Origin of the sequence: Streptomyces pimonensis, assembly GCF_041380215.1 — a bacterium.
Classification (GTDB): domain Bacteria; phylum Actinomycetota; class Actinomycetes; order Streptomycetales; family Streptomycetaceae; genus Streptomyces; species Streptomyces pimonensis.
Genome location: NZ_JAHWZY010000028.1, coordinates 1 through 94,124, shown reverse-complemented (window position 1 = coordinate 94,124; position 94,124 = coordinate 1). Strand labels below are relative to the sequence as shown.

Below are 94,124 nucleotides of genomic sequence, written 5' to 3'. Positions count from 1 at the left end.
GCCCCCCGGGGGGGGGGGGGGGGGGGGGGCGCCCCCCCGGGGGGGCCCCCCCGCCCGGGCCGGGGTGACGAGGGAGCGCCCGGTGATCCTCACGGCTCCCAGGACGCCGATGCGCAGGGGCTCCCGGCCGGGCCCGCTCATGCCTGCCGTACCTCCCCGATCGTGACGGGACGGTGCTCGTGCAGGGACAACGTGCACGCCTCGGCGACCCAGCCCGCCTCCAAGGCGTCAAAAACCGTGCACGGCGAGGGCAGGGAGCCGGCCACGACCTCGGTGAACGCGGCCAGTTCGGCGCGGTAGGCGGCCGTGAACCGGTCCATGAAGAAGTCGTGCGGGGTGCCCGCAGGGAAGGTCGCGCCCGGCTCCACCGACCGCAGCGGCAGTTTGTCCTCCAGTCCCACCGCGATGGAGTCCGCGAAGCCGTGGATCTCCATGCGGACGTCGTAACCCCGGCCGTTGTGACGGCTGTTGGAGACCACGGCGAGAGTGCCGTCATCCAGGGTGAGGACCGCGCCGGTGGTGTCGGCGTCGCCCGCCTCCCTGATGCAGTCGGCGCCCCGGTTGCCGCCGGCCGCGTACACCTCGGTCACCTCGCGGCCGGTCACCCAGCGGATGATGTCGAAGTCGTGCACCGAGCAGTCCCGGAAGATGCCCCCGGACGCGGCGACGTACGCGGCCGGCGGGGGCGCCGGGTCCAGCGTGGTCGAGCGCACGGTGTGCAGCGTGCCCAGCTCCCCGCTCCGTACGGCCGCCCGCGCGGCGGCGAAGCCCGCGTCGAAACGGCGGTTGAAGCCGATCTGGACCGGCACGTCACGGCCCTCGACCGCCTTCAGCACCGCCACACCCTCGGCCATGGTGCGGGCCACCGGCTTCTCGCAGAAGACGGGCACGCCCGCCTCCACACAGGCCAGGATCAGCGCCGGGTGCGCGTCGGTCGCGGCGGCGACGACCACACCGTCCACCCCGGCGGCGAGCAGCGCCTCGGGGGAGTCCGCGACCTCGGCACCGAACCGCTCGGCGGCGGCCTTCGCGGCGTCCGCGAACGGATCGGAGAAGACGAGGGACTCGACGGCGCCGAGTCCGGAGAGGGTCTCGGCGTGGAAGGCGCCGATGCGGCCGAGGCCGAGGATTCCGATGCGCATGGGGGACGGTGCTCCTTGCTTGCGGGTTCGTACGAGCGGGGTGTGCGGAAAGGCCGGTCGAGGCCGCCGAGGACGTTCCGGTCCCAGTCGATCACGGAACCGGTGCGCCCGGCCTGGCGAAGTGGCCGCCGGCGCCCGGGGTGTGCTGCCCGGCGATCAGGGCGTCGAACACGGCGGTGGTCCGGTCCACCACGGCCGGGTCGGCGAAGGCCCCGCGGATCACCACGGTGCCGGGGCCGTCCGCGAACGCGCGCACCGGCTCGGCCTGGACGGCACGGCGGTCGGCGAGGGCGAGCCGGTAGGCGTCGTACGGCGGCATGTTCCGCTCGACGGCACTGGCGCGCGGGTGGTCGGCCAGGTCGGTCGACTGCTCCACCAGAAAGCGGAAGGCGTCGAGACCGCAGTCCTGCTCGGACAGCCGGGCGGCCGGCACGGGCGTCTGCCGGTAGGCGGAGGCGGACATGGGCCGTCCCTTCGGGTCACGGAGCGACGCGGCTGATGCCATTCTTGTCCGTACAAACCCTTCGAACAACCAGCGGGAAGCCATCAGGAACCCCTCAGGAGCCGATGCGGGCCACCCCTTCCCTCTCCGGGAAACCGCACGTCAGGCCGAGGTGAGCGAGGCCACGGTGGACCGGGTCCTCAACGGCCGGGGAGGAGTGCGGGAGAGCACCGCGCGAGGCCTGCCACCTGGTGATGCGCCCACGGAGCCCTGCCGCCGGCCGGACCCGCCCTCCCCTCCGCCGTCCAGGTCGTGACCCCCTGCAGCATGCCGCCCCCGACGTCGGCGGGGTGACGGCCGGGCGTGCGACCGCGCAGCCCCGTCCCTGAGGGCCGCGCCCCAGACCCCTGTTCGCGCGTCCGGGGCGGAGGGGCAGCGCCCCTCGTGGACGGGACGGGGAGGGGCGGCGGGCGAGGAAGACGTCAGCGCGCCGGCGCGTCCACCGTCACCCAGGCCCCGCTCTCCGCGGACCGCGCCATCGCGTCCAGCACCGTGGCGCTGTGCACCGCGTCCGCCAACGTGGCCCCGTACGGCACACCCTCCGCGACGGAGCGCAGGAAGCGGTACGCCTCGATCACCTTCAGATCGTCGTAGCCCATGGCGTTCGCGGCACCCGGCTGGAAGGCGCCGAACTCCCCGTGCCCCGGGCCGACGTGGACCGTGCTGACGGGCTGGTCCTGGTAGGCGGCGCCCCGGCTGACGCCCAGCTCGTTCATCCGGCGGAAGTCCCAGAACACCGCCCCCTCGGTGCCGTGCACCTCGAAGCCGTAGTTGTTCTGCTCGCCGACCGACACCCGGCAGGCCTCCAGCACCCCGCGCGCACCGGAGGCGAACCGCAGCAGACAGCTGACGTAGTCCTCGTTCTCCACCGGGCCGAGTTCACCTCCGGCCGCGCGGGAGTGACCGGCCGTGGCGCCCGCGGGACGGGCCCGCTCGGGCACGAAGACCGCCGTGTCCGCGGTCAGCGAGGCGATGTCGCCGAGCAGGAAGCGGGCCAGGTCCACACCGTGCGAGGCCAGGTCGCCGAGCACCCCGCTGCCCCCGCGCTCCCGCTCGTAGCGCCAGGTCAGCGCCCCCTCGGGATGAGCCGCGTAGTCGCTGAAGAGACGGATGCGGGCATGCGTGACGGTGCCGATGTCACCGGAGGCGATCAGCTCGCGGGCCGCCTCGACGGCGGGCGCGTTGCGGTAGTTGAAGCCGACCGCCCCCTGGACTCCGGCCCCGGCGACCGCGTCCGCGACCGCGCGGGCGTCGTCCGCGCCCAGGCCCACCGGCTTCTCGATCCAGATGTGCTTGCCGGCCCCGGCCATCGCCACACCGATCTCGCGGTGCAGGAAGTTCGGGGCGGTGACGCTGACGGCCCGCACCCGGGGATCGGCGGCCACCTCCCGCCAGTCGCGGGTCGTCGAGGCGAACCCGAACCGGTCGGCGGCCTCCTCGGCCCGGCCCGGCACCTCCTCGGCGACCGTGATCAGCTCCGGACGCAGGGCGAGCTGCGGATAGTGGTGCCGCACGCGTGCGTACGCCTGGGTGTGCACCCGCCCCATCCAGCCGAATCCGACGACGGCGACGCCCAGCGCATCCACCATGAAAGCCTCTTTCCGGCCCGGTCCGTGTCCTGTCCGCTCACCCTCTGCGGGGATCCGGCATCCTGTCAACCTTTTGACAGGACAATGCGTGCCGGGAGGGAGGGCCGCCGTATGAGGGGTGAGCTCTCCCGCTTCGCCAGTCCTCCCACCGGCGGCCCGGCGGACTTCACCACGGCCGTCGGCGCCCCCCGCCCACAAACCGCCGACCGCGCGTACGCCGTCGGCCGCGCGCCTGCGTCCCCGTGCCGCCGTGTGCATGAGGTACTGTTGACCTGCGTGATCACGCGGTTCGCCGCGCGAGTCGCATCGGGACGTGGCGCAGCTTGGTAGCGCACTTGACTGGGGGTCAAGGGGTCGCAGGTTCAAATCCTGTCGTCCCGACGGAAGTCGGCAGGGGGCCGTACCGGAACCATCCGGTACGGCCCCCTGCGTCGCGCGTGGGCCGGGGGCGTCAGTCGCCCTCCCCGAAGGCGGCTGACGTCCCCCGGCCGCTCCCCCGGCGCCGGAAATGGCTCTGGTGTGCGCGGCCGGTGCCGTCACCAGCACATGACCGCCGTCTCGCCCGGACCCCACGCGGAGTACAGGCGGACACGGACGTAATAGCGGCGGCCCTTGACCAGCCGGGCCGTGACGGCCGCGTCGTGCGCGGTCCCCCCGTCGTCGTGACCGGCGAGGAAGCGGGGCTCCCCGTCCCGCTCCTCGAAGAGCACGACGACCCGGTCGGCCGCACCGAAGGTGCCCACCGTGTAGTCGCGGGTCTCCGGCGGATCGATACGGAAGTCCGCCTGCTCACCGGGGCCCAGGCCCAGCGGCACCGAACGGAACGGCACCAGTGGCGGTGGCCGCGGCGGATCGGCCGGCGGATACCGGCGGAGCACGAACTCCTTGTCGGCGGGGGAGAGGGTGCCGGGCGGGTGCACACCCCCGTGGTACTGCTCCGGCTCCAGGATCAGCCCCGGCGGCAACGCGTACTGCATGATCGACTGTGGGTCCCAGACGGAGCCGTTGACCTCGTCCGGGCCGAGCCTGCGCAGGATGTTGTGGTACGTCCTGTCCCGGTCCCAGTGGTTCGGCGGGCCCGCCAGCTCGGCGTACACGGCCTCGTCGTCCCAGTGGATACCGGCGTACGGGCTCTGGTGCTCGTGCAGCATGCCCAGTGCGTGCCCGATCTGGTGCAGGACGGTGGCGCGTTCACCGGGTGCGGTCAGGTCCCAGCCGAAGTTCATGGTGCGCTCGTGCACGCCGACGCGGAGCGCGTCCCTGCCCACGGCCGACCAGGTGCCGTCACCGAGCTGGAACCCGACGCGCAACTCCGCCTCGGTGCGGTCGCGGACCTCGGTGAACGTCAGCCCCAGCCCGAGCCCCCGCCACTCCTCGAAGCACTCGCGCACGACGTCCTGCTGCTCCTGGGCCCCGCCCCACGGAACCCACCGGGTCCGCCCGGTCCCGGGCACGGCGATCTTCGACCCCGCGGTGTCGCCGTCGAAGAGGCAGTAGTGCAGCACGGTGCCGTTGACCCACAGCCGCCGCCCGCCGAGCAGCGCGCCGAGCCGCTCGGTGGCCAGGCCCGGCGGATACGCGGGGTCCGGCTGCGGCGGCAGCGAGCAGTGGCGAGCGGTCATGGGTCACAGACTGCCGTGCGGTGGGGCCGGGCGCCTGAGTCGGGGTCTGCTCAAGTGGCCCTGTATCAGATCTGAGTACCCGTGCTCCTGTTCTCGTGACGACTACACGACGGGATGCCACCGGACCGTACGAGCCGAACGGGAAGGAGGCCACGATCCTCCGGCCGCCCTGGCCGTTCACCGGACGGGAGGACGAACTCGCCCTGGTGCGGCGCTCGCTGACCGGCGCGGGGCGCGGTCTCGTGGTGACCGGACCGGCGGGACGGGGCAAGACCCGGCTCGTCACCGAGGCGGTGCGGAGCGCCGACTGCGCCCGTGTCACCGGGACGCCGCAGACCCGGCACCTGCCCTTCGCCGCCTTCGCCCCGCTGCTGCCCGACCCCGTCACCCTGCACCACGCCCTGCGGCGCCTGTCCGGTGCGCGCACACTGTTCGTCGACGACGCCCATCTGCTCGACGACGCCTCCGCCGCCCTGGTCCACCAGCTCGCCGCGCACGGACGCGCCCGGCTGCTGGTCGTCGTCGCCGACGGTGAGCCGGTGCCCGCCGCCGTGTCCCGGCTGTGGACCGGCGAGTTGCTGCCCCGCCTCGCCCTGCCGCCACTGCCACGGGAGGACACCGCCAGGCTGCTCGCGGCGGGCGGGGGCCCCGCCCCGGAGCCGCTCACCGCGAACCGGCTGCACCGGCTGTGCGACGGGGATCTGCGACTGCTGCGGGACCTCCTGGACGCGGTGCGCGGACACGGCCGGCTCACCGGGGTCCCGGGCGCCTGGGAATGGCGCGGCCCGCTGCCCCTGGCCCCGGCCGTACGCGAACGCGCCGACCGTCTCCTGGACCGCGCCCGCTTTGAGGAGCGCGAGACGCTCGACCGCCTCGCCTTCGCCGAACCCCTGCCGCTCGACGACGCCGGCCTCGACCTCACCGTCCTGGAACGGCTGGAGACCGCGGGCCTGGTCCACGTCGACCACCACGGAGGTGTCCGCCTCGCCCACCCCCTGCACGGACCGGTCCTCCGGGCCGCCGCCGGCAGGCGGCGCGCTCGCCGGCTCGCCCGCGCACCGGAGGACTGCGCCCCCGCCCTGGACGCCGAGTCGGCGGAGCTGACCCGGCGGATCGAACGGGCCGACGTGACGGAGGCCTCGGCGCCCGTCGGGGACTGGCTGGTGGGCGAGGGGATTCCGGTCCCGGCCGGGTACGCGGCCCTGCGCGCCCGGTACGCACGGCTGCGAGGCGCACTGCGGGAGGCGGCCGCATGGGCACGTGAGGGGCTGCGCACCGCTCCCGCCGACCCGGCCTGCCGCACCCAACTCACCCTCGCGGAAGGGACTCCCGAGGCGGACGGCGACCCGTACGACGCCGTACGCCTGGGCGTCCCCGAACGGGCCGCCGGCCGGCTCACCGGAGTCTTCGCCGACCACGCCGACGCCCTCGCGCGGGCCGACGGACCCGCACTGGACCGGGTGGGCGAGGAGTTCGAGCGGCGCGGCTTCCTGCTGTTCGCCGCGGAGGCGCACGCGCAGGCCGTCTCCGCCCACCGGGAACCGCACGCCGCCCGCACCGCGCGCACGCGCGCGGTCGCTCTCGCCCGCCGCTGCGAGGGTGCCCGCACGCCGGCGCTCGCGGGCCTCGTCCTCGGTGAACTCACCGCGCGTCAGCGGCAGGTCGTCGCGCTGGCCGCGGAGGGGCTGAGCAATCGGCAGATCGCGGAACGCCTCACCCTCTCCGTCCGCACGGTGGGCAACCACCTGTACGGGGCGTACACCCGGCTGGGGACCACCGTGCCCCGGCAGATCGCCTGACGGCGGCCGCGGGTGGGCCGTCGCTGGTCGCACGGTTCCCCGTGCCCCCTGAGGTGGGTCGGCCGCACCGACCTCACAGGGGCGCGGGGGACCGTGCGAGCATCCGCCGGCCGCCCGCGGCCGCCCACGGCTGCATCACGCCGCCCCGAAGGCGGTGAAGGCCCATCCTGTGGCCCGGTGCAGCGCGTCCGGCGGCAGCGCGGCGCGGGCGTCGCGCAGGGCCTCCGCCAGGGAGAGGCCGGTGCCGAGGGACTCGTGGAGGGCGACCATGAGGGGGACCACCGCCGCGTCGTTGACGGGGGCGCTGCACGCCACCACCCCCGCCGTGCCCAGCGGCAGCAACGCCGTGACCAGGCCGAGGAGTTCGTCGGCGCCCACCGTGGCGAACCGCGCGGTGTCGCAGCAGGACAGGATGATGCGGTACGGGCTGCGGTCCAGCCGCTCGAAGTCGTGCACGATCAGCGGCCCGTCGGCCATCCGCAGGGACGAGAACAGCGGACCGTCCGCGCGGAACGCGCCGTGCGCGGCGATGTGCGCCAGCCCCGCCCCGTCCAGCTCCCGCAGCACGCGCGGCACCGTCGCGTCGTCGCGCTCCAGGAGGGTCGCACCGCCGTAGCGGCCGGCCAGCTCGGACACCTCCGCGCCGCCCGTCGCGAGCCCCGGACCGCGCACCAGCACCTGGCGGTCCCCGGGCGGCGGCGCCGTCTCCCTCGCGCGCAGCCAGCTGCTCGCCGACGGCGACACGCTCAGCACCCGCTCCCGCAGCGAGGGCAGCAGCGCCCACGGCACCCGGTGCAGCCGTCCCGGCGGCACGATCACCACCGGGCCGTCACCGAGGTGCGCCGCGGCCGGACCCAGCAGCAGCTCCTCCAGCCGGCGGCCCGCGGCCTCCACCACCGGCAGCCGCGCCCGCGCCCCCGGATGGGCCAGCCGCCGCAGCCCCGCCTGTACGTGCTCGGCCTCGCTCTCCGCCGCCGCCAGCGGCCCCGCCTCGAACCGCCGCACCCTGCCCCGCCCGCACAGCAGCACCTGCACCCGCCCGTCGAGCACGGCGAGTTCCACCAGCTGCCCGTCGTCGTCGCCCAGCCGGGCGAGCAGCCGGCCGACGTCGAAGCGGTCCCCGCCGTCGGGCGCCCCGCCCCGCATGTGCAGCGTCCGGGAACGGATCTCCCGTTCCAGCCGCCGCTGCTCCCGCTCCAGCGCAGGCACGGGCCTGCCCTCCATGCGGGCCTCCTCCGCACGGGCGGCGATCTCCCGGTAGGCGGTCATGCCGCTGAGCAGCGCCGGGTCGGCCGGCGGCCGGGTGGGCGGTGCGGACAGCGCGGTGGCCCGCCAGCGTTCGCTCCACACCAGCAGCCGCCGCGGCCCGCCCGAGACCACACTGGCCTTCTGCGCGAGCGCGGCCAGCTCCGCGCCCTGCGCGGTGGCGCGGGCCCGCAACTCCGAGGCGCCCAACGTCATCCGGTGGTCGTCGAGCACGTCCAGGCCGCGCCGGCAGGCCTCCAGCACGCCCCGCGCGGATCCGGCGGCCTGCGCGCGCAGCGCCTGCGCCGCCCAGCCCGTCATCCGCGCGAGCGGCGGCCCGCCGCGTCTGCTTCGCGCGGCGACCGCGAGATGCCGCTCCGCGTCCGCCGTCCAGCCCAGGTCCAGCGCGATCCGGCCCGCGAGCAGGGAGGCCTCCGGGGCGGCCGGGGCGCCGAGCGCGGCCAGCCTCTCCGCCACCGCCGCCGCGTCCGCGACCAGTCGGCCCGAACCGCGCCCGGCCGCGTGCCGGGCCCCGATCAGCACCAGCCGCGCGTGCGTCTCCCACCAGGTGCGCCGCTGCCCCGCGAACAGCCGCACCGCGAGCGCCGCGCGCGCGATCGCGGTCTGCGGCTCGCCGGCCAGCCGGGCCGCCCGCGCGGCGGCCAGCAGCAGCTCCGCCCTGCGCGTCGACTGCCCGCCGATGCCGTCCAGCGCCCGGAGCGCCGCGTCCGCCTCGGCCAGCGCCTCCGCGGCCAGCCCGGCCGCCATCAGCACCTCGCAGCGCCGGATGTTCAGCATGAACGTCGGCGTGCCGAGCTTGGCGTACCGTTCCTCCGCCTCGTCGAGCAGCCGCAGCGCCGCCGGGACGTCGCCCGCGCGGAACGCGGCCAGCCCCCGGCTCTCCACCGCGTCCGCCTTGTCGTGCTCCTGGCCTGTGGTGTCCCACAGCGCCTCGGCCGCCGTGAAGTCGGCGTTCGCCCGTTCCACCGAACCCAGCGCCAGATGCACCGTCGCCCGTAGCGTCAGCGCCCGCGCCGTCCAGATCACGTCCTCGGCCTGCCGCAGTACGGGAACGGCCCGCCGTACGTCCTCCAGGGCCTCCCTGTGATGGCCCAGCACCCACCACGAGTACGCCCGGCGGAACAGCACCCGCGCGCGCGTGTGCCCGGTGCCGCGCTCGACGCCGCGCCCCAGCGCGTCCATGCCCTGCCGGGTGCGCCCCGCGTGCACCAGCGCGACCCCGAGCGTGGCGAGGACGTCCGCCTCCCGCTCGGCCGAGTCCGCGCGCGCCGCCCAGGCCCGGGCCCGGCGCAGATGGGTCAGGGCCAGCCGCATGTCGCCGAAGTCCCGCTGCCAGATGCCGATCACCTGATGGGCGACGGAGGCGTGCAGGGGCGGTGGACGGTCGCCCAGTACCTCCTCCGCCCTCGCCAGCGCCTCACCCGGGGCGGCGAACACCATCGGCAGCAGTTCCAGCACCGTGTCGCTTCCGGCTGTCACCCCACGATGGTAGTGGTCCGCGACCACGCCTCACAGATGTGACGGTGTATCAAAAGCCCGGTTCACGGCTCTGCATACACGACAGCTCCGCGGCACCGGCCGCCGTCGCACCAGTGGAGGACACGCCATGGCACCACAACGATTCCGCGAGCAGTTCGCACAGATCCAGCGCTCGATGCCCGACGTCCCCCTGGCGGTGGGGCCGGACGACGCGGGCGAGTTCCTCTACGAGAAGGGCGTGATCCTCGCCCGTGACGGAGAGGAGGCCCGCGTCGTCGAGGACACCGTGCGACAGCACTTCACCACGTTCGCCGGCCTCGCCCCGGACCAGGTGCGCCGGACGAGCCCGCAGACCAACCGCTCGGGCATCACCCGTATCCGGGTCGCCGACCCCGGCCAGGGCGACGGCAGCGGCGATCCGGCGGTCGCGGGAGCGCTGCGCGCGCTGTCGGCGACCGAGGACCGCGCCGGACGCCGGCTGGTCAGCCGCAACCACGTCGTGTCGATCGCGGTCAACGCCTGCCCGGGCGACGAGCCCGTGCCCGTACCGCGCGGCGGGCAGCCCAACCCGGCCGCCGCCGACGCCGTGCACGACCCGGACACCGCCGTCGGCGTGCTCGTCATCGACACCGGCCTCATGCACGACCACCGCTCCTACCCGCTGCTCGCCCACACCCGGGGCGACGCCCAGGTCGCGGAGTGCGACGGCGAGGGGATCCTCCAGCAGTACTGCGGCCACGGCACGTTCATCGCCGGACTCGTCGCCGCCGTCGCCCCCAACACCGACGTCACCGTCCGCGGCACGCTGAACGACGCGGGCGCCGTCCTGGAGTCCGAGTTCGGCGAGAAGCTCTTCGAGGCCGTCGACCGGGACGGGTGGCCCGACGTCATCAGCCTCTCCGCCGGCACCTCCAACGGCCGTACCGACGGCCTCCTCGGCGTCGACGCCTTCATGCGGGAACTGCGCGAGCGGCCCACCCTGCTGGTCGCCGCGGCCGGCAACAACGGCAGCGCCACCCCCTTCTGGCCCGCCGCCTACGCCGATCTGCCCGGCTACGAGAACGCCGTGCTGTCCGTCGGCGCGCTGCGCGAGGACGGCGAGTTCGGCGCCTGCTTCAGCAACCACGGCGGCTGGGTGAAGGCCTACGCGCCCGGTGAGCGTCTCGTCAGCGCCCTCACCGGCTTCGAGACGCCCGTCCCGTACGTGTACCAGCACTCCACCTACGACGCCTGCCGCTACGGCTTCACGTACGCCTGCACATGTCGTCACCCGCGTCACACCGGCGTGCTGAGCGAGGACGGCGGCTCCGGAAAGCCGGACCAGGTAATGTTCGAAGGGCTCGCCCAGTGGAGCGGGACCTCGTTCGCCACCCCCGTCGCCGTCGGCATGATCGCCGCCCACATGACCACGCAGGCGGAGGCCGACCCGCGCAAGGCCTGTCGGCAACTGCTCGACGCCACCACCGAGTACGCACAGGTGCGCGGGGCGCACGTCCCGGCGCTCCTCCCGCCCACCTGGCGCCCCGCGCAGGTCTCCTCATCCTCGGTACGGGCATGAGGAGCGGAGTCGTCCCCTCCACGGCGTACGATGACGTGCCGTACACGAGGGGTGGGACCGTGGAGCGTACTGAAGTCGGCGCGTTGGTCCGGTCCGCTGTCGACGGCGACGCGGCGGCCTGGAAGGCGATCGTGGAAGGGCTGGGCCCGCTGGTGTGGTCCGTGGTGCGCGCGCACCGGCTCTCCGACGCCGACGCGCACGAGGTCTACCAGACCGTGTGGTTCCGTTTCGCCCAGCACCTGGGACGGATCAGGGAACCCGACAAGGCGGGCTCCTGGCTGGCCAGTACCGCGCGGCACGAGTGCCTGAAGGTGCACAGGGAGGCGCGCCGGCTGGTGCTGACGGACGATCCGCAGCTGCTGGACCGGGTCAGCGAGGACGGCGTACCGGAGCAGTCGCTGCTGGAGGCGGAGGAGGCGCAGGCGCAGAGCGAACGCGTGCGGTGGTTGTGGCAGGAGTTCGAGGAACTGGGCGATCGGTGCAGGCAGTTGCTGCGGGTGCTGATCGCCTCGCCGCCGCCCAGTTATCAGGAGGTGTCCGCCGCGCTCGACATCGCGGTGGGCAGCATCGGGCCGCTGCGCCAGCGTTGTCTGCGTCGGCTGCGGGCCCGGCTCGAGGCACGGGGGACGATGTGAGCGACATGACCGACGACGCGGAATTCGACTTCGACAGCGGGCTGCTGGAGGAGGAGCTCCGGCAGGCGGCAGCCGTCCTGGACCCGATGCCTCCCGCCCTGCTGCAGATCGCCGTCGACGCCTACGCGCTGCACGACCTCGACGCCCGCGTGGCCGAGCTGACCTTCGACTCACTGGCCGACGCCGTCCCGGTCAGGGGCGCCACGGGCGTGCCACGCATGCTCACCTTCACCGCCGGTGAGGTGACGCTGGACGTCGAGGTGACCGAGGAGGGCCTGATGGGCCAGGTGCTGCCGCCCGGGCCGGCCCGCATCGAGGTGCTCGGCGGTCCGCAGGCCGCCGTCCCGCTCACCGCCGACGACCTGGGCCGCTTCACCGCCGCCCCGCCCTCCGGCCCCTTCGCCCTGCGCCTGCGCACCGACGACGACGTGGTCGTCACGGAGTGGCTCCGCGCCTGAGCCCGCCGGGCCCGCGGCTCCCGAGGACCCCGTCCCCGCGCCGTGCACGTCGACGGGCGGGAACACCGCGCCACGGACAGCGGCCGGACCGTGCCGACCACCGTTCCCGTGCGGGGCGCCGGCCCGCGGTGCCGTCCGGGGCCGGCCCGGCCGCGTGATGCGGCCGTCCCTCGCCCGAGTGCGCGGGGCGGCGGCCGCCGGCGTCAGCGGGAAGCCGCGTCGATCAGGGCGGTGAGTGCCGAGGCGAGGCGGGGCAGGCCCGGTCCTGCGGGGCCGCCCGGTTCGGTCATGTAGGTGTCCCTGCGGATCTCCACCATCAGGGCGGACACCTCCGCCCGCCTGCCGTGGAACTCCAGCGGCACGTACGCCCCGGCGAACGGGCTGTCCAGTCCCGTCTCCCCGCACGGCGCGAACGCCTCGCGGGCGGCGTCGAGCAGCGCGGACGGGGTGTGGAAGGAGTCGGTGCCCAGGCAGACCTCCGGCCGCGGCCCGACCCCGTGCAGCTCGTAGGGCAGCGGCGCGCTCGGATACGAGTGCACGTCGATGATCACGGCCCGCCCGGTCGCCGCGAGCCGGCCGGCGACGGCTTCCGTCATCGCCCGCGCGTACGGCCGGAAGTACCGCTCGATCAGCGGCCCGGGGTCGAAATCGTCGGGCCGCAGCACGTCCTTGTGCGTGGTCCGGGTGTAGACCGCGCCCATCCCGACGGCCAGCATCTCCTCCCGCTCGTCCGGGAACCGCTCGGGATCGACGACCAGCCGCGACAGCCGGTTCACGAACCGCCACGGCGCGAGGCCGGCCGCCCGGGCCGCCTCCTCGGCGATCGACGCGGTGTGCGAGTCGGTGATGTGATCGAGCTCCCGCTCGAGACCGGCGTCCTCCAGCACGATCCCGGCCCGCACGTCCCCCGGTATCTCCCGGGCGGAATGCGGCACGTGCAGGATCACGGGGGAGTCCGGATCACCGGGGGCGAACGCGAAGGAGGGCGGCACATCGGTCATACGGCTGCTCCAGGGACTGTCAGTGGTGCACGACGTGATCAAGATGCCACACGCCACTGACAACGCCGCCCGGAAGACGGCTGCGCCCCGGCCGGGCACCTGGCCGGCCGGGGCGGAACGCGCGGGTTGATCGCGTCAGCTCAGCGACGCCAGCGCCTCGTTCCACGTGGTGGACGGGCGCATGACCGCGGCGGCCCTGGCCGGGTCGGGCCGGTAGTAGCCGCCGATCTCGGCGGGCGTGCCCTGGACGGCGTTCAGCTCCTCGACGATCCTCGCCTCGTTGGCGCCGAGCGTCTCGGCGAGCGGGGCGAAGACCTTCGCCAGGTCCGCGTCGTCGCGCTGCGCGGCCAGCTCCTGCGCCCAGTACAGGGACAGGTAGAAGTGGCTGCCGCGGTTGTCGATGCCGCCGACGCGACGGGTCGGGGACTTGTCCTCGTTGAGGAAGGTCGCCGTGGCGCGGTCGAGGGTGTCGGCGAGGACCTTGGCCCGGGTGTTGCCCGTGGCCTCGGCGCACTGCTCCAGGGAGGGCACCAGCGCGAAGAACTCACCGAGGGAGTCCCAGCGCAGGTAGTTCTCCCTGACCAGCTGCTGCACGTGCTTCGGCGCGGAGCCGCCGGCGCCCGTCTCGAACAGACCGCCGCCCGCCATCAGCGGGACGACCGACAGCATCTTGGCGCTGGTGCCCAGCTCCAGGATGGGGAACAGGTCGGTGAGGTAGTCGCGCAGCACGTTGCCGGTCACCGAGATGGTGTTCTCGCCGCGGCGGATGCGCTCCACCGACAGCTTGGTCGCCTCGACCGGGTTCAGGATGCGGATGTCCAGGCCCTCGGTGTCGTGCTCCGGCAGGTACTGCTTCACCTTGGCGATCAGGTTGGCGTCGTGCGCGCGGTCCTCGTCCAGCCAGAAGACCGCCGGGTCGCCGGTGGCGCGGGCGCGGGTGACGGCCAGCTTCACCCAGTCGCGGATCGCGGCGTCCTTGGTCTGGCAGGCGCGGAAGATGTCACCGGCGGAGACGGCCTGCTCGATGAGGGCGTCGCCGTTGCCGTCGACCAGACGGACCGTACCCGTGGTGGGGATCTCGAAGGTCTTGTCGTGGCTGCCGTACTCCTCGGCCTTCTGCGCCATCAGACCGACGTTCGGGACCGAGCCCATGGTGGACGGGTCGTAGGCGCCGTTGGCCCGGCAGTCCTCGATCACGGCCTGGTAGACGCCGGCGTAGCTGGAGTCCGGCAGGACGGCGAGGGTGTCGGCCTCCTGGCCGTCGGGGCCCCACATGTGGCCGGAGGTGCGGATCATGGCCGGCATGGAGGCGTCGACGATGACGTCCGAGGGGACGTGCAGGTTGGTGATGCCCTTGTCGGAGTCGACCATCGCCAGCTGAGGGCCCTCGGCGAGCTCCGCGTCGAAGGACGCCTTGATCTCGGCGCCCCCGGGCAGGGCCTCCAGGCCCTTGTAGATGCCGCCCAGGCCGTCGTTCGGGGTGAGGCCGGCCGCGGCGAGCTCGTCGCCGTACCGTGCGAACGTCTTCGGGAAGAAGGCGCGCACCACGTGGCCGAAGACGATCGGGTCGGAGACCTTCATCATCGTGGCCTTCAGGTGCACGGAGAACAGCACGCCCTCCTGCTTGGCGCGGGCGACCTGCGCGGTCAGGAACTCGCGCAGCGCGGCGACGCGCATCACGGAGGCGTCGACGACCTCGCCCTTCAGGACGGGCACGGACTCGCGCAGCACCGTGGTGGTGCCGTCGTCGCCCTTGAGTTCGATGCGCAGCGCGCCGTCCTCGGCGATGACGACCGACTTCTCGGTGGAGCGGAAGTCGTCCGCGCCCATGGTGGCGACGTTGGTCTTGGACTCGGCGGTCCAGGCGCCCATGCGGTGCGGGTGGGTCTTGGCGTAGTTCTTCACCGAGGCGGGCGCACGGCGGTCGGAGTTGCCCTCCCGCAGCACCGGGTTGACGGCCGATCCCTTGACCTTGTCGTAGCGGGCACGGATCTCCCGCTCCTCGTCGGTCTTCGGGTCGTCCGGGTAGGCCGGAAGCGCGTAGCCCTGGTCCTGCAGTTCGGCGATCGCGGCCTTGAGCTGCGGGATCGACGCCGAGATGTTCGGCAGCTTGATGATGTTGGCCGCCGGCGTCTTGGCCAGCTCACCGAGCTCCGAGAGGGCGTCCGGGATGCGCTGGTCCTCGGCCAGGTACTCCGGGAACAGGGCGATGATGCGCCCGGCCAGCGAGATGTCACGCGTCTCCACGGTGACACCCGCCTGCGAGGCGTACGCCTGGACCACCGGCAGGAAGGAATACGTCGCCAGGGCCGGGGCCTCGTCAGTGTGCGTATAGATGATGGTCGAGTCAGTCACCGGGTGCTCCGCTCCACGTCTGCAACATTGCTCGACATCAAGATATCTCGTGATCGACCGGGGCTCGACAGGGGTCCGCGCCGACTTCCGGCCGACCTCCCGCCACGGTCCTTCCGGCGTGGCGGGAGATCACCCGGGGCGGCGGTCTCAGACCGGCCGGGTGGTGGTCATGTCGTCCGGGGCGGAGTCCGTGCCGCGCTGCCGGGGGAAGGGCACGGAGCCCTGCTGGAGCGCCACCGTCCGCGCCGGCGACGGGATGCGGATGCCCTCCTCGTGGTAACGGCGGTGCAGGCGCTTGATGAACTCGTGCTTGATCCGGTACTGGTCGCTGAACTCGCCGACGCCCAGGATGACGGTGAAGCCGATCCGGGAGTCCCCGAAGGTGTGGAAACGCACCGCGGGCTCGTGCTCCGGCACGGCGCCGGTGATCTCCGTCATCACCTCGGCGACGACCTCCTCCGTCACCCGCTCCACCTGCTCCAGGTCGCTGTCGTACGACACCCCGGCCTGCACCAGGATGGTCAGCTGCTGCTCGGGACGCATGAAGTTGGTCATGTTCGTCTTGGCGAGCTGCGCGTTCGGGATGACCACCAGGTTGTTGGACAGGTTGCGGACCGTGGTCTGGCGCCAGTTGATGTCCTCGACGTAGCCCTCCTCGCCGCTGCTCAGCTGGATGTAGTCCCCGGGCTGCACGGTCTTGGAGGCGAGGATGTGGATGCCCGCGAACAGGTTGGCGAGCGTGTCCTGCAGCGCCAGCGCGACCGCCAGACCGCCGACGCCGAGGGCGGTGAGCAGCGGGGCGATCGAGATGCCCAGCGTCTGCAGCCCCACCAGGAAACCGATCGCCAGGACCAGGATCCGGGTGATGTTCATGAAGATGGTCGCCGACCCGGCGACACCGGAGCGGGACTGGGTGACCGAGCGCACCAGCCCCGCCACCACCCGGGCCGCCGAGATCGTCGCGGCGAAGATGACCGTCAGCGTCAGCACCTGGTTGACGTTGTGCTGCACGGTGCGGGTCAGCGGCAGCGCCGCCGCCGCGGAGGCGGCGCCGCCCGCGATCGCCGCCCACGGCGCGATCATGCGCAGCGCGTCCACGAGGACGTCGTCCCCGCGCCAATTGGTGCGTCCCGCCAGCCGGTCCAGCCGGCGCAGCAGCACCCGCAGCAGGAACGCCGCCAGCAGGCCGGCCGCGAGGGCGATGCCGGCGTACACCAGGTCGTGGCCGGTGAGCGCGCGGGTCACCGCTCACCCCCGGCGAACGCCCTGGCCGACGGCCGTATGCGAAGTCGTGTCACGTGTCGTCACCTGCTCGGTCTCTACGGGATGTACGTAGCGCCGACCGTCCCTGACCCGTGGTCGGCGCGAGCGCTCATCCTGCCGTATCCCGCAGGGCGGTTCGCACCGGCCCGGCCCGGCCCCGCCGGTCAGATCACCTTCAGCCGGACCAGCGCGCCCAGCGTCAACGCCCCCGGCAGCAGCGGCAGCCACACCGTGATGGTCCGGAAGGCCAGCACCACCGCCGTGGCCGGCGCGGCGGCCTCGCCCACCGCCACCAGCGCCACGACCAGCGCCGCCTCCACCGAGCCGATCCCGCCCGGAGTCGGCACCAGCGCCACCGCGACCGTCGCCGCCAGATAGGCCACCGCCATGTGCGCCGGCGGCGCCGACAGCCCGAACGCCAGGCCCACCAGCACCAGGGCGGTCGCCTGCAACGCGGGAAAGGCCAGCGCCCCGCCCCACAGCGCCAGCGCCCGGGAGGGCAGGGCGTGCACCGACCGCGCCTCGCCCAGCGCCGTCCGCAGGAACGCGCCCGCCGCCCGCCGCAGCCGCCGTACGGTCACGAGCGCGCCCGCCGCGACGGCCGACACCGCCCCGACCGCGAGCAGCAGCGGACCGAACGCCCCCTCGGGCAGCAGGGGACCGAACCGCAGCGCCCCGGGGAACGCCGCGAGCAGGATCGCCAGCAGCCCCACCCGACCGACGGACTCCGCCAGCAGATACAGCGCCAGGGCGGCCGAGGAGCGGGCCGGCGACAGCCCGCACACCGTCATGAACCGCAGATTGACCGCGCTCGCGCCCAGCCCCGTCGGCAGCAGGTGATTGGCCGCACCCGCCGCGAACTGCGTGGCCAGCAGCCGCCGCCGGGGCAGCCGCTCGGGTACCGCGCCCTGCCGGGTGCACGCGGCCGCCACCCAGGTCAGGCAGGTCACGCCCGCCGCGGCCAGCAGCCAGGGCCACCGGGCGGTCGCCAGCTGGGCGAACCCCTCGGCCAGCACCGACCGGTACCGCACCGCGATCACGGTCACGAGCAGCAGCGGCAGCACCATCAGGATCCGGCGGATCGTACCCGTCACGGCCACCGAGGATGTCCGCCGCGCGCCAAGCGCGGGTTGCGGCAGGCCGGACGCCCGTCGACGGCTGGACAGCGGGACCGGGTCGCCCTTGACCTCAATCAAGCCTGAGGTCCTACCTTCGCGTCCATGAGCATGGAGACCACAGCGTGGACACAGCTGCGCGGCGTCATGACCGCGCAGGACGAGCACCGCCCCCTCACCGGGACGACACTGCGCCGCATCGGAGCCTTCGCCCGCCCGCACCGCCGCCGTCTGGTCCTGTCCGTGCTCCTGGGCACGGTGACCGCGGCGCTCGCCGTCGCCACCCCCGTACTGGCCGGGCGCGTCACGGACACCATCGTCTCCGGCGGTGACGAGGCCGCGGTGGTCCGTCTGGCCCTGCTCATCGCGCTGATCGCGGTCGTGGAGGCGGCCCTCGGGATACTCGGACGCAGACTGTCGGCGGCCCTCGGCGAGGAGCTCATCCTCGACCTGCGGACCGCGGTCTTCGACCACGTGCAGCGGATGCCGGTCGCGTTCTTCACGCGCACGCGTACGGGAGCGCTCGTCTCCCGTCTCAACAACGACGTCATCGGCGCCCAACGGGCCTTCAGCAACACTCTGTCGACCGTGGTCGGCAACCTGGTCACCCTCGTGCTCGCCCTCGCCGTGATGCTCACCCTCTCCTGGCGGATCACCCTGCTCGCGCTGGTCCTGCTGCCGGTGTTCGTGGTCCCGGCCCGTCGCATGGGGCGCCGCATGGCCGGGATGCAGCGCGAGGCCGCAGCCCTGAACGCGGCCATGGGCACCCGTATGACCGAGCGGTTCTCCGCGCCCGGCGCCACCCTGGTCAAGCTGTTCGGACGCCCCGAGGAGGAGTCCGAACAGTTCGCGCTGCGCGCCCGCCGGGTGCGGGACATCGGCATCCGTACGGCCACGGCGCAGACGGTGTTCATCACCGCGCTGACCCTCGTCTCCGCCCTCGCCCTCGCCCTGGTCTACGGACTCGGCGGCCTGCTCGCCCTCGGCGGCACCCTGGAGCCGGGCGCCGTCGTGGCGCTGGCACTGCTGCTGACCCGGCTGTACGCGCCGCTGACCTCGCTCGCCGGGGCACGGGTGGAGGTGACGAGCGCGCTGGTCAGCTTCGAGCGGGTCTTCGAGGTCCTGGACCTCGAACCGCTCATCGGGGAGAGGCCGGACGCGCGGGAGGTGCCCGAAGGCCCGGTCTGCGTCGAGTTCGACGACGTCCGCTTCGGCTACCCCTCCGCCGACAAGGTCTCCCTGGCCTCCCTGGAGGAAGTCGCCTCCCTCGACGCGCGCGGCGGTGACGAAGTCCTGCACGGCATCTCCTTCCGTGCCGAACCCGGGCGGACCGTCGCCCTCGTCGGCTCCTCCGGCGCGGGCAAGTCGACCATCGCCCAGCTGCTGCCACGGCTGTACGACGTCGACTCCGGTGCCGTGCGCGTGGGCGGCGTCGACGTCCGCGACCTGACCGCGGGGTCGTTGCGCGCCACTGTCGGCATGGTTACCCAGGACGGTCACCTCTTCCACGACACGGTGCGCGCCAACCTGCTCCTGGCCCGGCCGGAGGCCGACGAACCCGATCTGTGGGACGCCCTGCGCCGGGCCCGTCTCGACGCCCTCGTACGGTCCCTGCCCGACGGTCTGGACACGGTGGTCGGCGAACGCGGCTACCGGCTCTCCGGCGGGGAGCGCCAGCGGATGACCATCGCCCGGCTGCTGCTGGCGCGCCAGCGCGTGGTCATCCTCGACGAGGCCACCGCACACCTGGACAACACCTCGGAGGCGGCCGTGCAGGAGGCGCTCACGGAGGCGCTGGAGGGCAGGACGGCGGTGGTGATCGCCCACCGGCTGTCCACCGTCCGAGCCGCCGACCTCATCCTGGTCGTCGAGGCCGGCCGGATCGTGGAACGCGGCACGCACGAGCGGTTGCTGGCCGCCGGCGGCCGCTACGCCGAGCTGTACCGCACCCAGTTCGAACGGCAGCCGGGGGAGCCGGCGGTGGCGTAGCGGCGGTGCCGCGCGAGGGGGCCGCCCGTACGGGCGGCCCCCTCCGTCCGTTCCTGCCGTGCCCGCGCGGCGGCCTAGGTCCGGTCCGGGCGCTCCGCGGTTCGGGCCTTCGCCCGCCCGGAACCGTCACGGCCCCGGCCGCCCCCGCCGCCACCGGCGTGCGCGTCGAGCACGACGGCGAGCGGCGAGGCGGTCAGCACCGACGAGTACGTGCCCACGAGCATGCCGATCAGCAGCGCGAGCGCGAAGTCGGTGAGCGAGTCGCCGCCCAGCAGGGCCAGCGCGGCCAGGATGAAGATCACACCGATGCCGGTGTTGACCGTACGGGGCGCCGTCTGCAGGATCGCCTGGTTGGTGACCCGGGACAACGGCGCCTCGCCGTCCTTCCGCCACAGTTCGCGGATCCGGTCGAAGACCACCACGGAGTCGTTCACCGAGTAACCGATCACGGTGAGCAGCGCGGCCAGGAACACTCCGTCGATCGGCTTGCCCAGCCAGGCGAAGACGCCGGTGAGGATCACCACGTCGTGCGCCAGGGCGGCCACCGCCCCCGCACCGAACATCCAGCGGAACCGGAAGGCCAGGTACAGCAGCTGGGCGCCGAGGGCCAGACCGAGCGCGATCAGCGCGTTGCGCCGCAGCTCGTCGCCGAGGCTCGGGCCGATCAGCTCGTCACGGACCTTCTCCGCCCCGCCGCCGACCTCCGCGACGGCGTCGGCCACCTCGACCGCCTCCGCGTCGGTCAGCTCCTCGGTGCGCACCGTCAGCCTGTCGTCGCCGGAGGACTGCACGACCGCCTGCGGGAAGCCGGCGTCGGCCAGGGCCTCACGGGCCCGGTCCGGGTCGACGGCGTCGCCGGTGGAGTACTCGATGAGACGGCCGCCGGTGAACTCCACCCCGAAGTCCAGCCCGCGCACCACGACGCCCGCGCCGGCGACGGCGAGCACCACGGCGGACACCGCCAGCCAGCGGAGCGGGCGCCGCATCGGCTGCGGGTCGCGGCGGGTGAGGTACGTACGGACCCGGCCGGCGGAGGCCAGGCCGGTGACCTTCGGCCGGCGGTGCACCCGGCGGCGGGCCACGGCGAACTCGGCCAGCACCCGGGTGATCACCAGGGCGCTGATCATGGAGGCGAGCACACCGATGCCCAGCGTGACACCGAAGCCCTTCACCGGACCGGAGGCGAGCAGGAACAGCAGCGCCGCCGCGATCAGCGTGGTGACGTTGGAGTCCGCGATGGCGCTGAAGGCACCCTTGAACCCGGCGGTCAGCGCCGAGCGGCCGCTGGGCCGGTTGCGCCTGCCGTACTCCTCCCGGGCCCGTTCGAAGACCAGTACGTTGGCGTCCACGGCCATGCCGATGGCCAGCACGAAACCGGCGAGACCGGGCAGGGTCAGGGTCGCGCCGAGGGCCGCCAGACCGGCGTAGGAGATCAGGCCGTAGCAGAGCAGGGCCAGGGTGGCGAGGACGCCCATGAGCCGGTACACGACGATGACGAAGACCGCGGTCAGCGCGGTGCCGACGACGGCCGCCCGGGCGCTCGCCTCGATGGCCTCGGCGCCCAGCGTCGGGCCCACGGTCCGCTGCTCCACCGTCTCGACCGGCACCGGCAGGGCGCCGCCCTTGACCAGCAGGGCGAGTTCCTTGGCCTCGTCGCTGGTGAAGGAACCGGTGATCTGGGTGGACCCGCCGGTGATGCCCGCGCCGCAGGCGACGGACGGGTCGACCTGCGGCGAGGAGATGATCTTGCCGTCCAGCACGATCGCGATCCGGCGCTGCGGATCGCCCGCCGGATGGCAGGCGGCCTCGCCGGTCAGCTCCGCCCAGCCCGCGCCGTCCTCGAAGTCCACGGTGACGTGCCAGCCGGCACCGCTCTGCGGGTCGAAGAGGCCCTCGGCGTCCTTCACGTCCTGACCGGTGAGCGACGCGGCGGCCAGCCGGAGCCGCTCGCCCGACTGCTCGTCGGGCAGGACGCGTTCGCCCTCCGCCCGAGCCCTGTCGGACTCGGTGGCGGTGCCGAGCACCGGGTGGACGGAGAGCTGCGCGGTACGGCCGAGGACGTCGGCGGCCTTGCGCGGGTCCTGCACGCCGGGCAGTTCGACGATGATCCGGTTGTCCCCGGAGCGGACGATGCCCGGTTCGGCGACACCGAGCGCGTCGACCCGGCCGCGCAGCACCTCCAGGGTGCGGTCGGTGGCCTCCCTGTCGGCCTTCACGGTCTCGGTGGAACGGGTCTCCAGCACGATCTGGGTGCCGCCCCGCAGATCCAGGCCCAGACGGACCGGAACGGTGACGGCGATGAACACGGATGCGGCGATCACGGCGAGCGCGAACAACGCCCTGACGCGGGCGGGACGTTTCACAGATGCCTCCAGCAGGCACGAGGAGAAGAGGAAGAGGGGGATCCCAGGTGCTGGAGGCCGAGGGCGGGGCGCGTCCCAGGTCCGACGGCATGTGCGCGGCGGCGGGCGGCGCGTGCCCGGCCACCGGCGCGGGCCGGGCCGGCCGGGGCGGGACAGACGGCGTGTGCGCCGCGGTGAAGAGCAGGTGTCCGGCCGGCACCGTCCGCTCGCCGGCGTCCCGCTCCGGCCGGGTGAACAGGGTGCGGGCGCCGACGTAGGCGTCGTCGCCGTACGGACGGGTGTCGGACTGGTACGCCGACGGGGCGGATGACGCCGCGGCGGGCACGGGTTCCGCGCCGTGGACGGCCCCGACGGCCAGCAGCACGGCCGCGAACGCGGCGAGGGCCGCCGCGGCGGCCCGGTACGGAAGGCGGGCGGAGCGTCCCCGCCGGTCGGCGGTCAAGGCTCGACGAGCCCGGCGCGGATGGCGTAGCGGGTCAGTTCGAGGCGGTCCCGGAGCCCCGGCTTGTGCAGCAGGTTCTCGCGGTGCCGCTGGACCGTCTTGACGCTGATGAACAGCAGTTCGGCGATCTCCTTCGACGAGTGGCCCTCGGCGACGAGCTTGAGCACCTCCTCCTCGCGCGGGGTCAGCAGCTGCTCCGGCGCCTTCTCGCCGTGCCTCACCCGGTCGAGGTAGTTGCGGATCAGGGCGGTCACCGCGCCCGGGTACAGGAACGGTTCGTCCCGCATCGCGGCCCGGCAGGCGGCCACCAGATCGCGGTCCGCGACGGGTTCCGGCACATGACCGCCGGCCCCGGCCCTGAGCGCCTGGAACAGGTACTGCTCGTTGTCGTGCATCGTCAGCATCAGGATGCGCAGCCCCGGCCTCAGCGCGGTCAGCTCACGGGCGGCCTGCAGACCGGTCAGCCGCGGCATGGCGATGTCCAGGACGGCCAGGCCGACGTCGTGGGTGCGGGTCATGGCGATCGCCTCCGCGCCGTCACCCGCCTCGGCGACCACTTCCAGGTCCGGCTCCCGGTCGAGGACGAGCCGCACGCCGCGCCGCACCAACGCGTGGTCGTCGGCGAGCAGGATCCGGATCGTGGTGTCCGGCCGGTGGTCCTCGTGGGTGTCCTGGCGGTTCATGACTGCTTCCTGACGGTGGGCACGGTCAGTCGGATCCGGGTCCCGGCCGGTGGCGCGGAGGTCCCGCCGGAGCTGGTGATGTCCAGTGTGGCCCCGATCAGCAGGGCCCGTTCCCGCATGCCGCGAAGCCCGGCGCCCTCGTGCGCGGCCCCGATGCCGCGACCGTCGTCGGCCACCTCGAGGACGACGCACCCGTCGGCGCCGCGCAGGCTCACCTCCACGCACCGCGCCTCGGCGTGCCGCGCGGCGTTGGCCGGGCTCTCCTGCGCCACCCGGTAGATCACCAGCTCCGCCTCGTGGTCGGGAGCGGGCAGACCGGGGGCGAAGCGGCGCAGCACGCGCAGCCCGGTGTGCGTGGCGAACTCGGTGGTCAGCGAGGTGACCGCACTGACCAGGCCCAGATCGTCCAGTACGCCCGGACGCAGCCGGCGCACCAGCCGGCGGACCTCGTCGAGGCCTTCCCGGGTGATCTCCTGCGCCTGCCGGAGCTCGCCGCGCAGCGGCTCCGACGCCTCGTCGGCCGCCCGCTTCAGGGCCAGCAGCACGGTGGTCATGCTCTGCCCGACCTCGTCGTGCAGCTCCTGGGCGAGACGGCGCCGTTCGCCCTCCTGGGCGAGGATCGCGCGGGCGCTGCTCGCGACGCGCTCCTCCTCCAGCCGCTCCAGCATCGAATTGAACGTGCTGACCAGTTCGGCGACCTCACCGCCGTCGCGCACCGGCAGTCGCTGACCGGGACGCAGCAGGTCGACAGTGGTCATCAGCCGTGTCACCCGGCCCAGCGGGGCGAGGCCGATGCGCAGCGGGGCGGCGTTGGCGACGAGCATGACGCCGAGGCCGCCCACCAGGATCACCGCCTCGGTCAGCAGCACCGGGACGGACACGGTCACCGGAGCCCACAGCAGCAGCGCGGTGGCACTGCCCAGCACCACCGCGTTGAGCCCGAAGGTCCGCCAGTACAGGGACACGGAGGTCACGCCTTCCTCTTCCTCGTCTGCCTCTACTGTCGGTCACCGCGCCCCGAACGCGGCTGCGGCCCCCTCGTCCCTGACCCGGTACGAGACCACCGGAACCCTCATCGAGGACGCGCCCCGCCGTCCGGAGCCGGGCTCGGACGAGGAGAAGAGGACCCGCTACCCGGCCGAGGTCCGCGTCGTCACCCGTGAGGCACGGTCACCGGGGCCCGGCCGGCGACGGCGGCGAACCGTGCCCTTCGAGTCCGGTCGGCGACGCCGACGCCCCCCGCTCCCGTCGAGCCCGGCAACGGCAAGGCCGAGATCACCGGGCGGACGAGTCCTTCCCACCCGCGGAGCCCGGACGCCGGACAGGCGTCCGGGCTCCGCCGCGTGAAACGTCCACTCGTCGAAACTTTCGCTGCTTGTCCATCGAGCTTCGGACGATATCCGCCCACCCGCGCGGCGGCATTCGGCTCGACCGGTTCAGCGGCTCTGCCGAACTGTGCAGACGTAGATTCCTTCACTTGTTCGATCAAGCGAAGATTTCGAAATACTCACCGAAAGCGTTGACGGTTGACGCGCTCAGACCAACACTGTCCGGCATCGAACTCCGCACCGAGCCGTCACAGGAGGCGCATCCCATGCACGTGTTCACCCGACCGAGGGGCGGCAGGCGAGGCCGCCTGCCGCTGAGCGTCAGAAGCGTCTGGACCATCGCGCTGGCCGCCGTCACCGCGCTGCTCCTGACCGCCACCACCGCCACGGCCGCGCCGATCACCACGAACCGGACCGGCACCGACAACGGCTGGTGGTACTCGTTCTGGACCGACGCCCAGGGAACCGTCTCCATGGACCTGGGCTCCGGCGGCAACTACAGCACCCAGTGGCGCAACACAGGCAACTTCGTCGCAGGCAAGGGCTGGAGCACCGGTGGCCGCAAGACGGTCAGCTACTCGGGCTCCTTCAACCCGTCCGGCAACGCGTACCTGACGCTCTACGGATGGACCACCGGCCCGCTCATCGAGTACTACATCGTCGACAACTGGGGCACCTACCGGCCCACCGGCGAGTACAAGGGCACCGTCACCAGCGACGGCGGCACGTACGACATCTACAGGACGACCCGGTACAACGCCCCCTCCATCGAGGGCACCAGGACCTTCGACCAGTACTGGAGCGTGCGGCAGTCGAAGCGCACGGGCGGCACCATCACCAGCGGCAACCACTTCGACGCCTGGGCGAGCAAGGGCATGAACCTGGGCAACCACAACTACATGATCATGGCCACCGAGGGCTACCAGAGCAGCGGCAGCTCCAGCATCACGGTGAGCGAGGGCTCCGGCGGCGGGGGCGGCAACACCGGCGGCTGCACCGCGACCCTGTCGGCCGGCGAGAAGTGGGGCGACCGCTACAACCTCAACGTCTCGGTGAGCGGCTCCAGCAACTGGACCGTGACGATGAAGGTCCCCTCCCCGGCGAGGGTCTCCTCCACCTGGAACACCAGCGCGTCCTACCCCGACAGCCAGACCCTGGTCGCCAAGCCCAACGGCAGCGGCAACAACTGGGGCGCGACGATCATGGCCAACGGCAACTGGACCTGGCCGTCGGTGTCCTGCAGCACAGGCTGACCCCCCACGAGGAGGACCACCGCAGATGAGCACCGGAAAACGACCACCTGCCACCCGGTCCCTGGTGTCGGGGCTGGCCGTCGCCGCGCTGACCCTGGCCGGCACCGCCACCGCGACGCTCGACGCCGCGCCGGCGCACGCCGCCGCCTGCAACGGCTACGTCGGGCTCACCTTCGACGACGGCCCGTCCGCCGGCACCACCACGAGCCTGCTCGACGCGCTGAGGCGGAACGGGCTGCGGGCCACGATGTTCAACCAGGGCCGGTACGCCGCCGCCCACCCCTCCCTGGTCAAGGCCCAGGTCGACGCCGGGATGTGGATCGCCAACCACAGCTACACCCACCCGCACATGACCCGGCTGAGCCAGGCGCAGATGGACGCGGAGATCGCCCGCACCCAGCAGGCGATCGCGAACGCCGGCGGCGGCACACCGAAACTGTTCCGTCCACCGTACGGTGAGACCAACCCGACACTGCGCGCGGTCGAGACCAAGTACGGCCTGACCGAGATCATCTGGGACGTCGACTCGCAGGACTGGAACAACGCGAGCACCGACGCCATCGTGCAGGCCGCCTCCCGGCTCACCGACGGCCAGGTCGTCCTGATGCACGACTGGCCGGCCAACACCATCGCCGCGATCCCGCGCATCGCGCAGAACCTGGCCTCCCGGGGCCTGTGCGCCGGCATGATCTCCCCGCGGACCGGCCGGGCCGTCGCCCCCGACGGTTCCGGCGGCGGGGGAGGGGACGGCGGCGGCACCGCCTGCACCGCGACCCTGTCCGCGGGCAGCCGCTGGAGCGACCGCTACAACCTCAACGTCTCGGTCGCCGGCGGCAGCGACTGGACGGTGACCATGAAGGTGCCGTCCCCGGCGAAGGTCTCCGCGACCTGGAACGTCAGCACCTCCTACCCCGACAGCCAGACCCTCGTCGCCAGGTCCGACGGCAGCGGGGACAACTGGGGGGCGACGATCCAGGCCAACGGCAACTGGACCTGGCCGACCGTCTCCTGCAGCACGGGCTGAGCCGAGGGCGGGCCGCGGCGCACAGCGCGCCGCGGTCCGCCGCACGCCCCGTCACAGGTGCTCACGGAACCAGTCGGCGGCGAGCCCGGCCACCTGCTCCAGCGCGCCGGGTTCGGGGAAGAGATGGGTCGCGCCGGGCACGACGTGGAGGTGGTGGGCGGCTGCGGACAGCCGTTCGGCGGCCTGGCGGTTGAGGTCGAGGACCGTCTCGTCGTCGCCGCCCACGACGAGCAGCACCGGGGACGAGACCAGGGCCAGCGCATCGCCTGCCAAATCCGGGCGACCGCCCCGCGACACGACCGCCGCCACCCGCCGGGGACGTTCGGTCGCCGCCACCAGAGCGGCCGCCGCCCCCGTGCTGGCCCCGAACAGGCCCACCGGGAGATCCGCGGTGTCCGGGCGCTGCTCCAGCCAGTCGACCGTGTGTGCCAGACGCCGGGCCAGCAGGCCGATGTCGAAGCGGTGCCGGCCGGTCGCGGTGTCCTCGCTCTCCTCCTTCCCGGTCAGCAGGTCGAGGAGGAGCGTGCCGAACCCGGACAGCTGCAACGCGGTGGCGACGGCCCGGTTGCGAGGGCTGTGCCGCGAACTGCCGCTGCCGTGCGCGAACAGCACCATCCCCCGCACTCCGGCCGGAATCCCGAGATCACCGGCCAGGGCCGCGCCGCCCGAGGGGACCGTCACGGACTCGGAGACCACGCCCGTTCACCTCCTCAGTCGGTGTCGTCGGCACGTCCGACGGGCAGCAGGCCGCCGATGTCCCTGGGCAGTGCGGCGGCCAGCTTCTCCGTCAGTTCCGGGGTGAGCGCCGCGTCGAGCACCTCCAGTACGGCGGCGGCCTCGCGCACGGCCGCGTCCTCGTCCGTCTCCGCGCGGCCGGCGATCCGTCCGGCGAACGCCGTCAGGTCGAAGCGCTCGCCCGGGGTGGTCTGCCGCATGGGCGCGGCCAGGGTCGGTGGCAGCTGGGCGGCCACATGGTCCGCCAGCCCGGCCGGCAGCCGCTCGGCCAGCGTGCTCAGCACGGCCCGGGTCGCCCGCTCGGACGTCCCCCGGTCCGGCAGCCGGGTGAGAGCCTGCACTTTGCCGATGAACTCGTCGTGCTGCATGAGGTGGTGTCCTTCCTCATGGTTCGGTTGTCGGCGGTCGGTTCCGGGGCGAGTACCCGCAAGGGGTGCGCGCCAACGGACACCGGTTTGTCACCGACGGTGGCGGCTACCCGGCCGGTGTGCCCCTGGAGGAGGAGGTGTCCGCAGTGCGTGACCCACGTACCGATCCCACCCGCGCGCCGGTCTCCCGGGCCCGTTCCGGAACGATCGGCCGCCGCTTCCCGCGGACCGGCACCGAACCGGTCACCGCACGGAGTCCGCTGCGCCTGCGCCTGCTGCTCGCCGCGGTCTTCCTCCCCCTCTTCCTCGCGGGCACCGCGCTGTTCGGCGTCTGGGCCGCGGGGTCCGACGCCGGTGACAGCCCCGGCCGGGGCCCGCTGATCCTGCTCGCCGTCGTCTGCGGCGTGCTCGCGCTGACGGCGCTTGTGGACCTGAGGGTCGTACTGCGCCGTCTGCGACGGGAACGGGGTGCCGCCCGCTGAGCGGCTCACGGCGGCCCCGCGGGGCCGCGGACACCGGTCCCGTGTCCCGGGGGAGGGGGATCCGGCCGCCCGCCTCCCGGGTCCGGAGGCGAGGGGGCCCCGGCCGCCCGCGCCAGGACCGCCCCGGTCGGCAGCGTGCCGGCCAGAGGCGGTCGCGGGCGGCCGAGTCGCGGAGAAGCCGCCCCGGCGGCCCGCCTCGGGGACGGGCACCGGCGCGGCCCACTCGCGCCGCTTGCCGGGGTCAGCGGTCCAGTTCGTCCTCCACCGGTGGTTTCGGCACCTCGCGCAGGTGCTGGGACTGCCCCGGCCGACCACCCGCACGGGCCTGCTCCGCCTGCTGCGCGGGACTGGTGCCGAGGTCGGAATCGGGGTCCACGCGCACGGACCGGGCCACCTCCTCACGATTGGCGTACTGCTCGGCCGGGATGCCGCGCAGCGCCCTGACGACGTCCTGCGAGGCCCCCGACCGTCCGGCCGCCTGGACCAGATCGTCCTTGCCGGCCGGGAAATCGACGTCCTTGATGGCGTTCACCACGTCCCGGGCGCTCGTCCTGTGGGCCATGGCTCCTTCTCCCTCGTCGCAGTGCTGGAACCTTCCGGGTAACCGCCGCCGCCCGTCCCTCACCTCGCGAAGGCCCCGCTACGACGACTCCCGCACCACCAGCTCCGTGGGCAGCGTGCGCTGCTGCCGGGGCCCGCCCTGCCGGGTGATGTCGGTGAGGATCCGGGCCATGGTGCGGCCTATCTCCTCCACCGGCTGGCGTACGGTCGTCAGCGGCGGGGCGGTGTGACGGGCGAGGATGGAGTCCTCGTAGCCGACGACGGCGACATCGCCGGGCACCTGCCGTTCCCGCCGGCGCAATTCGGCCAGGGCGCCGATCGCCATCAGGTCGGAGGCGGCGAAGACGGCGTCCAGATCCGGGGCGCGTTCAAGGAGCGAACGCATGGCCCGGCAGGCCCCCTCCTCCGTGAAGTCGCCCTCCTCGACCAGGAGTTCGTCCGCGGGTACCCCCGCCTCCCGGTGGGCGGTGCGCCAGCCGGCGAGCCGGCTGCGGCCGACGTCCATGTCCAGCGGGCCGGTGATCGTGGCGATCCGGGTCCGGCCGCGGTGCAGCAGGTGCCGCACCGCCGCGGTGGCGCCCCCGGCGTTGTCGGAGTCGACGTAGCTGAGCCGTTCGCCCGCGTCGCGGCGGCCGGCCAGCACCGTCGGCAGTCCCATCCCCTCCAGCATGCCCGGCAGCCGGTCGTCGGCGTGCACGGAGACCAGCAGGACACCGTCCACACGGTGCGCGGCCACCGTCTCGGTGAGCCGGTCGCGCTCGGCCTGATCGCGGACCAGCATCAGCTGCAGCTGGGTCCGGCTCTCCGCGAGGGCGCTGCTGACGCCGCGGATCAGCGCGGTGAAGAACGGTTCCGAACCGAGTCGGCTCTCCGACTCCGGGATCACCAGGGCCACCGCGTTGGTGCGGTTGGTCACCAGGCCGCGGGCGACCGAGTTGGGGACGTAGTTCAGTTCCTTGATCGCGGTCAGGACCCGCTCGCGGGCGTCGGCGCTGACCAGGTCCGAGCCGTTGACGACGCGGGAGACCGTGGTACGGCCCACGCCGGCGCGGGCCGCGACCGTTTTGATGGTCGGACGGCGGTTGCCGCTCATGCGCTCCCCCCTGGACGGCCGCGGCGGCGATGCCCACCGCGGAGGTGACCTGCGGCAATTCTTGCAGACGCCGCCGTCGGCACAGCATCCCCGAGGGCGGGGCGGCGGACGCGGAGCCCGGCGCGGGACGACGAGTTGGTTTCAAGTTATTGACAGACCTGTCCGCCACCCATGAGTCTTCGTTGCGCGGTGGGAACGTACCCATCACGGAATGGGTACGTTCCCATCCTCGTCAGAGCCGCTGTAGCCATCGCAGAACTCGTCACTCCGGTGTGTCAGCGCCGTCGCTAGGAGGAGATCCATGGGCACTTACGGTTCGTTGCGCAGGAAGGCGGTGGCGACGACCGCGGCCGTCGGCGCGCTGGCACTGGTCGTCGGCTGCGGCGGCAGCGACGACTCGGTCACCGGCGGCGGCAAGAAGGACGGCAAGGTCACCATCACCATGGGCCTGTTCGGCGTGATGGGCCTCAAGGAGACCGGCCTCCTCGAGCAGTACGAGAAGGAGAACCCCGAGGTCGACATCAAGGCCGAGATCGCCGGTGACGAGCAGACGTACTACCCCGCGCTGCAGACCAGGCTCGCCGCCGGCAAAGGCCTGAAGGACATCCAGGGCATCGAGATCGGCCGCGCCAAGGAGATCACCGAGACCCAGGCGGACAAGTTCGCGGACTTCGCCGGCATGGCGGGCACCGACCACTTCCTGCCCTGGAAGCAGTCCCAGATCAGCACCGCGGACGGCAAGGTGCTGGGGCTGGGCACCGACATCGGCCCGATGGCCGTCTGCTACCGCAAGGACTACTTCGAGCGGGCCGGTCTGCCCACCGACCGCGAGGAGGTCGGCACGCTGTGGGAGGGCGACTGGAAGAAGTACGTCGAGGTGGGCCGCACCTTCAAGAAGGACTTCAAGGGCGACGAGGTGGCGTTCACGGACTCGGCCAGCGGCCTGTTCAACGCCATGGTCTACGGCTACCCCGAGCAGTACTACGACGAGAAGGGCGACCTGATCTACGACAGGAACCCGGCCGTCAAGGAGGCCTGGGGCCTCGCCTCCGACGCCGCGGAGGAGGGGCTGACCGCCAGGCTCCGCCAGTTCCAGCCGGGCTGGGACCCCGGCCTGGCCAACGGAACGTTCGCGACCGCCGTGTGCCCGGCCTGGATGCTCAGCCACATCAGCGAGAAGGCCGGTGAGGCCAACAAGGGCAAGTGGGACGTCGCCCGGGCGCCCAGGGGCGCCAATTGGGGCGGGTCCTTCCTCGGGGTGATCGAGCAGAGCCCCGTGAAGGAGGAGGCCATGAAGCTCGTCGCCTGGCTGACCGCGCCGGAGCAGCAGGCCCACATCTTCCAGAAGATCGGCAACATCCCGTCCTCCGAGAAGGCCCTGGAGAACGCCGATGTGAAGAACGCCGAGTCGGAGTACTTCGGCAACGCGCCGATCGGCCAGATCTTCGGCGCCGCCGCGCAGGAGATCCCGGACAAGCAGGTCCTCGGGCGCAAGGACGGCGCGATCAAGGACACCTTCTCCCAGGGCCTGGCCCTGGTCGAGCAGGGCACCTCGCGCGACGAGGCGTGGAAGACCACCACGGAGCGCATCGAGAAGGCGGTCGGCTGACCCGACGCCCCCGCAGCCGCCCGGGCCCGCTCGGTGTCCCGCCGACGGGTCCGGGGCCGGCTCACCCATCCGCTCTCAGGAAGGAAAGTCCGGTGGCCACCTCCACCACCAAGGTCCTGACCGGCGAGGAGCCGCCGGCCCCGCCCGGCGCACCGGGCGGGGGGAAGACCGCCCGGCGACGCAGCGCGCTGCTGCACCGGCTGGACGTCAAGGGCGCGCCGCTCGCGTTCGTCGCCCCCTTCTTCATCGTCTTCGCCGCGTTCAGCTTCTACCCCCTCGTCTACACCTCGTGGATCTCGCTGCACGACGTGGAACTGGCCACCCTCGACGTCATGGAGTGGGTGGCGTTCGACAACTACGTCGAACTCTGGGGCGACTCGCGGTTCTGGAACGCGCTGCAGAACACCGTCACCATCGGCGTCATCTCCACGGTGCCGCAGCTGATGATGGCGCTCGGCCTGGCGCACCTGCTCAACTACCGCATGCGCGCCTCGCTGTTCTTCCGCGTCGCCTCGCTCGTCCCGTACGCCACCTCGGTCGCCGCCGCCGCGCTCGTCTTCACCATGATCTTCGAGCGTGACTTCGGCATGATCAACTGGGCGCTCGGCTCGGTCGGCATCGACCCGGTGGACTGGGAGGCCGACAAGTGGCCCGCCCAGGTGGCGATCTCCACCATCGTCATCTGGCGCTGGACCGGCTACAACGCGCTGCTCTACCTGGCCGCCATGCAGGCCGTCCCGGCCGAGCGGTACGAGGCGGCGTCCATCGACGGAGCGTCCCGCTGGAAGCAGTTCACCCACGTCACCGTCCCCGGCATCCGCTCCACCATCGTCTTCACCATCGTGCTCTCCACCATCGGCGCCACCCAGCTCTTCGGTGAGCCGCTGATCTTCGGCCAGGGACCCAACGGCGTCACCGGCGGCGCCGACAACCAGTACCAGACGCTGGGCCTGCTGCTGTACGAGGAGGGCTGGAAGAACTACCAGATGGGCCGCTCGGCGACCGTCGCCTGGGCGATGTTCATGCTGCTCGTCCTCGCCTTCGCGGCGCAGCGCCTGATCAAGCGCCTGCGCTCCCGTACGTCCTGACCTGGAGTCACCATGACCACCAACAGCCTCCCGGTCCGGACGGACACCCCGGCCCGGACCCCCGTGAAGAAGCCGGCCGGCCGCCGGCTGCTGCGCCAGGGCGCCGGCCGCCAGCACCACGCCGGCCCGCTCGCCTACGTCCTGCTCGTCGTCATGGCGGTGCTGTCGGTCTTCCCGCTGTACTGGACGATGGTGGCGGCCTCCACCGACAACACCCGGGTCAGCCAGACACCGCCGCCGTTCCTGCCCGGCCCGAACCTGTTCAGCAACCTCGCCCGGGCCTGGGACGAGGCGGCGATGGGCAAGGCCATGATCAACAGCCTGATCGTGGCCGGTGTGATCGCCCTGTCCACGGTGCTGTTCGCGACGCTGGCCGGATTCGCCTTCGCCAAGCTGCGTTTCAAAGGGCGCAACATCCTGCTCATGCTGGTCATCGGCACCATGATGGTGCCGCCGCAGCTCGGCGTCGTACCGCTGTTCATGATGATGTCCGAGCTGGGCTGGTCGCAGCAGCTGCCCGCCGTCATCTTCCCCACGCTGGTGAGCGCGGTCGGCGTGTTCTTCATGCGGCAGTACCTGTCCGAGGCGCTGCCGGACGAACTCGTCGAGGCCGGACGCGTGGACGGCGCACACTCGCTGCGCATCTTCTGGAGCATCGTGCTGCCCGTCGCGCGGCCCGCGATGGCCGTCCTGTTCATGATCACGTTCGTGCACGCGTGGAACGACTTCTTCTGGCCGTTCGTGGTGCTGGACATGACCAACCCGACGGTCCCCGTCGCCCTCACCCAGCTCAGCGCGGGCTACGTCCGCGACCAGTCGCTGATCATGGCGGGCGCGCTGCTCGGCACGCTGCCGCTGCTGGCGATGTTCGTCGTCTTCGGCCGCCAGATCGTCAGCGGCATCATGGCGGGCGCCGTCAAGGGCTGACCCGCCGCGCCCCCGCGCCGCATCCCCACCGCCCGCGAACTCCCTCACGACCGAAAGGACCTACGTGGTCACCGCAGCCCGGCAGACCGCGTCCGCCCCGGACGCCGCCCGCACCTTCCCCAGGAACTTCCTCTGGGGATCCGCCACCGCCTCCTACCAGATCGAGGGGGCCGCCGCCGAGGACGGGCGCACGCCGTCCATCTGGGACACCTACGCCCGCACCCCGGGCCGGGTCCGCAACGGCGACACCGGTGACATCGCCACCGACCACTACCACCGCTGGCGCGAGGACGTCGCCCTCATGGCCGAACTCGGCCTGGGCGCCTACCGGTTCTCCCTGGCCTGGCCCCGGATCCAGCCCACAGGCCGCGGCCCCGCCGTCCAGAAGGGCCTGGACTTCTACCGGCGTCTCGTCGACGAGCTGCTGGACAAGGGCATCCGGCCCGTCGCCACCCTCTACCACTGGGACCTGCCGCAGGAACTGGAGGACGCCGGCGGCTGGCCGGAGCGTGCCACGGCCGAGCGGTTCGCCGAGTACGCGGCCCTCGCCGCGGACGCCCTCGGTGACCGGGTGAAGACCTGGACCACCCTGAACGAGCCCTGGTGCAGCGCCTTCCTCGGCTACGGCTCCGGCGTGCACGCCCCCGGCCGCACCGACCCGGTCGCCGCGCTGCGCGCCGCCCACCACCTCAACCTGGGCCACGGCCTCGCCGTCCAGGCGCTGCGCGACCGCCTCCCGGCCGCCGCCCAGTGCTCGGTCACCCTCAACATCCACCACGTCCGCCCGCTCACCGGCAGCGGCGCCGACGCCGACGCGGTCCGCCGGATCGACGCGCTCGCCAACCGGGTCTTCACCGGCCCGATGCTGCAGGGCGCCTACCCGGAGGACCTGCTCAAGGACACCGCGGCCCTCACCGACTGGTCCTTCGTGCGCGACGGCGACCTCGGGCGGATCCACCAGCCGCTGGACTTCCTCGGTGTCAACTACTACTCGCCCACGGTCGTCTCCGAGGCCGACGGCAGTGGCACCCACACCTCGGACGGACACGGCGACAGCGCCCACAGCCCCTGGCCGGGCGCCGACCGGGTGGCCTTCCACCAGCCGCCCGGCGAGACCACCGCCATGGGCTGGGCCGTCGACCCCACCGGCCTGTACGACCTGCTGCGCCGGCTCTCGTCCGACTTCCCGGAGCTGCCGCTGGTCATCACCGAGAACGGCGCGGCGTTCGACGACTACGCCGATCCCTCCGGGAACGTCAACGATCCCGCCCGGATCGCCTATGTGCACGGCCATCTGACCGCCGTCCACCGGGCCATCGTCGACGGCGCGGACGTGCGCGGCTACTTCCTCTGGTCGCTGCTGGACAACTTCGAGTGGGCCCACGGCTACGGCAAGCGCTTCGGCGCCGTCTACGTGGACTACCCGACCGGGACCCGCATCCCCAAGGCCAGCGCCCGCTGGTACTCCGAGGTGGCCCGCACCGGCGTCCTGCCCGGCGCCTGACCTCACGCGCCCGTCGGCCCCGGTGCCACGGGCCATGTCACCGGGGCGTCGGCGTCACGGGCGGCCCGTGCGCCGGCACGACGCGTTCTCGGGGCCTTCGGGAGCACATCCAGTCCGCTGGTGGCTCCTCCCGGGCTTCGTCCCGCCGCCCCGGGGCCGCGTCCTGCGGTCGCACGGGGCGGAGTCCGGTCCGTACGGACGCCGCGTTCCCTGCCCGGCCTCCCGCACGCCGGGCCGTCGCACGCCGGCCCGGCGTCGGTCAGGCCTTCCTGGGCGGAGCGGTGCTCTGCCGCACCACCAGGTGCGTCGCCAGCTCTATGCGCTGGGCGGCCGTGCCGGGGTCGTCCGGACGGAGCAGCATCCGGGCGGCCTCCTCGGCCATGTGCCGCAGCGGCTGGTGGACCGTGGTGAGCGGCGGGCTCGACCACTGCGCCAGGGGCACGTCGTCGTAGCCGACCACCGACAGGTCCTCCGGCACGCGCAGGCCCTTGACCCGGGCCGCCTCCAGCACGCCGAGCGCCTGGAGGTCGCTGCCCGCGAAGACGGCCGTGGGCCGGTCGGGGCCCTCCAGCAGGTCCATGGCGTGCTCGAAGCCGCCCTGCACGTGGAAGTCGCCGAAGCGCATCAGCCGCGGATCGGTCTCCAGCCCCGCCATGGCCATGGCCGAGCGGTAGCCGTCCAGGCGCGCCAGTGAGCACAGCACGTCCCCGGGTCCGGTGATGATCGCCACCCGCTCGTGCCCCTGGTCGGTGAGGTGGCGGGTGGCGGCGAGGCCGCCGGCCCAGTTGGCCGAGCCGACCGAGGACACGTCCGGGTCGGGGTCGCCCGCCGGGTCGATGACGACGAAGGGGACGGCCGCCGCCCTGAGCCGCCGTTTGACGCTCCCCGGGAGCGTGGAGAAGACCAGCACGACACCCAGCGGCCTGCGCTGCAGCACGCCCGGCAGCCAGTCCGGCGCGGGCGCCTGGCGGGTGCCGCTCTCGGTGAGCACCACCGTCGCGCGGTTCTCCCTGGCGACGTTCTCCACGCCCCTGATCAGCTCCATCGCCCAGACGCTCTCCAGTTCGTGGAAGACGAGCTCGATGAGCGGGGAGCGGGACGCCGCCTGGGTGCGCCTGCGGTAGCCGCGGACCTCCAGGAGCCGCTCCACCTTGGCCCGGGTCGCGCGGGAGACGTCCGAACGGCCGTTGAGGACCTTCGAAACTGTCGGCATCGAAACGCCGGCCTCTTTCGCGACCGCGGCCAGGGTCACTCTGCCGCTCTCCTCGTCTTCATCGTGCATATCCGCAGGATAGGGCAGCGCGCATCGATAACGGTTTGGGCGAGTCCCGTTCCGACCGTTGACCGCAACACGGGTCTGACCTACTGTCCCACGGCATGGACTTTCGGTGATGATGCCGAAACTTTCGAAAGGCGAACGATGAAGACACGTGCGCGCTTGCCCAGACTGGTCGCCTGCGGTGCGACGTTCACCCTCGCACTGAGCCTCTCGGCCTGCGGTGGCGGGAGCGGCGGGGCGTCGGCGGACGACGGCAGGATCCACGTCCTGGTCTACGGGGACGCCACCAACAAGGTCGAGAAGCAGCTCGTCGACACGTTCAACAAGACCTCCGACGTCAAGGTCGTCCTCGACACCATCCCCGGTGCGGACTACCAGAAGAAGCTGCAGACGATCATCAACACCCCCCAGGCCCCGGACGTCTTCTTCAACTGGGGCGGCGGCAGCATCAAGCCGTTCGTCAAGGCCGGCCTGCTGATGCCGCTCGACGACTTCATCAAGAAGAACCCGGACCTGGAGAACAAGTTCCTGCCGTCCGTCTTCGACAACGCCGTCGTCGACGGCAAGCCGTACGGCATCCCGATGCGCGGCACCCAGCCGGTCCTGCTCTTCCACAACAAGGCGGTCCTCGACCAGGCGGGCGTCGAGCCGCCGAAGACCTGGGACGAGTTGCTCGACGCGGTCGGGAGGCTCAAGGACGAGGGCGTCACGCCGATCGCGCTCGGCGGCGGCGACGTCTGGCCGACGCAGATGTGGTTCCAGTACCTCTACGACCGCGTCGCCGGGCCGGAGCTGTTCGCGAAGGCCGTCGGGGGCGACGGGAGCGCCTGGGAGAGCGCGGACAGCAGGAAGGCCCTGGACATGATCAGGGAGCTCGTCGACGCCGGCGCGTTCGGCAGGAACTACGACTCCGTGAAGTACACCAACGGCGGCTCGGTCCAGTTGGTGGCCTCGGGGAAGGCCGGCTTCGAGCTGATGGGCTCCTGGTACTACTCCCAGCAGCTGACGGACCACAAGGCGTTCGCCGAGAAGGACCTCGGCTACACCGCCTTCCCGACCGTCGGGGGCGGCAAGGGCGACCCGGCCAACGTCGCCGGCAACACCAACAACTACTACTCGGTGTTGAAGAGGACCAAGCACCCCGAGGCCGTCGCCGAGTTCCTGAAGCTCATGTACTCCGACGACTTCGTGAAGGCGCAGCTGGACATCGGCAACCTGCCGACCACGACCAACACCGACAAGTTCGTCGAGACCGCGGGCAACGCCGAGTACTCGCGCTTCCAGTACGACCTGGTCGCCGACGCCCCGTCGTTCCAGTTGTCCTGGGACCAGGCGTACCCGCAGAAGGCGAGCTCGGACCTGCACAAGGCCATCCAGCAGTTCTTCAACGGACAGCTCGACACGGACGGCTTCATCAAGGCCATGCAGGCCCTCCCCACCGAGTGACGAACGGCTCATGACCACACAGACCACGAGCGCCCGGCCCGCCGCCGGGCCCCGCAAGGGGTTCCGGCGGCCGCCCGCCTCGTCCGCAACGGAGGTGGGCCGCCCCGGCTTCGCCTGGGCGCTGCCCGCCGCAGTGTTCTTCACCCTCTTCGCGATCGTCCCGCTGATCATGGTGGCGGTGCTGTCCTTCATGAGCTGGGACGGGCTCAGCTCGCCCCAGTTCGTGGGCATGGACAACTGGTCGCGCCTGATGGACGACCCGGTGATGCTCAAGAGCATCTGGCTGACCCTGCTGCTGACCGTGCTCGGCGTGGTCCTCCAGACCCCGCTGAGCATCCTGCTCGGCGTCTGGGCCGCCGGCCACCAGCGCAACCGGGCCGTGCTGTCCGTCATCTACTTCGTTCCGCTGCTGCTGTCCGCGACGGCCGTCTCCGTGCTGTGGCGGGCGCTGCTCGACCCGAACTTCGGCATCCCGGCCGAGGCCACCTGGCTGTTCGGCGACGGCAACCTGTTCGGTGAACAGGCCACCGCCATCGGGGTGCTGGCGTTCGTCAGCACCTGGCAGTTCACCCCGTTCCACACGCTGATCTACCAGGGCGCCGCCCGCGCGATCCCCCAGGTGCTCTACCAGGCCGCGGAGATCGACGGGGCGGGCCGCTACCGGCAGTTCTTCCACATCACGCTGCCGCAGCTGCGCAACTCGATGATCACCTCGATGATCCTGATGATCGTCGGCGGCCTGACCACCTTCGAGACGGTCCTCATCCTGACCCAGGGCGGCCCCGGCACCGACACCACCATCAGCGCCTACTACATGTACGACAAGGCGTTCAAGAGCTTCGACTACGGCACCGGCTCCGCGATCGCCCTGGCCCTGGTCGTCGCGGCCACGATCATCTCGCTGATCGTCGTCCGGGTCTCCGGCTACGACAAGATGCGCAGCTCCATGGAGGGTGTGTCATGAGGCGCCGACCGAACTACGCGGCCGGCGTCGGTTCGCTCCTCTGGCTCTTCGTCGTCGGCCTGCCGCTGTACGTGCTGCTCGCCGCGACCCTGCGCACCCGCCAGGACTACGCCGAGAACGGCCCGGTCTCCCTCCCGGACGGCTTCACGCTGGACAACTACACGGGCGCCTTCGACTCGGGCTTCGGCCAGTACTTCCTCAACACGCTCGTCGTCACCGCCTGCGTGGTCGGCATCGTGCTGCTGCTGGTCCCGCCGCTCGCCTACGCGATCGTCCGCAGCCGCGGCAGGACCACGTCGGCGGTCTTCCGGCTGTTCCTGCTCGGCCTCGCCGTCCCGGCCCAGGCCGTCATCGTGCCGATGTTCTACCTGATCAGCGAAGCCGGGCTGTACGACAACCTGCTGGGCGTCATCCTGCCCACGGCCGCGTTCTGCCTGCCGATGTCGGCGCTGATCCTCAGCGGCGCGATGCGCGACATCTCGCCGGAGCTGTACGAGGCCATGGCCATGGACGGAGCCACCCCGCGGCGCATGTTCCTCCAGCTCGTGCTGCCGCTGTCGCGCGGCGGGCTGTCCACGATCGTGGTCTTCTCCGCGCTCCAGGCGTGGAACGGCTTCCTGTTCCCGCTCGTCCTGACCCAGTCCGACTCCACCAAGGTGGTCACCCTGGGTCTGTACAACTTCCAGACCGAACACGGCATCGACATCCCCGGTCTGCTGGGAGCCGTGGTGCTGTCCATGGTTCCCATCCTGCTCGTCTACCTGTTCGCCCGTCGCGCCCTGGTCCAGGGTCTGATGGGCGTCGGAGGAAAGTGACTGCCGACGTGGCCGTAGAGACCACCCCCGAAGCCCCCCTCTGGAACGACCCCGACCGCCCCCTCACCGCCAGGGTCGACGCGCTCATCGACGCGATGACCCTGGACGAGAAGATCGCGCAGCTCTACGGAGTGTGGGTCGGCGCGTCCGCCGACGGCGGCGAAGTCGCCCCGCACCAGCACGACATGGAGGAGGCCGTCGATCTCGACGCGCTTCTGCCCAGCGGACTGGGCCAGCTGACCCGCCCCTTCGGCACCGCCCCCGTCGACCCGGCGCTCGGCGCGCTCTCCCTGCTGCGCACCCAGTCCCGCATCACCGCGGCGAACCGCTTCGGCATTCCCGCCGTCGCGCACGAGGAGTGCCTGGCCGGCTTCGCCGCCTGGGGCGCCACCGCCTACCCCGTCCCGCTGTCCTGGGGGGCCACCTTCGACCCCGACGTGGTGCGCCGGATGGCCGCCGCGATCGGCCGCGACATGCGTTCCGTCGGCGTCCACCAGGGTCTCGCGCCGGTCCTCGACGTGGTGCGCGACGCCCGCTGGGGCCGGGTGGAGGAGACCATCGGCGAGGACCCCTACCTCGTCGGCACCATCGGCACCGCATACGTGCAGGGCCTGGAGTCCGCCGGGATCGTCGCCACCCTCAAGCACTTCGTCGGCTATTCGGCCTCCCGCGCCGGACGCAACCTCGCCCCCTCGCCCGTGGGCCCGCGCGAGCGGGCCGACGTCCTGCTGCCGCCGTTCGAGATGGCGATCCGCGAGGGCGGCGCCCGCTCCGTGATGCACTCCTACACGGACACCGACGGCGTGCCCGCCGCGGCCGACGAGAGCCTGCTGACCGGACTGCTCCGCGACACCTGGGGCTTCGACGGCACCGTCGTCGCCGACTACTTCGGCATCGCCTTCCTCAAGATCCTGCACGGCGTCGCGGACGACTGGGCCGACGCCGCGGGCGCCGCGCTGAAGGCCGGCGTCGACATCGAACTGCCCACCGTCAAGACGTTCGGCGCACCGCTCGCCGAGGCCGTCGCCGACGGTCGCGTCCCCGAGGCGCTGATCGACCGCGCCCTGCGCCGCGTCCTCGGCCAGAAGGCGGTGCTCGGCCTGCTCGACCCGGACTGGAGCCCGGTCCCGCCCGCGCTCGCCGGCGCGGACCTGGACGACCCGGAGGCCCTGCGCGGCACGGTCGACCTGGACCGGCCCGAGAACCGGGAACTGGCCCGCGAGCTCGCCGAGAAGGCGGTCGTCCTGCTCGCCAACGACGGCACCCTGCCACTCGCCGCTCCCCGCCGCATCGCCCTGGTCGGCCCCAACGCGACCGAGGCCACGGCCGTACTGGGCTGCTACTCCTTCCCCCAGCACGTGGGCGTGCAGCACCCGGACGTCCCGGTCGGCATCGACCTGCCCACCCTGCGCGAGACCCTGGCCGCCGAGTTCCCCGACGCGGACATCACGGTCGCCCGCGGCACCGGCGTCGACGACGGGGACCTCTCCGGGATCGGCGAGGCGGTGGACGCGGCGGGCCGGGCGGACCTCGTCATCGCCGTCCTCGGCGACCGCGCGGGCCTGTTCGGCCGCGGCACCAGCGGCGAGGGCTGCGACGCGGAGTCCCTCGCCCTGCCCGGCGCCCAGCAGCAACTCCTCGACGCGCTGCTCGACTCCGGCACGCCGGTGGTGACCGTCCTGCTCGCCGGACGGCCGTACGCGCTCGGCCGCGCCGCCGCCGGGTCCGCGGCGATCGTGCAGTCCTTCTTCCCCGGAGTCGCCGGCACCCAGGCGATCGCCGGCGTCCTCAGCGGCCGTACGAACCCCTCCGGACGGCTCCCGGTCAGCGTGCCGCGCGGCCCGGGCTCCCAGCCGGCCACCTACCTCGGCGCACGTCTCGCCCAGGCCAGCGAGGTGTCCAACGTCGACCCGACCCCGGCGTTCGGCTTCGGGCACGGCCTGACGTACACGAGTTTCGCCTGGAGCGAGCTCGCGGTGGACGCGCGGGAGGCGGGTACGGACGGCGAGTTCGGTCTCGCCCTCACCGTCCGCAACACCGGCGGCCGGCCCGGCACCGAAGTCGTCCAGCTCTACCTGCACGACCCGGTCGCCTCCGTCGTCCAGCCGGTGCAGCGGCTCGTCGGTTACGCCCGGGTGGAGCTGGAGCCGGGGGAGTCCCGCCGCGTCCGCGTCACGGTCCCGGCCGACGTGGCCTCCTTCACCGGCCGCGACGGCCACCGCATCGTCGAACCCGGTGACCTGGAACTCCGGCTGGCCGCGTCGAGCACCGACGCCCGTCTGACGGCGACGGTCATCCTGACCGGCCCGGAACGCCGGGTGGACCACACCCGCCGTCTCCACGCGGTCTTCACCCAGGAGCCGGCGGCGCGGCCCTGAGCCGGACCCGACGCGGCCCCCGGCCGGTACGAACCGGCCGGGGCCGCATCGGGTCGGCCTCGGCCGCTCCGGGCAGGGGCCGTCCGCCCCGGTCCTCCCCGGCCCGCCGAGGGCGCAGGCCCTCGGATCGCCCTTGCCGGGGCGGCAGCGGGGAGGGTGCCGTTGGGCCCCGTCCGCACATCGCCGGTGACCGCGTCCCGGCAGCCGCCGTCGGCGCTGCACTCCTTGCGCTCCTTCCCTGTGTGGAACTGCGCGAAGGGGCCGACCTGACCGGACCTGTCACAAAACCGATGGAACATTCCCGTACGTGATCGAATGGGGGGCTGAGCGGCCGGTCGCCCCCTACCCCGCTGTGCGCCGTCAGCGGCGGTCCGTAGTCTCGACGGTATGGAGGGGAAAGAAGCAGACGCACCGCAGGGGCGGGAAACGGACGCGGAGGACTGGCAGCGGCTCAGCGCGTACGCCTACCTCAGCGCGCCCGAGCGCCTGGAGTACATCGCGGTGATGCGCGTGTTCTGCGGCACCCTGCTGGCGGACCTGTCCGTGCCCGACCTGATGGGCAAGCTGGCCGAGCGGGGCGGCCCGGGGGCGGTACCGGACGCGGAGACGCTCACCCGCAGGCTCGAGGAGCTCGTGCGCTGGGGCAACCTGCTGCGCAGCACCCACACCGTCAGGGCGACGAGCATCTCCGAGTACCAGCGTTCCCGCTCCCGCTACCAGCTCTCCAAGCTGGGGGAGCGGGTACAGCGCGACGCGGACGAGGTGCTGTCCGGGGCGGACGCGGCCCGCGAGGTGAGCAGCGAGCTGCTGGCCCTGGTCGACCGCGGTCTGCGCGAGATCGCCGCCATGGCCGCGGCGCCGGGCGGCGCGGATCCGCAGCGGGCGCTGGAGCGGATCAGCACCCTCTTCGTCCAGTTCGCCGACTTCGCCGAGTCCGTCCGCGACTTCTACGCCTACCTGGGCCAGGTGCTGGCGCGCTACGACCTCGACTCGGCGGAGTACCAGGGGTTCAAGGAACTGCTGCTCGACTACGTGCAGGCCATCACCGAGGACGTCTCCTTCCGGGCTCCGCGCATCGCGGCCCACCTGGACGCCGTCCGGCCCCACCTGCCCGCGCTGCTCGCCCGGATCGACCAGCACACGGCGGGCATCGGAGCACTCGCCGGCGGACTGCCCGAGACCCGGGTGCAGCGCAGCCGCGGCCGGGACCTGGCGGACTGGGAAGGACTGCGCGAGTGGTTCACCACCGGCGGAGCGCACTCCAGCCAGGTGGACCAGTTGAGGGACGCCACCCTGCGCGCCCTGCACTCCCTGCTCGCCAACGCCAAGCGGATGCTGCGCTCCGCCTCCGGCGAGATGTCCCGCCGCAAGGACCTGCTGCGGCTGGCGGCCTGGTTCGACGCCGCGGAGCCGGAGGAGGCCCACGACCTGGCGGTCGCCGCCTTCGGCCTCTACGGCGCGCGGCACCTCGGGGTCGCGCCGGACCCCGACGGGTCCGTGCCGGCCTACGTGAGCTGGTGGACCGGGCCCGTGGTGGACGTGCCGGTGGCGCTGCGCGAGCGCGGCAGCCGGGCCCCGCGCGGACGCGCGGCGGCGGCCGAGGACCACTCCGAGCAGAAGCACCGCCTCATGGAGCAGGCCCGGCGGCAGGCCGCGGCCCGCCGGTCGGCGGCCGACGAACTGCGCAGCGCCTCCGGCCGGTTCGACCAGGTGCGCCTCGGCGCCCCGGCCATGCGCCTGCTGCTGGAGCTGCTCACCACCGCCCTCGGCAACGCCCGGCTGCACCGGGACGCGGACGACTTCCTGTTCGACGGCGCACAGGCGGACGACGCGGACCTCGGCATCCGGCTGACCGCGTGGCGCACGCCCGGCCGGTCCACCGTCCTGCGGTCCGTGGACGGCGACCTGACCGCGGACGACCTCACCGTGGCCGTCGAGAGCACGTCCGCGCCCGCGGTGGGGGAGCCGATGCCCGAGGCCGGGGAGGCGAGCGCCTGATGCCCCTGCCCTCCGCCCACGACGTCGCCCTCGCGGCCGAACGCCGCACCGCCGCCCGGCTCCTGCTGGCCCACCCGCTGGTCACCAGCACCGGGCCGCACAGCGACACGTTCCCCCTGATCCGCCGCCACGCCGACTGGCTCGCCCAGCGCTTCCAGCAGGTGTTCGGCTACCGCCTGCTGGTCGAGGCCTCCTACGCCCGGCTGTTCAAGGCGGGTCTCGGCCCCGGCTCGGGACACCGTCTGGAGCGGCCGTCGACCGGTACCCCGTTCACCCCGCGGACGTACGCCTACCTGGCCCTCGCCCTGTCCGTCCTCGTCACCGCCCCGGAACAGCTCCTGCTCTCCCAGCTCGTCGCCGACCTGCGCGCCGCGGCCGTCGACGCCGGAATCGAGATCACCGACACCGGACGGCAGGCCGAACGGCGGACCCTGGCGGCCGCCCTGCGGCAGCTCGTCGACTGGGGAGTCCTGGTGGAGACCGAGGGCCAGGTGGCGGCGGTCGCCGAGGAGCGGGCCGGGGAGGCGCTGCTCACCGTGGACCGCGACATCGCGCGGGCCGTCGTCGCCGGCCCGCTCGCCCGGAGCCGCGACGGCGCCGACCTCGTCCGCCGGGCCGCCGACCCCGGCTTCGGAGGGCCCCGTACGTACGTCCGCCGCCGCCTCGTCGAAACCCCCGTCGTCCACCTCGACGACCTCACCGACGCCGAACGCGAGTGGCTGCGCACCCGGCAGCGGCGCGAGGCGCAGGCCTTCTCCGAACTGCTCGGCCTGGAGGCCGAGATCCGCGCCGAGGGCATCGCCCTGATCGACACGGACGACGACCTCACCGACCTGCGCTTCCCCGGCACCGGCACGGTCGCCCAGGCCGCGCTGCTCCTCGTGGAGCGCCTCGTCGGCCGGCTGCGCCCCGAAGGGGCCGGCCATCCGGCGGTCGGCGGCCGGCTCGTCATCGGCGTGCCCGTCCCGGACGGACTGCTGCCCGGCCTGCTCGACGAACTGATCGAGGAGTACGGCAGGCGCGGCACCTGGCAGCGCGGCCACCTGGAGGACCGGGACGGGTTCCTCGCCGCCGTACTCGACCTCCTCGTGAGGATGCGTCTGATCGCGCCCGCCGGCCCCGTCCGCGCGGACGGCCACGGCCTGCCCGAGGAGTACGACGGGACGGCGGCCGACGGCCGCTCCGTCACCGACGTCTCGGGCGCACGCGGCCAGGACCGCGCCGCCGGCGGCTGGATCCTGCTCGCCGCGGCCGCCCGCTACGCCACCACGGTGGCGCTCGCCCCGCGTACCGCCCCGTCCCCGACGGACGACCCCGGCAAGGAGCCGCCCCGATGAACCGTCCGCCGTCCCCGCACCGCTACCGACTGCACCGCGCGGGCATCCGGAACGTGTGGCAGTACGACCACCAGGAGTTCACCTTCGGCGAGGGCCGCCTGCTGCTGCGCGGCAAGAACGGCGCCGGCAAGTCCAAGGCGTTGGAGATGCTGCTGCCCTACCTCCTCGACGGCGACGCCCGCGCGCTGGACGCCACGGGAACCGGACGCACCACCCTGGCCTGGCTCATGCTCGACGGCTTCGCCCGGACCAACCGGCTGGGCTACCTGTGGCTGGAGTTCGCGCGGACGGACGAGGAGGGCGACGACCGGCACCTGACCGTCGGCGCGGCCGTCCGCGCGTCGCAGTCGACCAGGACGGCGAAGCCCTTCTTCTTCACCACCCGGCTGCGGGTCGGCGAGGACCTCGACCTCGCCCCCGCCGGCCAGCCCCTGCCCGTGGACCGGCTGAAGACACTGGTCGGCCCGGAGAACGTCACCGACCGCGCCGTCGAACACCGGGCCAGGGTCGCCCGCGACCTGTTCGGCCTCACCGATCCGGCGCGCTACCGCAACCTGCTCCACCTCCTGCACCGGCTGCGCCGCCCCACCATCGGCGACCGCATCGACTCCGGCGGACTCGTCCAGGTCCTCGCCGAGACCCTGCCCGCCCTCGACGACGAGGTCGTGGAGAAGGTGGCCCGAAGCCTGGACGACCTGGACTCCGTCCGGGCCCACCTCGGACGCCTCGAACGCACCGACCGTGCCCTGCGCGCCTTCCTCACCGGCTACCGCGGCTACCTCCACGGAGCGTTGCGCCGCCGCGCGGACCGGGCCGGCGCGGAGCTGGAGCGCCTGAGGGAGCACCGCAGGGCCGCGGGCGACGCGGCCCGCGCGGTGGAGGAACTCCGCGGACGCGAGCGGGAACTCGACGACCGCATCGACCACCACGTGGCGGAGCAGGAAGCGGCCGAGGCGGACCTGGCCGCACTGCACGCCGGCGCCGACTACCGCAGCCTGCGGGAACTGGGGGAGAAACGCGCCACCGTCACCGCCCTGCACAGCGCGGCCGACGCCGCGTTCCGGGCCGTACGCCAGGCGCACCTGGGCGAGGAGGAGGCGGGGCGGCGCCTCACCGCCGAGGCCGGACGGCTCGGCGCGGAACTGGTCGAACTGAGCACCGCCCACGCCGAGTCGGTACGGGAAGCCGAGCGGGCCGGGCTGGACCCCGTGCACCTCGGGGAGCCCGTCGCGACACCGGCCGCGCCGGTCGCACCCGCCACCACGGTCCAGCTGACCGCACCGGACGGCGACTTCCACCTGGTCCGGCACGGTGAGGTGCTGGCGGTCGACACCGGGATCTGCGCCACCGCGCTGCACGCCTGGGACGCCCGGCTCGACGCCGCACAGCCGGTGATCAGGAACCGGGCCCGGTTCGTCATCGAACTGGCCGCCCTCATCGAGCGGTCGGACGAGGTCCGGCGCGAGGCGGACGCGGCCGACACCGCGCGTGAGCGCCTGGAAGCCCAGGTGGAGCACGCCCGTACCCGGGCGGAGCGGCGCCGGCAGGAGACGGCCCACGAGGCGGAGACCTACGCGGAGGAGGCCGGAGCCTGGACAGGGCGGCTGCGCGAGCTCACCGGACTGCCCCTGGACGAGGTGCTCGCCCCGCTCGCCCACGACCCGTCCGACGGACCACTGCCCGCCCAGGTCCCCGACGAGGTGGCCGACGCGGCCCGGTCCGCCGTGGAACCGTGGCTGGCGGAGCTGGCCGAGGAACGCGACACCCTGGCCCTGGCCGTCCGCACCCTGGAGACCGAGCGGGAGGAGCTTTGCCGCCGGCGCGCGGAGTGGGAACGCCGCACCGACCCCGAGCCCCCGCCCCCGCCGCACCGCGCGGCTCCCCGTACCCCCGGCACCGGGGCGCCCCTGTACCGCCTGGTGGACTTCGTCCCCGGCCTGCCACCGGACGCGCGGGCGGGACTGGAGGCCGCACTGGAGGCGAGCGGTCTGCTCGACGCCTGGGTGCGCGCCGACGGCACGGTCCTCGACCCGGTCACGCACGACACCCTCCTGACTCCGGGCGCCCCGGTCACGGGGCCGTCGCTCGCCCGCGCACTGCGGCCGGTCGCCGCACCGGACAGCGGCGTGACGGCGGAACAGGTCCAGCACGTGCTGGAGTCGGTGGCCCTCGCCGAGGGCGCCGCCGCCCCGCACACCGACGTGCACACCGACGCGGACACCGGTGTGCACACCGCGGCCGGCACCGACGGCTCCTGGCGGCTCGGCATCGCCCGCGGCCGCCACCTCAAGCAGACCGCCGAGTACGTGGGCGCGGAGGTCCGCGCGGAGACCCGCCGCCGGGCACTGGCGGACCTCGACCGCCGGCTGGCCGACGTGGACGCCGCCCTGGAGGAGCGCCGGCAGGCCCTGCGCGCCCTCACCGGGAGCCGCGACCGGGTCGGCGAGACCCTGCGCAGACCGCCCTCCGCGCGCGGACTCACGGAGGCGTGGGCCCGCACCGCCGAGGCCGAGGGCACCGTCGAGTCCCTCACCGCGCAGGCGTCCACGGCGGCCCGTGAAGCACAGCGGGCACGGGCCCGCGCGGTCGCCGCCCGGCGGGAGGCCGAGACGACGGCGAGCGCCCAGGACCTGCCGGCGGACCCGGCCGCACTCGAGACGGTCCGCCTCGCCCTGGACCGCCTCGGACGCGGCACCCAGCACCTGCGGCGGCGGTTGCGCGCGGTCCTGGCCGCGGCCGAGGGCCACCACGACGGCCGGACGGACCACGAGCGCGCCGTCGCGGCCCGCCGGGAGGCCGAGACGGACTACGCCGAGCCGCTCGGCCGCCTGGAGACCGCCCGCCGCACCGTCCGGACCCTGGAGGAGGCCCTCGGCGCCACGGAACAGGAGATCCTCGCCCACGAGGCCGAGGCGAAGCGCCGGCTGGACGCCGCGGGACGCCAGCTCCCGCGCCTGCGGGACGACCGCGCCGAGGTGCACGACCTGCGCGTACGGGCGGAGGAGGACGACAGGAGACGGCGCGAGGCACTCGCCGCCCAGGAGGACGAGGTGCTGGCCTGCGGCAGACGGCTGCGGGCGGCACTCGCGCTGCCGGGTCTGCTGCGCGGGGCGGGGCTCGACGCCGACGCGGACGAAGGCGCCCTGAAGTCCCCGGACCCCGTCCACCACGACGTGCGGGAGCGTCTCACCGCACTGGACCGGCTGACCGGCGCCGTGCGCCGCGGCCTGGACGCCGAGCACCGCGACCTCTCGGACACCGCCCTGCTCAACCGCCACACCGAACTGCGCGACCAGCTCTCCGGCGGCTACGACGCGACCCTCGAGGAGCACGACGGCATCAAGCTGTGCCGGCTCGTCAACGACCAGGGCCCGAGCGACGTCGCCCGGGTCGGCGAGCGCATCGCGGCCGAGGCCGCCGAAGCGCGCGACCGCCTCACGGAACGCGAGAGCGAGGTCTTCCAGCGCTTCCTGGCCGGAGAGCTGGGCGACCACCTGTCCGCACAGGTGCTCGCCGCCGGCGCCCTGGTCGACGCCCTCAACACCACCCTCGCCACGGTCCGCACCTCGCACGGCCTCGGCGTCACCCTCGACTGGAAGCTCGCCGACGGGGCGGAGGCGGACGTCAAGGCGGCCGTCGACCTCCTGCGCAGCCCCTCGGGCCTGCGCACCCGTGAGCAGTCCGAGCAGCTCCGCGACGTCCTCCAGCGCCGCATCGAGGACGCCCGCCGCGCCGACCCGGCCGCCGGTTACGCGGCCCACCTGCGCACCGCCCTGGACTACCGCGGCTGGTTCACGTTCACCCCCTGGGTGGTGGACGACGCGGCACCCGGCAGCCGCCGCAAGCTCTCCGGCCGCACGGGCCTGAGCCAGGGCGAACAGCGGGTCCTGTCCTACCTGGTCCTCTTCGCCGCGGCGGCGGCGCACTTCACCGGCCTCGCCGACACCGCCCCGCACACACCCCGCCTGATCCTCCTCGACGACGCGTTCGCCAAGGTCGACGAGCCCACCCACGCCCGTCTCGGCCGCATCCTCGTCGACCTGGACCTCGACTTCGTCCTCACCAGCGAACGCCTGATCGGCAACTGGCCGGACGTGCCGTCCCTGCACATCTACGAGTGCCTGCGCGACCCGCACGTACGGGGCGTGGCCACGCTCCACTACACGTGGAACGGACGGCAGCGAAGGCTGATGCCGGTATGAGCCGCCCCGGACGCGCCGACGAAGGCCCCCTGGACGCCGGGACCCTCGCCTTCCTCAGCCGGCAGGGCCTCACCCGCCTCTGGACGGCCGTACGCGCCCGACTCGAGCGCCAGGGCCTCCAGCCGGCCGGTGCCGTCAGACTCCAGCACCTGGACGCACCGGAACGCGAGGCGCTCTCCCTCCTCCTGGCCAGACCCGTCACCGGCCCCACCGCCACCGTCCGCCTGCCGGACCTGGACACCCGGCTGCGCGCCAGCGCGGCCGGCCGGGGCCTGGCCGCCACCCTGGAGGCGCTGGGCCCGCCCCTGACCGACCGCAGGGCGGCCCGCGACGCGGCGGCGGCCGAACGGGCCCGCGTGTGGTCGGCGGCCCGGACGGAGCTGGAGTCCACCTCCCTGCCGGACCGGCCCTGGACGGCACAGTGGCTGGAGGAGCTACGACGCGGCGGCACCCTCGCCCGCCAGGACCCGCACACCGCGACCACGGTCGTCACGCAGGCGATCCGCACTCTGGCGATCCTCTTCCCGGACGGCGACGCGCCCCGAGCCCCGGCCTCCTGGGGCCGCGGCGAACTGGCCACCCGCGCCACCGGCTCCGCCCACGGCCTGGACGACGGCACCCTGCTGTCCCGGCTGGTCCTGCGCGGCATCGCCCTGGCGCACAACAAGGAGTTCCCCACCGACGCCCCCGCCCGCCGGGCCCTGTGGCGTGCGGCCACGGTCACCCCGGACGAGGTCTCCAGCACGGTCCTCACCCACGGCCTGCGCCCCACCGGCACCACCTGGCAGGAGGCGGCCCTGCGCGAGCGCGCCGACCACCACAGGGAGACCCACCTGACCCTGCGCGACCTGCGCACCCTCCGCCTGACGATGCCGTCCGGCACCCGGGTCCACGTCTGCGAGAACCCCCGTGTGGTCGAGGCCGCCGCGGACGCCGCCCGCACCGCACCCCTGGTCTGCACCTCGGGCAGCGCGGCGACGGTCGTCCTCACCCTCCTCGACGCCCTGGCGGCGTCCGGCTGCGCCTTCGCCTACCACGGCGACTTCGACTGGCCCGGCATCGCCCTCGCCAACCGCGTCATCCGGCGCTACGCCGCCGAGCCGTGGCGCATGCGCGCCCCCGACTACGAGCACCTGGCGACCCGCACCCACCTGCACGGCGCCCCGCACCTTCCCCTCACCGGCCCGCCGGTCGAGGCCGTGTGGGACCCGGAGCTGGCCCCCGCCATGCGGGCGTCGGGCATCGCCCTGCACGAGGAGGCGGCGCTGGACCTGCTCCTGGAGGACCTCGAGTGAGATCAGGCGCCGAGCCCGCCGGCCGCGAGCAGGTCGCAGACGTCGCTCACCAGTCCTCTGCCCAGGTCACCGACCTCGCCGAGGTGTGCCTCGAAGTCCCTGAGGCCCTGGAAGATCTCGGCGTACGCTTCCTGCTCCCGCAAGGGGAGCTGGAGCACCTGCAGACGCCGTATGTCGACCCGTGACGAACTGGAGGCGTGGGTGCCCGCCTGACGTCCGTTGGAGGGTGCGCGCGACAGCCTGCGAGGAAGTGCGCGTTCAGTCTGGCCGAGTCCACCCGCAGGGCGTACAGCTGGGGCTCCAGGGCCGTCGGGGCCCCTCGTGCACCCACGCCCGGTACGCGCGCACGACACCGGCGACCACGACGTCGCCCTCCTCGGCGGTCACGGGCGCCGATCCGGCGGCGACGAGCCCGCCGGGAGTGCCGTCCGTCAGCAGGGCGGCGACGGTGAGGAGGGGCACGGAGTCCCTGCCGGGAGCCGTCGCACCGTCCACCGGCTGTTGTCCGGAACGCAACGACAGGGCACCGGCTTTGGCGAGGTCGCCCACGCTGGTCGTGGTCTGCGGCCTGTCGGTCGAGAACCGCAGTTCCGCCAGCCGTTCGACCGGCTCGACGGGCGCAGCGACCTCTACGCCGTGGGCTGCCTGCTGCACCACATGCTCACCGGCGAGACCTCCTTCGCCACGGACCAGCCGGCCCTGGTAGGGAGTGACGGAGAAAAAGGCCGGGGAGAAGCACCCCGACCTGCCCCCGCCTTCTCCCGAGGCCATCCGGAAGCGCAAGGAGCAGCTGGCCGTGCGAGGTGGATCGGATTTCGGTGAGGGCATCGAGGGTGCCCTCTTCTGAGTCAGCAGTATGACAACGCGCTGGTTCGCGTCCTCTCAAGTGACGCGAACCAGCCCGCTGTTCCGCTCGGAAGCCCTGGTCGGAGCTATCCCGCCGTGAGCGCGACGAACGCCGCCCACTCGCCCCGACCGACCCGCAGCACCGGCCCGTCGCCCGCGGCCTTGGAGTCCCGCACGTACACGGCGTCGACACCGGTGGCCACCTCCACGCAGTCACCGCCGCCCGATCCGCTGTAGCTGCTCTTGAACCAGTGCAGCCCGTCCATGTTCCCGGTCACCTGCTCCATGCTCACGTCTCTCCCGCCAGCCGTTCGATGAGCCGCGCAGACTCCACGCTGTTCAGCGCCTGCGATCGCAGCTTGCCATACCGCAACCCGAAGGCGCTGACCTCTGCCGGATCACGGACGACGCACCCGACCTCTTGGGATTCGATGTACCCGAGGTGATGGTGTTCGTTGGTCTCCAGTACCACGAACGGCCCGTTCAGCCCGGAATGGAACCCCGGAGCGGCAGGCATGACCTGGACCTCGACGTTGCGCAACGCACCAACCTCCAGCAACCGTTGCCACTGTCGGCGCATGACCTCCGCATCGCCCACCGGGTTTCGCAACGCCTCCTCACTCACGATGAACGACAGCTCCGCCAGCGGCACCCTCGTCAGCAGCTTCTGCCGACTCAGCCGCGCCTCCGCGTGCTGGTCGATGATCTCCTCGCTCAGCGGCGGGCAGTGCCCCGCGAACACCGCCCGCGCGTATTCCTCCGTCTGCAACAGCCCCGGCACCAGCAGCGGATCGTACGAGAAGCGGCTCACCACCTCCGCCTCGATGACCGCGAAGTTGCGGAAGAAGCGCGGGAGTTTCGCCCGGTCCACCTCGTCCTGGAGCACCTCCAGCACTCCACCCGCCTCCAGCACCCGGTCCGCCGCCCGCGTGAACGCCGCCTTCGCCGGCCGCCGCCCCTGCTCGACCGAGGCGACCTGCTCCAGCGAGTAGTCGATCGCCTCCCCGAGCTGCTGCTGGTTCAGCCCGGCCCGCTTCCGCAGATGCTGGAGCAGCCTCCCGTACGCCGCCCACGCCCCCGGCAGGTCACCCCCGCCCTCCTCCTTCGCCTTAGCCGCCCGACCGCCCCGTGTCTCCCGCACCGTGCTCATGCCTCACGCCCTTCCGTCCCGCACCCCGCTCACCCGCACCGCGGCGACGCTCAGCCCGCCGCCGGGGCCTTGTTCAACGCGCGTCGCAACGACGGAGGCACGGCCCCGGACCCGTACGACAGCCGTACAGAATCCCGTACGACCGCAGGCGGCGAGCAAGAGGCGGCGGACGACGGTCTCGGGCGAACCGGCTCAGCGGGCCATCCAGCGGTCCACCTCCCGCGCCCGCGCGTCCAGGGCGTCGACGACGGTGGCCGACGAGCCCCGGGCATTGCCGGGAACCTGCACGTCGCGTCGGACACCACCCCACACGTGGCCGGCCTCCGGTGCGGGCATCTCCACCTCCCCGCGCCGGCGACACCTGGCTGCGCATCGAGGTGTGACGGCTTCGACGCTTCGACACCCGCCTCGGCCGTCGGTGTACGTGAGGAACTGGGCTTTCCTTGTGAACTCAGTGCATGAGACACATATTGAGGGGTGCTCGTGTCACCCGCGTCGGCCGGGTGGACATCTCCATGACGCTCCTGCGAGGTCCCATGCTCGACCACCGTCTCGTACAGACGGCCGTGACCGGTCACAAGAACTCCGACCATCCGGTCATCCTGCCGATGGACAGGTGGGAACTGGACCGCTGGCGCAAGGCGCACCCCGCCTACAGCTACTGGTGCGGACTGCAACTCGACTGTTGCGGCGGGGAACTTGAGCGACCGGCGGTACACCACCCAGGTGTGTCACTTCGCCCACCACGCGACCGCTCCGGCCTGCCACCGCGTGAACAACGGTGAGTCCAGCGCCGACCACCTCTTCATCAAGCGCGGAGTGCAGAGGCTGCTCGGTGAGCGGAAAGTGAGGGGGCGAGTCGAGACACGCGACCTCGGCACCGGCCCGGGCGACGCGGTGGACGTCTACCTGCCCGGCAGCCGGCGCCGACTGCGCTTCCAGCTCGGCGCCGTCGGCTACCGGGCCTGGCGCCGGGCCGACGACGAACTCGCCGCGGACGCCGACGGCATCGACTGGATCCTTGCTTCGGGGGCCCGATCACCCAGCACATCCTCGGCCGCCACGGTTACTGCCTCCGGGTTCGCTGCGAAACGGCAGGCGGTGAGCGACGGGTCCACATCGGCGCGGAGGGCCGCGATCGCACAGTGTCCTGGACCCCGCTGGAGGACTGCCTGCTGACACCGTCCGGCCTCGTCACGCCCCACACCGAGCGCACCCACCTCTCGCCCGCACACCCCGGACCGGTCGCGTTTCCCCTCCAAACCGGCCTCGTCTTCACACCCGCCCCGGCCGACTCACCGTTCGCGGCGGAGGACCGACGGCTGCTCGTCGCCGACGTCAAACCAGCGGGCAGCCCGGTCGTCCGGGGCCTGACAGCGCTCCCGGGCGACACCGGCGGGCCGTCCGCCCCTCACGTGTACCGCGTCACCGGTGACGCGCGGATGCTCGTCGGCGAGGGCACCGCGGGCTGGGCCGTCGAGTTCAAGCGGTACGAGCGGCTCGACGCGCAGGCCGCCCGGCGGACCGGCCTGCGGACGACTCCCGACACCTCGGACCCGGCGGCGCCCGCAGCGTGGACCGGCCGGCCGAAGGAATCGCAGCCGAGGCGGAAACCCGAGGCGCACGCTTCCGGCTTCGGCTCCACGGCGGGGCCGTGCCCCGCACACCAAGAACGAGCTGCTGACCGCCGTGCGTGACACGCTGGCCCGTCACGCACGGCTGCAGCACACGCTCACCTGGGAGGACCTGGCCCGCACGGTCAGCCCCGAACTGGCGAAGTACTCCACCGCCGAACGGCAGACCCTCCTGGTCGAAGTCGACAGTCCGCTGCGGGAACACGTGCCGGTCCTCTCCGCGCTCTCCGGGAGAACGGAGAGCCGCTGCCGTACCTGCCCCAGGTGCTGCCCCGCCTCGGCGTCCTGTACTCGAGCATCTCGACGCGCATCGCGGAAGGGGCCGCCGTGGAGACGGAACGGGCGTTCGCCGCGTACGCGGTCCCCTCACGCACCATGCGACCACGGCTCTCTCTCGCGCCTACGCAGCCCGTGGCGCGCCCACCGACGGAGCCGAAGAAGAAAAAAGCCGGGTACAAGGGCGTCTACGCCCGCATCGATCAGGCCTGGGGAATCGACGGGAGGAAACGCGGAAGCCGGTGACGTCACATGGCCGCGAGCGCCACGAACGCGGCCCACTCGTCCCGGCCGACCCGCAGCACGGGACCGTCACCCGCGGCCTTGGAGTCCCGTACGTACACGGCACCCGCGCCGGCGGCCACCTCGACGCAGTCACCGCCGTTGGTTCCGCTGTGGCTGCTCTTGAACCACGCGAGGTCGCCGGACTGCTCAACGTGCTGGTCGATGCTCATAGCTCCCCTGCCAAGTGCTCGATGAACCTGGCAGACTCCTCGGTGTTGAGGGCCTGTGAGCGCAGCATTCCATACTGGAGGCAGAACTCGCTGACCTCGTTTCGGTCCGAGCGGATGTTCACGACTCCCTGGGCCTCGATGGAGACGAACTGCCGCCGCTCGACGGTTTCCAGCAGGACGAACTGGCCGTTGACCCCGCTGTGCGCGGCCCGTTGGGTCGGCATCACCTGGATCTCCACGTTTCGCATGCGGGTGCAGTCCCGCAGGTGCGCGAGTTGTTCCTTCAGGACTGCTCCGCCGCCCACCGCCCGGTGGAGAGCGCCCTCTTCGAGGACGAACGAGAACACGACGCACGGGCTCCTGCGCGTCAGCAGGGACTGCCGGGCGAGCCGGGCGGTGAGGTGCTGCTCGATGGCCTCCTCTTCGAGGGGCGGGAAGTGCGCTTCGAGAAGAGCACGGGCGTACGCCTCCGTCTGCAACAGCCCCGGCACCAGCATCGGGTCGTACGAGAACCTGCTCACCGCCTCGGCCTCCAGCGAGGCGAAGTCCTGGAAGAACAGGGGCAGCTTCGCCCGATCCACGTCCTCCTGGAGCACCCGCAGCGCCCCGCCCGCCTCCAGCACCCGCTCCGCGGCCTCCGTGAAGGCCGCCTTCGCCGGTCTCCGCCCCTGTTCGACGGAGGCGGCCTGCTCCAGCGAGTAGTCGATCGCCTCGGCGAGGGCCTGCTGGGTGAGGCCGGCGCGTTCGCGGAAGAGGCGGACCAGCTTGCCGTAGGCGCTCCAGGCCGCCGGACGTTCCTTGTCCGGTCCGCGCCGGCCGGTGGTCCCGCATTCCCGCTGGGTCGTCCTGCCCATCGCACCCCCTCGTTCCGCGCGGCGTTCCGTCGTGAGCGATAACGACCGGCCCGGCGTTCCGGCCACGCGCGCGCACCCGTACACCCGTCGTACGAACCCGTACAGCGGCCGTACCACGTGACCGGGTACGGAGGTCCGACCTCGCCCCCGCTGTCCGCGTGACGGGACGGTGACCCCGTGAAGTCGACCAACATCAGGGTGGAACTGCCCACCGGCGTCCCCCACCTCACCATCCGTCTCAGCAGCACCGCACGCGGAGCCCGTCTCGCCCGTCGCCTCGCCGGGCAGCAGCTCGCGGCCTGGGGAATCCCGTACGACTCCGAGACGTCACGGGCCGTCGCCCTCGTCACGGCCGAGCTGGCGGCCAACGCGGTCACCCACGGTCGCACTCCCGGCCGGGACTTCCGCCTGACGCTGCTCCTCCTGCCCGAGCACGGCGTCGTCCGCGTCGAGGTGACCGACACCCGCCCGGGGCGCCTGCCCCGTGATCCGGCGGCCGGACCGGCGGCGCCCGACGCCCCGTCGGGGCGTGGACTGCTGCTCGTCGCGGCGTACGCCGAACGATGGGGCTACGAGGTGCGGGACGCGTACACGAAGACCGTCTGGGCGGACCTGACAGTCATCGGTCCGTGTTTCCTCCGCACGTGAAGAAGTCCGCCGGCTGAAGGGCGCCCGCGGTGAGCGAGTTCTCCCCGCACGATCACGGCCCGGCACGCGGCCATGGACTCCGCGTCGTGGAGGAGGGCTTGAGGCGGGGTGACATCCCATGTCCGCCCGGGACCCTGGCCGTCGTCGACGGCGTTCGTCTGGAGGTGTGGAGTGGAGAGGTCCGTCTCAGCCCCGCATTCCGAAGCCAATTTCTTCGAAGAGCCTGCTCCACTCACTTTCTCCATCAGTGAAAGGGGTTTCGTCGACCTCGTAAATCTGCTGTCGCATACGCTCCACGACGCGGGCGCGTTCACCCTCTTCGTCCACCGGAAGTCCCTTGTATTCACTCTTTCCGCGCTCCAGGACGATGAGGGAATGAACGAATGAGGAAAGATCCGCGTTCATCGCGGTATAGCTCTCTTCCTCTTCGGGAAAGGAGTGGACTCTCCCATCGCTCGGGTCGATGACGACCGTTGCGCAGTTGAATACTCCCAGAATTTCCCACCCTTCGGATTCGGGCGGGCATTCTGCGCCATCTGCCTCGAACACGGCTCTCAGGCTCGGCCTGTCGTCGATCCTCTCCAGGGACTCGTCCTCGAGGTCCAAGCGGCTCGAGAAGAACGAGCTCTCCGGCAGGCCGACATCCGACAGGAAGTGCGCCACCTCGCGCCGCATGTGACTGTCGGCGGAGCGAGGGAAGCAGGTGACGCAGGCAAGGCCGAAGCTGTCAACCACCTGACGTGGTGTGATGCGGATCAACAATTCTCTGTCTCCTGCGGTCCGGTGCGTCGACCGTCTTGCCCTTGCTTCGGCCGCCGACCATGTGCGAACAGGCTTTTGTCTCCCTCGGCTACGACGTCCCGGATGTCTTCGGCGAGGTTGCGGTAGTCCTTGGCGGTATCGCGCACCTCGTCCTCGTCGATGTTCGGCCACTGCACACCGACCAGGTCAAGGACCTCGACGAGCTCATCGGGCAGCTTCTTGCCCACGCGTCACGTCTCCCCCATGATCCCCCCTCCGCCTTCGCAATCGAGTGCGGGTACGTCAATCTCGGCATGACGAACTCGCGGCCCTCGCGGTGTCCGCCCGCCGGACCGAACCGAGCGCCGTCCTCGCCTCGCTCGCCGACGGCTACGGCACCTGGCTCGACGAGCAGCGCCGCAAGGCGCGCTCGCTACCCTTCCGCGCGGTGGGCGGCACCGACGCCAACGTCACCGGTGTGGTGACGGCCGTCCCGGACGCGAACGGCACCCCGGGATCGGCGTCGACCACCAGGTGAACGTCCGGAACCGCTGCCACGGGGACGAGGGCGTCGCCGCCGGCCCGCCGGAGGCTCCCGACGGGCAGACGGCCGAGCCGCACCGGGTGGGCCTCGCCCAGGAGTTCGACAGGGTGGGCAGCGGCAGCGTCCGGAGTTATGATCTCGGCCTCTCGAAGTCCGACGACGACCCGCCAGCGGGTCCCGACGACAGCAGGGACGGACGCTTGAACCCCGGCAGGGAACAACGACAGGACCGTGCGACCGGTATCCCGGTGGGAAGGGCGGACGGCCGATGAGCGACGTGGATCCCTGCCGGGTGCCCGAGGAAGTGGCCAGCGGAACCGAAGGCGGCGGTGGTCGCCGCCCGTGGCTCGTCGCCGGAGTGGCCGCGGGTGTGCTGGTCCTCTCGGGCGCCGTGGCCGCGTCGGGGTGGCTCCTCGGCGGGCCGGACGACGCCGGATCCGGTGACCGCCTGGAGAAGGCGGCGGCGGACGCGCGGTGGGCCGAGGGGATCACACCGGAGTGGATGAGCGAGCGGATGGGCCTCGGCATCCCGGCCACGGCCCGGTCCCCGCAAGCCGCGTACGAGGTCACCTCCCGCTTCGACACGGGCCTTCTCACCTTCACCCTGACCAGGTCGGAGGCGGAGGCGTATCTGGAGGAGCACCCCCCGGAGGGCATGTGGCTCGAACCGACCTCCGCACAGGCCGGCGTCGCTCCCCACCACTTCGCGCACTTCGGACTCCCGGAACCCGAGACGTTCGAGGACGGCATGCGCTACGGCCACGTCTGTCCCGGCTCCGCCGAAGCCACCAAGGCGCCCGACGTCTCCGGTGTGTACAACTCGTCCAGTGAGCTGTGTGTCAGTCTGTACGCGCACGAGTACACGCCGAAACGCACCCGCATCTACCTCCGCGACCACTTCGATCCTGGCATCGGTCCTCTCCCCACGCCGCCCCCGCCGGCGTCGACGGGATGAGGATCCCGCCGGCAGGGCGCGGAGGACCGCCGCCTTCGCCCCGGCCCGGCACCGAAGCACATCGAAGACTCCGCTCCTCCGAGTGGACCAGCCCGTTGCGGCGCTCGGGAACCCCAGTGGTGCGACACGGCCACGAGCGCCACGAACACGGCCCACCCGTCCCGGCCGATCCGCGGCACGGTCCCACCGCCCGCGGCCTCTTGCGATGCGACCGACGGCCGGACGCCCTGGTCGTCCGGAGCGAGGCGCTGCCCGTGAGGCGCACCGGCTCGGAGGCCCGGTCGGGTTCCGGCAGGACGAGCCGGGTCTCGGAGAAGGCGAGGCCGTGCTCGGACAACACGCTCCCTGACCGTCCGCCTGCTCCGGCTGTTCCGCCCCCGCACTCCGGGCAACCGACGGTTTCGGCTGCCGTGCCGTGCCGGTCCGTCCCGTTCCCAGGGCCGTCCTGCGCGGCTCGGTCAGCGGGTGAGTCCTGATTCCCAGGCCCAGGCCGCTATCTCGACCCGGTTGCGGGCGCCGATCTTGCCCTGGATGTTGGTGAGGTGGGTCTTCACCGTGCCCACGCTGATGTGCAGGGCGGCGGCGACCTCCGCGTTGGTGTGCCCACGGGAGACGAGGGCGGTGACCTCGGTCTCGCGCTCGGACAGGGGCGAGGGACGGACCGGGTCGCCAGCCGCGGCGGAGCGGGCGAACTGCTGGAGCAGGCGGACGGTGATGGAGGGGCTGATGAGGGCCTCGCCGGAGGCGGCGGAGCGGACGGCCTCGGCCAGCAGACGAGGGCCCGCGTCCTTGAGGAGGAAGCCGCAGGCGCCGTGGTGCAGGGCCTGGTGGACGTACTCGTCGTCGTCGAAGGTCGTCACCATGACGACCTTCGGGGTGTGCGCGGCCCCGGGACGGTGCAGGTGCCGCAGCGCCTCGATGCCGTTCAGCCGCGGCATGCGGATGTCCATGAGGACGACGTCGGGGCGGTGCAGGTCGGCCTGCTGGATCGCGGCGACCCCGTCGGCGGCCTGGGCGACGACCTCGATGTCGTCCTCGGCCGACAGGATCATGGCCATGCCGGTGCGGACGATCGTCTGGTCGTCCGCGAGGAGGACACGGATGGTCATCGGAGGACCCGCCGCAGGGGGAGAGGGAGTTCGAGTGCGACGTGCCAGCCGGACCCGGGGCCGGGACCCGCGGTCAGCGTGCCCCCGGCGGCGGCGGTGACCTCGCGCAGGCCGCGCAGTCCGTAGCCGGTGCCGCCGGACGGACGGTGGTGTCCGTCGTCGGTGATCCGCGCGGTCACCCGGCGGCGGGAGACGTCCAGGTGCACGTGTGCGGTGGTGCAGTCGTGGGCGTGCTTGCGGACGTTCGTCAGCGCCTCCATGACCACGCGTTCCACGAGGTGGGCGGCGTCCGCGGGAAGGTTGTCGACCGGGCCGGTCTCGGTGAAGCCGACCCGGGCCCCGGGGAGCCGGCAGCCGGCGACGAGGGTCCGGACGGCGTCCGTGCCCGGTGCCCGGGTGTCCGGGACGGCGTCCTCGCGCAGGGCGCCGACCATCCTGCGCATGGCGTCCAGGGCCTCCGCCCCGGTGGCCTCGATCAGTTGCAGGGCGTCGCCCACCGCCTGGGGCTTCCTGGCCGCGACGGCGCGGGCACCCTGCGCCTGGAGCACGATGCCCGATATGTGGTGGGCGACGAAGTCGTGCAGGTCGCGGGCGAAGCCCAGCCGCTGTTCGAGTCTGATCTGCTCCTCGTGCTGCCGGCGGGAGGCGACGACCAGGCGGACGGTGAGGCCGGAGGCCAGGGCGCCGCCGGCCACCAGCGTCAGGACGAGCGCGACGATGCTGCTGCCCTCGTCCACCTCGATCACCAGCGGACGCAGGATGACGGCTGCCATCAGCAGCGGCAGAGCGACAGCGGTGCCGGCCGGGGAACCCCGCCGCGCCGTCACGTGCAGCAGCACCATCAGGGCGGTCGGCTCGAACAGGGTGTAGGCGTCGGAGGCCTGGTCCAGGACCGAACCGCCGCTCGCCGCCACGCGCAGTCCGACCGAGCAGGCCAGCGACACCAGGGCCACGCCGCACGCCGCCCACGCCAGCACCGCGGGGGACAACCTGATCCCCACGGCCGGGAGGGCGACGGCCGCCGCCGCGGCCGTCGACAGGAACAGCGTGACCCCGGCGCCCCGGTTTTCGAGGGCGCCGGTGTCGATGTCGATCAGCAGGGCCGCTCCGAGGAGGCAGAGCAGCAGGGCGCTGACGGCGAACCGGCCGGCGGCCGGCGCGCGCGGTGGTCCGATCATGGTGAGAACCCTAGCCGCGCGCGACACCGGGTCCTCTCCGCCGAAAGTCGTAGTCGTCCACCGGGGAATGGATCCTTCGGGAGATCCGCCGGACCTGGCCCGGAAGGAAGCTGAAGCACGTCAGCACCGCTCGCCCCGACCGAAGGACCAGCCCTCATGGACATGCGCTTCCAGGTGGACTCCGCACCCGTTCTCGGCCCCGCGCTCGTCCTGTTCGCGGTCGGCACCGTCGTCCGGGTGAGACGCGGGGCGTGGGACAGGCGCCGCGGTCTGCTGCGGCTGGCCGCCGCCGTCTACGTCGCCGCCGTGCTGTCCCTGACGGTCTTCCCGCTGAACGTGACGTGGGGCGAGTACGCCAACCAGGCTCCCTGGATCGGGCAGATCAACTTCGTCCCGCTGTTCACCGCGGACATCACCATGGTGCCCAACGTCGTCATGATGGTGCCGGCCGGCTTCCTGCTGCCCCTGTTGTTCCGGCACGCCACCTCGGCGTCGCGGGCGACCCTGATGACGGCGGCGGCCAGCCTGTCCGTGGAAGCCGCGCAGCTGTTGTCGTACATCGTCCTGAACAACGGTCGCTCCGTGGACGTCAACGACCTCCTCGCCAACACGCTCGGCGGACTCGCCGGCTACGCCCTGGTGACCCTCGCCCTGCGCGCGCCGTCCCTGCGCGGGACCCTCCTCGCGACCGCGCTGCCCCGCTCCGCGGCCTCGCGGGCCGACCGCCGGCGGACGGCGGCCGCCGACGGCACCCGGGAGGCCCCGACCGCGGGCCCCGCCGTCCGCCCTTGACCCCGCCCGCTCCCGCACCATCTGGTTCACGCGGGGAACGGCGGCTCGCGGCCACAGGGCCGCGAGCCGTCACCTCGAAGCCGCCGAGGCCGCGCGACGCACCGCTGCGCACGCGTCCCGCCCCGGATGTCCGGGAAGCCGGGCGCCCGTGCGGGCCGTACGCCGGCGGAGCGGGCCCATGGGGCCACCGGGGACCGCCGGGCGCTTCTCCGGCGCCAGGAGGGGATGCGGGCGGTGGCCGGGGCGGGAGGTCCGGAGCCGGTGCGCGTGGTCGAGGACCTGTCCGATGCCCGGGCGGATCCGCTGGTCCTCCCGCGCTCCCGTCGGGCTCGCTGCCTCGCGATGAACACGTCTGCCCCCGGCGACCACCCCGCGTCGGACGCGGGAGCGCCCGGTGCGCGGGCGTGTGCCCCGGCGCCCCGGCCGGCGAGACGCGCGGGGAGCGCACCCGTCGTCGCCTCGTCGGGACGGTTCGGGTCGAGCGGGGGATCCACGGACGGACGTCGGCCCGGTCCGCGCGGCCGGAGGGAACCGCCGGGGATTCCGCTCCGGCCCCGAGCAGCCGGGTCCGGCCCGGATCGGCTGATCCCGGGCCGGACCGGATCCCGGCGGCGGTCAGTTCCCGACCGCCGCCGCGAACATGCCCGCCTCGTACGAGCCGCCCTTCTGGTGGGTGATCACCGCGAGGCGGTTGGCCGCGTTGATCAGGGCGACCAGGCAGACGAGCGCGGCGGTCTGGCCGTCGTCGTAGTGCGTGCGGACCAGGGCCCACGTCTCGTCGGAGACGCCCCGGGAGGCGTCGCCGAGGCGGGTGCCCTCCTCGGCGAGGGCCAGGGCCGCCCGCTCGGCCTCGGTGAACACGGTGGATTCGCGCCAGGCGGCGACCAGGTGGAGACGGACCGCGCTCTCCCCGGCCGCCGCGGCCTCCTTGACGTGCATGTCGACGCAGTGGCCGCAGCCGTTGATCTGGCTGGCGCGCAGTGACACCAGCTCCTGCGTGGACTTCGGCAGCGGGGAGTCGTGGATCACCAGGGCGGCGCCTGCGAACCGCTTGGCGAACCGGGCGGCGAGCTCGTTCTCGAACAGGTTGAACCGGTCGTTCATGGTTTCTCCCTCACTCGTGTTCATGCGCGGTGTCGCGCCGGACCGAACACGAGATGCCGGCCGCCCGCTCCCCGTGACGGGGAGGAGGTGTGACGTGTGCCACCGTCCACGTCGACGGCTCCGGCCGCCTCCGCCCGGACGGCAGTCACCCGCGCCGCGGCACTCTCCGGCCGTCGCACGGCTATCGCACATCACCGCACCGGTGTACGGTCTCGGGCCGACGGCCTTTGGGAGCGCTCCCATCGTGCTGTACCACGCTGTGTCCGCATCACGCTGTGCTCGCATCGCAGGAGGAGGAACGCTGTGAAACGCTTCTTGGCCTTACTGGCGACCTGTGCGACGGTCCTGGGCCTCACGGCACTGACCGGCCCGCAGGCGGCGGCCGCCGCCGGCTGCAGGGTCGACTACACGGTGTCCGGCCAGTGGCAGGGCGGCTTCCAGGCCGGAGTGAGGATCACCAACCTGGGCGCCCCCCTCTCCGGGTGGACGCTCGGGTTCACCATGCCGGACGCCGGGCAGAAGGTCGTCCAGGGCTGGAACGCCACCTGGTCGCAGTCCGGCGCCACGGTCACCGCCGCCGCTGCCGACTGGAACCGCGCGCTGGCCACCGGCTCCACCGTCGACGTGGGATTCACTGGCTCGTTCACGGGCGCCAACCCGCGGCCCACGGCGTTCACGCTCAACGGTGTCGCCTGCACGGGATCCGTCGAGGAACCCCCGCCCGCCCCGGACGACGGCACCCCCGTGGGCATCAACGGGCAGCTGCACGTCTGCGGAGTGAACCTGTGCAACCAGTACGGCCGCCCCGTACAGCTGCGCGGCATGAGCACCCACGGCATCCAGTGGTTCAGCCGGTGCTACAACACCGCCTCCCTGGACGCGCTGGCGAAGGACTGGCGGTCGGACCTGCTGCGCATCGCCATGTACGTGCAGGAGAACGGTTACGAGACCGACCCGGCGGGCTTCACCGGCCGCGTGAACAGCCTCGTCGACATGGCCGAGGCCCGAGGCATGTACGCCGTGATCGACTTCCACACCCTCACGCCGGGCGACCCGAACTTCAACCTCGACCGGGCGAAGACGTTCTTCGCCTCCGTGGCCGCCCGCAACGCCGACAAGAAGAACGTGATCTACGAGATCGCCAATGAGCCCAACGGAGTGAGCTGGGCGGCTGTCAAGAGCTACGCCGAGCGGGTCATCCCGGTGATCCGGGCCGCGGACCCGGACGCCGTCGTCATCGTCGGCACCCGCGGCTGGTCGTCACTGGGGGTCTCGGACGGCTCCAACGAGAACGAGGTCGTCGACAACCCCGTCAACGCCACCAACATCATGTACGCGTTCCACTTCTACGCCGCGAGTCACAAGGACAACTACCGTGCCGCGGTGAGCCGGGCGGCCTCCCGGCTGCCGCTGTTCGTCTCCGAGTTCGGCACGGTGAGCGCCACCGGAGGCGGAGCGGTGGACCGGGCGAGCAGTACGGCCTGGCTGGACCTGCTCGATCAGCTGAAGATCAGCTACGCGAACTGGACCTACTCCGACGCCGACGAGGGCAGCGCGGCGTTCCGGCCCGGCACCTGCGGCGGCGCCGACTACAGCGGCAGCGGCGTGCTGACCGAGTCCGGTGCGCTGCTCAAGAGCAGGATCAGCACCCCCGACGACTTCCCCACGAGCTGACCCGGGACGGGGGCCCGGCCGGCCGGGCCCCCGTGCCACCGGCTGGGAGCGCTCCCGTCACGCTGCGGTGCCCTGCGTCTCGTGATCGACACGACGACACCCGGACCCGACATCCGGCTCGGCGACGAGCCGGTCCCGTACCCCCACGCCGACGGTGCGCCGACGCAGGACATCGGCCGGCAGCGGCTCGCCCGTACCGCCCCGCTCCGTCCCGTCCCACCGCCCTGCGACCGGGCGGGAGAGCTACGGGACGGGTGACGACACGCCGTGGTTCGACGACATGGTCGTCGGGCCCGCTCCCGTCGACCGCCGACGGACCCCCGGCCGGTGGTCCGTCCCGGGCGGTCCCTTCCCGCACCTGTCACAGAACCGCGGCGCCCGGCGTCCTGTGGGCATGGGACCGTGGAGGACGAGCAGGCGGGAGCAACCGGTGGAGAACACGCGAACGGAGCACACGGACGCCGCGACCGAGGCGTTCGTCGCCCACCGCAACCTGCTGTTCACCGTCGCCTACGAGATGCTCGGCTCGGCCGCCGACGCCGAGGACGTGCTGCAGGAGACCTGGCTGCGCTGGGCGGGCGTCGAGCTCGAAACGGTGCGGAACCGGCGGGCCTACCTCGTACGGATCACCACCCGGCAGGCGCTGGGCAGACTGCGCACGCTCGGCCGCCGCAAGGAGTCCTACGTCGGCTCCTGGCTCCCCGAGCCGCTGCTCACCGCGCCCGACGTGGCCGAGGACGTCGAGCTGGCCGACAGCGTGTCGATGGCGATGTTGTTGGTGCTGGAGACGCTCGCCCCCACCGAGCGGGCGGTGTTCGTGCTGCGCGAGGTGTTCGGCCTCGAGTACGACGAGATCGCCGAGGCCGTCGGCAAGAGCCCGGCCGCGGTCCGGCAGATCGCGCACCGGGCGCGCGCGCACGTCGCGGCGCGCCGGCCGCGCGGACCCGTGTCGCCGACCGAGACCCGGAACGCCCTCGACGCCTTCCGGCGGGCGGTCGAGACGGGCGATCTGCAGGGCCTGCTCGACGTCCTCGCGCCGGACGTCGTCCTCCTGGGCGACGGCGGCGGCGTCAAACAGGCCGTCCTCAGGCCCGTCGTGGGAGCGGACAAGGTGGCCCGCCTGCTGCGGGGCGGGCTGAGCAGGCTCACCGCCGAGATGACGCTGGGGCCGGCGGAGGTCAACGGCCGCCCCGCGCTGGTCGTCAGGCTCGACGGCGCGCTCGACACCGTCCTCGTGGTGCGCGTCGACGACGGCCTCATCACCGGCCTCTACGCCGTCCGCAACCCCCGGAAGCTGTCGTACATGCGGCGGGAGACCAGCCTGCGCCGGTGAGGCCGACCGACTTCAGGGAGAGGTGCGGGCTTCGGACTCCTCCAGCTCGCCGGCGAGCGTCTCCGCGTCGTACGGCCCGGTGTGCCGCCGGTCGCCGACGAAGAGGGCCGGCGTGCCGCGGGCGCCACTGACCTCGGCGCCGGTCGCGCCGGCTCAGCTCCGGGCGTCGGCGAGCGGGCCCCGGTGGCGTCGCACCACGTCCGCGTACGCCTTCGCGCTCGGCTTCGGACGGCGCTCGAAGGTGTCGCGGTCGACCTCGTGGAGTCCGAGCCGGGCGCCGTACCCGAAGATCCACTCGAAGTTGTCCATGAGCGTCCAGTGGCAGTACCCGAGGACGGGCGTGCCCGCGCGCACCTCGGCCGCGAGGTGCTCGACGGAGGCGGGGACGAAGGCGGCGCGCTGCGCGTCGTCCGGGGTCTGGATGCCGTGTTCGGTGACGAGGACCGGCACCCCCGACACCTCGTGGGCGTAGCGCACGGCGCCCGCGAGGGACTCGGGCTCGATGACGGTGCCCATCCCGTTGCGCTCGCCCTCGGGCGTCACCTCGCCGTCGGGGCCGTGGACGATCCGCTCGTAGTTCTGCACGCCGATGAAGTCGTCGTGGCGTGCCTCGCGCAGCCAGTGGTCGTAGACGGCGGCGCGCTTGGCGTCCCGGCGTTCCTCTCCGCCGGGGAGGGCCACCTCGTCGGCGACGGCGATGGAGACGCCGACGGGCAGGTCGGCGCGGCGGGCCTTGATCGCCTCGCGGGCGGCCCGGTGCGCCCGCGTGAACGCGGCCTGGAACTCGTCCTGCCGGTGGGCGGGGATGACGTTCGCGCTGGCGTAGGTCCCGCTCCCGGCGGCGTGCGCGGCGGCCGCGAGCATCCGCGTCTTGAGCGCCTCGGCCTCGGCCGGGAGCTTCGCGCCCGCCTGCAGCAGCTGTTCCAGGTTGGGTTCGTTCAGGGTGACGCCGTAGGCGATGCGGTCGCCGAAGCGCGCCATGACGCGGTCGCACTGCTCGGCGAAGCGGGCCGGGGCGTCGGCGGCGGTCCAGGAACCGGCCGCGGCGAACCAGTGCGGTGCGGTGAAGTGGCTGAACGTCACCAGGGGGGCGAGCCCGCGCTCGAGACAGCCGTCGACCTTGCGTTCGTAGTGGTCGAGGGCCTCGGCGGAGACCACACCGCGCTCGGGTTCGATGCGGGCCCACTCGACGGAGAACCGGAAGGCGTTGAGCCCGAGTCCGGCGGCCAGGTCGAGGTCCGTCTCCCAGTGCTGGTAGCCGCGGCACGCCGGGCCGCTCGGTTCACGGAACAGCGAGGGTGTCGTGTGCTCCAGGAACCAGGTGTCGCTGGCGCTGTTGTCGCCCTCGTTCTGGTGTCCCGCGGTGGCGACGCCCCACAGGAAGGTGTCGGGCAGGCCGGTGTGCGTCATGTGTGTGCTCCTCGCACTGGTTCGGATGGGGCGGGGCGCCCCGCGGGGCCGGACGTACCGTCGGGCGTCACCGCGCGGCCGCGGGGAAGGGCGCGTAGAAGGTGTGCCGGCCGGGCCCGGCCTCCACGGGCTCCGCACCCGGCAGATCGACCAGCGCGGTGACGTCGGGCGGCACGACGACGTCGACGCGCAGTCTGTCGCCCTCCCGGCTCCACCCGGCCCCGGCCCGGCCGTACGGCGTCTCGTGCTCGGCCCGCGCCCAGGTCAGACCGCCGCCGGGGCGGGGACGGACCAGCAGCCGCCGGTAGCCCGGCCCGGCCGGAGCCAGGCCGGCCACGGTGCGGTGCATCCAGTCGGCGACCGCGCCGAGCGCGTAGTGGTTGAAGGAGGTCATCTCGCCGGGGTTGACGCTGCCGTCGGGGAGCATGCTGTCCCAGCGTTCCCACACGGTGGTGGCGCCCATGTCGACCTGGTACAGCCATGACGGGCACGCCCGCTGTGTCAGCAGCCGGTAGGCGGTGTCCACGTGTCCGGTGCCGGCCAGCGCGTCGCACACCAGGGGAGTGCCGAGGAAGCCGGTGCCGATGCGGTGGCCGCGCTCCGCCACCAGGTCCGCCAGCCGGCGTCCGGCCTCGGCGCGCTCGGCGTCGTCCTCGAGCAGCCGGAAGCACAGGGCGAGGGCGTAGGCGGTCTGCGTCTCCTCCGTCAGGCGTCCGCCGCCGGTGTGGAAGCGGGCGAGGAAGGCGCCCCGGACCGCGTCGGCCAGGGTGTGGTAGCGGGTGGCGTCGTCGTGGTCGTCCAGGACCTCCGCGGTCCGGGCCAGCAGCCGCGCGGAGTGCGCGAAGTACGCCGTGGCGACCAGGGCGGACGACGTCATCGCGCGGCCGGGGTCGTCCGCCGGGGCGGTCGGGTCCAGCCAGTCGCCGAACTGGAACCCCTCACCCCAGATCCGGTCCGGTCCGGCCAGGCGGTCGACGGCGTCGACCCAGGCGCGCATCGAGGGGTACTGGGTGCGCAGCACCTCGGTGTCGCCGTAGCGCTCGTACAGCACCCAGGGCACGACGACGGCCGCGTCGCACCAGCCGGCCATGGGCGGGTTGCCGGGCGGGAGCGGCACCGGGGTGATCACCGGGATGTCGGGGCTGAACACCGGGGGCACGTGCCGTTCGTCGGCGCCCTGGTCGGCGGCGAGGTCGCGCAGCCAGGAGCGCAGGAAGTCACGGACGTCGTGGAGGAAGGCCGCGGTGGGGGCGAAGACCTGGACGTCGCCGGTCCAGCCGAGCCGCTCGTCGCGCTGCGGGCAGTCGGTGGGCACGTCGACGAAGTTGCCGCGCATCCCCCACACCACGTTCTCGTGCAGGCGGTTCAGGGAGGCGTCCGAACAGGTGAACCAGCCCGTGCGGCGCAGGTCGCTGTGGACGACCACGGCCGTGACGTCGGCCGGGTCGAGGTCGCCGGGCCAGCCCTCGACGTCGGCGTAGCGGAAGCCGTGGAAGGTGAAGCGGGGCTCCCACTCCTCGCCCGCCGGGTCGCCGCGCAGGACGTAGCGGTCGGTGGCGACGGCGTGCCGCAGCGGACGCGTGCAGAGGTCGCCGTCCTCGAGGACCTCCGCGTGGCGGAGCGTCACCGTGCGGCCGGCCTCGCCGCGGACCCGGATGCGCAGCCGCCCGACGAGGTTCTGGCCGAAGTCGAGGACCGTGCGTCCGGAGGGCGAGGTGGTGACCGCGACGGGCGCGAGGTGTTCGATGCGGCGCACCGGCGGGCTGTCGGCCGGGAAGAGGGCGGCGGTGTCGAAGTCGATGACGTCGGCCGGCTGCCACGCCGAGTCGTCGAAGCCGGCTTCGCTGAAGCCCGCCCGCTCCCGGCGGGCGTCGTACTCCTCGCCCTCGTACAGGCCGGCGGCGAGGACGGGCCCGGCGCTCCAGCGCCAGCCGTCCCCGGTGGCGACGGTCTCGGCGGTGCCGTCGGCGTACTCGAGGCGCAGTTCGGCGAGGAGGCCGGTGCGCTCGCCGTAGACGTCCCGGGTGCCGCCGTTGAAGCCGAGCAGGCCCCGGTACCAGCCGTCGGCCAGGTGGGCGCCCCAGGCGTTGCGGCCCTCGCGGACCAGGGGGGTGACGTCGAAGGACTGGTAGCGGTGCCGGTGGCGGTAGCTCGTCCAGCCGGGGGCCAGCACGTGGTCGCCCACCGTGGTGCCGTTGAGCTCCAGTTCGTAGACGCCGAGTGCGGTGACCCGGAGCCGGGCCGACCGCACGGCCGCCCGCGCGGTGAACTCGCCCCGCAGCAGCGCGGCCGGGCGGGCCCCCTCGGCGGGCACGGGCATGCGGGGACTGACGACACGTGCGGTCCAGTGGTGGTTCATGGCGCCCTTCTCGGCGGCGGCGGGGGAGCAGGCACGATCATGCAGCGAACACCTAGTGATTGCCAGGTGTTCGAGTGTGTGACGTACGACACGCCGGGTGTCGCCCGTGCGATTGAGCCATGTGCATGACAAGCAGCCGGAGCCGCCGGGGCCCGGTGGCTCCGAAAGGGGTGTCTACAGCCCCTGTCCGTCCGTGGAGATGACCCGCAGCAGGCGGTCGAGGTGGCCGCGCATGACCGCGATCAGGTCGAAGGAACGTCCCGAGGCCAGCCACTGCTGCATCAGCCCCGCGTCCAGGGCGGCGCACTCGCGGGCGATGCCCTCGTGGTCCAGGCCGGGGAGCAGCTCCCCGCTGCGGCTGCCGGCCCGCAGCCGGTCGGCGAGCTCCGCGACGCCCTTCTCCTGCCAGGTGGTGAAGTGGTCGTGGGCCGGGTGGTCGGGTGCGGTGGCCTCGGCGGTCAGCACGACCGCCAGCTCCACCATGCCGGGCATGCCGAGCGTCTCGGCGGTGTCCTCCAGGTGGCAGCGGAAGGCGTCCCGCACCGAGTCGGAGACGCGTTCCCAGCGCACGTCCATGCGTTCGTGCCAGTACTCGATGACCGCGAGCAGCAACTGCTGCTTGTCGCGGAAGTGGTGCAGCAGCCCGGCGTCGGTGATCTCGGCGTCCCGTGCGACGCGGGCGAGGGAGGTCTTGCGGTAGCCGTCCCTGCCGAAGCGCAGCAGGGCGGCCTCCAGGATCTGTGTGCGCCGCGCCCGGCCCGCCGTGTAGTGGCCGCGTGGTCCCCTGGGTGTCGCCATGTCGGAACAGTACCGGCGGAGTGCGGGGCGACGGTCGACCGCGTCGGCCGCGGGCGTGCTGTGTGAGGTGGGCCACACTCTCGAAACCTAGCGGTCACTAGGTGTTCAGGTCATCATCGTCCCACGCGACGACAGGTTGCCGCGCTGTCACATCCCCGTGAACCACGCGTCACGGCAGCCTGTCCTCCGCCCTTCCCCCACGTGCTCCCCCTTCCCTCGGCACCTCCGTGAAAGGAGGGCTGGCATGACGACGCCGTCATCAAGCCCCACGGTCGACCACGCACCCCGCGACCACGCGGACGGGCGGTGGACACCCCGCCTGGTCCTGATCCTCATCGCACTCGCCTGGCCGACCCAGTTGCTCGCCGCGGGCGGCATCCTCGGCGCCAACGCCATCGCCGGCGTCGCCCAGGCGTTCCACACCACTCACGTGGTGTGGTTCGGTCTGACCCTCACCCTGGTGTCGACCCTGCTCACCCCCTTCGTGATCAAGCTGGGAGACCTGTACGGCAAGCGGCGCGTCATGCTCGCGATGACGGCCCTGGGCGCCCTCGGCGAACTGCTGGCCGCACTGGCCGGCAGCTTCTGGCTGGTCCTCGCGGGCCGGGCGATCGCCGGGTTCTACGGGCCCTTCGGCGCCCTGTCGTTCGCCGCCGTGCGGGACGTCTTCCCGTCCCGGCTGGTGAAGCAGGCGAGCGGCATCATGGGCAGCAGCGTCGGTCTGGTGGCCATCGTCTCGCCGTTCCTCGCGGGATGGCTGATCGACACCTGGGGGTACCGCGGCGTCCTGTGGTTCCTCGTCGTCGCCACCGCGGTCGCCTTCGCGCTGATCGCGCTGCTGGTCCCGGAGACCCCCCGGCACGCCCTCGGGTCCCGCCTCGACTGGCCGGGCGGCCTGGTCCTCGGCGGAGGTCTGACGGCCGTGGTCTACGCCCTCGGCCAGGGGCAGAGCTGGGGCTGGGCGGACGTGCGGACCCTGGGCTGGCTCGGCGCGGGCGCCGCCGCGCTGACCGCCTTCCTGTTCGTCGAGCGCTCCAGCGCCCACCCCATCCTGGACCTGCGGGTCCTGAGCCGCCGCCCGGTCGCCCTGGCGCTGACGGCCGGCGGTCTCGGCCAGACGGTCGCCTTCACCCTGCCGGGCCTCGCCATCCTGCTCGCCCTGTACCCCGCCATCCCGGGCGTGTCGGACGGGCTGGGCTGGACGGCCCACCACAACGCCGTCGTCAGCGTGAGCTGGAACCTGGTGATGTTCGGCACCGGCATGCTGGTCAGCCGGCACCTGCGCCGCTTCGACGCGCGCCGGGTGTGGTGCGCGGGCCTTGCGGTCATGGCCGTCGGCTACACCCTCGTGGGCTTCTTCCACGGCGACGAACTCCAGCTCATCGTCACCTCCTGCATCGCCAACGTCGGCGCCGGCGTCGTCGTCTCGGTGGCGCCGGTCCTGGTGATCGGCGTGGTCTCGCGCGACGAGCAGGGGCTGGGCAGCGGCATGCTCAACATGCTCATCAGCCTGTTCGGTGCCGTCGTGACCGCCGGCGCCTACGCCGTCCTCGGTGCGCACAGCACCACCGTCGACGGCACCGCCTTCTACCTCGACGCCGGTTACTCCGGGATCTTCTGGCTCGGCGCCGCGGTCACGGTCGTGGCCCTGGGGCTCTCCGTCTTCATCCCGCGGCTGCGGGACCCCGAGGAGAACCCCGCCGACGGCTGACCCCGCGTCCTCAGGGCCTCGTCAGCGACCGGAACCCGGTCGGCGTCATGCCGGTGTGCTGACGGAAGAAGGCGCTGAAGACCGTCGGGTAGGTGAACCCGATGTGCTCGCTGATGGCGGCGGGCGACAGCGAGCTGTGGATCAGCAGACGCTTGGCCTCCAGCAGCACCCGGTCGTCGATGTAGCGCTTGGCGCCGCAGCCGAGGGCCGCCCGGGTGGCACGGGTCAGGGTGCGCGGACTGTAGCCGAGCCGGGCGGCGTAGTCCTCGACCCGGTGGGTCCGGCGGAAGCCCTCCTCGACGGCCTCACGGAACCGCCGGAACGGTTCGCCGCCGCCGTCGCGCCCCTGCCGCCGAGGGGCGGCGAGGTGGACGAGCCGGACGAGGACCACCGACAGCAGGTTCCGCATCGTCTCGACGTACGCCTCCAGCGACAGGTCGGACAGCGCGGCGTGCTCCTCGACCAGGGCGTCCAGGAGCCGCAGCAGGGCCGCCTGCCGCGGCTCGTCCGGCGTGACGAGGCGGTGCGGGACGTGCGCCCCGTCCCGGATGAGCGCGTCCGTCGCGGCGCTGGGGAAGCCCGTCGGGAAGACCAGGACGGTGGCGTCGCAGCCCCGGTGCCCGTCGGGGAGCTGGAGCACCTGCCCGGGCCACACCCACAGCCAGTCACCCGCAGTGAGGAGGTACGGGGTGAAGTCCACCGAACACCCCAGCCGCCCGCCGCGGGCCGCGACGACCACGTGGAAGGCCGGACGTCCGGGCACCGTGAGGGGCAGCCCCCGCTCCTCGGCGCGGGCGGCGAGTCCCGGCAGGTCGAGGACCTCCAGGCCCGGCGGCCTGCCGGGCGTCGGACGGTACGACAGGGCCGGGACACCGGCCGGACCGCGGCCCGCGGAGAACTGTCCGTTTTCCTTCATCGTGTGCCCGAGTGTACGCAGGGCCGCCCCTCCTCCCCGGTCTAGCTTGAAGGGGACGAGCCGCGACGGGCGCGGGGAGGCCCCGACGCCTCGGCCGAGTCCCTTTTTCTTCTTCCTCCGACCTCCACGACCTCCACGACCTCCACGTCTTCTCCGTCTTCTTCGACTTCTCCGTCCTGTCCGTCTTCTCCGTCAGGAAGGGCCACCATGACCATCGAGTTCGCCACCCGCTACCGCGAGCGCTCCCACATCCCGCCCGAGCCGGGCAAGCCGTACTTCATCGAGAAGGGCAAGGGCGACCGCGCCCACCTGTTCACCGACCTGTTCACCGTCTACGCCGGCGGCGAGCAGACCGAGAACACCTTCAACTTCTTCACCTGCGAGGGACCGAAGGGCGACACCATCCCCGCCCACTCCCACCCGGACACCTACGAGGTCTTCTACATCACCGACGGCGCGGTACGGCTGTTCGTCGAGGACCTCGAGGGCGAGCAGCACGAGAGGCTGCTCACCGCGGGCGACTTCGGGTTCGTGCCCAAGAACTGCCCGCACGCCTACCGCATCGAACGCCACCACAGCCGGATCGTCGGCGTGGCGGCGGGACCGGGCGGCACCTTCGAGCGGTTCTTCGAGAACCTCGGCACCCCGACCGAGGAACTCGGCCTGCCCCAGCGGCCGTTCGTGCCCGAGCCGCACAAGTTCGGCACCGTGCCGCAGCGGTACGACGTGAACTTCCTGCCCGATCACCAGTGGCGCACCGGAAGCTGAGCGGTCCATGCCGTACCTCGAGGCACTGATCGCCGGAGCGCTGGTCGGCGTGGCCTACGTGCTGGTGCGGGTCGAGTCGCCCGCACCGCCCCCCGTCGCGCTGGCCGGACTGCTGGGCATGCTGCTGGGCCAGGCAGTGCTGGAGACCCTGTGAGCGCCGCCGGGGCCACGCGCGGCTTCCTCCGCAAGGCCTGTCTCTCCTTCGCCGCCGGCCTGCTCATGGGGGCGCTGTACTGGGCGATGGACCTCACCTCGCCCGCCCCGCCCCTCCTCGGCCTGACCGGGCTGGCCGGCATCGTGCTCGGCGAACGCGCCGCCACCGCCGTACGCCACCGCCTGATCCGGCGTCGTCCCGCTCCTCCGTCCGCCACAGAAGAAGGAACCCCCCGTGTCCCCTGACACCCCCGGATACCTCGACGTCCACGCCCACTTCCTCACCGACTCCTACGTCCGCCGGGCCCGTGAGGCCGGACACGAGCTCCCCGACGGGGTCCCCGCCTGGCCCACCTGGTCGGCGGCCGCGCACCTGGAGCTGATGGACCGCTGCGGCATCGAGACGTCGATGCTGTCGATCTCCTCGCCGGGCGTCCACTTCGGCGACGACACCGCCGCCCGCCGCCTGGCCCGTGAGGTCAACGAGGCCGGCGCCGGGACCGTACGCGACCACCCGGGCCGCTTCGGCCTCTTCGCCTCGCTGCCGCTCCCGGACGTCGACGGCGCCCTGGAGGAGATCGCGTACGCCCACGACACCCTGCACGCCGACGGGGTGGTCCTGGAGACCAACACCCACGGCACCTACCTCGGCGACCCGGACCTGGAGCCCGTGTGGGCCGAGCTCGACCGGCGCCGCGCCGTCGTCTTCCTGCACCCGACGTCCCCGGTGTGCTGGGAGCGGTCCGCCCTCGGCCGCCCCCGCCCGATGATCGAGTTCATCTTCGACACCGCCCGCACCGTCACCGACCTCCTCATGGCCGGAACGCTGGACCGGTACCGCGACCTCACGGTGATCGTGCCGCACTGCGGGGGCGCCCTGCCGGTGCTGGCCGACCGCATCGACGGTTTCATGAGGATGTTCATGCCCGAGGGAACCGAGGCCCCCGGCGCCGTCGAACAGCTCCGCCGCCTCCACTACGACCTCGCGGGACCCGCGCTGCCCCGCCAACTCCCCGCCCTGCTCGGCCTCGTCGGATCCGACCGGCTCCTGTACGGCAGCGACCACTGCTGGACCCCTGCCGCCGGGGTGGAGGCCCACGTCGCCGGCCTGGACGCCGCCCCGGCCCCCGACGGCGCGGCCGGCTGGCGCGAGCTCACCACCGCCAACGCCCGCCGCATCCTGCCCCGTACGGCCCGCTGACGTAAGGCACCCACGGTGACGTTCCCCTTCCACCTGCTGGCCCCGCCCGACCCGGCCGCGCTGCCCCTGCCGCACCCCGCGCACCCCGCCGACGGCGTACGGCTGCTGCGCGGCGCCGTCTACTCCGTCCCCGAGGGCAGCCGCCCGCTGACCGTCGACCTGTGGCTGCCGCAGGACACTGCCGGCCCCGCCCCGGTGGTGGTCTTCGTGCACGGCGGCGCCTGGCGCACGGGCCTGCGCGACGACCTCGGCCCCCGCTTCCGCCACTGGGACCCCGGCCCCTTCGCCCGGCTCGCCCGGGCCGGGTTCGCCGTCGCCTGCCCCGACTACCGCCTCAGCGGCGAGGCGCCCCACCCCGCCCAGAGCGACGACCTGGCCGCCTGCCTGGACTGGCTGCGCGCCCGCGCCGCCGACCTCGGCGTGGACACCGGGCGGACCGTCCTGTGGGGCGAGTCGGCCGGCGGACACCTCGCCGCCCTGACCGCCCTCACCCGGCCCGCCGGCGGCGTCTCCGGCTGCGTCACCTGGTACGCCCCCACCGACCTGCCCGCACTCGCCGAGGACCACCCCGAGGGCGCCTACGACGCCCATGATCCGGCCACCTTCGAGGCCCTGATGCTCGGAGGCGCCCCGGCGGAGCGGACCGGAACGGCTCGTGACGCCAGCCCGGTCACCCACGCCGGCCCCCAGGCGCCGCCCTTCCTGATCCTGCACGGCACCGACGACGCCCTCGTCCCCGCCCGGCAGTCCGTCCGTCTCGCCGAAGCCCTGCGGGCGGCGGGCCACCATCCCGACCTGCGGCTCCTCGGCGGCGGCAACCACCTCTGGGTGGGCCTGACCGACGCGGACGCCGAGGACTGCTTCACCCGCACCGTGGACTTCGCCCGCCGCTGCACGGGGGGCGACCGGAGCTGAGCCGGGGGAGCGGTCACCCGGCGGCGGCCGGGCGCCGCCGCCACAGCTCCTCCTGGACGTCCTCCGGGCGGGTCAGGAAGACCCACAGGCGGCCCGAGAGGTCCTTCGGGACGGCGGTGCGGTCACCGTGGAACATGCCGGTCGGCGGCCGGAGGATCCCGGCGCCGGGATCCTCCGGCCGCTCGGCCGGGCCGTCGACGTCCGGCACGAGGGAGGCGCCCCGCCGAGGGCGGCCGGGTGCCGCGGCCCACCCGGCTGCTCCGCTCCCGGTGTCCGGTTGTCGCCCGTAGGTGGTAAATGCCTGGACCGGCGCCCTCGTTCGACGGAAGACTTCCGAGTGCCGACCTCCGGGAGTGTGATGGCGACAACAGACACGCGGGCGCAGGCGCCGGGCAGGAGCGCGGTCGTTCTCGCGCTGCGCCTCTACGGCCGGGAACTGTCACGACTACGACGGCTGGCCCTGCCCGCGCTGCTGCTGCCGGCCGTGGGCAACATCGGCATCCGCTACGTCGCCCCCCTGCTGGTCGCGAAACTGGCGGGGCAGGCCGCCGAGGAGAGTGGTCTCGCCCTCGCCCCGGCGCTGCCCTACGTGCTGGGCTTCGGCGCGGCGCTGCTGCTCGCCGAGGCCGTGTGGCGGATCGGGCAGCACTGTCTGAACCGCGTGGGGGCCCTCGGCATGGAGCACCTGTACGTGCTCGGCATGGACGAACTCCTCGCCAAGGACGCCGCGTTCTTCCACGACAACTTCTCCGGCTCCCTGACCAAAAGGGTGCTGAGCTTCGGCAGGCGCTTCGAGGACTTCGTCGACACGGTGACGTACCGGATCGTGGGCAGCCTCGTGCCGCTGGTGTTCGGCGCCGTCGTGCTCTGGCACTACGAACCGCTGCTCGTCGCCGGTCTCCTCCTGATGATCGCGCTGACCGTGGCGGGCGCCGCACCTCTCATCCGTCGCCGTCAGGCGCTCGTCCACGACCGTGAGGCGGCGATCGCCCGGGTCTCCGGCCACGTCGCCGACAGCCTCACGAACATGGAGACCATCCGGGCGTTCGCGGCCGAGCGGCGGGAGGCCGACGAACACCGCAGCCGGGTCGCGGACTCCCGGCGCCTGACGTTGAAGTCGTGGGACTACGGCAACCTGCGCGTCGACACCCTGGTCGCCCCCATGTCCGTGCTGACCAACGTGCTGGGCCTGTTGGTCGCCGTCGCCTTCGGCGGCCCGGGCCAGGGAGTGGAGGAGATCGTCGTCGCCTTCACCTACTACTCCAACGCGACCCAGATCATGTTCGAGTTCAACCAGATCTACCGGCGTCTGGAGAGTTCGATGACCGAGGCCGCACAGTTCACGGAGCTGCTGATGGACCCGCCCACCGTGCTCGATCCGACGGAACCCGAACGGCTCGCGCCGCAGGACACCGGCGTCCGGTTCGAGGCGGTGACCTTCGCGCACGCGAACGCGAAGCCGATCTTCCAGGGTCTCGACCTGGACGTGCCCGGCGGCGCGCGGATCGGCCTGGTCGGCAGGTCCGGCGGCGGCAAGACCACCCTCACCCGGCTCCTGCTGCGGATGTCGGACATCGACGGCGGACGCATCCTGATCGGCGGTCAGGACATCAGCCGGTTGCGCCAGGCCGACCTGCGCTCACTGATCGCCTACGTTCCGCAGGAGCCCGCGATGTTCCACCGCAGCCTGCGGGACAACATCGCCTTCGCCCGGCCCGGCGCCACCGACGCGGAGATCCACGCGGCGGCCGAGGCCGCACACGTCACGGAGTTCGCCGAGCAGCTCCCCGAGGGCTTCGCCACCCTGGTGGGGGAGAGGGGGGTGAAGCTGTCGGGCGGCCAGCGCCAAAGGGTCGCCCTCGCCAGGGCGGTCCTTCGCGACGCCCCGATCCTGCTGCTCGACGAGGCGACCAGCGCGCTGGACTCGGAGAGCGAGATCCTCGTCCAGGACGCCCTGTGGCGGTTGATGGACGGACGTACGGCCCTCGTCGTCGCCCACCGCCTGAGCACCGTCGCCGGCATGGACCGGCTCGTCGTCCTCGACCGGGGACGCGTCGTCGAGCAGGGCACCCACGGTGAACTGCTCGCCACGGGCGGCGCCTATGCCAAGTTGTGGCGGCACCAGTCGGGCGGCTTCCTCGGTGAGAGCGCCGGCCCGGCCCCCGGCGACGATCCACCGGCAGCCGGTCTCGCCGGGCTGCCAGGACCACCCGAACCGGCGCCGGACCGGGGTCGGAAGGCGACGCCGCGGGCCCGCACGAGCCCCGGGTCCGTATGAGCCGCGGGTCAGCACGAGCCTGGGTTCGTATGAGCCGTGGACCCACATGGGCGGGCCGGTACCCGGCTGTGCGCAGCGGTGGCGGTGCCGGCGGGGCAGGACGACGGAGTGCTCCACGGGGCGAACACGACACCTCCCCGGCAGGGCGAGGAGACGCGCGTGGCGACGGCGCGGCCGGCTTCGTGGGTGCACCTCACCCACCCTTCAGGATGGTGGGCGGCCGCCGGTCTGCTTAGCGTGGTCCGTATGGAAAGCGACGAACGTTCCGGCCCGCACACCTCGCTCAAGGACTTCCTGCGCGCCCGGCGTGCCCGGTTGCTGCCCGAGGACGTCGGACTGCCCACCTCCGGACGGCGACGCGTGCCCGGACTGCGCCGCGAGGAGGTGGCGCTGCTCGCGGGAATGAGCACCGACTACTACATGCGCATCGAGCAGGGCCGCGAACGAAGGCCGTCGGCCCAGGTGGTGGAGGCACTCGTGAGGGCACTGGACCTCGACGAGGAGTCCGCGGAGCACCTGCGCCGGCTGGCACGCCCCACCGGACAGTCGGTGAGGCGCACCCGGCGCGCCGAGCGGGCCGATCCGCACCTGCGGCGCCTCCTCGGACGCTGGGACGACCTCCCCGCCTTCGTCCTCGGGCGCTCCCTCGACGTCCTCGCGGGCAATCACCTGGCCGACGCCCTGCACAGGAACTTCGTCCTCCGCGGCAACCTCGCGCACATGGTCTTCCTCGACCCCGGTGCCCGCCGCTTCTACCGGCAGTGGGACCGGACGGCCGACATGGTCGTCGCGGAACTGCGCAGGGCCACGGGCGTGGATCCCGACGACCCGCGCCTGAAGGAGGTGGTCGGCGAGCTGTCCGTCAAGAACCCGGCCTTCCGTGAACTCTGGGCCCGGCACCACGTGCACGGCAAGACCGGCGGCGCCAAACTGCTCCACCACACCGACGTGGGCGATCTCGACCTGCACTACGAGAGCTTCACCGTCAACCGGGCGCCCGGGCAGCAGCTCGTCATCTATCAGGCCGATCCGGGCAGCCGGTCCCATGACGCCCTGAAGCTGCTGGGAACGCTGGACGCCGCCCCCCTCCAGCCCGACCGGCCGTCCGTACCCGTCCCGTCCCACTCCCGGCCGACCGGAGGAAGGGACGCACACGACGAGTGATTCCTCGCCGCACCCGCGGCCCTGCGGCGGATCACGGGCTCCGGTTCCGCGGCGCATCCGCACCGCAACCGCACGCTCACGCGACTTCGGCGGGCGCCTCCTCGGGGCGGACACCGGAGCAGCCCCTCCGCGCGCGTCCCACCCGACCCGCCGCCACCGTCCCCGCTTCCCGGGGGACCCCACCGTACGCAGAACAGGTTCGACCGCCGCGCCGCGCCCGCGACCCCATAGGCCGATCAGCCGATGTGGCCGGTCGCGCCCGTGCACAAGCATGTCCACAGCACCTCGCCGCGCCGTCGGCCCGTCCGGGGGCGCACCCCATACGCGGTGCCGGATTCCGGGCCGCCCCCGACGCACATCATGGAGACACGGATGACCCCCTCTGCCCGGACGGACACCGACACCGGTGCTCCGGTCCGCACGCCGTCCTGAACCACGTCCTCGTCCTCTTCGCGCGCCGTCGGCCCGTCGGTGCGCCGAGGGTCCGCAGACGTCCCGTCCCACCGTCGTCACCTGGTCGTTCGCCATGTCCGAAGTCGAGACCTCGCCTCGTTTCGCGTCTTCCGTCGTTGTTCCCGGGGAGGAGGCCGCCTGTCCCGTCGACGTCGTCCTCACGCTGGACCGCGGGGAGACCTCCCGCCTGCTGCGTCGTATGCGCGGTCACCGTGTGCTGCCGGCGCTGTCGCATCCGTGGGGTTCCCCCTGGGCCTATCTCGCGTTGCTGCGCCGGCCTGACGGGATGGTCCTGCTGGACGTGCCCGATGGCGCGGTGAGGGACGAGATCGAACGGCGTGTGCGTGTGCTCAGTGGTCTCTCCTCGGTCGTCGTCCTGGCTCCCCGGTCCGTGGACGCGGCCGCGGTGCTGCGTGCGGGAGCCGTCAACGTGATGGCCAGGGACGCCCCGTCCGGGGAGCTGGCCTGCCGGATCGCAGCCGAGCGCAGGTGGCTCGAGTTCTCCGCCCCGTGCCGGGGCCCCCGGACACCGGGCCTCCCGCATCCGCTGGTCAGGCCTCGTCAGGTCTCACAGCGGGTGCTCCTCGAGATCCTGTGCGCTACCACGCGTCCGTGGTGCTGTCACGACCTGTGCCTGCTGCTCGGCACGTGCGGGGAACCCGTGAGCAGACGGGCCCTGCAGGCGCGTGTGGTGCGGCTGGGGGCACGGCTGGAACGCCACGGGATCTCCATCGGTGTCCTGCCGGGGTGGGGACGGACCGTGTACACGGGCATCCGCGGGATCACACCTCACAGAACACGGTCCCGGTAGCGCCCGGCGTCCTCGGAGCGAGGGTGCCGGGCGGTCCGGGCGGTCCGCGAGGGGCGTTCCTCAGGAGGGCGGCCCCATCACCCTGAGCGGGGTCCGGGCGGGCACCGCCTCCAGGACGGAGACCCGGGACGCGGAGGACACCGTTGCGGCCGGCGTCAGTCCGGCTCGCTCGAAGAGGTTCGCGAACTCGTCGAGGCTGCGCTCCCGTCCGGTCGACAGCGCCATCATGTTGAGGTCCATCAGCGGCTCCAGACCGGGCGTGCCCACCTCGTCGACGAGGAGTTCCATCACCAGCAGGCGGCCGCCGGGCCCGAGCGCTTCCCGGCAGTTGCGCAGAATGCGCACGCAGGCGTCGTCGTCCCAGTCGTGCAGGACGAACTTCAGCAGGTGCACGTCCCCGGACGGCACCTTCTCGAAGAAGTCACCGCCGACGAAGGCGAACCGGTCCGCGACGCCCAGAGCGGCCGCGGAGGCGTCCGCCTCGGGGCCCACGTGCGGGAGGTCGAGGACCACCCCGGTCAGTCCGGGGTGCCGTTGCATGAGCGTCTGGACGAGGTTGCCGCCGGCACCGCCGACGTCCACGACGACTTCGGCGCCCTTGAGTTCGATCACGTCCGCCAGCCGGTGGGCCAGACCACGGGTCATGGCCGTCATGGCGTTGGTGAAGACCTCGGCCTCCCCCGGGACGCCGGCGAGCCAGTCGAAGAAGGGGGTGCCGAGGGCGGTTTCCGCCTGAGGGGTCCCGGTGCGGATCGCGTCCGCCAGCCGCCCCCACGGCAGCCAGTGCGACTCGGCCCCGCCCCACAGCGCCAGATCCCGAAGGGAACCCGGGGCGTCGGTCCGCAGGGTGTCCAGCAAGGGCGTACCGGTGAACCGCTTTCCGTCCGCCGACGCGGTCAGACCGAGGGAGGCGCACGTCCGCAGGAACCGGAAGGTCGAGTCCGGGTCCAGTGACTCCGCCGCGGCCACTTCCGCAGGGGTGGCACCGGTGGCGTGCAGATGGTCGGCGATGCGCAACTCGGCGGCGGTCCGCACCACTTGGGTGACCCAGTAGCCCGTGATCATCTGGAGCATGCGCCCTGTGTCACCCACGGGCGGTTCGGCGGAACCCGCCGCGACGAAGTCGTGTTCGAACAAAGTCATGTGACGCGTCTTTCGATTCGGAGAACCCGGAGAACTCGGAGGACTCGGAGGACTCGGAGGACTCGGAGAATGAGGTGGGATCCGCCCGGGGCGGCCGTTCCCCCGTCGGCTTTCCCGCCGGGGGGCGGGTTCACATCGCGGCGACCATGGTGTGGGTGTCGAGGACGGTCTCGAAGTGCACGGGGACACCGTCCCGCAGGCGCCACACGTGCACGAAGCGCGTCCTCATCGGCTTCCCGGCCGTCAGGCTCGTGCCGCTGTAGTGGCCGAGTGCCATGACGAGGTCCCCGGCGTCCACGATCTCCTCGGGAGCGACGGTGAAGCCCTGCCACTCGGTGACGAAACGGGAGAACACGTTCTCCAGGACCTCCTCACGTCCCCGGTACGTACCCCCGTAGTGCAGACCCGGCGGGACGACCCACTCGATCCGCTCGTCGAGTCCCGCGAGCAGCGCGGTGACATCGCCCTGGGCGAGGGAGTCGTACAACGCCTCCACCACCGTGCTTCCAGCGGTGGCGTGCCGGTCCGTGCGCGTGGTCATGTGGAACCTCCATGCTGTGCTGTGTCGAGGGGCGGCTCGCAGAGCGCGACGGCCCGCCGCCGGGGCACGGAACGCGGTTCCGGGCGTGACGGCCGGGCTCGTGCCCCGCCTCCCCAGATACTCCCCGCGGACCGGCCGGCGGACATCGGCTGATCGACCTATTCCGTGGACCGGCCTCCCCCCGGGGTGTTCCCCCTCCGCACACCACGACCTCCGGCGCGCATCCCGCGCGTGAGGGGGCGGCGCGCGGACATGTCCGAGGCGCTGGGCAGGGGCGGTTACCCTGTGGCGGTGGAAGAGGTTCGGCTGGCCGAAGTGCTGGCGGCGTTGTCCCTGACGACGGACTTGGCCGCGGGAATGTCCTTCGAAAAAGGGTTGCGCACCTGTGTCGTCGCCACGGTGTTCGCCCGCGACGTCCTCGCCGGCGACCGGGAGACCTGCCGGGCGGTCTACGAGACGGCACTGCTCCGCTCGGTCGGCTGCACGTCGTTCGCTCCCGAGCTCGCGGAGATCTTCGGGGACGAGGTGGCGTTCCAGAGAGCGCTGAAGCACCTCGATCCGGGCGGCGGCGTCCCCCTGGCCGAGCAGTTGGTCCGGACCGGGGGCTGGACGCGCGCGGAGGGGCGGCGGCTGACGGACACGCTGACCGAGGTGCTGCCCACGGTCGGTGTGGAGGCGATGCGCAACGGTTGCGAGGCCGGCCAGGCACTCGGTTCGGGCCTCGGTGTGCGGTCGCAGACCCTCGCGGCGCTGAACGACGTGTACGAGCGGTGGGACGGGCGGGGAATCCCCCTCGGTATCGGGGGCGAGCGGCTGTCCTTCGCCGCCCGTGTCGTCCAGGTGGCCGAACAGGCCGTCCTGGCCCATGCGTCAGGGGGCGAGCCGGCCGCCGTCTCGGCGGTTGCCGGGCGGGCCGGAGGCCATCTCGACCCCGCACTGGCGCACGCGTTCGCGGCCGACGTGACGAGGGTGCTCGCTCCGCTCCGTGAGCCCGACGCGCTCGCGTCGGTGGTGGCCTGCGAACCGCCGCCGTACAGCACGGTGCCCGCCGAGAAGGTCCCCGACCTGTGCGCGGTCCTCGGCAGGTTCGTGGACCTCAAGGGCAAGTGGCTGATCGGACACAGCGAACACGTCGCGCAACTGGCGGAGAGCGCCGGCCGGCTGGCCGGTCTCGACGCCGACGAGGTGACCCGGCTGCGCTGCGCGGCTCTGCTGCACGACCTCGGGCGGGCCGGGATCTCCGCCGATGTGTGGGACCGTCCCGGGCCGTTGAGCACCGCCGAGACGGAGCGGGTGAGGATGCACACGTACTGGACCCAGCGAGTGCTGGAACGCGTGCCGGCTCTCGCCCCGCTGGCACCGATCGCGGCCGCGCACCACGAGCGCCTCGACGGCAGCGGCTACCACCGTGGTGTCCTGGGGGACCGCCCCCCGGTGACGGCTCTCATCCTCTCCGCCGCGGATGTGCTGGCCGCACTGACCGAACCACGGGCGCACCGGGACGCCCTCACCGTCGACGAAGCCGTCGGACGGCTGACGCGCGAGGCGGACTCCGGCGCCCTGGACCCCACCGCCTGCGACCTGGTGATCCGGGCGGCGGGCGGACGACCGGCCCGGCCCCGCCGTCCGGCCGGGCTCACGGCGCGGGAGGTCGAAGTGCTGCGACTGGCCGCCCGTGGGCTGACCAACCAGCAGATAGGGGCCGAACTGTCCATCTCCAGCCGAACCGTGGGCCATCACCTCGGCCACATCTACGACAAGACCGGACGGCGGACCCGGGCCGGGGTGGCCGTCTTCGCCATGGAGCAGCGGCTCCTGCCCTGACCGCCGCCCGTCCCGTCACGGCCGGCCGGGGCGTCCGGCGCCCGCGGCCCGGCCCGCGTTCAGGTGCGCTATGCGTCGTCGGCGACGGAACGCCGGCCGGCGCGACGTCGTAGCAGCAGCGGCAGCACGTACCAGCAGAGGCCGAACCACAGCATGACCCCGCCGACGAGCACTTCGGCGAGGACGCCGGGGACCACGACACGGAGGATCAGCAGGAGCGTGCAGCCGATGGTCAGCGCGAGGAGGACCATGCCGCACATCATCAGGCGGCCGGCGGTCCCCACCACTTCGTCCTTCATGCGCTGGCCGGACAGGAGCCGGTGGATGGAGACGGGGGCTATGAGCGTTCCCGTGGCCGCCGCGCCGAGCACCACGGTGACGACGTAGACGACGCGGTCGAACGTCTCCAGCTCCCGGAACAACGGGGTGAAGGCCACACTGAGCAGGAACCCGAAGAGGATCTGCACACCCGTCTGAGTGACCCGCGTCTCCTGCAGGATCTCGTTCCAGCGTCGATTGACCCGCTCACGCGCTGTTTCCGGCGCTTCGGTACCGGGTCCCGGACCGTGGCCGTCGTGGCGTGCGCAGCAGGCGGTGTCCTCCTCCGCCGTCCTGACCGGCTGCTCCGTCGTGGTCATCCGCATCCTCCAAGTCCCAGGCAGACCAGTTGCCCCCTCCGGTCCCTTCCATGCAGGTCATGGGCAGGTCCGGTCGCGGTGGGCGACGGAGGACGTCACGCACGGCCGACGGCTCCGCGGCACGGGGCGTCGCCCCGGCGCCGGCTCGCGGGACGACGCCGGTGGCGGGTGCCCCGGCGGGGACACTGCTTCGGACGCACGGGTGTGACCGGCGGATCCACCCCGGACTCCGGCCCGTGCGGTGCCGCCGACGGACGGGGCCTCCCGCCCGGCCGCTCACGGCCGGGGGTTCGTGCGGTGCCACCGGGGACGGGCGTCGCTGCCGCGGCGCCCTGCCACGGAGGCGCAGCGGGGACACACGCGCCGGACGCGGTCCGCAGCGCCCCCGGACTCGGGAAAGGTGTCCTGCCAGACCACATGGGAGAAGCGGATCAGTTCGGAGCGGCTCAGGGACAGCCCGCAAACGGTCTGGTTCAGGCCCGGCTCCCAGGCGTGCACCTCGCCCGCGGGCAGCCGGCGGCGACCTTCCTCCTGGTCCGTCCACTGGCCGGTGGCGGCTACGGCGTACTGCTTCACGCGGGCCATGATGTTCCCTCCTGTGCCGTCCGTAGTACCCGGACCGCCGGACACCACGCTGAACACACGCCGCCCCGGGTGTGGACCGGGCGGCGCGATGCGCGAGCGGTTCGCCGCCGGCCTGCGGCACGGGTCCCCTCCGCGGTCGGTTCGAGCCGCCGGGCGGTTTCGATCGCCGGTCGTGGGCACTCGCTGTCCGCGCCCGTGTGTCAGCCCACCGCCGGAGGCGGCAGATGATCGACGAAGCCCATGTCAGGGAACTGCGAGACGCCAGGAACGACGGCGCCGCGCTCGTGCTGCTGGAGGGCAGGGCCCAGGTGGTCGACAGTCCCTCGGGCGAGGAGGGCGGCCCGCAGGGAGCCCTTGTGGTGATCGGCAAGCGGGAACTGTCGGACCGGCTGGGTGAGGCGCCGACCGACCGCGACCTGCGCGACCTCGCACGGGTTCTCACCGACATGGTGGGCAAACTGGGCGCGTGAAGGGCTCCCGGCGACTGCCGGGAGGCGAGTCCCGCCCGCCGGTGGATCGGGCGACGTCACCACGCCGTCGGCAGCAGCGGAGCGGAGTCCCCGGCGGCCGCATGATGCACGAGTGCGGCCGCGATCTCGCGGAGTTTGACATTGGTGCGCTGGGAGATCCCGACCAGGATCTGGAAGGCGTCGTCAGGAGCGCAGTGGCGCTCGGCCTGAACGATCCCGATGGCCTGGTCGATCACCGCGCGCGACGTGAGCGCCCGGCGCAGCTGGTCGACCTCGTCCTCCAGGCGTTCCAGCCGGTCGCGTTCCCCGTCGACGCGGGCGAGGTAGCGGACGAACCGGCTCTGCGCTTCGGCGTCGTGTGCCGTGGGCGTCTCGGTGCGCTCGTAGGCCCGGCGGATCCGCCGAAGCTCCATGTGGACGTCGGTCACGTCCTCCACGTGGTGCACGATCCCCACCAGAGCGCCCTCGGGGTCGAAGATCGGGCTGTTGACCGAGCTCCAGAACTTCTCCGTGAAACCGGTGGGAGAGGTCTTCCACGGTATGTCGTACTTCTGGATGCGCATGGTGTCGGGTGCGCGGTCCCGTACGACCCGCCGCAACGACGCGCCGAGTCTCGCCACGCCGTCCGCATGGGGGTCGTGCGGGTTGTCCGGGAATGCCTCGAACATGTGCATCCCCGACAGCTCGTCCTGCTGTCGTCGGGTGGCCTGCTCGTAGGCGTGATTCACGTTCTGGATCCGCAGATCGGTGTGCAGGATCACCATGGGGGCGGGCGAACTGAAGAAGGCGGCCTCGAAATCAACGGTGGGGGGTGCGGGCGTGAACATGGCACCGCTTGTACCCGTTGTCGGGATCTCGACGCCCGGCGGAGCCGGGTGCACCGTCACGTCGAGGCGTCGCCGGCCAGGACGCGGCACGGCCGGTCCCGGCCGGTCCGGGACACGCCAGGCGGTCACCGACGCCGTGGACGCCGTGTCCTGCGCCGCCGACGGTGAGACGGACACCGACTTCCCCGCCCCGTTTTCCCGCCGTCCTCTCGGCTCCCTCGTAGAGGGCCGACGCTCACGCGTCCGCTCGGACGGTGCGTCACGCACGTCGACGGTCGTGCTGCGGCCGCCGCCTCCCCGCGGCGGGGGATCCGGTCGTCCGTCGACGACGGTCCGGCTCGACGGGATTCCCCGCTCCCTCAGTGCGGTGCGGCGGCAGGATCCTCCGCCGAACCCTGCGGGCGGATCAGGCCGGACTCGTACGCGAGGATCGTCGCCTGCACCCGGTCGCGCAGCCGCAGTTTGGTGAGCAGTGCGTTGACGTGTGATTTGACCGTGCCGGTCGTCACGCCGAGCCGCACCCCGATCTCGGCGTTGGTCAGGCCGGAGGCGATCAGCAGCAGCACCTCCCGCTCGCGCGGGGTGAGCTGGGCGAGCCGTCCGGACAGCTCCGGCGGGATGGGCGCCCCGTGAGCGAACTGTCCGATGAGGCGACGGGTGACGGTCGGGGCGAGGATGCCCTCTCCGGCGGCCACCAGGCGGATCGCGGTGAGCACGTCCTCCGGCAGGGCGTCCTTGAGCATGAACCCGGAGGAACCGGCGCGCAGCGCCTCGTACACGTACATGTCGAGGTCGAAGGTGGTCAGTACGAGCACCTTCGGGTTGCTGTGCAGGGCGGTGATCAGCCGGGTGGCGGTCAGTCCGTCCATGCCGGGCATGCGGATGTCCATCAAAACCACGTCGGGGGCGGTCCGTTCGGCGAGCGAGACCGCCGTCGCGCCGTCACCGGCCTCCCCGACCACGGTCAGATCCGGTTCGGCGTCGACGACGGCGACGAATCCGGCGCGGACCACCGCCTGGTCGTCGACGACCATCACACGTACGGCGATGGCGAGACCTCCTGAGCAGGGGTTGGTGAGTTGTCGGCCGGCACGGACACCAGCAGCGTACCTGCCCGGTCCACGGCCATTTGTTCCGCCACCGATCCGACCTGGACACGCGTCCGTTCAGCGACCCGGCCCGCAGGCGGGAGCGGCCCCCGGCGCGACCGTGACGTGCGCCTGCCCGGGCCGCCGTGGCGTCGCCCGGGACGCCACGGCGGCCCGGGCCGGGCTTTGGTCGCCGTCGCCGGGTGCGCCTCCACCCCCGGTACACCGTCAGCGGCACCGGGACGGGCAGATCCTGGACGGCACGAGACAGTCCGCCGACGGTCACGGCACGACTGCCGCGCGCGGGGCCCGGCGAAGTCCCGCCGGACCGGCCGCGCCGGGAAGCGGCTGATGTTCCGCGGCGCGGAAGCCCTTCCGACGACCGCCCCGCGCACGACCGATCCCGGCCCCGGCGGTCCCAGGGCTCGGGATGCCGCACGTTCCCGCGGCATCCCGAGAGGGCTCGCCGCGGTTCAGACGAGCTTGGCCGAGAGCGTGATCGCCGTGCCCGTCAGCGCCTGGCTGACCGGGCAGTTGGCCTTGGCGTCCTCCGCTGCGGCGACGAACGCGTCGTTGTCGATCCCGGTGACGGCGCCCTCGACGGTGAGGTGGATGCCGGTGATGCCCTCGCCCGGCTGGAACGTCACATCGGCGGAGGTGACGAGCCGGGTGGGCGGGGTGCCCGCTTCCTTGAGGCCGTGCGACAGCGCCATGGAGAAGCAGCTGGAATGAGCGGCGGCCATCAGCTCCTCCGGGCTGGTCCTCCCGTCCGCCTGCTCGGCGCGCGACGGCCACGACACCGCCTGGTCACCGATGCCGGAGGAATCGAAGGTGACGACGCCGCTGCCGTTGAACAGGTCGCCTTCCCAGACGGTGTGGGCTGAGCGCTTGGTTGCCACGATGGGTCCTTTCCCTGTGCGGTCCGCCCCGTCTCCGGGGCCTCGGAACTCATCCGATCACACGCGGTTCTCGGCGCGGCGTCGCGGCGACCAGGGCGACATGACGGACTACGCGCGTTTTGCGGTCCGTTGGCGAGGACGCGCTGCCGGCCGCCGGGAGCCGCTGCTTCGCGCATCGGCTCTTCCGGCTACCGACTCGTGATTCCCTCCTGCGAACTTGATGTCTCTTCCTGTAGGGCGACGACGGACTCCAGGGAGACTAGAAAGAGGGGGACAGGGAGGGTGTGGCACCGGAGTCGACGGATGAGGGATTGCATCAGCGACTGTTTCAGGGGCGCTCCAGGGAGTCTGGCCCGATGGGGCGCCGGGCACTCCGCCGCCGACGGGACCGGCGAGGCGAGGACGGGACGACCCGTGCGAATTTCGTGACCCGCCCGCCCCGTCGACGCGGTCGATTTCCCCGGACCTCCAGCACAGAGGCACGGGAGTGGTCCGTCTCCGGCCTCCCGATGGTCGCCTTCCCGGCGGGACGGCGACCGGCGTCGCTTCGGCGGCGGGGCACGGAAGCCGGCGGCGGTCGGGGGCGGCCCCACCGAGGACGCGTTTCTGCGTGCCGTGCAGGCGAACGTCGCACATGGCCTGCCGCTCTCGCAGGCCGACCGGCGGGCCGCAGCGGCGAAGATCGTCAAGTCGCACCCCCATCTGTCGGACCGGGCGGTCGCGCGTGAACCGCCCCGGGTCTGCAGGGCAGCTGATTGCCGCGCCACCTGGGGGCCTGCGCAGGTAGGCGATGATGCGCTAAGCGCGCCCTGGTCGGGATGTCCGAGGGAAGGGCGGTCGGCCGCCCGACCCGTACGTACGACAGGGGACCCCGTATCCGCCATGCCGCCGTTTCCCAGCAGCGATACTGGATGTATGGACACGACGATCACCGACCCCCGCGCCGAGGTGCTGCGGGACCGCTACCGCAGCCGACTGCCCGAGTGCTTGCAGGAGCTGGCCGGCCCCGTCGAGGGCAACGTGGACCTGCCGCTCCACATCGTCTGGTCCGGGCGGACGAGCTACAGCCTGGACCGTCCGAAGTCCCGTATGACGCTCTACCGGACCGTCCTCGCCGAAGGACTGCGCGAGGATCTGGCGGCTCTCCTGCACCACCGGCTGCTTACCGAGCAGTGGCCCGTGCTGCGGCGCTTGATCAGTCCCTACATCCGCGAGGTCTGGGAGGACACCTTCCCCGAGCTGCTCCGCACCGCGTCGGCCGACACGACCGCCGCGTGAAGCTCACTCCGCTCCATGAGCGTCTCCTCGCCGACATCCTCGACCTCGGCTCCCCCTACCCTCTGGTCCTCACCGGCGGACACGCCGTGCAGGCCCATGGTCTGGTCGAACGCTTCAGCCGTGACCTCGACGTCGCCACCGAGAACCCCGCTCCGATGCAGGAGATCGTCGCCTCACTCACAGCAGGCCTCAGCGCGCGCGGATGGCGGACCACGCACGTCCAGACCGATCCGCTCAGCGGCCGGTTCCTCGTCACCGATCCGGGCACCGGCGAGGAGTGCGAGGTCGATGTCCTCAAGGAGGCGTTTTGGGCTCCGCCTGCCCAGACCCCCTACGGCCCCGTTCTTTCCCTCGACGACGTGATCGGCACCAAGGTCCGTGCCCTCGCCGACCGCGGCACCGTCCGCGACCTCATCGACGTCCAGGCTGCCTCCCGCCACCGCTCCACCGCCGACCTCGAATCCCTGGGCCGCCGTCGCGCCCACGACGAGTTCAGCCTCGAGGACCTCCGGGACCGGCTGATCGGCGCGGACTGGTACGAGGATGAGGACTACACCGCGTACGGGCTCGCCTCCCGGCAGATCGAAGAACTCAAGGCGTGGGCGCTGGAGTGGGCGGAGGATCTGGGGGCGCGAATTCATGACGGGAACGCCTGAGGGGCGGTCATCGCGTCCATCTCCTCTACGGTGCAACGAGGGGTGTGTCCAACGAGTGGCTCTGGCTCACATTCGGTGGTTACGGAGAGTAACGGCGGCGACGGGCGGGCCATCGGTCACAAACCCGCAGGCCTACGCACCCGCGGTCGGCCTTCCCCGGGATCGACCGATCGACCTGGCGTCTGGTCGTGAGAGTTCGACGGGGCAGGACCGGCACCCTGGCGTGATGCCGTTCGCCTCGAAGTATCGAGCTCGGAGCGCTACTCTTACTCTCCGCGCGGGAAGGGTGCTCGACGCTTACGGTCCGTCACCACCGACTACGGAACAGCCCCGCTCGTTTGACAGACCCGGTCCATCCTGCCTCCAGCTTCAACCGGCCACTGCGATGACCAGCGGTGGGCTCCTCCTCCCACTCGATCCTCGGCGCCTCGTGGCGCACGGCCGGTCTCGTCCGCCATCAACACACCCCCGTCGGAGCCGAGGTGGTCGCCCATGCAGGCGCGTAGGTCGTCACGGACCACATCAATATCCCACCGGGCATGGCGCAGCAGATGCTGCGTCGGTCCCGGCCGGACAAGAGCGGCCTGTTCGGCCAGTTGCCGGTAGTTCTTCCGCTGCCCACACGCCAACCGATGATCACGAGGTGGCCATGCCGCTTCCCGCCTGGGTCACCGCAAGAATCGCGAAACCGGACTGGAGTATGAGGTCCTCTCGGAAAGCGACTCGTCCTGCGCCCCTCATGTACCTGTTGTGTCGTCAGGTAAGTCAGCATCTGATCAGCATCAGTCCCCGGATGTTTCGAGACGGCTGTCCGAACAGGCGTCTGATCGGCTGCGCCACAACAGCCCGGTTCGCACAGAAGCGCAGGCAGGGAGCCCCCTCGCCGGAATGAACGATGTTTTTCACCATCTTCGACTCCGACGCGTGCCCGTGTAGAGTGAAGAACGCCCTTGACCTGCACAAAGCAGGCAGGGAGCCGTCTTCCAGGGGGTGCGTTGCTTCTTGAGTGATGGGTGGGTGGCTGCGGTCACGCCGCGAGGGCGAGTTGTCCCTGGTAGCGGACGGCGTGGGTGCGCAGGTGGTCGAGCTCGGTGAAGTAGCGCCAGTACCGCTCGAAGTCGCCGTTGTCGATGACGGCGCGGAGGAGGAGGACCGCCTCGGCGCCGGTCAGGCTCCACCTCGCCCCGGTGGCGTCCAGGCGGTCCTTGACGAGGAAGCGGCAACTTCCTTCGATCACTCCGGTCGCGATGGGCCAGCCCATGGCGAGGGCGAGGTGGTAGCGCAGGTAGGGCTCCTTGGCCTGCAGGTAGGCGGCGGTGCGGGCGACGGCGGGCAGTTGCTTCGCGTCATCGGGGCGGGTGCGCAGGTGCTGGCGCAGTGCGGCCACGACGCGGGGGCTGTGCCCGTCCAGCACGGTGCGGGCGGCGTCGGCGACCCAGGCCGCGCGCGCTGCGTGGCCGGGGTGGAGGTCCTCGGCGGCCCGCCACAGGTATTCGATCACATGCACGATGTCCGCGATCGTGTCGATATGGACGCCGCGGGTGGCTGCTTCCCTTGCGATGCAGTCGAGTTGGTGGCTGGCGCCGTCGGCCAGGACGATCCAGCGGCGCCGGTGGTCGGGGTCTCGCTGTTCGGCGTGGTCGAACATGGCGGTGACCATGGCCGAGGTGGAACGCTGAAGGGAGCCTTCCAGGTGCCGGCCCCGTGCGCGCGGGCCGTGGGTGCGGGCGGCGCGTTCGGCCGCGGTGGCCGGCAGGACGTCCGCACCGGTGCGGGGGACCGGATCGGCGTCGTAGACGGCGAAGACGGTCGCCATCCGCCGGCGGCCGGTGTGCTCGCGACTGGACAGCTGGGCCGGGGGCGGTTGCGGGCCGTCGGCTGCCCGTGCGGCGCGGACCACCTCCCGCAGATCGGGCGGCATCATGTTCACGCCGGTCGCGTCGCAGCTGAGCACCAGCAGCCGGTCCCCCTCACCGCCGACGGCGGGGGCGGGCAGGTCCTGCTGGTAGAAGGCGGGGATGTGGGCGGCGACGCGGCATGCGATCTCCATCAACTGCCGGGTGCCGAGCCGCTGCCCGGTGGTGCGCTCGAGGTGGGTGCCCGCCCGGCGCAGGGGTGTCTCGGCGACCTCGAGGGCGACGGCGCGCTGTAGCGGGTAGGAGTAGACCTGCCGGGGCAGGGCCAGGGCGGCGTCGCCGGGGTGCAGGTTCGCCGCCTTCGGGGCGCGGTAGGCGATCCGGGCCGCCTCCACCCGGCCCAGCGTGGTGGCCAGCAGCCGGCGGTGGCCCCGTTCGGCCCAAGGGCGCACCACCGTGTCGCTGCCGGTGACCACCTCCACGCGCACCTCGGCGGCGGCGCGGGCGTCCAGCTGGTCCTGCAGCATCTGCCGCAGCACTTCCCGCCCCGCGGCGGTGATGTAGTCCTCCAGTCCTTCGGCGGTGGCCGAGGCCATGGCCGGTGCGGACAGATGGGCGAGCATCTCCTCCATCCGGGTGCGAGTGGCGGTGAACGGGTCGGGGGCCTGGGGCGCGGACGTGTAAGGTGCCACCGGGTCTTCTTCCTTGCGTGGTCTGGCTGTTCACCCGACCAACAAGAAGGAGGCCCGTTCCCGTATCGGCAGGTCACCCGCGCGCCGCGGCATCTCCGCGCGCCAGGGTGAACAGGCCGCCCGGGGTCTGCACCACCCGCCCGGCGGCCGCGGCCTTCTTCAACTGGTGGCGCACCCGCTCCACTTCACGGGGCACCGCCTCCAGCCCGAGCCCCTCCACCACCTGCCGGCACCGCACCGGACCGGCGTACGCGGCCAGCACCCCCAGCATCCGCCCGGTGAACTCGCCAGTCCCCTCGACAGCTTGACTGCCGACGGTGCCCGACACCTCCGCTCGCGGGGCCGGGACCCGACCCCGCCCCGACCCGGCCTCGCCGTGCGCCGCCGGGAGCTCGCCCACCACCTGGCACGCCGTCGCCACCCGGGCCAGCTCCTGCTCGCACACCACCA

The 94,124-nt window shown here is 72.7% G+C and carries 85 protein-coding genes, 1 tRNA gene and 2 pseudogenes; 45 read left to right on the top strand and 43 right to left on the bottom strand.

Annotation, left to right across the window (positions count from 1 at the left end; genetic code table 11):
- Positions 1 to 137: 137 nt before the first annotated feature.
- Together KYY02_RS24560 and KYY02_RS24555 are read right to left on the bottom strand one after the other, a co-directional pair.
- The gene (locus KYY02_RS24560; protein WP_371241421.1) at positions 138 to 1,142 is read right to left on the bottom strand and encodes a Gfo/Idh/MocA family protein; all 1,005 of its coding nucleotides are present in this window, start codon (positions 1,140 to 1,142) and stop codon (positions 138 to 140) included.
- Positions 1,143 to 1,245: 103 nt separating this feature from the next.
- Positions 1,246 to 1,605, bottom strand: a pseudogene (locus KYY02_RS24555) (phytanoyl-CoA dioxygenase family protein); the annotation flags it as partial.
- Between KYY02_RS24555 and KYY02_RS24550 the strand changes: the two are divergent.
- Positions 1,604 to 1,822: pseudogene (locus KYY02_RS24550) on the top strand (LacI family DNA-binding transcriptional regulator); the annotation flags it as partial. The pseudogenes KYY02_RS24555 and KYY02_RS24550 sit on opposite strands and share 2 nt — an antisense overlap.
- Before the next feature lie 244 nt (positions 1,823 to 2,066).
- On the opposite strand, the gene KYY02_RS24545 reads toward KYY02_RS24550, so the two are convergent.
- On the bottom strand, positions 2,067 to 3,233 hold the full coding sequence (locus tag KYY02_RS24545) for a Gfo/Idh/MocA family protein (RefSeq protein WP_371241419.1): 1,167 nt from the start codon (positions 3,231 to 3,233) through the stop codon (positions 2,067 to 2,069).
- Between the two features lie 307 nt (positions 3,234 to 3,540).
- Between KYY02_RS24545 and KYY02_RS24540 the strand changes: the two genes are divergently transcribed.
- Positions 3,541 to 3,614: transfer RNA gene (locus KYY02_RS24540), tRNA-Pro, on the top strand.
- A 155-nt stretch (positions 3,615 to 3,769) separates the two neighbouring features.
- Here the strand turns inward: KYY02_RS24540 and absR1 are convergent.
- Positions 3,770 to 4,855 (bottom strand): beta-glucuronidase AbsR1, encoded by a 1,086-nt coding sequence (gene absR1, locus KYY02_RS24535; protein WP_371241417.1) that lies wholly within the window; start codon positions 4,853 to 4,855, stop codon positions 3,770 to 3,772.
- A gap of 95 nt (positions 4,856 to 4,950) precedes the next feature.
- On the opposite strand from absR1, the gene KYY02_RS24530 reads away from it, so the two are divergent.
- The gene (locus KYY02_RS24530; protein WP_371241415.1) at positions 4,951 to 6,654 is read left to right on the top strand and encodes a LuxR family transcriptional regulator AbsR2; all 1,704 of its coding nucleotides are present in this window, start codon (positions 4,951 to 4,953) and stop codon (positions 6,652 to 6,654) included.
- Positions 6,655 to 6,789: 135 nt separating this feature from the next.
- Here the strand turns inward: KYY02_RS24530 and KYY02_RS24525 are convergent, their stop codons facing one another.
- Positions 6,790 to 9,360, bottom strand: coding sequence for a CHAT domain-containing protein (locus KYY02_RS24525; protein WP_371241428.1), 2,571 nt, complete (start codon positions 9,358 to 9,360; stop codon positions 6,790 to 6,792).
- A 166-nt stretch (positions 9,361 to 9,526) separates the two neighbouring features.
- Between KYY02_RS24525 and KYY02_RS24520 the strand changes: the two genes are divergently transcribed.
- The 3 genes from KYY02_RS24520 to KYY02_RS24510 are packed head-to-tail and all read left to right on the top strand — an operon-like array spanning position 9,527 to position 12,050.
- A complete protein-coding gene (locus tag KYY02_RS24520; protein ID WP_371241412.1) occupies positions 9,527 to 10,957 on the top strand; it encodes a S8/S53 family peptidase in 1,431 nt (476 codons plus the stop codon).
- Positions 10,958 to 11,016: 59 nt separating this feature from the next.
- Complete coding sequence (locus KYY02_RS24515; RefSeq protein ID WP_371241410.1) at positions 11,017 to 11,592, top strand: RNA polymerase sigma factor; 576 nt, start codon at positions 11,017 to 11,019, stop codon at positions 11,590 to 11,592.
- 5 nt (positions 11,593 to 11,597) lie between these two features.
- Positions 11,598 to 12,050, top strand: coding sequence for a hypothetical protein (locus tag KYY02_RS24510; RefSeq protein WP_371241406.1), 453 nt, complete (start codon positions 11,598 to 11,600; stop codon positions 12,048 to 12,050).
- Between the two features lie 203 nt (positions 12,051 to 12,253).
- Here KYY02_RS24510 and KYY02_RS24505 read toward each other — a convergent pair whose 3' ends face one another.
- The 4 genes from KYY02_RS24505 to KYY02_RS24490 form a co-directional block, all read right to left on the bottom strand.
- A complete protein-coding gene (locus KYY02_RS24505) occupies positions 12,254 to 13,051 on the bottom strand; it encodes an N-formylglutamate amidohydrolase (RefSeq protein WP_371241402.1) in 798 nt (265 codons plus the stop codon).
- A 135-nt stretch (positions 13,052 to 13,186) separates the two neighbouring features.
- Positions 13,187 to 15,406, bottom strand: a complete 2,220-nt coding sequence (locus KYY02_RS24500; RefSeq protein ID WP_371241398.1) for an NADP-dependent isocitrate dehydrogenase — start codon at positions 15,404 to 15,406, stop codon at positions 13,187 to 13,189.
- A gap of 147 nt (positions 15,407 to 15,553) precedes the next feature.
- Positions 15,554 to 16,651, bottom strand: coding sequence for a mechanosensitive ion channel family protein (locus tag KYY02_RS24495; RefSeq protein WP_371241396.1), 1,098 nt, complete (start codon positions 16,649 to 16,651; stop codon positions 15,554 to 15,556).
- A 182-nt stretch (positions 16,652 to 16,833) separates the two neighbouring features.
- Positions 16,834 to 17,733: a lysylphosphatidylglycerol synthase transmembrane domain-containing protein gene (locus KYY02_RS24490; RefSeq protein WP_371241427.1), complete on the bottom strand. Its 900-nt coding sequence runs from the start codon at positions 17,731 to 17,733 to the stop codon at positions 16,834 to 16,836.
- A gap of 162 nt (positions 17,734 to 17,895) precedes the next feature.
- Between KYY02_RS24490 and KYY02_RS24485 the strand changes: the two genes are divergently transcribed.
- On the top strand, positions 17,896 to 19,773 hold the full coding sequence (locus KYY02_RS24485) for an ABC transporter ATP-binding protein (RefSeq protein WP_371241425.1): 1,878 nt from the start codon (positions 17,896 to 17,898) through the stop codon (positions 19,771 to 19,773).
- 74 nt (positions 19,774 to 19,847) lie between these two features.
- Here the strand turns inward: KYY02_RS24485 and secD are convergent, their stop codons facing one another.
- The 3 genes from secD to KYY02_RS24470 form a co-directional block, all read right to left on the bottom strand.
- A complete protein-coding gene (secD, locus tag KYY02_RS24480; RefSeq protein WP_371241394.1) occupies positions 19,848 to 22,136 on the bottom strand; it encodes a protein translocase subunit SecD in 2,289 nt (762 codons plus the stop codon).
- Between the two features lie 438 nt (positions 22,137 to 22,574).
- Positions 22,575 to 23,261 (bottom strand): response regulator, encoded by a 687-nt coding sequence (locus KYY02_RS24475; RefSeq protein WP_371241392.1) that lies wholly within the window; start codon positions 23,259 to 23,261, stop codon positions 22,575 to 22,577.
- A complete protein-coding gene (locus KYY02_RS24470; protein ID WP_371241390.1) occupies positions 23,258 to 24,235 on the bottom strand; it encodes a HAMP domain-containing sensor histidine kinase in 978 nt (325 codons plus the stop codon). Before KYY02_RS24470 ends, KYY02_RS24475 begins: the two co-directional genes overlap by 4 nt.
- Before the next feature lie 620 nt (positions 24,236 to 24,855).
- Here KYY02_RS24470 and xynA point away from each other — a divergent pair.
- Complete coding sequence (gene xynA / locus KYY02_RS24465; RefSeq protein ID WP_371241388.1) at positions 24,856 to 25,842, top strand: endo-1,4-beta-xylanase XynA; 987 nt, start codon at positions 24,856 to 24,858, stop codon at positions 25,840 to 25,842.
- Between the two features lie 25 nt (positions 25,843 to 25,867).
- Complete coding sequence (locus KYY02_RS24460; RefSeq protein ID WP_371241386.1) at positions 25,868 to 26,866, top strand: polysaccharide deacetylase family protein; 999 nt, start codon at positions 25,868 to 25,870, stop codon at positions 26,864 to 26,866.
- Positions 26,867 to 26,917: 51 nt separating this feature from the next.
- On the opposite strand, the gene KYY02_RS24455 is transcribed toward KYY02_RS24460, so the two are convergent.
- Both KYY02_RS24455 and KYY02_RS24450 read right to left on the bottom strand, forming a co-directional pair.
- Positions 26,918 to 27,562, bottom strand: coding sequence for a dienelactone hydrolase family protein (locus KYY02_RS24455; RefSeq protein ID WP_371241384.1), 645 nt, complete (start codon positions 27,560 to 27,562; stop codon positions 26,918 to 26,920).
- Positions 27,563 to 27,576: 14 nt separating this feature from the next.
- Entirely contained in the window at positions 27,577 to 27,969 is a 393-nt protein-coding gene (locus KYY02_RS24450; RefSeq protein ID WP_371241382.1) for a DUF2267 domain-containing protein, read from the bottom strand.
- Between the two features lie 146 nt (positions 27,970 to 28,115).
- Here KYY02_RS24450 and KYY02_RS24445 point away from each other — a divergent pair, with 146 nt between their 5' ends.
- Positions 28,116 to 28,451, top strand: a complete 336-nt coding sequence (locus KYY02_RS24445; protein ID WP_371241380.1) for a DUF6343 family protein — start codon at positions 28,116 to 28,118, stop codon at positions 28,449 to 28,451.
- 241 nt (positions 28,452 to 28,692) lie between these two features.
- On the opposite strand, the gene KYY02_RS24440 is transcribed toward KYY02_RS24445, so the two are convergent.
- Together KYY02_RS24440 and KYY02_RS24435 are read right to left on the bottom strand one after the other, a co-directional pair.
- Positions 28,693 to 29,013 carry a DUF2795 domain-containing protein gene (locus KYY02_RS24440; protein ID WP_371241378.1) on the bottom strand — a complete coding sequence of 107 codons (321 nt, stop codon included), beginning with the start codon at positions 29,011 to 29,013 and terminating at the stop codon, positions 28,693 to 28,695.
- A gap of 78 nt (positions 29,014 to 29,091) precedes the next feature.
- Positions 29,092 to 30,105 (bottom strand): LacI family DNA-binding transcriptional regulator, encoded by a 1,014-nt coding sequence (locus KYY02_RS24435; protein ID WP_371241376.1) that lies wholly within the window; start codon positions 30,103 to 30,105, stop codon positions 29,092 to 29,094.
- Between the two features lie 301 nt (positions 30,106 to 30,406).
- Between KYY02_RS24435 and KYY02_RS24430 the strand changes: the two genes are divergently transcribed.
- The 4 genes from KYY02_RS24430 to KYY02_RS24415 all read left to right on the top strand — a co-directional run bounded on the left by KYY02_RS24430 (position 30,407) and on the right by KYY02_RS24415 (position 35,233).
- The gene (locus KYY02_RS24430; RefSeq protein WP_371241374.1) at positions 30,407 to 31,714 is read left to right on the top strand and encodes an ABC transporter substrate-binding protein; all 1,308 of its coding nucleotides are present in this window, start codon (positions 30,407 to 30,409) and stop codon (positions 31,712 to 31,714) included.
- A 92-nt stretch (positions 31,715 to 31,806) separates the two neighbouring features.
- Complete coding sequence (locus KYY02_RS24425) at positions 31,807 to 32,802, top strand: carbohydrate ABC transporter permease (RefSeq protein ID WP_371241372.1); 996 nt, start codon at positions 31,807 to 31,809, stop codon at positions 32,800 to 32,802.
- 12 nt (positions 32,803 to 32,814) lie between these two features.
- Positions 32,815 to 33,729, top strand: a complete 915-nt coding sequence (locus tag KYY02_RS24420; protein WP_371241370.1) for a carbohydrate ABC transporter permease — start codon at positions 32,815 to 32,817, stop codon at positions 33,727 to 33,729.
- 64 nt (positions 33,730 to 33,793) lie between these two features.
- On the top strand, positions 33,794 to 35,233 hold the full coding sequence (locus KYY02_RS24415) for a GH1 family beta-glucosidase (RefSeq protein ID WP_371241368.1): 1,440 nt from the start codon (positions 33,794 to 33,796) through the stop codon (positions 35,231 to 35,233).
- A gap of 259 nt (positions 35,234 to 35,492) precedes the next feature.
- On the opposite strand, the gene KYY02_RS24410 is transcribed toward KYY02_RS24415, so the two are convergent.
- Positions 35,493 to 36,515 carry a LacI family DNA-binding transcriptional regulator gene (locus KYY02_RS24410; protein WP_371241366.1) on the bottom strand — a complete coding sequence of 341 codons (1,023 nt, stop codon included), beginning with the start codon at positions 36,513 to 36,515 and terminating at the stop codon, positions 35,493 to 35,495.
- A gap of 138 nt (positions 36,516 to 36,653) precedes the next feature.
- Here KYY02_RS24410 and KYY02_RS24405 point away from each other — a divergent pair, with 138 nt between their 5' ends.
- The 8 genes from KYY02_RS24405 to KYY02_RS24370 all read left to right on the top strand — a co-directional run bounded on the left by KYY02_RS24405 (position 36,654) and on the right by KYY02_RS24370 (position 50,947).
- The gene (locus KYY02_RS24405) at positions 36,654 to 37,958 is read left to right on the top strand and encodes an ABC transporter substrate-binding protein (RefSeq protein ID WP_371241364.1); all 1,305 of its coding nucleotides are present in this window, start codon (positions 36,654 to 36,656) and stop codon (positions 37,956 to 37,958) included.
- A gap of 10 nt (positions 37,959 to 37,968) precedes the next feature.
- Positions 37,969 to 38,922 (top strand): carbohydrate ABC transporter permease, encoded by a 954-nt coding sequence (locus KYY02_RS24400; protein ID WP_371241362.1) that lies wholly within the window; start codon positions 37,969 to 37,971, stop codon positions 38,920 to 38,922.
- Positions 38,919 to 39,737, top strand: a complete 819-nt coding sequence (locus KYY02_RS24395; RefSeq protein WP_371241360.1) for a carbohydrate ABC transporter permease — start codon at positions 38,919 to 38,921, stop codon at positions 39,735 to 39,737. The genes KYY02_RS24400 and KYY02_RS24395 overlap by 4 nt, the downstream gene beginning before the upstream one ends.
- Complete coding sequence (locus KYY02_RS24390; RefSeq protein WP_371241358.1) at positions 39,734 to 42,115, top strand: beta-xylosidase/alpha-l-arabinosidase; 2,382 nt, start codon at positions 39,734 to 39,736, stop codon at positions 42,113 to 42,115. The genes KYY02_RS24395 and KYY02_RS24390 overlap by 4 nt, the downstream gene beginning before the upstream one ends.
- Before the next feature lie 387 nt (positions 42,116 to 42,502).
- Positions 42,503 to 44,113, top strand: a complete 1,611-nt coding sequence (locus KYY02_RS24385) for a TIGR02677 family protein (protein WP_371241355.1) — start codon at positions 42,503 to 42,505, stop codon at positions 44,111 to 44,113.
- Positions 44,113 to 45,450: a TIGR02678 family protein gene (locus KYY02_RS24380; protein ID WP_371241352.1), complete on the top strand. Its 1,338-nt coding sequence runs from the start codon at positions 44,113 to 44,115 to the stop codon at positions 45,448 to 45,450. The genes KYY02_RS24385 and KYY02_RS24380 overlap by 1 nt, the downstream gene beginning before the upstream one ends.
- The gene (locus KYY02_RS24375; RefSeq protein WP_371241350.1) at positions 45,447 to 49,652 is read left to right on the top strand and encodes a TIGR02680 family protein; all 4,206 of its coding nucleotides are present in this window, start codon (positions 45,447 to 45,449) and stop codon (positions 49,650 to 49,652) included. The genes KYY02_RS24380 and KYY02_RS24375 overlap by 4 nt, the downstream gene beginning before the upstream one ends.
- Positions 49,649 to 50,947: a TIGR02679 family protein gene (locus KYY02_RS24370; RefSeq protein WP_371241348.1), complete on the top strand. Its 1,299-nt coding sequence runs from the start codon at positions 49,649 to 49,651 to the stop codon at positions 50,945 to 50,947. The genes KYY02_RS24375 and KYY02_RS24370 overlap by 4 nt, the downstream gene beginning before the upstream one ends.
- A 2-nt stretch (positions 50,948 to 50,949) precedes the next feature.
- Here the strand turns inward: KYY02_RS24370 and KYY02_RS24365 are convergent, their stop codons facing one another.
- Positions 50,950 to 51,090, bottom strand: a complete 141-nt coding sequence (locus KYY02_RS24365; RefSeq protein WP_371241346.1) for a hypothetical protein — start codon at positions 51,088 to 51,090, stop codon at positions 50,950 to 50,952.
- Between the two features lie 115 nt (positions 51,091 to 51,205).
- Positions 51,206 to 51,601 carry a hypothetical protein gene (locus KYY02_RS24360; protein ID WP_371241344.1) on the bottom strand — a complete coding sequence of 132 codons (396 nt, stop codon included), beginning with the start codon at positions 51,599 to 51,601 and terminating at the stop codon, positions 51,206 to 51,208.
- 55 nt (positions 51,602 to 51,656) lie between these two features.
- Between KYY02_RS24360 and KYY02_RS24355 the strand changes: the two genes are divergently transcribed.
- Positions 51,657 to 51,794, top strand: coding sequence for a hypothetical protein (locus KYY02_RS24355; protein ID WP_371241342.1), 138 nt, complete (start codon positions 51,657 to 51,659; stop codon positions 51,792 to 51,794).
- An 85-nt stretch (positions 51,795 to 51,879) separates the two neighbouring features.
- On the opposite strand, the gene KYY02_RS24350 is transcribed toward KYY02_RS24355, so the two are convergent.
- The 3 genes from KYY02_RS24350 to KYY02_RS24340 form a co-directional block, all read right to left on the bottom strand.
- Positions 51,880 to 52,080, bottom strand: coding sequence for a DUF397 domain-containing protein (locus tag KYY02_RS24350; RefSeq protein ID WP_371241340.1), 201 nt, complete (start codon positions 52,078 to 52,080; stop codon positions 51,880 to 51,882).
- A 2-nt stretch (positions 52,081 to 52,082) separates the two neighbouring features.
- Positions 52,083 to 52,943: a helix-turn-helix domain-containing protein gene (locus tag KYY02_RS24345; RefSeq protein ID WP_371241338.1), complete on the bottom strand. Its 861-nt coding sequence runs from the start codon at positions 52,941 to 52,943 to the stop codon at positions 52,083 to 52,085.
- Between the two features lie 192 nt (positions 52,944 to 53,135).
- A complete protein-coding gene (locus tag KYY02_RS24340) occupies positions 53,136 to 53,279 on the bottom strand; it encodes a hypothetical protein (RefSeq protein WP_371241336.1) in 144 nt (47 codons plus the stop codon).
- A 363-nt stretch (positions 53,280 to 53,642) separates the two neighbouring features.
- Here KYY02_RS24340 and KYY02_RS24335 point away from each other — a divergent pair, with 363 nt between their 5' ends.
- A complete protein-coding gene (locus KYY02_RS24335) occupies positions 53,643 to 54,122 on the top strand; it encodes a hypothetical protein (RefSeq protein ID WP_371241334.1) in 480 nt (159 codons plus the stop codon).
- The gene (locus KYY02_RS24330; RefSeq protein ID WP_371241332.1) at positions 54,089 to 54,640 is read left to right on the top strand and encodes a hypothetical protein; all 552 of its coding nucleotides are present in this window, start codon (positions 54,089 to 54,091) and stop codon (positions 54,638 to 54,640) included. The genes KYY02_RS24335 and KYY02_RS24330 overlap by 34 nt, the downstream gene beginning before the upstream one ends.
- A 461-nt stretch (positions 54,641 to 55,101) precedes the next feature.
- Here KYY02_RS24330 and KYY02_RS24325 read toward each other — a convergent pair whose 3' ends face one another.
- Complete coding sequence (locus KYY02_RS24325; protein ID WP_371241330.1) at positions 55,102 to 55,308, bottom strand: DUF397 domain-containing protein; 207 nt, start codon at positions 55,306 to 55,308, stop codon at positions 55,102 to 55,104.
- Positions 55,305 to 56,162 (bottom strand): helix-turn-helix domain-containing protein, encoded by an 858-nt coding sequence (locus tag KYY02_RS24320; protein WP_371241328.1) that lies wholly within the window; start codon positions 56,160 to 56,162, stop codon positions 55,305 to 55,307. Before KYY02_RS24320 ends, KYY02_RS24325 begins: the two co-directional genes overlap by 4 nt.
- A gap of 177 nt (positions 56,163 to 56,339) precedes the next feature.
- On the opposite strand from KYY02_RS24320, the gene KYY02_RS24315 reads away from it, so the two are divergent.
- Positions 56,340 to 56,810, top strand: coding sequence for an ATP-binding protein (locus KYY02_RS24315; RefSeq protein ID WP_371241325.1), 471 nt, complete (start codon positions 56,340 to 56,342; stop codon positions 56,808 to 56,810).
- A 186-nt stretch (positions 56,811 to 56,996) separates the two neighbouring features.
- Here the strand turns inward: KYY02_RS24315 and KYY02_RS24310 are convergent, their stop codons facing one another.
- Positions 56,997 to 57,545, bottom strand: coding sequence for an SUKH-4 family immunity protein (locus tag KYY02_RS24310; protein ID WP_503167874.1), 549 nt, complete (start codon positions 57,543 to 57,545; stop codon positions 56,997 to 56,999).
- Between the two features lie 20 nt (positions 57,546 to 57,565).
- Positions 57,566 to 57,799, bottom strand: a complete 234-nt coding sequence (locus KYY02_RS24305) for a hypothetical protein (protein WP_371241318.1) — start codon at positions 57,797 to 57,799, stop codon at positions 57,566 to 57,568.
- An 89-nt stretch (positions 57,800 to 57,888) separates the two neighbouring features.
- Here KYY02_RS24305 and KYY02_RS24300 point away from each other — a divergent pair, with 89 nt between their 5' ends.
- Entirely contained in the window at positions 57,889 to 58,089 is a 201-nt protein-coding gene (locus tag KYY02_RS24300; RefSeq protein WP_371241316.1) for a hypothetical protein, read from the top strand.
- A 274-nt stretch (positions 58,090 to 58,363) separates the two neighbouring features.
- Positions 58,364 to 59,050, top strand: a complete 687-nt coding sequence (locus KYY02_RS24295) for a hypothetical protein (protein ID WP_371241313.1) — start codon at positions 58,364 to 58,366, stop codon at positions 59,048 to 59,050.
- A 458-nt stretch (positions 59,051 to 59,508) separates the two neighbouring features.
- Here KYY02_RS24295 and KYY02_RS24290 read toward each other — a convergent pair whose 3' ends face one another.
- Both KYY02_RS24290 and KYY02_RS24285 read right to left on the bottom strand, forming a co-directional pair.
- Positions 59,509 to 60,159: a response regulator transcription factor gene (locus KYY02_RS24290; protein ID WP_371241310.1), complete on the bottom strand. Its 651-nt coding sequence runs from the start codon at positions 60,157 to 60,159 to the stop codon at positions 59,509 to 59,511.
- Positions 60,156 to 61,337, bottom strand: a complete 1,182-nt coding sequence (locus KYY02_RS24285) for a sensor histidine kinase (RefSeq protein ID WP_371241308.1) — start codon at positions 61,335 to 61,337, stop codon at positions 60,156 to 60,158. Before KYY02_RS24285 ends, KYY02_RS24290 begins: the two co-directional genes overlap by 4 nt.
- A 156-nt stretch (positions 61,338 to 61,493) precedes the next feature.
- Between KYY02_RS24285 and KYY02_RS24280 the strand changes: the two genes are divergently transcribed.
- A complete protein-coding gene (locus KYY02_RS24280; RefSeq protein ID WP_371241306.1) occupies positions 61,494 to 62,129 on the top strand; it encodes a VanZ family protein in 636 nt (211 codons plus the stop codon).
- Between the two features lie 615 nt (positions 62,130 to 62,744).
- On the opposite strand, the gene KYY02_RS24275 is transcribed toward KYY02_RS24280, so the two are convergent.
- A complete protein-coding gene (locus KYY02_RS24275; protein ID WP_371241304.1) occupies positions 62,745 to 63,233 on the bottom strand; it encodes a carboxymuconolactone decarboxylase family protein in 489 nt (162 codons plus the stop codon).
- A 303-nt stretch (positions 63,234 to 63,536) separates the two neighbouring features.
- Here KYY02_RS24275 and KYY02_RS24270 point away from each other — a divergent pair, with 303 nt between their 5' ends.
- From KYY02_RS24270 to KYY02_RS24260, 3 genes are all read left to right on the top strand, one after another.
- Positions 63,537 to 64,907, top strand: coding sequence for a cellulase family glycosylhydrolase (locus KYY02_RS24270; RefSeq protein ID WP_371241302.1), 1,371 nt, complete (start codon positions 63,537 to 63,539; stop codon positions 64,905 to 64,907).
- Between the two features lie 81 nt (positions 64,908 to 64,988).
- Positions 64,989 to 65,165 (top strand): hypothetical protein, encoded by a 177-nt coding sequence (locus tag KYY02_RS24265; RefSeq protein ID WP_371241300.1) that lies wholly within the window; start codon positions 64,989 to 64,991, stop codon positions 65,163 to 65,165.
- Between the two features lie 136 nt (positions 65,166 to 65,301).
- On the top strand, positions 65,302 to 66,240 hold the full coding sequence (locus tag KYY02_RS24260; protein WP_371241298.1) for an RNA polymerase sigma-70 factor: 939 nt from the start codon (positions 65,302 to 65,304) through the stop codon (positions 66,238 to 66,240).
- Positions 66,241 to 66,393: 153 nt separating this feature from the next.
- Here the strand turns inward: KYY02_RS24260 and KYY02_RS24255 are convergent, their stop codons facing one another.
- From KYY02_RS24255 to KYY02_RS24245, 3 genes are all read right to left on the bottom strand, one after another.
- Positions 66,394 to 67,650 (bottom strand): glycoside hydrolase family 1 protein, encoded by a 1,257-nt coding sequence (locus tag KYY02_RS24255; protein ID WP_371241296.1) that lies wholly within the window; start codon positions 67,648 to 67,650, stop codon positions 66,394 to 66,396.
- Between the two features lie 67 nt (positions 67,651 to 67,717).
- Complete coding sequence (locus tag KYY02_RS24250; protein WP_371241294.1) at positions 67,718 to 70,009, bottom strand: family 78 glycoside hydrolase catalytic domain; 2,292 nt, start codon at positions 70,007 to 70,009, stop codon at positions 67,718 to 67,720.
- Between the two features lie 174 nt (positions 70,010 to 70,183).
- On the bottom strand, positions 70,184 to 70,807 hold the full coding sequence (locus tag KYY02_RS24245) for a TetR/AcrR family transcriptional regulator (RefSeq protein WP_371241292.1): 624 nt from the start codon (positions 70,805 to 70,807) through the stop codon (positions 70,184 to 70,186).
- A gap of 244 nt (positions 70,808 to 71,051) precedes the next feature.
- On the opposite strand from KYY02_RS24245, the gene KYY02_RS24240 reads away from it, so the two are divergent.
- The gene (locus KYY02_RS24240; protein ID WP_371241290.1) at positions 71,052 to 72,518 is read left to right on the top strand and encodes an MFS transporter; all 1,467 of its coding nucleotides are present in this window, start codon (positions 71,052 to 71,054) and stop codon (positions 72,516 to 72,518) included.
- A 10-nt stretch (positions 72,519 to 72,528) separates the two neighbouring features.
- Here KYY02_RS24240 and KYY02_RS24235 read toward each other — a convergent pair whose 3' ends face one another.
- On the bottom strand, positions 72,529 to 73,434 hold the full coding sequence (locus KYY02_RS24235) for a helix-turn-helix domain-containing protein (RefSeq protein ID WP_371241288.1): 906 nt from the start codon (positions 73,432 to 73,434) through the stop codon (positions 72,529 to 72,531).
- Positions 73,435 to 73,641: 207 nt separating this feature from the next.
- Between KYY02_RS24235 and KYY02_RS24230 the strand changes: the two genes are divergently transcribed.
- Genes KYY02_RS24230 through KYY02_RS24210 form a run of 5 tightly spaced genes read left to right on the top strand, consistent with a single transcriptional unit; the run spans position 73,642 to position 76,471 of the window.
- Complete coding sequence (locus tag KYY02_RS24230; RefSeq protein ID WP_371241286.1) at positions 73,642 to 74,202, top strand: quercetin 2,3-dioxygenase; 561 nt, start codon at positions 73,642 to 73,644, stop codon at positions 74,200 to 74,202.
- A 7-nt stretch (positions 74,203 to 74,209) separates the two neighbouring features.
- The gene (locus KYY02_RS24225; protein ID WP_371241284.1) at positions 74,210 to 74,356 is read left to right on the top strand and encodes a DUF1427 family protein; all 147 of its coding nucleotides are present in this window, start codon (positions 74,210 to 74,212) and stop codon (positions 74,354 to 74,356) included.
- The gene (locus KYY02_RS24220; protein ID WP_371241282.1) at positions 74,353 to 74,601 is read left to right on the top strand and encodes a DUF1427 family protein; all 249 of its coding nucleotides are present in this window, start codon (positions 74,353 to 74,355) and stop codon (positions 74,599 to 74,601) included. The genes KYY02_RS24225 and KYY02_RS24220 overlap by 4 nt, the downstream gene beginning before the upstream one ends.
- On the top strand, positions 74,591 to 75,556 hold the full coding sequence (locus KYY02_RS24215; RefSeq protein ID WP_371241280.1) for an amidohydrolase family protein: 966 nt from the start codon (positions 74,591 to 74,593) through the stop codon (positions 75,554 to 75,556). Before KYY02_RS24220 ends, KYY02_RS24215 begins: the two co-directional genes overlap by 11 nt.
- Before the next feature lie 15 nt (positions 75,557 to 75,571).
- On the top strand, positions 75,572 to 76,471 hold the full coding sequence (locus KYY02_RS24210; RefSeq protein ID WP_371241278.1) for an alpha/beta fold hydrolase: 900 nt from the start codon (positions 75,572 to 75,574) through the stop codon (positions 76,469 to 76,471).
- Positions 76,472 to 76,484: 13 nt separating this feature from the next.
- On the opposite strand, the gene KYY02_RS24205 is transcribed toward KYY02_RS24210, so the two are convergent.
- A complete protein-coding gene (locus KYY02_RS24205; RefSeq protein ID WP_371241276.1) occupies positions 76,485 to 76,679 on the bottom strand; it encodes a hypothetical protein in 195 nt (64 codons plus the stop codon).
- 150 nt (positions 76,680 to 76,829) lie between these two features.
- Here KYY02_RS24205 and KYY02_RS24200 point away from each other — a divergent pair, with 150 nt between their 5' ends.
- The 3 genes from KYY02_RS24200 (at position 76,830) to KYY02_RS24190 (ending at position 81,177) form a co-directional block, all read left to right on the top strand.
- Positions 76,830 to 78,749, top strand: coding sequence for an ABC transporter ATP-binding protein (locus KYY02_RS24200; protein ID WP_371241274.1), 1,920 nt, complete (start codon positions 76,830 to 76,832; stop codon positions 78,747 to 78,749).
- 246 nt (positions 78,750 to 78,995) lie between these two features.
- Positions 78,996 to 79,913 carry a helix-turn-helix transcriptional regulator gene (locus KYY02_RS24195; protein ID WP_371241272.1) on the top strand — a complete coding sequence of 306 codons (918 nt, stop codon included), beginning with the start codon at positions 78,996 to 78,998 and terminating at the stop codon, positions 79,911 to 79,913.
- A 526-nt stretch (positions 79,914 to 80,439) separates the two neighbouring features.
- Entirely contained in the window at positions 80,440 to 81,177 is a 738-nt protein-coding gene (locus tag KYY02_RS24190) for a hypothetical protein (RefSeq protein ID WP_371241270.1), read from the top strand.
- Between the two features lie 60 nt (positions 81,178 to 81,237).
- Here the strand turns inward: KYY02_RS24190 and KYY02_RS24185 are convergent, their stop codons facing one another.
- Both KYY02_RS24185 and KYY02_RS24180 read right to left on the bottom strand, forming a co-directional pair.
- Positions 81,238 to 82,320 (bottom strand): methyltransferase, encoded by a 1,083-nt coding sequence (locus tag KYY02_RS24185; RefSeq protein WP_371241268.1) that lies wholly within the window; start codon positions 82,318 to 82,320, stop codon positions 81,238 to 81,240.
- Between the two features lie 130 nt (positions 82,321 to 82,450).
- On the bottom strand, positions 82,451 to 82,861 hold the full coding sequence (locus KYY02_RS24180; protein WP_371241266.1) for a nuclear transport factor 2 family protein: 411 nt from the start codon (positions 82,859 to 82,861) through the stop codon (positions 82,451 to 82,453).
- Between the two features lie 291 nt (positions 82,862 to 83,152).
- Between KYY02_RS24180 and KYY02_RS24175 the strand changes: the two genes are divergently transcribed.
- Positions 83,153 to 84,685, top strand: coding sequence for an HD domain-containing phosphohydrolase (locus tag KYY02_RS24175; protein WP_371241264.1), 1,533 nt, complete (start codon positions 83,153 to 83,155; stop codon positions 84,683 to 84,685).
- Between the two features lie 68 nt (positions 84,686 to 84,753).
- On the opposite strand, the gene KYY02_RS24170 is transcribed toward KYY02_RS24175, so the two are convergent.
- Together KYY02_RS24170 and KYY02_RS24165 are read right to left on the bottom strand one after the other, a co-directional pair.
- The gene (locus tag KYY02_RS24170) at positions 84,754 to 85,323 is read right to left on the bottom strand and encodes a DUF6328 family protein (RefSeq protein WP_371241262.1); all 570 of its coding nucleotides are present in this window, start codon (positions 85,321 to 85,323) and stop codon (positions 84,754 to 84,756) included.
- A 276-nt stretch (positions 85,324 to 85,599) separates the two neighbouring features.
- Positions 85,600 to 85,908: a hypothetical protein gene (locus tag KYY02_RS24165; protein WP_371241260.1), complete on the bottom strand. Its 309-nt coding sequence runs from the start codon at positions 85,906 to 85,908 to the stop codon at positions 85,600 to 85,602.
- A gap of 224 nt (positions 85,909 to 86,132) precedes the next feature.
- Here KYY02_RS24165 and KYY02_RS24160 point away from each other — a divergent pair, with 224 nt between their 5' ends.
- Entirely contained in the window at positions 86,133 to 86,378 is a 246-nt protein-coding gene (locus KYY02_RS24160; RefSeq protein WP_371241258.1) for a hypothetical protein, read from the top strand.
- Between the two features lie 56 nt (positions 86,379 to 86,434).
- On the opposite strand, the gene KYY02_RS24155 is transcribed toward KYY02_RS24160, so the two are convergent.
- From KYY02_RS24155 to KYY02_RS24145, 3 genes are all read right to left on the bottom strand, one after another.
- Positions 86,435 to 87,205, bottom strand: coding sequence for an ANTAR domain-containing protein (locus tag KYY02_RS24155; RefSeq protein WP_371241256.1), 771 nt, complete (start codon positions 87,203 to 87,205; stop codon positions 86,435 to 86,437).
- 359 nt (positions 87,206 to 87,564) lie between these two features.
- On the bottom strand, positions 87,565 to 88,254 hold the full coding sequence (locus KYY02_RS24150) for a response regulator (RefSeq protein WP_371241423.1): 690 nt from the start codon (positions 88,252 to 88,254) through the stop codon (positions 87,565 to 87,567).
- A 512-nt stretch (positions 88,255 to 88,766) separates the two neighbouring features.
- Positions 88,767 to 89,192 (bottom strand): OsmC family protein, encoded by a 426-nt coding sequence (locus KYY02_RS24145; RefSeq protein ID WP_371241255.1) that lies wholly within the window; start codon positions 89,190 to 89,192, stop codon positions 88,767 to 88,769.
- A gap of 915 nt (positions 89,193 to 90,107) precedes the next feature.
- On the opposite strand from KYY02_RS24145, the gene KYY02_RS24140 reads away from it, so the two are divergent.
- A complete protein-coding gene (locus KYY02_RS24140) occupies positions 90,108 to 90,470 on the top strand; it encodes a hypothetical protein (protein ID WP_371241253.1) in 363 nt (120 codons plus the stop codon).
- Positions 90,467 to 91,126 carry a nucleotidyl transferase AbiEii/AbiGii toxin family protein gene (locus KYY02_RS24135; protein WP_371241251.1) on the top strand — a complete coding sequence of 220 codons (660 nt, stop codon included), beginning with the start codon at positions 90,467 to 90,469 and terminating at the stop codon, positions 91,124 to 91,126. Before KYY02_RS24140 ends, KYY02_RS24135 begins: the two co-directional genes overlap by 4 nt.
- Positions 91,127 to 92,153: 1,027 nt before the next feature.
- Here the strand turns inward: KYY02_RS24135 and KYY02_RS24130 are convergent.
- Together KYY02_RS24130 and KYY02_RS24125 are read right to left on the bottom strand one after the other, a co-directional pair.
- Positions 92,154 to 93,674 carry an ISKra4 family transposase gene (locus KYY02_RS24130; protein ID WP_371241249.1) on the bottom strand — a complete coding sequence of 507 codons (1,521 nt, stop codon included), beginning with the start codon at positions 93,672 to 93,674 and terminating at the stop codon, positions 92,154 to 92,156.
- A 73-nt stretch (positions 93,675 to 93,747) separates the two neighbouring features.
- A partial coding sequence (locus tag KYY02_RS24125) for a hypothetical protein (RefSeq protein ID WP_371241247.1) occupies positions 93,748 to 94,124 on the bottom strand: 377 nt, incomplete at its 5' end.

What these genes read in the sequence shown, in the direction of transcription:
- KYY02_RS24370 (WP_371241348.1), top strand. Translation starts at nt 49,649, where the DNA reads ATGAGCCGCCCCGGACGCGCCGACGAAGGCCCCCTGGACGCCGGGACC.
- KYY02_RS24460 (WP_371241386.1), top strand. Translation starts at nt 25,868, where the DNA reads ATGAGCACCGGAAAACGACCACCTGCCACCCGGTCCCTGGTGTCGGGG.
- KYY02_RS24340 (WP_371241336.1), bottom strand. Translation starts at nt 53,279, where the DNA reads ATGCCCGCACCGGAGGCCGGCCACGTGTGGGGTGGTGTCCGACGCGAC.
- KYY02_RS24505 (WP_371241402.1), bottom strand. Translation starts at nt 13,051, where the DNA reads ATGACCGATGTGCCGCCCTCCTTCGCGTTCGCCCCCGGTGATCCGGAC.
- KYY02_RS24290 (WP_371241310.1), bottom strand. Translation starts at nt 60,159, where the DNA reads ATGACCATCCGTGTCCTCCTCGCGGACGACCAGACGATCGTCCGCACC.
- KYY02_RS24385 (WP_371241355.1), top strand. Translation starts at nt 42,503, where the DNA reads ATGGAGGGGAAAGAAGCAGACGCACCGCAGGGGCGGGAAACGGACGCG.
- KYY02_RS24345 (WP_371241338.1), bottom strand. Translation starts at nt 52,943, where the DNA reads ATGAGCACGGTGCGGGAGACACGGGGCGGTCGGGCGGCTAAGGCGAAG.
- KYY02_RS24510 (WP_371241406.1), top strand. Translation starts at nt 11,598, where the DNA reads ATGACCGACGACGCGGAATTCGACTTCGACAGCGGGCTGCTGGAGGAG.
- KYY02_RS24155 (WP_371241256.1), bottom strand. Translation starts at nt 87,205, where the DNA reads ATGTTCACGCCCGCACCCCCCACCGTTGATTTCGAGGCCGCCTTCTTC.
- KYY02_RS24380 (WP_371241352.1), top strand. Translation starts at nt 44,113, where the DNA reads ATGCCCCTGCCCTCCGCCCACGACGTCGCCCTCGCGGCCGAACGCCGC.
- KYY02_RS24170 (WP_371241262.1), bottom strand. Translation starts at nt 85,323, where the DNA reads ATGACCACGACGGAGCAGCCGGTCAGGACGGCGGAGGAGGACACCGCC.
- KYY02_RS24255 (WP_371241296.1), bottom strand. Translation starts at nt 67,650, where the DNA reads ATGACGCACACCGGCCTGCCCGACACCTTCCTGTGGGGCGTCGCCACC.
- KYY02_RS24295 (WP_371241313.1), top strand. Translation starts at nt 58,364, where the DNA reads ATGAGCGACGTGGATCCCTGCCGGGTGCCCGAGGAAGTGGCCAGCGGA.
- KYY02_RS24475 (WP_371241392.1), bottom strand. Translation starts at nt 23,261, where the DNA reads ATGAACCGCCAGGACACCCACGAGGACCACCGGCCGGACACCACGATC.
- KYY02_RS24140 (WP_371241253.1), top strand. Translation starts at nt 90,108, where the DNA reads ATGGACACGACGATCACCGACCCCCGCGCCGAGGTGCTGCGGGACCGC.
- KYY02_RS24190 (WP_371241270.1), top strand. Translation starts at nt 80,440, where the DNA reads ATGTCCGAAGTCGAGACCTCGCCTCGTTTCGCGTCTTCCGTCGTTGTT.
- KYY02_RS24375 (WP_371241350.1), top strand. Translation starts at nt 45,447, where the DNA reads ATGAACCGTCCGCCGTCCCCGCACCGCTACCGACTGCACCGCGCGGGC.
- KYY02_RS24180 (WP_371241266.1), bottom strand. Translation starts at nt 82,861, where the DNA reads ATGACCACGCGCACGGACCGGCACGCCACCGCTGGAAGCACGGTGGTG.
- KYY02_RS24280 (WP_371241306.1), top strand. Translation starts at nt 61,494, where the DNA reads ATGGACATGCGCTTCCAGGTGGACTCCGCACCCGTTCTCGGCCCCGCG.
- KYY02_RS24195 (WP_371241272.1), top strand. Translation starts at nt 78,996, where the DNA reads ATGGAAAGCGACGAACGTTCCGGCCCGCACACCTCGCTCAAGGACTTC.
- KYY02_RS24165 (WP_371241260.1), bottom strand. Translation starts at nt 85,908, where the DNA reads ATGGCCCGCGTGAAGCAGTACGCCGTAGCCGCCACCGGCCAGTGGACG.
- KYY02_RS24235 (WP_371241288.1), bottom strand. Translation starts at nt 73,434, where the DNA reads ATGAAGGAAAACGGACAGTTCTCCGCGGGCCGCGGTCCGGCCGGTGTC.
- absR1 (WP_371241417.1), bottom strand. Translation starts at nt 4,855, where the DNA reads ATGACCGCTCGCCACTGCTCGCTGCCGCCGCAGCCGGACCCCGCGTAT.
- KYY02_RS24405 (WP_371241364.1), top strand. Translation starts at nt 36,654, where the DNA reads ATGAAGACACGTGCGCGCTTGCCCAGACTGGTCGCCTGCGGTGCGACG.
- KYY02_RS24450 (WP_371241382.1), bottom strand. Translation starts at nt 27,969, where the DNA reads ATGCAGCACGACGAGTTCATCGGCAAAGTGCAGGCTCTCACCCGGCTG.
- KYY02_RS24245 (WP_371241292.1), bottom strand. Translation starts at nt 70,807, where the DNA reads ATGGCGACACCCAGGGGACCACGCGGCCACTACACGGCGGGCCGGGCG.
- KYY02_RS24240 (WP_371241290.1), top strand. Translation starts at nt 71,052, where the DNA reads ATGACGACGCCGTCATCAAGCCCCACGGTCGACCACGCACCCCGCGAC.
- KYY02_RS24440 (WP_371241378.1), bottom strand. Translation starts at nt 29,013, where the DNA reads ATGGCCCACAGGACGAGCGCCCGGGACGTGGTGAACGCCATCAAGGAC.
- KYY02_RS24325 (WP_371241330.1), bottom strand. Translation starts at nt 55,308, where the DNA reads ATGAGCATCGACCAGCACGTTGAGCAGTCCGGCGACCTCGCGTGGTTC.
- KYY02_RS24350 (WP_371241340.1), bottom strand. Translation starts at nt 52,080, where the DNA reads ATGGAGCAGGTGACCGGGAACATGGACGGGCTGCACTGGTTCAAGAGC.
- KYY02_RS24320 (WP_371241328.1), bottom strand. Translation starts at nt 56,162, where the DNA reads ATGGGCAGGACGACCCAGCGGGAATGCGGGACCACCGGCCGGCGCGGA.
- KYY02_RS24285 (WP_371241308.1), bottom strand. Translation starts at nt 61,337, where the DNA reads ATGATCGGACCACCGCGCGCGCCGGCCGCCGGCCGGTTCGCCGTCAGC.
- KYY02_RS24275 (WP_371241304.1), bottom strand. Translation starts at nt 63,233, where the DNA reads ATGAACGACCGGTTCAACCTGTTCGAGAACGAGCTCGCCGCCCGGTTC.
- KYY02_RS24430 (WP_371241374.1), top strand. Translation starts at nt 30,407, where the DNA reads ATGGGCACTTACGGTTCGTTGCGCAGGAAGGCGGTGGCGACGACCGCG.
- KYY02_RS24200 (WP_371241274.1), top strand. Translation starts at nt 76,830, where the DNA reads ATGGCGACAACAGACACGCGGGCGCAGGCGCCGGGCAGGAGCGCGGTC.
- KYY02_RS24185 (WP_371241268.1), bottom strand. Translation starts at nt 82,320, where the DNA reads ATGACTTTGTTCGAACACGACTTCGTCGCGGCGGGTTCCGCCGAACCG.
- KYY02_RS24435 (WP_371241376.1), bottom strand. Translation starts at nt 30,105, where the DNA reads ATGAGCGGCAACCGCCGTCCGACCATCAAAACGGTCGCGGCCCGCGCC.
- KYY02_RS24395 (WP_371241360.1), top strand. Translation starts at nt 38,919, where the DNA reads ATGAGGCGCCGACCGAACTACGCGGCCGGCGTCGGTTCGCTCCTCTGG.
- xynA (WP_371241388.1), top strand. Translation starts at nt 24,856, where the DNA reads ATGCACGTGTTCACCCGACCGAGGGGCGGCAGGCGAGGCCGCCTGCCG.
- KYY02_RS24260 (WP_371241298.1), top strand. Translation starts at nt 65,302, where the DNA reads ATGGGACCGTGGAGGACGAGCAGGCGGGAGCAACCGGTGGAGAACACG.
- KYY02_RS24225 (WP_371241284.1), top strand. Translation starts at nt 74,210, where the DNA reads ATGCCGTACCTCGAGGCACTGATCGCCGGAGCGCTGGTCGGCGTGGCC.
- KYY02_RS24545 (WP_371241419.1), bottom strand. Translation starts at nt 3,233, where the DNA reads ATGGTGGATGCGCTGGGCGTCGCCGTCGTCGGATTCGGCTGGATGGGG.
- KYY02_RS24485 (WP_371241425.1), top strand. Translation starts at nt 17,896, where the DNA reads ATGGAGACCACAGCGTGGACACAGCTGCGCGGCGTCATGACCGCGCAG.
- KYY02_RS24160 (WP_371241258.1), top strand. Translation starts at nt 86,133, where the DNA reads ATGATCGACGAAGCCCATGTCAGGGAACTGCGAGACGCCAGGAACGAC.
- KYY02_RS24560 (WP_371241421.1), bottom strand. Translation starts at nt 1,142, where the DNA reads ATGCGCATCGGAATCCTCGGCCTCGGCCGCATCGGCGCCTTCCACGCC.
- KYY02_RS24230 (WP_371241286.1), top strand. Translation starts at nt 73,642, where the DNA reads ATGACCATCGAGTTCGCCACCCGCTACCGCGAGCGCTCCCACATCCCG.
- KYY02_RS24400 (WP_371241362.1), top strand. Translation starts at nt 37,969, where the DNA reads ATGACCACACAGACCACGAGCGCCCGGCCCGCCGCCGGGCCCCGCAAG.
- KYY02_RS24520 (WP_371241412.1), top strand. Translation starts at nt 9,527, where the DNA reads ATGGCACCACAACGATTCCGCGAGCAGTTCGCACAGATCCAGCGCTCG.
- KYY02_RS24525 (WP_371241428.1), bottom strand. Translation starts at nt 9,360, where the DNA reads ATGGTGTTCGCCGCCCCGGGTGAGGCGCTGGCGAGGGCGGAGGAGGTA.
- KYY02_RS24250 (WP_371241294.1), bottom strand. Translation starts at nt 70,009, where the DNA reads ATGAACCACCACTGGACCGCACGTGTCGTCAGTCCCCGCATGCCCGTG.
- KYY02_RS24410 (WP_371241366.1), bottom strand. Translation starts at nt 36,515, where the DNA reads ATGCACGATGAAGACGAGGAGAGCGGCAGAGTGACCCTGGCCGCGGTC.
- KYY02_RS24420 (WP_371241370.1), top strand. Translation starts at nt 32,815, where the DNA reads ATGACCACCAACAGCCTCCCGGTCCGGACGGACACCCCGGCCCGGACC.